A 109,402-nucleotide genomic window follows, 5' to 3' on the forward strand; every position below is an offset into this window, starting at 1 on the left:
GTGAAATATAATAATAATTCCCGGTTGAAGGTATGCTCATTTTATGCTCAATGATGCGAGATGGACATGATGTCCCAATATACGATTCCGAGGCCTCTTAATTTCAGAGAGAATCTATTTATGAAAACCTATCGCGCAATTGGTCTTGCATTCACGCTTGCTGCCATTTCCGGCGCGCCCGTGCTGGCGGCTCCGCTTCCCGGTGGAGCAAGCACCCTTCAGGAAACCTATCAGGACTGGACCGTTTCCTGCCAGAACCAGAAGGATACCAGCGTCTGCGTCATGCGGCAGGACCAGAGCAGCACGCAGACCGGCCAGCGCGTTCTGACCGCCGAATTGCGCAATATCAGCGGCGGCAAGGTCGAGGGCGTCCTGCTGATGCCGTTCGGTCTTGATCTCGCCAAGGGCGCGGCGCTCAAGATCGATGACGCCGCAGGGCCCACTCTGGCTTTCTCGACCTGCCTGCCACAGGGTTGCCTGGCGCCGGTCAGTTTTGACGCAAAACAGGTCGCCGCGCTTAAAGCAGGCACCAATATCAACGTCACCACGACGGCCCTGAGCCCGAGCCAGCCGGTTGCCTTCAAGGTTTCGCTGAAAGGCTTCGGTGCAGCGCTTGATCGCATCACCGCGCTGACGAAGTAAGTTTAGGACTACGATTCAATGGCCATACGCCTGGACAGGCGTATGGCTTTTTCTTTGCTCTCAAGCCGGATGCGCCATTTGAGTACATGAGCACCGGAACTTGAGACAAATTGCCATTTGCAGCCGCACAGGGCGACTTTTGGAACAGGCTCTCAAGCCGGATGCGCCGTGATATGCGCAAGATGCCTGCGCCAGCGCAGCGTCATCAGCACCGCGACCATGGAAAGACCGGCGGCAAGACCGAGCCAGATGCCCACGCCGCCGAGATCGAACCTGAAAGCCAGCAAGGCACCCAGCGGCAGCCCCACGCCCCAATAGCCGAACAGCGCCATAAACATCGGTATGCGCGTGTCGCGCAGGCCGCGCAACATGCCCGCCGCCACCGCCTGCGCCCCGTCAACGATCTGGAACAGGGCAGCAAGCGCAAGGAATGTCACGGCCAGCTGCATCACCGGCAGGTTCTGCGGATCATGCAGATCAAGAAATACCCCGATGAACACGCGCGGAATGAGGATCATCAAAAGTCCCATCACCGCCATGAAACCGACGCCCAGAAAATAGGCGCTCCAGCCGGCATAGGCAATCGCCTTCGGATGACCAGCGCCATAGGCCCTGCCCACGCGCACGGTTGCAACCTGTCCGAAACCGAGCGGCACCATGAAGCTCAGCGATGCGATCTGGATCGCCACCGCATGGGCCGCCATGGCCGTCGGTCCGATGCGGCCCATCATGACGACGGCGGCATAGAAGATGGAGGTTTCGAACACGAAGGTCAGCGCCATCGGGATGCCAATCCGCCACAATTCGAGCAGGCGTGGCCAGTCGGGACGCCAGAAGCGGCCGAACAGGTGATAGCGGCGGAAGCGGCGATGACGCAGCGTGATGAAGGCAAGGCCGAGGAACATCATCGTGCTTGACGCCGTGGTGGCGATGCCCGCGCCATGCAGCTCCATGCGCGGAAAGCCGAAATGGCCAAAGATCAGCGTCCAGCCTGCCAGCGCATTGAAGCCGATGGCGAGCGCCGCAATCAGCAGCGTCCACATCGGTTTTTCCATCGCGGCAAAGAAGGAGCGCAGCACGATATAGCCGAGATAAGGCAACAGCGCCCATTGCAGCGTGTGCATGAAATCCGTCGAGCGGGCGGCAATATCCGGGCGCTGGCCGAGGAAAAGGAAAATCTCCTCGCAATGCCAGAGCACGACCCAGACCGGAATCGCGATCATGATCGCCGTCCAGAAACCCTGGCGCACGGTGCGGCGCACATCGCGCACCGAATGACGGTTCTTGCCGAGCGCGATCGCAATCATCGGCATCACGGCCGAGACGAGCCCCATCGAGAAGATCATCAGCGTATGATAGAAGCTTGTCGCCAGCAGGGCGGAGGCAAGCGTGTCCGCGCCCAGACGGCCAATGAAGATGACGTCGGTTGCGGTGAGCGCTGCCTGCGACAGGTTGGTGAAGATCAGCGGCCAGCCAAGTTTCAGCGCCGCCGCCATCTCCCGGCCCCAGCGTTGCGTGGCGGTTTCATGGGGTTCCCGGAAGCCCGCATCGATTGTCCTGTCCATAGTCCGCTCCCCGAAGCATCCGGCGCCGCAATCCACCGGATGTTCCATTGACTGAGGCCACGCCCCGAAACATCCAAGACCATGTCAATCTGAGAAGAGGCGCGGAAATACGATCATCGACCGTCCCATGCCGGCTAAGGGCGCTTATCGCCATAAAAGCGACCACGCCCCAATTTTTCGGGTTGCTCAATTTCTATCGGGAACGTTGTGTATGTTCCAGAAACTGATCCGGAGCCAAGCGGGCTGCGCATCGATTTGCACAAAATAAGAGCATCATGGATATCAGACTTGCCCGAAGAAGCAACACATCATGAAATGGATTTTTCACCTTCCGACACGGGGAGAAACGGATTTCTCATTCTGGCGTGAAACCGCAAATTTCCGTCCGATAAATGATTGACGCCTGCGTCCTGGCCGATACGACTATGTGCATGAATTGCAGGAGGCATCATGCGCAGCACCAAGGTCATCCATATCGTCGGCTGTCATGCGGAGGGGGAAGTCGGCGATGTCATCGTCGGCGGGGTTGCCCCACCTCCCGGCGAAACCGTGTGGGAACAGTCGCGCTTCATCGCCAGTGACGAGACCTTGCGCAATTTCGTGCTGAACGAGCCGCGCGGCGGCGTGTTCCGCCACGTCAACCTGCTGGTGCCGCCGAAAGACCCGCGCGCGCAGATGGGCTTCATCATCATGGAGCCTGCCGATACGCCGCCCATGTCCGGCTCGAACTCGATCTGCGTTTCGACCGTTCTGCTCGACAGTGGCATCATCCCCATGCAGGAGCCGGTGACGCGCATGGTGCTGGAAGCGCCGGGCGGGATCATCGAAGTGGAAGCCGAATGCCGCAACGGCAAGGCGGAGCGCATCAGCGTGCGCAATGTGCCGTCTTTCGCCGACCGGCTGGATGCATCGCTGGAAGTCGAGGGGCTCGGCACGATCACAGTCGATACGGCCTATGGCGGCGACAGCTTTGTCATTGTCGATGCGGCGCAGATCGGGATGAAGATCGAGCCGTCGCAGGCGCGCGAACTGGCTGAAATCGGGGTGAAGATCACCAAAGCCGCCAATGAACAGCTTGGCTTCCGCCACCCGGAAAAAGCCTGGAACCACATTTCCTTCTGCCAGATGACCGAGCCGGTGACGCGCGAGGGTGACGTCCTGACCGGCGTGAATACCGTTGCCATCCGTCCGGCCAAGCTCGACCGCTCGCCGACCGGCACCGGCTGCTCGGCCCGCATGGCCGTGCTGCACGCCAAGGGGCAAATGCAAGTCGGTGAAAGATTTATCGGCAAGTCCGTGCTGGGCACGGAGTTTCATTGTCGGTTGGACAAGGCGCTGGAATTGGGCGGCAAACCCGCCATCAGCCCGATCATTTCCGGCCGCGCATGGGTGACGGGAACCTCGCAGCTCATGCTCGATCCGAGCGACCCGTTTCCGTATGGCTACCGTCTCTCGGACACCTGGCCAAATATGCCTGAATAGCCACACCTCACCCTGAGGTGCGGAGCGAAGCGCAGCCTCGAAGGGCGAGGTCCAGATGGAACTGGAAACGCATCGCTGGTCTACCACCGTCATTCTTCGCTCCCTCGATCCTTCGATCCTTCGATCCTTCGAGACGGCCCTGCGGGCCTCCTCAGGATGAGGATCGAGAAAAACCCCGCCGGAGCGGGGGTTTTCGATAGCGCAAAGCTATAAACTCACGCGAAGTCCAGCGCGCGGTCGCCGTTCTCATCCTTGATGCGGGATGGCAGGCCGATCTGGTTCAGGATGTGCAGGAATGGCTTCGGGTTCAACTCTTCCACATTGACCATCTTCTTCACGTCCCATTCGCCGGAAGCGATCAGAATCGCAGCCGCAACCGGCGGAACGCCAGCGGTGTAGGAAATACCCTGCGAACCCACTTCGTTGTAGGCATCCTTGTGGTCGGCAACGTTGTAGATGAAGACTTCCTTTTCCTTGCCGTCCTTGGTGCCCTTGACGAAATCGCCGATGCAGGTCTTGCCCGTATAGTCAGGTGCAAGCGATGCCGGATCAGGCAGAACAGCCTTGACCACCTTGAGCGGCACGACTTCCAGCCCCTCCGCGGTCTTGACCGGCTGTTCGGACAGAAGGCCGAGATTCTTCAGTACCGTGAAGACGTTGATATAGTGATCGCCAAAGCCCATCCAGAAGCGGACATCCGCATCCGGATAGTTCTTGGACAGCGAATGCACTTCGTCATGGCCGGTCATGTAGGCCTTGCTCGGGCCCACGACCGGCAGGTCGAATGTCTGGCCGACCTCGAACATCGTGTTCGACTGCCACTGGCCATTCTGCCAGGAATAGACCGTGCCGGTGAATTCGCGGAAATTGATTTCCGGGTCGAAATTGGTCGAGAACCAGCGGCCATGCGAACCGGCATTGATGTCAACGATGTCGATGGATTTGACTTCATCGAGATAATCGTCGGCAGCCAGACGCGCATAGGCATTGACCACGCCCGGATCGAAGCCGATGCCGAGAATGGCGGTGATGCCCTTCTCTTCGCATTCCTTCAGGTGCTTCCATTCGTAATTGCCGTACCATGGCGGCGTCTCGCAGATCTTCTTCGGATCTTCGTGAATGGCCGTATCCATGTAAGCCACGCCCGTATCGATACAGGCGCGAAGAACCGACATATTGAGGAAGGCCGAGCCGACATTGATGACGATCTGAACGCCCGTCTTGCGGATCAGAGCCTTGGTGGCTTCAACATCCATGGCGTCCAGCGCATGCGCTTCCAGCTTCACCTCGGTCTTGAGGCTCTTCTTTTCATGCACGCTATCGATAATCTTGCGGCATTTCTCAACCGTGCGGGACGCAATATGGATATCGCCCAATATGTCAGAGTTTTGCGCACATTTATGTGCAACAACCTGTGCCACGCCCCCGGCGCCGATAATGAGAACGTTCTTCTTCATTTTCTGTCGATGCTTCCTCTTCCAGCGGTTTCCCGCCATCTGTTATACGTCCCGACTGCCTTCCGGTCGGAACAGGTTCAGTTTCGCGTCGCGGATCAATATTGCGACACAGGGTTCAGGAGAGCGAACCCTCAAAATCCGCGTAATCGAATTCGCGGACAAGCTTCACCGTGCCATCCAGTTCGCGCACGGCAATGGCTGGCATTTTCACGCCATTGAACCAGTTCTTCTTGACCATCGTATAACCGGCCGCATCTTCAAATGAGAGGCGGTCGCCGATGGAAAGCGCCTTGTCGAAGGTAAACTCGCCGAAAATATCGCCTGCAAGGCAGGATTTGCCGCAGACCATATAGCTATGCCCGCCATTGTTCGGCGCCATCTTCGCCTTTTCGCGATAGATGAGCAGATCAAGCATATGCGCTTCAATCGAACTGTCGACGATGGCAAGGTTCTTGCCGTTATAAAGCGTATCGAGAACCGTCACTTCCAGTGTCGTGGTCCTGGTGATCGAGGCTTCACCCGGCTCCAGATAGACCTGCACGCCAAACTTTTCCGAAAAAGCCTTGAGGCGCGCGCAGAAAGCATCGACGGGGTAATCGTCGCCGGTGAAATGAATCCCGCCGCCAAGGCTCACCCATTCAACACGATGGAGAAGCGCGCCGAATTTTTCCTCGATATCGGTCAGCATCCGGTCGAACAGGCCGAAATCGGCGTTTTCGCAATTGTTGTGGATCATGAAGCCGGTGATGCGGTCCATGACCTTTTCCACCTTCGCCACGTCCCATTCGCCAAGACGGCTGAACGGCCGCGCCGGATCGGCAAGATCGAAGCTTGATGACGACACGCCGGGATTGAGGCGCAAGCCGCGCTTGATGCCCGACGCCTGTTCAGCAAAGCGCTCCAGCTGGCCGATCGAATTGAAGATGATCTTGTCGGCATGGCTGATGACTTCGTCGATCTCGTTATCGGCATAGGCCACGCTATAGGCGTGGGTTTCGCCGCCAAATCTTTCATGGCCAAGACGCACTTCATTGAGCGAGGACGACGTCGTGCCGTCCATATATTCGCTCATCAGATCGAACACCGACCATGTGGCAAAGCATTTCAGCGCCAGCAGGGCCTTGGCGCCGGATTTCTCGCGCACATAGGCAACCTTTTCCATGTTGCGCTTCAGCTTGGTCTTGTCGATCAGGTAGTAAGGCGTCTGGATCATGAGTGTTCCGAGTTATCTGGCCGGGTCGTCCAAAGGGGAAATCGGGCCTCGCCAGCAAGGCTGGTTTGCCATGTTGAGGAAACACCAGGCGGTTTCCCAAATTATTCGAAGGCTTATAGGAAGCTTGTGACAGAAACACAAATCCGCCACAGCATTATCGGGAAAAATTCCCCATAAGCTATCGCGGATGACGTCTTCACTTCCCGCCTACCTTCGGCGGATGTGCTTCATATAGAGCTTTTTGCCGGGATTTGAACCCCTTGCTTTGCGGCCTTGCACTGTCGTTCTCGTTGCACCCGCCTTTCTGGGCGCAAGCGGCGCAGCGCTGAAACTATCAGTTAAGCGGCGGGCGCAATAATGTAGGCGCAGCGCCGGGCACCGGCCAGAATATGCTCGGTGCGGTTTACCGAAACATCCGCGCCAAGCACAGCCCTGAATATCTCAAGCTCCGACCGGCAGAAACCCTGACAGGTATCTGCGGCGGCGCAAATCGGGCAATGGTTCTCGATCAGCAGCCAGGAGCCGTCTTCCTGCTTTTCCGCATCGGCCATATAGCCCTCGGCGGAGCGGATATCGGCAAGTTCCTTCACGCGTCGGTCGAGGGGCAAATCCTTCAGGCGCGTCTGATACTGGCGGCGGGTCTCCGTCTCGCGATGGGCGATCAGCGTTTCAAGCGCATCGTCGCCAAGGATGGTGCGCACCGAATGAAGCAGCTGAACGGTCAGGTCGGCATGTGTATCGGGAAAGCGCTTGTTGCCGGCTTCGGTCAGATCCCAGAAAAGCGAAGGCCTGCCGACGCCCTGGGATACGGAATGCGCGGACACAAGCCCCTCCTCCGCAAGGCGCACAAGCTGCTGGCGGACGGCTTCACCCGTGGTTCCCAGATGCTCCCCGATGGTCGCGGCGGTCTGTGCTCCCCGCATCTTGAGCGCGAGCATGATCCGTGCCGCGGGAGAACGTACTCCCGATTCATCAGTATTTAGAATGCCATTCCTTGACATATGCGGTGTTTTCTATTTAAAGAAGCATTATCTTGTTAAATAGGCGATCCGGCCCATGGAGGCAAGATAATTCTGAATTTTCAATATTCAAACCGGCTTTCCCAGCCAGAGCCCGCACCGGCAATGCCCCCAGACACTGAACGGTGATGGCGCTCAAGCGATCAGGAGTTTTAAAATGAGCTTCACCTTGCCACCGCTTCCCTTCGCAACCAACGCGCTTGAGGGCGCCGGAATGGGTACGGAAACGCTTGAGCTGCATCATGGCAAGCACCATCAGGCCTATGTGACCGCGCTCAACGGTTTTGTTGAAAAGAACGATGCGCTCAAGGGCAAATCGCTCGAAGACATCGTTCTCTTCGCCAAGGACAAGGCCGATCTCGCGCCTGTGTTCAACAATGCCGGACAGCATTGGAACCACAATCTGTTCTGGCAGAACCTTTCGCCGAATGGCGGCCGCCTTCCGGGCGCGCTCGAAACAAAGATCGTCGAGGATTTCGGCGGTGTCGACCAGTTCAAGGAAGCCTTCAAGACCGCAGCCGTCGGCCAGTTCGGTTCGGGCTGGGCATGGCTGGTTCTGGCCGATGACGGCAAGCTGAAAGTCACCAAGACGCCCAATGGCTCCAACCCGCTCGCAACCGGCGAAGGCAAGGCGCTATTGGGACTTGATGTCTGGGAACATAGCTATTATCTCGATTTCCGTAATCGTCGGCCTGACTATGTGACGAATTTCCTCGACAAGCTGGCCAATTACGAATTCGCGGAAGCCACCCTGAAGGCAGCATGACGCGCTGACATTGATTGCGATCAAGGCGTTTTGCCTGCACCGGATGCAGTCTCCACGGAGCTGCATTGTTGCGGGCAAAATGCAGCAATGACCGACAAAACTGAACAACCAATCCATTCCACAGGCGCCGTCCTCCCAAGCGGTGCAGGAGCAAGGCAGAGACAGTTCCGAAAATGAGCAGCAACTTCAATCAGGAAACCGTCACCGACATTCATCACTGGACCGACACGCTGTTTTCCTTCCGCACGACGCGCGACCCCGGCTTTCGCTTCCAGAGCGGCCAGTTCATCATGATGGGTCTGGAAGTGAACGGCAAGCCGCTCACCCGCGCCTATTCCATCGCGTCGAGCCTTTATGAAGACGGCCTGGAATTCTTCTCGATCAAGGTGCCGAACGGTCCATTGACCTCCAAGCTCCAGCATCTGAAAGTCGGCGACCGGATCATCCTGTCCAAGAAGCCGGTCGGCACGCTGCTCTACGACAACCTCAAGCCCGGAAAAAATCTCTGGCTGCTCTCGACCGGCACCGGCCTTGCGCCGTTCCTGTCGATCATCCGCGATCTGGAGGCCTATGAACGGTTCGAGAAGATCATTCTCGTTCATGGCGTGCGCCAGGTGGCGGAACTCGCCTATACGGATTTCATTTCCAACGAACTGCCGCAGGATGAATTCCTCGGCGAAATGGTGCAGAAGCAGCTCATCTATTACCCGACCGTCACGCGTGAGCCCTACAAGAACCGCGGCCGCCTGACCGATCTCATTCGCTCGGGCCAGCTTTTCAAAGATGTCGGCCTGCCGGAATTCAACCATGACGACGACCGCATGATGCTGTGCGGCAGCCCGGAAATGCTGGCCGAAACGAAACAGATTCTGGAAGAGCGCGGCTTTACCGAAGGCAGCCAGAGCGAAGCCGGGCATTACGTCATCGAAAAGGCTTTTGTCGAAAAATAAGCTTCGCGGCCATAAGGACGAAAGGGAGGCAATCGCCTCCCCTTTTTATGTCAGCGCTTCGAAATCAAGACCGATATCGAGGTTCGGCGCGCTGTGGGTGGTCCAGCCGACCGAAATCAGATCGACGCCGCTGGATGCGACCGCCGCCACCGTTTCCGGCGTGATGCCGCCCGAGGCTTCGCAAATGGCGCGGCCATCGACGATCGACACCGCCTCGCGCAATTGATCGGGCGACATATTGTCGAGCAGCACCGCATCGACACCGACAGCCATCGCCTCATCGAGTTGTGGCAGCGTATCGACCTCCACCTCGATCTTGACCATGTGCCCGGCACCCGCTTTGGCGCGCTCGATGGCTTCGCGCACGCCGCCCGCAACGGCAATATGGTTATCCTTGATCAGCACCGCATCATAGAGCGCGAAACGGTGGTTCATGCCGCCGCCTGCCCTCACCGCATATTTCTGCAAGGCACGCAGCCCCGGCGTCGTCTTGCGCGTGCAGACGATTGCCGCCCCCGTACCGTGAACCGCCTTCACCAGACCGGCTGTGGCCGTGGCGATGCCGGACAGGTGGCCGAGGAAATTGAGCGCGGTGCGCTCACCCGCCAGAATGGAGCGGGACAAGCCGGAAACACGGGCGACATCGGCCCCTTTTTCAAGAGACTGACCGTCCCGCGCCAGACGTTCGAATGTAACGCCCGGATCGAGCAGACGAAAGGCCATTTCAGCCACATCGAGCCCGGCGATGACGCCCGGCTGACGCAGGCTGAACAGCATGGCCGAGCAGTGATCCTCCGGCACCACCGCATTGCTGGTGATATCACCGGCAAGGCCCAGATCTTCCAGAAGTGCGGCGCGCACCAGCGGTTCGACGATCAGCGGAGACAGGCGTGGCAGGTTCATGAGGCTATCCTGGACATTCGGTTTGAATCAATGATCTCGCGAGCGCGCGCGAACGCCGTCTCGAATGTGTGAAAGCGGCGCATGACCACCGCATCCTTTTGCGGATGGTCGATGCGGGCGTGGCTGCCGCGCGACTCGCGCCGTTCATATGCCGCAACCGCGGCAACCAGCGCCACGGCTGCGGCATCGTCGGTCTCAGCGCGGGGAAGAAGGGTGGTGATTGCAAAGCGCAAACCGTCTTCATCACGCAGCAGACCAAGATGGCTGGACACGACACGCCGTACCGGAGCCGGATCGTTTTCGTGTGGCAAGCGGACCGGCACGGGCTGGCGCATGGCAATAGCCTCCTCATCACCAAGCGCACGGGCGGCGCGCAGACCCATGACGGCTGCTTCGAGCAGTGAATTGCTGGCAAGCCGGTTGGCACCATGAAGGCCGGTGCAGGCTGCTTCGCCTACGGCCCAGAGGCCCGGCAGACTGCTGCGCCCGTCAGCGTCGGTCCTGATCCCGCCCATGTGATAATGTGTGGCCGGGCGAACCGGGATCAGGTCGCGGGACGGATAAATGCCATGCTGTTTGCAGAGCCGGTCAATCCCCGGAAACCGGGTCGCAAAACGGATGCCCAGAGCCGCCCGCGCATCGAGATAGACCTTGCGCCCTTGCGCAAGCTCGCTGCCGATGGCGCGTGCCACCACATCGCGAGGCGCAAGCTCGCGGCCAGGAATATCCGCCATGAAGCATTCGCCGCGATCATTGACGAGAATGGCGCCCTCGCCGCGCACCGCTTCGCTGATCAGCGGCAGACGCGGCGCAGAAACCGCAAGCGCGGTTGGGTGGAATTGCACGAACTCCATATCGGCCAGCACAGCGCCTGCGCGGCCTGCCAATACGGCGCCCAATATCGCAGCTTGCCCTAGATTGCCGAGCGGTGTGGTCGTCGCCTCATAAAGTCCGCCGATGCCGCCCGTCGCCAGAACCACGGCGCGGGCCGCAACCGGCCCGATATTTTCAAGGCAGGCGCCGACAACACGGCCATCCTGCCGGATGAGCCGCAGGGCGCGGGTGTTTTCCATGACGGTGATCGAAGGCGTCGCCAGCACTTTCGCAATCAAGGCGCGCATGATGCCCGCCCCCGTCGCATCGCCATCGACATGGGCGATGCGATGGCGGCTATGGGCGGCTTCCAGACCGAGCGAAAATGAACCATCGGCCTTGCGATCGAAGCGCACGCCATGGGCTTCCAGCGCGGCAATGACGTCCGCGCCTGCCGCGATGATTTCAGTCGCCACGCCTGCATCACACAGGCCGTCGCCCGCGGCAATCGTATCGGCCAGATGCAGCGCCGTGCTGTCATCCGCGCCGAGGCTTGCAGCAATACCGCCCTGCGCCAAGGTGCTGGAACCGGACAGGCCGAGGCTTCCCACTGTTGCCAGCAGGACCGGCTGCGGAGAGAGCGTCAGCGCCGTCATCAGCCCGGCAAGGCCGCTGCCGATGACGAGGACCGGGGCAGTCCGGGCCGTGTTCATACCCTCAACATCCGCTCGACGGCGCGCCGGGCAGGCTCCATCAGTGCAGCATCGACTGTCACTTCATGGCGGTTGTTTTCCAGCGCATCGCGGATATTGGCAAGCGTGATCCGCTTCATATGCGGGCAGAGATTGCAGGGCCGGATGAACTCGACATCCGGGTGATCGACGGCGACATTGTCGCTCATCGAGCATTCGGTCAAAAGCACGACGCGCTGCGGTTTCTTCTGGCCGACATAATCGGACATGACGGCGGTTGAACCGGCAAAATCGGCGGCTTCCACCACTTCCGGCGGGCATTCGGGATGAGCCAGAACCATGACGCCGGGATGGCTCTCACGCAATTCACGGATATCGTCGGGGGTGAACCGCTCATGCACTTCGCAATGGCCGTGCCAGGCGAGGATTTCGACATTGGTTTCACGCGCCACGTTCTGCGCCAGAAACTCGTCGGGGATCATCAGCACGCGCGGCACGCCGAGCGATTCCACGATCCTTTTGGCGTTGCCGGAAGTGCAGCAGATATCGGAAGCCGCCTTCACCGCCGCAGACGTGTTGACATAGGTGATGATCGGCACGCCGGGGTGCGCCTGCCGCAGCAACGCCACATCTTCCGGCGTGATGCTGTCGGCCAGCGAGCAGCCCGCCGCCATGTCCGGGATCAGCACCGTCTTGCCGGGATTGAGCAGCTTGGCCGTCTCGGCCATGAAATGCACGCCCGCCAGCACGATCACATCGGCGTCCACTTCCGCCGCCTTGCGCGCCAGCGCCAGGCTGTCGCCCACGATGTCGGCCACGCAATGGAAGATTTCCGGCGTCTGGTAATTGTGCGCAAGGATGACCGCGTTGCGCTTTTTCTTCCACTCAAGGATCGCCGCGACATCGTCTTCGAAGCCCAGCCACTCTGCCTTGGGCAACACCTTGGCCACGCGGTCATAGAGTTGCGAGACGGAAACATGATCGTGCAGATGAACATTCATGGGGTTGGGCCTCCCGAGCGCAGCCACATATACTCATTATGAGTATTTCATGGGTGCGAACTTATACTCGATTCGAGTATATTGTCAATCGCGGGAGATTGGCAGCTTGGCTCCGCCCAGATGACGCTCGGAAAGGGCGCGCTCCTCGACAATCGAGTAGCGGAAACGGAACAGTTTCGCCGGGCGTCCGCCGGTTTCGCTGTCGCTTTCGCCGGTTTCCTCAACCAGGTCCTGCTGTTCGATCAGGCGGCGGAAATTCTGCTTGTGCAGGCGCAGGCCCGCCAGCGCTTCGACCGTGCGCTGCAATTGCAGAAGCGTGAAACTCTCCGGCATCAACTCGAACACCACCGGGCGATATTTGATCTTGGCGCGCAGCCGCGCAATCGCCGTGGCAAGGATGCGGCGGTGATCGGCGAACATGGAGCGCCCGTTCTCGTCTTCCTTCATGCCGGCTTCCGCCACCAGCCCGGCCTCATAAAGCAGTTCATAGCGCTGAAGCACGAGGTCCTCGTTCCAGCGCCCGCTCCAATCTCCGTTTTCAAAGCCGAAGGTGAAGGCGATGCGCCGCATGCGCTGCGCTGTCATTTCCGGTGTTGCGGCCCGATGCGCCCAGACGAGGAGCGCATTGTTGAGGTGCTCCATGATGGCCGGTTCGCCCTGGCGGTGATCTTCCCATGGCAGATAATCATACCAGCCGCGCCAGCCCGCCTGCCCCGCCGCCGCATCGCTTTCACGCACAAGGCCAAGATAGCTGATCGAGATGATGCGCTCGCCCTGCGCGTGACGGTCACGGTCGGCAAAGGTGTAAAGCTGTTCCAGATAGCCGACCGGATGCGCGGTTTCGGACTGCACCCAGGCCCGCAGGCCCGATTGCAGCGAACGATGCTCGCTTTCAAACGGGCCGGATGGCAATGCCGCACCTTGGGCCTGTCCCTGTCGCACGGTCATGACGCGCGGCTGTTCGCTGGTGACAGCGACCAGCACCGCTATCAGTTCGGTATGGGCAATATCGTCAGTCACGGTCACTCCGCAAAACACTTCCGGCATTGAACGCGATTGACGAATAATTACAAGGCGCTGCCGCCATACGGCACAGAATTTAGGGATTAAGTTTTCGGTTTCGCGCCGAAAATATGTTCCGGCCCCGGAAATGTGCGCGCCCGCACCTCCTCGGCATAGGCTTTCGCCGCATCGGACACCTGCGGCGCCAAATGCGCAAAACGCTTCACAAAGCGCGGCGTGAAATCCTGAAACAGCCCCAGCATATCGTCCGAAACCAGTATCTGCCCGTCGCAGGCGGCCGAAGCCCCGATACCGACCGTCGGAATGGCAAGCGACGCGGTGATTGCGCGCGCCAGCGGCTCCACCGTGCCTTCAATGACCAGCGCAAACGCGCCTGCCTCGGCAATGGCCTGCGCATCGCGGCGAATGCGGTCGGCCTCCTCGTCGCCGCGCCCGAGCGAGCGAAAGCCGCCGACCGTATTGACCTGTTGCGGCATCAGGCCGACATGGCCGAACACGGGAATACCGCGCCGGACGAGAAATGCGACCGTTTCGGCCATTTCCTCGCCGCCTTCAAGCTTGACGCCGTCGCAGCCGGTTTCCTGCATCACGCGGGCGGCATTGCGGAATGCCTGCTCCTTCGATTCCTGATAGGAACCGAACGGCATATCGACAATGACACAGGCCGTCTCCGCCCCGCGCATCACCGCCTGCCCGTGGGCGATCATCATGTCCAGCGTCACGGCAAGCGTGGAATCCATGCCGTAAAGCACCATGCCGAGCGAGTCGCCCACCAGCAAAAGGTCGCAATGCGGATCGAGCAGACGCGCAATCGGCGTCGTATAGGCGGTCAGGCTGACAATCGGGCGCTCGCCCTTCAGGGCCGAGATAGCCTTGGGCGTCAGTCGCTTCTGCTTGACGGGCGCGCTCATCTCAGGCCGCCCGTTCCTGCGCGACATGCGCAATGACACGATTATCGAGAAGCCGCGTCGTGCCAAGCCGCACGAACAGCGCCACCAGAACCGGACGCCCCTGCACCGCCGTCACGCGTTCCAGTGTATCGGGATCGCGCAGCGCCACCACCTCCGGCGTCGCCAGCGGTTCGGTTGCAATGAAGGCACGAATTGCCGCCTCCAGCGCGTCGGGATCATCCATGCCGGAGCGATAAAGCCGTTCGGCCTCGTCGAGCGCCTTCGGCACGATGATGGCGGCGGCCCGCTGTTCCGGCGTCAGATAGACATTGCGGGACGAACAGGCGAGGCCGTCATCTTCCCGCACCGTTTCGACACCGACCACCCGCACCGGAATGGCCATGTCCTCCGCCATGCGGCGGATGATGACGAGCTGCTGAAAATCCTTTTCGCCGAAATAGGCCGTATCCGGCCCGACAATATTGAAGAGCTTGCTCACCACCGTCGCAACACCGGCAAAATGGCCGGGGCGGGCCTCGCCTTCCATCTGGTTGCCAAGCGCGGGCACGTCCACCACCGTCTGCATCGGGCGCGGATACATGTCGCTCACTGCCGGCGCGAAGAGATAATCGACACGCGCCCCGCGCAGCAAAGCCGCATCGCGGTCCAGATCGCGCGGATATTTGTCGAGGTCTTCATTGGCGCCGAATTGCAGCGGATTGACGAAAATGGACACGACGGTCACATCATTGTCCGCCTTCGAACGGTGCACCAGTTCCAGATGGCCTTTATGGAGATAGCCCATGGTCGGCACGAAGCCGATGCGTTTTCCGGCCCGTCTTGCGGGCGCCAAAGCCTGACGCAATTCCTCGATGGTGCGGATGATCTGCATGAGGTCCTCCTCGCGGCCCGAATTTTCTGGCCGCGAGTCCTACAGCGTCAGCTTAAATATGACAACTCCAGGTGCTTACTGCGTCGGGATCGTCACCGCGCCAACCGTATTGCCGACAGCACGGCCGAAGCGGTCGATCTGCTCGTCATAGGTTTTTCTGGTGTTCGGATCGAACACGGCAATCGGCGCTGTGACCACCAGCGAGGCTGCCGTGCCGACGCCCTGCGCCGTACCGATTGCCACCGCGCCCAGACGATCGCCGAGGCCGACCTGCGAATCCGTAATCGTCTGGCCCGCGACAAGGCGCTGGCCGATCAGCTGCACGACTTGCGGGCTGGATGCAAACTTGCCGTGGTTGAGGCGATCTCCGGCCTTGAGTTCCGTCAGGTCGATCACGGTGATGCCTGATTTTTCCAGTTCTGAACGATAGGGTTCGATGGACGGATCGATCTGGCCCAACCGGTCGATATTGCCGGAAATGCGCCGCGACAAGGCGAGCGCCCTGTCGTCCCGCGACGTGAACAGGGTGAAACGCGGATGCTGCTTGCCCATCGCCAGAAACTGTTTCGAGAACACATCGACGTCGAGATCGGGGGACGCCAGAATGACATCCGTGATCTTGGCATTCACGCGGCCATCGCGGATCGCCATCTGGCGCAGAGCCTCGACCGTCAGCCAGCTTCCCATCGAGTGGGCCATGACGGTAATGTCCTTGACCTCCGGCTCACGCGCGATGGCGCGCAGAATCTGCTCCAGCGCATCGCGGGAATAGTTGGTGCTTTCCTTGTCGTAATTGTAATCGAACACGCTGGCGCGCGACGGCCAGGTGAAGATCACCGGTGCAACATCGGCACCGGAATCATGCACGATCTGGGCAAAGCGATAGACGGAATCCTCAAACGTATTGTTGAAGCCGTGCACGAACACCATCACGCGGCGGCTCTTGGTGAGGTGCGGACGAACCCAACCCGCCATTTCCACATCGGTCTTGAGCGGTGTCACGCTGACGGTGGCAAAATCTGTCTGCGGATTGGGCGGCAGCTTCTTCGGCCACTGCACCTCACCCGCCTTGCGGTTTTTTTCCGGAGGAATGGACACCACAATATCGTTGAGCGACACAAGCTCGTCACGCTCGCCGGAGAACAATATGCCCGGTTTGTCCGATGGGCGGCGCGTGGTTGCCACGACAAGGTCGACCTTGGTGGTACCGGGAGACGCGACATCGCCGACGGGGATGAGCACGCCTTCAGGCCGACTGGCGCATCCGGCAAGCAAAGGCATCAGAACCAGCAATGCAGGAGCTGTCCGAGAAAAAATGCGCCGCAAAATCAAACTCCCTCAACGCTACGCCACCAGTCCACGCCAGAGCGCCCGGATGCCAACGCCATCCACGCCCTATACACCCGAATTTTGAGGGTTAATATATTCTTTACGTGCAAGGCCGTGCCAAGCCCCAATTATCCACCACCATCGGAACACGGGACGATTGCGGCTTATGGGTTACACACTGTTCAACACGTAGTCCTTTCATCACGACCAGCCCTGACCGATATAGCTGCCAACAGCAACTCCGTTTCCGAAGGAGGCACAATATGGCATTGGAACTGACAGGGCTGCACCATCTGACAGCCATTACCGCCGATGCGCCCGGCAACCGGCGCTTCTATACCGACACGCTGGGGCTTCGGCTCGTCAAGAAGACCGTCAATCAGGACGACACCAGCGCCTACCATCTGTTCTATGCAGACGGGCTGGCATCGCCCGGCACCGACATCACCTTTTTCGACTGGCCGGTACAGCGCGAACAACGCGGCACCAATAGCGTCGCCCGCACCGGATTGCGTGTGAACGGGATCGAAAGCCTCGAATGGTGGCGAAAGCACCTGAATGACAAAGGCATCAAGACCGGGGATATTTTCGACGTTGCCGGACGGGCCGCTCTCGACTTCGAGGACCCGGAAGGACAGCGCCTGCGCCTGACCGATGATGGTGGCGCTGGCGAAGCGCATAGCTGGAGCCGAAGCCCCGTTCCCGCCGAGCGACAGATCCGGGGCCTCGGGCCGATTACGCTCAGTGTTCCCGAACTGGCGCCAACCCGGATCATCCTGGAAAAGGTCATGAACATGCGCCAGACCGGCGACTATGTTTCGCCCGATGGCGAAGGTCACGTCCATGTGTTCTCCATGGGGCCGGGCGGTGCCGCAGCCGAACTGCATGTCGCGGTACAGCCCAACCTGCCAACCGCATGGCAGGGCGCGGGTGCGGTTCACCACGTCGCCTTCCGCACACCGGATCAGGAAAGCATGCAGGAATGGGTGGACCGCCTGCGCTCCGTGCGCATGCCGTCAAGCGGCGAAGTCGAACGCTATTATTTCCGCTCGCTCTACTTCCGCGAGCCGAATGGCATCCTGTTCGAAATCGCGACCGATGGCCCCGGCTTTGCCGTCGATGAACCGCTCGAAAGTCTCGGCGAAAGCCTGTCGCTTCCACCTTTCCTCGAAGGAAAGCGCGAAGCCATCGAGCGGAACCTGAAACCGCTTGATTAATACAATCAAATCAGGGTGCCCAGATGCCAAAGCTATCCGCGCCCTGAAAAGGCTCAATCGCCGCAAGGGTTTAATCAGGTATAAGGGCTGCGGCGTTCTCCGCAGCCCTTTTCATTCATAGCTTGTCCCGAAGCCAGTCGCCCGCGATGCGGATATCTTCGTCTATAAGCGCATGACCGGCCTCGACCGTGCTGACGGTGAGTGCGGCCCCATCCTCTTTCAGGGCTTTTTCCAATGTTCCCTTCCCATCGCCAAAAGGATCGGAAGCGCCATTCATCAGGAGGATTGACGCATCCGACAGGTCTGTGCCATCGGGCTGCTCCTCCAGAACCTCCTGACCGCGCAGAAGAATTGCCGTGCGAACCACATGCGGGTGGAGACGCATGAAAGCCGCCAGCAGATTGGCGCCGTTGGAATTCCCGATAAAGGCCGTCCGGTGCAGATCGATGCCATAAGCGGCGGCGGCCCCTTCCACAAAGGCCTCGAATGCCTCTGCTTCAAACCGGATGTCGGCCTGATCGAACTTTTTCAGGTCGAAGCGGCGGAACCAGCGCTGGATGCCTTCTTCCGTGCTGCGTCCGCGCACGCCCAGAAGCGTCGCTCGGGGCGCGGCCTTGCGGGCGAAGGGCATCAGATCGTTTTCATTGCCGCCGGTGCCGTGCAAAAGCACCAGCGTCGTGCCATCCGGGTCTTCGGGCTGGTGTATCCGATGGACGAAAGGCAGGTCGCGATAGATGACGCGCTCCTCGCCCGGCAGGGCGAATTGCGGCATGCGCGCTCGGACAGCATCCGCCTTTTCCTCATTGCCCGGCGGCACGAACAGGAACTGGCCAAGCTTTTCAACCGGCTCGTCTATTGCGAAGCCCGGCGCATCGGTTGCAAATTCAAACAGCGTCCCGCCCGGCTCGCGGACATAGAGCGATGTGAAATATTTGCGGTCGTGCACATTGACGGCGCTGGAATTGAGTTTCGACAGTTCCTTCTCCGCCTTTTCCACTTCGCCGACATCGGCGGCACGGAAAGCCACATGATCGGCAATCCCCGTACCGGGAATGCCCGGCCAGAAGCCGCCTGCATCGCGCACATCGATGGCATCGCCCGAATCGGACAGAAGACGATCTATCGCCCCTTCTTTCGCAGAAGGTCTGAAACCGAAATAGCGCTCGATAAAACCGGCTGTCTGTTCCGGCGTTTCGGACAAAATGGTTGCCGCACGCAGGCGCCGGACCGCGAAAGCTGCGGGAATGCCTTCGCTTTCCCATGCATCATTGGCGGCAAGATCGCAGCCAACCAGCTTGACGATCACGCCGTCGGGATCGCGCAGGCGCAAGACAGGCTCGCCAAACTCCTGAACCGGGCCTTCGAACGGCACATGATAGCGCAAGGCGCGCTCCAGCCAGAAACCGATGGCGGTGCGATCAATGGCAAGGGCAATTTCACTGACCTGCCCGTGGCCGATACGTCCCCTGGAACCATCCTCCCACACCAGAAACGTGACAAGCGATCCAGGCGTGCCGGAACGGTCGCCATAGAACAGGTGGAGCTGCTCGGCATCCTCGAAACCACCCGTCTGCTTGACGAGACGCAGTCCCAGAAAGCCGACATAGAAATCGACATTCGCCTGCACTTTGCGGGTGATGAGGGTGATGTGGTGGATGCCGCTTGTCATGGACACTGTCTCCCCGGTTCGCAACCTGTGCCACAGATAGAGCAGATGACGAGGCTTGCCTATGGGGCTGCGCGGTTACGCATTGTCAATGCGTGAGGGCCAACAGCGTGGGATTGGGGAGGACAGAAAAAGAAAAAGGCCGCGCGGGAGGAGGATGCGCGGCCTGATCTTGAATACGGCTTGGGAGGAGGAGTGCCGTATTCCTTATCGAGTTCTGGGAGGAGGAGTGAACTCGATGAAGTGATATCTATCTGGCGCCCTTCTCCGCAGCAACGGCCATTAATGCATATCAGTTATGCAAAGACGCTGACGCTCGGGCAAGAAGCAGACTCATCCTTGAAAATCAGGCGCTTACAGAAAATGGACTATCAAGGGTGCGGCAAGCACATTCACCAGGCCGACCAGCACCATGACCAGCCCCGCGATCGAGCCCTCCTCGTTGCCGATCTGATGCGCCTTGGCCACGCCCGCGCCATGCGCGCCCATGCCGAAAAGAGCGCCGCGCGCCAGTGCCGAGCGGATCGGCAGCCAGTTGAGCATGACTTCACCAAGCGCCGCACCGAACACGCCGGTCAGCACCACAAAGATCGCGGTCAGATCGGGTGTACCGCCAATATCGCCCGAGACAGTCATCGCAAAGGGCGTGCTCATCGAGCGCGGCATCAGGCTGAGGCTGATTGCTTCATTGAGACCCAATAGATGCGCCAGCCCCCACGCCGACGCCATGGCGGAAGAACTTCCAACGACCACGCCGGCCAGAAGCACCGGCCAATAGCGGCGGATCGTTGCGCGCTGCTGGTAAATCGGGATGGCAAAAGCCACCGTTGCAGGTCCGAGAAGCGCAACCAGCCAGTGGGTGGCGCTGAAATAGCCGCGATAGTTCTGGTTGAGCCCGATGACCAGCGCCATCAGCAGCAGGGGCGTGACGGCAAGCGGCGTCAGCCACCACAGGGGAAAGCGGCGATAGACGCGCTTGGCAGCCAGATAAAGCAGGATCGTCGCGGCAGACCAGAAGAGCGTCGCCACAAGCGGATTACCGAGCGACATAACGCAGGCTCCAGCGGTAGCAGAGATCGACCGTCAATGCGGTGACGCTCATGACCGTCAATGTGCCCAGCAAAATCACAGCCATGATTTTGAGGCCAAGCAGACCCATCAGCTCCTGATGATCGAGCACGGCAAGCACCGCGGGAACGAAGAAGAGCAGCATCTCCGCCAGAAACCATTCCGCGCCGCGCTTCATGCTGAACAGGCTGATACGGCCGCTCAAAAGCAGGGCCAGCACCAGCGCCATGCCGACAATGCCGCCCGGAAGGGGCAGGCCGACGAGGCGAACGAAAAGCTCGCCCGCCAGCCAGAAGCCAACCAGCGTCGCGATCTGCATCAGGCGGCTGTGATGCAGGGCGTAACGAAACCGGATCAGGAGGCTGTGGGCGTTCATGGGCTTTTCCAATGGGCGTGGTGCATTTTCACCGATGAATATAGGCTCTCCGTCTCTATTCTAGAAATGAATTGATTTCATTGCAGCTATTCCGTAATAGAATAGCTCATGAATTTGCGCAGCTTCCAGGCCTTTGTCGAAGTGGTGCGGCAAGGCGGTTTTTCCGCCGCCGCAAAAACCATCAACGCGACCCAGTCGACCGTCAGCAAGGCGGTCAGGCAGCTTGAGGATGAATTGGGGCTGGTTCTGCTGGACCGCGACATTTCTCCCTCCCGCCTGACCTCGGCCGGCGAGATTGTCTTTCGCCGCGCGATCGCGATGCTGGCGGAAAAGGACGACATGCTGGCCGAACTGGACGAGCTGCGCGGCCTCAAGCGCGGCCTCCTGAAACTCGGCCTGCCACCGATCGGGTCCAGCGTGCTTTTCGCGCCTGTTTTTGCCGCCTATACGAAGCTTTATCCCGAGATCGACATTCAGCTGGTCGAGCACGGCAGCAGACGGCTCGAGGAAATGCTGCTTGCCGGGGATGTCGAGCTTGCAGCTTCGCTCCTACCCGTCGGAGACAGTTTCGAATGGCAGGACGTGCGGTGCGAACCGGTCGTGGCGCTCCTTCCGTCCGACCACGCGATGGCGCAAGGTGACGGCGTTTCGCTCCAGGATATCGCCAGCCTGCCGTTCATTCTTTTCGAAAGCGGCTTTGCGCTCAACCATATTATTCTCAATGCATGCCGTTCGCATGGCTTCGCCCCAAATGTTGCGGTTCGCTCCAGCCAGATTGATTTCATCGTCGAGCTTGTTGCGGCGGGCATGGGCATCGGCTTCCTGCCGAGGATGATTGCGGAACAGCGGCACCATCCGGGCGTGCGCATCCACAGGATCAAGGGTGCGGATGTGAACTGGCATCTGGCGCTGATCTGGCGAAAAGGCGCATTCCTGTCTCACGCCGCGCGCGCATGGCTGGCGCTGAGCGCGGGGACCGGCGCGTCTTGAAACGCCCGCCACATCGCCTATCTCCCATAGATATACCGACTGGATACGTGCCGTCGGCACCCTTTCAGCCATTGGGCCATTTTCAGCCACTGGCCCATGTGCGGAACATTGTTCCGCACTTCATCAGGAGGAGGCTATGATGGAAGGTCAGGTTATATTCTATAAGGATGACAGGATCATCTACCGGCATCATATCGACGTGCAGGAAGACGACTATTCGAAGGGCGTCAATGACGCGCTCATTGCCTTTCAGCGCAATTATGCAGGCTTCGACCTCGCGGGCGACAATATCCACATCCGCTTCAAGAAGCCGGGTGACGTGTAAATTTTCCAGGGCTTGCATATCAGACAGGACCGGCTCCCGAAACGGGAACGGTCTTGCCTGCGCATATGAACGTGCCTTCGCGGGCAAGACGTTGAATGACGGCCTGTTTCCGGCCATGGCTGCCGTGACGGCAGAAGAATCCTGCCCCGGATTTCCTACCCACCCAAATAAATACTCCCTATTTTTTAATCATTGTGCAATTCTAATTTAGATAAGCCTGCTATGCCGGAAGCGGCCATGGTCCATTCTAATTAGAGTTGGAGTGCATGAAAAAAACACTGGTTATCGTCGGCAACGCACCCTTGCCGCGCAATCTTTCCGCCGAAGTGGATGCCGCGGATTTTGTCGTTCGCTTCAATGAACCCAAACAATCCATCGGCATGAGCGGCACCCGCACCGACATCCTGATGCTGGCAACCTCCAGCAAGCCCATGCAGCGCCGCCTCCGCGATCCGGGCTTCGTACAGACACCGACTTTCAAGGCGGCCGAGGAGGTGATGCTTGTCTATCACCCCAGCATCATCCGCAAGTATCACCCTCGCCCGAACATTCTTTCCCGCCTCAAGGGACGGCGCCGTGACTGGACAATGCAAACCATCGAAATCGTCGGCTCCGCAGGCAAGAAAATCTGCATCATGCCGCCCCAGTTCTATCTGGCCGGTTGCACGGAACTGGGCGTGACCGAAGAGAATATTAGCAAAGTCTTTCCGAGCACCGGCTTTTTTGGCATCTGGTATATGCTCGGGAACTGTCCGGAGGACGGCTGGGACGTGAAAATCTGCGGCTTCACCTGGGAGGGGTGGAAACGCCACAGCTGGGCGGACGAGCGCAGCTGGGTTGAACACAAAGTGCAATCCGGGCGGATCAGCATAATCCACTGATCCCGCACATTTTCCTAGTTTCCAACAGAAAACGTGGGGCAATCAGACACAAACTCATTGGGAGGAGCTTTTGAATGAGTGAACCTTTACGCATTTTCATCGGATGGGATTCTCGTGAACCCATCGCCTATGAAGTCGCCAAAGCATCCGCACTGAAGCATTCCTCGGTCCCGCTGGAGATCATGCCCATAAAGTTGCAGGACCTTGTCGACCAAGGCGTCTATACCCGCGCGGTCGATCCGCTGGCATCCACGGAATTTACCTATTCGCGTTTTTTCACGCCATGGCTTGCAGGCTATGAGGGGTGGGCACTTTTCTGCGATTGCGACTTTCTGTTTCTTGGCGATATTGCCGACCTGCAATCCTATAATGATCCTTCAAAGGCCGTTTATTGCGTTCAGCACGATTATCAACCCAAGGACAGCGTCAAGATGGATGGCAAGGTGCAGACCAGCTATCCGCGCAAGAACTGGTCTTCCTGCATGTTGTTCAATTGCGGGCATCCTTCCACACGCAAGCTGACGCCGGAGCTCATCAATCGCGAAACCGGTGCTTATCTGCACCGCATGCAATGGGCTGGCGACGATGAAATCGGTGCCCTGCCAACGGATTACAACTGGCTGGAAGGCTGGAACGAGAAGCCGCAAACCGGATTGCCGAAAGCCGTGCACTATACGCGCGGCGGCCCCTGGTTCAAGGATTGGCAGCATGTCGACTATGCCGATTTGTGGCACGCGGAGGCCAACAGCGTCGAGCCAGGCTGGAGGCCGGTCTGATCCGCAAAATTCCTGGAGCTTTTTCGCGCGCTCCAGGGTAAACAGGGGGCATGAACGAAACGCGTCCTGACATCTTTCCCAATGGCGGCCCGCACGGGGCCGTCAAGGCTTTCATCATTCATCTGGAGCGTGCCCGCGACCGGCAGCCACAGGTCGAGGAACTTATCCGCAAGCTGCCTGTTGAGACGGAAGTGGTGAGCGCCGTTGACGGGCGCACGCTGGACGCGCAAACCATCAGCCGCGTTTACCGGCGGTCGGTCCACAGGCCCCGCTATCCATTTGCGCTCGGCACCAATGAGATTGCCTGTTTTCTTTCGCATCGAAAAGCCTGGCAGGCCATTGTCGATCAGGGGCTGGATGCCGGCCTCGTGCTGGAAGACGATGTCGAACTGACTGCGGAATTTGCCGCAGCCTATGCTGCGGCCTGTACTGTGCTCAAGGTGGACAGCTTCATCCGTTTTCCTTTCCGCGAGCGGGAGAACGGACGCCCAGTGCTGGCCACCGAAACATTGCGGATCATCGAGCCGGTTCCGGTTGGCCTTGGCATGGTGGCGCAGCTTGTCGGGCGCGACGCTGCACGACGGTTGCTGTCGGCAACAGAAGTTTTCGATCGCCCGGTCGACACCACAGCGCAAATGAACTGGGTCACTGGGCTTAAACCGCTGTCTGTTCTGCCTGGCGGCGTGAAGGAAATTTCGGTAAAACTTGGCGGAAGCACGATTCAGAAATCGCGGTCCCTGCCTGACAAGCTGAAACGCGAAATCCTGCGCCCGCTTTATCGCTGGAAGATAAAATCGCGCTCGCGCGCAACTATTTGAGGTCCCTTTGCCCGTTCCGATTCTTCTTTATCACCAGATTGACGTACCGCCGAAGCATCGCGCGCCCTATCGCAGCATGACCGTGCATCCGGATCGTTTTCGCCAGCAGATGACCTGGCTGAAACGGCTGGGTTATCGCGGCCTGTCGGTACGGGATGCCATGCCTTACATTTATGGCGGCAAACAGGGAAAAGTCGCTGTCATTACCTTTGACGACGGTTTTGAGAATGTTTTCCGCAACGCCTTGCCCGTGCTGCAGGAGTTCGGTTTCACGGCCACCAATTATTTCGTGGCCAACCAGATCGGCGGTTTCAATCTCTGGGACCAGAAGATCGGCGTTGCGCGCGCCAACTGCATGAGCGTCGCCGAATTGCGCGAATGGGCCGCCCTTGGCCATGAGGTGGGATCCCATACGCTCGACCATATCTTCCTGCCGGATGCAACCGAGCAGGAAGCCACAGCGCAAATCCACCAGTCGCGGATCATGATCGAAGACCTGCTTGGCAGTGAAGTGACGTCCTTTGCCTATCCTTACGGCGGAGAAAACGCGGTGACGCGCAAGATCGTTGAAGCGGCCGGTTATACAAACGCGACCACGACAGAAAAACGCCGGGCGCGGGCGAATGACGATCCGTTCGGCATTCCGCGCCTCACCATCCGGCGCAATGATATTCTGCTGCAATTTCTGCGGAAGACTTTTACGCGTTAGAACGGTTCCCGTTCCAACAGAATCGCCGGAACCACTCCAACTATTTGTCTTGTCGCATTTTCTCACGCATCGAAGCGGGATCAGAAATCAGTCCAGCGGACTGATTTCCCCGCGTAGGCGTTCACACTTTTGGCTCGAAAATGCTTTTAGCCGTGGTGTGGCTTCGCGCAGATCGGCCATAAAGCCGCGTTCGACAAGGCAAGCGGGGCCTGTGTACCGGACCGAGCCTTCATAGACGAGCGACAGATCGTCTGAAAACCGCTCGTTCTCGACAATGGCCCTGTAATGTTCCGCATTGCCAGCGTGGCTCTGTTCCGCTGCGATGCGCTTGAACTCGCCCACTGAAAGCGACGAGAAGCGGTAATGGAGCAGCGCGCCGGTCGCCGGAAGGAAATTCCGGAAGCACGGCCCCGGCCCATGAATGCTGCCCCGTCGATAATCCGTCTTTCCGTCGACCCATATCAGCGGAAATTTGGAAAGCCGCATGCTGCGGCCGAACAGGCGCAGGCGCGGCCCGCCACGCACGGCCACGCCAAACCTCTCCGGCGTTGCCGTATAGCCGTCACCGTCAAAATGCGAGGAAACCTCAAAGGGATATTTCGTCCCATCATCGAGAAAGGCGCCATCACGCAACAGGCCACCGGGATACATGTCGATCATTGGCGCCAGGCACCGGCGAATTCCACTGTGTTCAAGCTCCCTGATAAAGGAGTGAATATCCCGCTGCTCCATCCTCGGAAACACAAAAAACTCGTCCGCATCCACCGACAGATACCAGCGCCCCCGCCCGTAAAGATCGAACAGGGCATCACGCCACGCACGCCCCCGGTCAGCCTGTGCGTAACGCACATTGGAGCCGAACAGGTCCACATCGGGCGCGCCTGACAGAATATCTGTCGTGCCGTCATCTGACCGATCGTCCACGACGAGGAAGCGCGTCACGCCCATCTGGCGATAGTAACGCAGGAAAGATTTCATGTAAGGCGCCGCATTGCGCACCACGCAGACAAGCGGCAGATCGTCCGGCCACAAGGCCTCAAAACGTCCGGAAGCGGCAATCAGCTCTGCCTTGTTCTTCCGGTTGGGAACCGAGAGCTGCACGTGACGCAAGCGCTGGCGCAGATGTCGCAACGGTGATGCGCGCCAATAGGCATCCCAATCCCCCACTTTCGAGGCCGGGTAATTCATCGCCGTTTGTGTTGGTTTCATATAGGGGGCCGGTCTTCTTCATGACTGTAGAAAATCCCCGCAGGCGATGTGTTGCGCCCTATTCAAGCAACTCTGTGACAAAGCCGATCACTCTGCGATATGTTGCGATACGCTTTGTGATGAAAATTGCTCCCACTCTTTTGAGGGGTCCGGCCTATTTACTTGATTTCGATCAATGATGCTTCACGCGAACGTGGCAAATTGTCAACAATGCGCGGTGGACGGCCAGTGCCAAAAGCGCTAGTTAGGGTACAGACCAAGGAGCGCATTATGGACTATCGCCGGTTTTTCGAAGAAGCGATCGACCAGTTGCACGCCGAGAAGCGTTACCGCGTTTTTGCAGATCTTGAACGTATTGTCGGACGCTTCCCCCGAGCTATCTGGCGTAACAATGGCACTGCCCGTGAGATCACCGTCTGGTGTTCCAATGATTATCTTGGCATGGGCCATCACGCCGATGTCATCAAGGCTATGTGCGACACGGCTGGCAATGCCGGGTCGGGCTCGGGCGGCACGCGCAATATTTCCGGCAATAATCATCCGCTGGTCGAACTGGAAAACGAACTTGCAGACCTGCACGGCAAGGAAGCCGGTCTCGTCTTCACATCGGGCTTTGTTTCCAATGAAGCCTCGATTTCCACGATTGCGCGCCTGCTGCCGAACTGTCTCATCCTTTCCGACGAGCTGAACCATGCCTCGATGATCGAAGGCGTGCGTCGTTCGGGCGCGGAGAAGAAGATTTTCCGTCACAATGACGTCGAGCATCTGGAACAGCTTTTGAAGGCAGCCGATCCGGCGCGTGCAAAGCTGATCGTGTTCGAATCCGTCTATTCGATGGATGGCGACATCGCGCCAATCGAGAAAATTGCCGATCTGGCGGACAAATATAATGCCATGACCTATATCGACGAGGTTCATGCGGTCGGCATGTATGGCGCGCGCGGCGGCGGCATCACCGAACGCGATGGTCTGGCGCACCGTATCGACATTATCGAAGGAACGCTTGCCAAGGCTTTCGGCGCTCTCGGCGGCTACATTACCGGCTCGCGCGCGATTATCGATGCCGTGCGCTCCTATGCAGCGGGCTTCATCTTTACGACGTCGCTGCCGCCAGCCATCGCGGCTGCTGCAACGGCTGCAATCCGGCATCTGAAGACCTCGCAGGTCGAACGCGACGGCCAGCAGCGCCAGGCGCAACGCGCCAAGGATGTGCTTTCCGCAGCCGGCTTCCCCGTCATGCCGTCGCAAACGCATATCGTGCCCATTCTGGTTGGTGATCCTGAACTTTGCAAAAAGGCCAGCGACCGCCTGCTTGAAGTTCATGGCATCTATATCCAGCCGATCAATTACCCGACCGTTCCGCGCGGCACCGAAAGATTGCGCATCACGCCGTCGCCACTGCATGACGACGCCCTGATCGACGGTCTGAGGGACGCTTTGCTGGAAGTGTGGAACACACTCGGCATTCCTTATGCGGAGCGCACGGTTTGTGAACCCGCAAACTCCGAGCGTGTCATCCCGCTGATGGTTGCCAAGGCAGGCGGCTGAAAGTCTCGCGAATTCTTCAATAAAATAGGCCGGTCTCACCGGCCTATTTTAATCACGCTCTTTCAATCCAGTGCACCAGCCGCTCTGCGGCCTCATCCACCTGTTCCGGATTCCGGCAGAAACAGAGGCGGAAGAAACCTTCGCCACCGCGGCCGAAGGCGCTGCCGGGCGCGAGCCCCACATTGGCATTGTCCACCATATCGATGGCCGCCCTGACGGAATCCCTCACACCATCCACACCGAAGAACAGATAAAATGCGCCCTGTGGCGGCGTCAGGCGAACACGGCCCGTCGACAACAGCGCGGCGCAGAGGCGATCGCGTGTGGAACGCGCCCGTTCAACCTGCATCGCAATGAAGGCATCGCCCTCGTCAAGCGCGGTGACGGCGCCACGCTGCATGAATTGCGCGACGCCTGAATTCGAATACTGGATCAGATTTTCAATGACCGGCCCGAGTGACGGATGCACCGTCATCCAGCCGATACGCCAGCCCGTCATCGCCCAGTTCTTGGAAAACGAATTGACGAAGATGATGCGATCATCCGGCTCCATGATATCCATGAAGGACGGAGCGCGGCCGCCACCATAATAAAAATGGGCATAAATCTCATCGGCAATGATCCAGAGACCATGCTTGCGCGCAAGATCGAGAATGAATTGCAATGTTTCCCGATCCGCCGTCCAGCCGGTGGGATTGGATGGCGTATTGATGAAGAGCGCCCTCGTGCGCGGCGTAATGGCGGTTGCAATCTTCTCCGGATCAAGCATCCAGCCATTGGCGCCGAATTCCAGTTCGACCGGAACCGGAACAGCGCCCGCAAGACCTGTCGCGCCAACGAAATTGGGCCAGGCCGGCGAAAGATATATCGCCTCTTCGCCTGCACCCACGGTTGCAGTCAGCGCCATTTCAATGGCATGCATGCCGGAACCGGTGACATAGAAGTTCTCCGGTTTCAGGGGCAGCGGAAAATGGCGGGCGTGATAGCGGGCCAGTGCCTGCCGCAGTTCGGGAATGCCTGCCTGCCATGTATAGAAGGTCTCGCCGTCGCAGATGGCTTTCTGGGCGGCGGCGCGAATGAAATCCGGCGTGGGAAGATCGCCCTCGCCCACCCAAAGCGGAATAAGCCCTTCACGCCCGCGCCCGTGATTGGCGACCGCCACAATCCCGCTTTCCGGTGAAAGGGCTGCTTCCCGACGAAGATTGGCTATGAGCGTCATGATTTCCCCGCGCTGCATTTGATTTTGATTTCGTGCTTACCAAGGCGCGTTCACGAAATCACGCGGCTTTTTGTGATGGTCCGATCACGCGCATTTATGGATCAAAAGAGAACGGGGCCGCAAGGCCCCGCTTCCATTCGACAGTATTGGACCGGTCAGGCCTTCTGCTTGGCCAGAAGATCGCGGATTTCGGTCAAAAGAACCTCTTCGCGCGGTGCTTCCGGTTCCGGCTTTGCCTCTTCCTTCTTCTTCAGCCTGTTCATTGCCTTCACCACAAGGAACAATACCCATGCGATGATCAGGAAGTTGATAAGCAGCGTAACGAAATTGCCGTAGGCGATGGTCGCACCGGCTTCGCGGGCGGCTGCCAGTGTGGTCTTGGGTTCACCTGCCAGCTGTATGAACATGTTCGAAAAGTCGATACCGCCGGTGATCAGGCCGATGATCGGCATGATGATGTCATTGACGATGGAATTGACGAGGCCGCCGAACGCACCGCCAATGATGACACCGATGGCCAGATCGACCATATTGCCCTTCAGGGCGAATTCCTTGAATTCCTTGAGCATTACCTGTCTCCCTCACGAACGCGGACCGCTGGGGCCGTCCTGCTGCGGCGGCGTTCGCCAAATCAACCTGGGCACCAGATAAACTGGCAATGGATGGCAGGCCGTTTTCCAAAAGTGGAACTGAAATACACTCTGCCATTTCAAATGCAGTCCCCGAAAGTGGCGCGCACTTTTCAGGATCGCACTTCTAGTTTGTAGGCGAAAATTACCAAAGAAAAGATGAAACGACGAAAACGCACTGTTTTTCATCGTCAGAGCATCTCCCGTTCCGCCTGGATTGCTGGAGAAGATTTTTGTGAGGCGCGCTTTGATCTTGCGCGAACCTGCCGAAAGTGCTTGCGTCAAATCATGCTTGAAGAGTGAGGGAACGAGCCGACCATGCAGGGCTGGGGTATTATTGGCGCAGCCTTTTTGTATCTGCTGCTGCTCTTTGCGGTGGCCAGCATCGGCGACCGGCGCACCTCGCGCTGGAACAGTGCTCCGCGTCCCTATATCTATGCGCTCAGCCTGGCCGTCTACTGCACCTCCTGGACATTTTTCGGCTCTGTCGGCCTGTCGGCGCAGCGCGGCCTTGAGTTCCTTGGCATCTATATCGGGCCTATTCTTGTCTTCACGCTCGGCAACAGGCTGCTGCGGCATATCGTGCGGCTGGCGAAATCCGAACACATCACCTCGATTGCCGATTTTCTCGCGGCCCGTTACGGCAAAAGTTTTGGCGTCGCCTCGCTTGCAACCTGTATCGCAGCCGTCGGCTCCATCCCCTATATCGCGCTGCAGCTCAAGGCCGTTTCCGGGAGCGTCGGGCTCGTCATGGAACAATATGGGGCAACCGTCGACCCATCCGTGTTCCTGTTCGGCGATATTTCCCTGCCGGTTGCCGCCGTGCTCGCCGTCTTTGCGATCCTGTTCGGCACCCGCCATACCGACGCCACGGAACATCAGAACGGCCTTATTCTGGCCGTGGCGCTGGAATCGGTCATCAAGCTTTGCGCCTTCCTGACTGTCGGCTTTGCCTGCACCTTCTTCCTGTTCGGCGCTCCATCGCAGCTCATCAGCCAGATATCCCAGTCACCGGAAGCGCTGGAAGCCTTCCATTACCAGACCTCCATCGGCACATGGATCGTGCAAAGCGCGCTGAGCGCCGCAGCCGTCATCATGCTGCCGCGACAGTTCCACGTGACAGTCGTGGAAAGCCGCAGCGAAAAGGAATTGCGCACCGCTTCCTGGCTGTTCCCGCTCTATCTCGTCCTCATCAATATCTTCGTGTTTCCCATCGCCTTGATCGGCGTGATGACACTCGGAGGCGAAGTCAGCGGCGACTTGTATGTCCTGGCCCTGCCGCTGGCAGCCGGTGCCCACTGGCTCGCGCTCGTGGCCTTTCTCGGCGGATTGTCGGCAGCAACGGCAATGGTCATCGTCGCCTGTGTCGCGCTGTCGATCATGATCTCCAACCATCTGGTGCTACCGCTCTTCATCCGGCGGCTGGCAAAGCAACATGCAGCAGAGCAGCGCGACCTCACCAAGGTCATTCTGAACACACGCCGCCTCACCATCATCGGCATCCTGGCATTTGCCTTCGCCTATTATCGCTTTACATCCAACAATATCCATCTGGCTTCGATCGGCTTCGTTTCCTTTGCGGCGATCGCGCAATTCGTTCCCGCCCTCATCGGCGGGCTGTTCTGGCGCAATGCGAATGGACGCGGCGCCATGCTGGGATTATCCGCCGGATTTCTTGTCTGGGCCTACACATTGCTGCTTCCAACCATGGCGCCGGAAAATGCCGCCATTCTGCGAAACGGCTTTCTTGGCTTTACGGCGCTGCGTCCTGAAGCGCTTTTTGGAACCAACGCCCTCCCGTTGACCAATGGCGTCATATGGAGCCTTGCCGCCAATACGCTCTTCTACATTCTGGGTTCTCTTTCGCGTGCCTCAACGCCGCTCGAACGCATTCAGGCCAGTATCTTCCTGCCGCGTTATTTCATTGCCGCGCCCACGCTCAAGCGCTTTCGCACCACTGTGACCGTCGCCGAACTGAAAGCCACCATGGCGCGCTATCTCGGTGCCGAACGTGTCGAACGCGCCTTCCTGCGCTTTGAAGGCAGGGAACAACGGCGTCTCGACCCCGGCATGACCGTCGACACGCCGCTGATCCGCTATGCGGAACAGCTGCTCGGCACGGCGGTCGGTTCCGCCTCTGCGCGCCTTGTCCTATCCTTGCTCCTGCAGAAAAGCGATGCATCCGGGCGTGACGCGCGCCAGCTCCTCGACGATGCCTCGACCGCTTTGCAGCAGAACCGCGACCTGCTGCAAACCGCCCTCGACCAGATGGAACAGGGCATTACCGTTTTCGACAAGGATCTGAGGCTGACATGCTGGAACCGGCAGTTCCGCAAGCTTCTCGACTTGCCCGATGAGGTGATGCAGGTCGGCATACCCGTTTCGGAAATCGTGGAGCAGTTGCATCGTCGCGGCGACATATCGTTCAACGCCCAGAACGGCGTCATCCGCTCGCTCGCAGCCGTGCGCCAGCCATGGCGCATCAACATGAAATCGACCGGCAAGGTGCTGGAAATTCAATCCAATCCCATGCCGGACGGCGGCATCGTCGCGACCTATACCAACATTACCGCAGCCGTCGAAGCCGACGTCACACGCCAGAAGGCAGCCGAAATGCTGGAGCAGCGCGTGGCGGACCGCACCGCGGAACTGACCCGCGTCAACCAGCAGCTTGCCAAGGCTCAAACGGCAGCGGAAGAAGCCAATCAGGGGAAGACGCGATTTCTGGCGGCAGCGGGCCATGACATTCTGCAACCGCTCAATGCGGCAAGATTGTACAGCACCGCGCTTGCCGAAAAACTCGGGCGTTCCGAAACCAGCGAATTCGCCCGCAATATCGATTCCTCTCTGGAAGCCGTGGAAGCCATCCTGGGCATGGTGCTGGATATTTCGCGCCTGGATACCGGATCGCTCAAGCCCGACGTCTCGGTGTTTCGCCTCGACAGGCTGATGAGCCAGATTGCCACCGACTTCACCCCGCTTGCCACCGCCAAGGGGTTGAAATTGCGCGTTGTGCCGTCCAGCATCGTCGTCAAGACCGACCGCAACATGCTGCGGCGCCTGATCCAGAACCTTGTTTCCAATTCGATCAAATACAGCCGCAAGGGCGGTATCCTGCTCGGCGTCCGGCGTCGTGGTTCCTTTGTGGAATTGCAGGTGCTCGATACCGGCATCGGCATTCCTCCGCAAAAGCTGAAACTCGTCTTCCGGGAGTTTACGCGGCTCGATGAAGGAATGCGGGAAGCGGAGGGGCTTGGCCTCGGCCTTTCCATCGTCGACCGCATCGCGAGGCTGCTGTCGCTGCCATTGTCGCTGTCATCGACCCCCGGCAAGGGGACCATGTTCACCCTGCGCATTCCTGTTTCTCAGGAAAAAGTGCCAGCCGATGAGGTGAAAAGCCGCCGCGGCCTGCAACGCGCGCTGGAACTGACCGGGCTCAATGTTCTGTGCATCGATAATGATGCCAGCATTCTTTCGGGCATGGAAACGCTGCTTCGAGGCTGGGGCTGCCGCGTAACGACCCTGCGCAATGGCACGGCGTTGAAGAACCATTGCGCTGACCACGCCAGCCCTCCCGACGTGATCATCGCGGACTATCATCTGCTGCATGAGAACGGACTGGATATGATCGGCTTTGCGCGCGAGGCGTTTCAGGCCGAGATACCGGCCATCCTGCTGACAGCCGATCGTTCGAAAGAGGTCCGCCAGCGCGCCGAAGATGAAAATGTCACGGTGCTGCACAAGCCGCTTCGACCGGCTGCGCTGCGCTCGCTTCTATCGCATTTCCATCATGCGCGGCAGGACAATAAGTCAGCGCAGCATGCGGCTCAATAACCGGTCGCCATTCAATCCGCGTTCAGGGCATCATTTCCGATGCGCGACAGCAGGATAACCGCCTGGGTGCGGCTGTCGACCCCCAGTTTCTGCAACACTGCGGACACATGCGCCTTGACCGTGGCTTCCGATACGCCAAGCTCATAAGCGATCTGCTTGTTCAGCAAACCTTCCGCCAACATGGTCAGCACGCGCGTCTGCTGTGGCGTCAATGTGCGCAGCCGCGCGATGAGCGCCTCGATTTCCGGGTCGTGCGGATGGTCCAGTTCAATATCGGCCGGTGTCCAGATATCGCCCGCAAGAACGGCATGCACGGCCTCGCCGATCGTTTCCATGCTGGCGGATTTCGAGATGAAGCCGGAGGCGCCAAGTTCCACCGCGTGGCGGATCGTCGCCGCATCATCCGTCGCCGAAACGATGATGACCGGAAGCGCCGGCTGCAAGGCTTTCAACGTCACCAGGCCGGAAAGCCCCGTTCCGCCCGGCATCGTCAAGTCGAGCAGCAGGAGATCGATATCCTCTCGTTCGCCCACCAGTTTCTTGACGGCGTCAAAATCGCCGACTTCGATGATTTCAACACTCTGCGACTGTCCTGAAAGAACCTGCCTCAGTGCTCCCCGGAAAAGCGGATGATCGTCAGCGATGATGAAATGCATGAGCCTCGCGCGCCATTGTTTCAGGTCTCCTCCCTCGCGGTGCCGGTCAATCAGCCAGCCTTTCCGTTTTATGCCGTTTTTTGGCTCGGGCAACCAAAATTCACGTTGCTAACCCCTTTTCACAATCCTCATTGCCGCCATCTGGCCGCATTGTATATTAGGTTGAACATCGAAAATAACATAAGAGCAGCCCGGCCAACTTACTGGAAGGGAACAAAAAGGCATTTCATGACGCGCAATACGCTTTATCCAGAAATCCAACCGTTCAAGGAAGAGATGCTTCAGGTTTCTCCGCTGCATCGAATCCATGTCGAACAATGCGGCAATCCGAACGGCAAGCCCGTCATCATGATCCATGGCGGCCCTGGCGGTGGCATCACGCCCACCATGCGCCGCCTGCACGACCCCGAGCGCTACCGCATCATCCTGTTCGACCAGCGCGGCTGCGGTCGTTCGACCCCGCATGCGGAACTGCGTGAAAACACGACCTGGGATCTCGTGGCGGATATGGAGCATATTCGTGCGCATCTCGGCATTGATAAATGGCAGGTCTTTGGCGGCTCCTGGGGGTCGACACTCGGCCTTGCCTATGCGCAATCCCATCCGGAGCGGGTAGCGGAGCTTGTTCTGCGCGGCATTTTTATGATCCGCCGTTTCGAAGTCGACTGGATGTATTCCAACGGGGCAAGCATTCTCTTTCCCGATCATTTCGAGGCTTACCAGGAACATATACCCGAAGCCGAGCGCGGCGACATGATCGCCGCTTACTACAAGCGCCTCACCGATCGTGACCCGCAGGTGCAGCTTGAAGCAGCACGCCGCTGGGCGCGCTGGGAAGGCTCGGTCATTTCACTTCTGCCTGATCCGGCGCGCGTGGACGCATTTGGCGAAGACCAATACGCCATCGCCTTTGCGCGGATCGAATGCCACTATTTCCAGAACCGCGGCTTCCTCGATTCCGACGATCAGCTTCTGCGCAATGTGGACCGCATCCGGCATATTCCCGGCGTGATTATCCATGGGCGCTATGATGTCTGCACGCCGTTCATCAATGCCTGGCAGCTCAAGAAGATGTGGCCGGAAGCCGATCTCAGAACCGTCGAGGATGCAGGCCACGCCGTCACGGAACCCGGCATCACCCATGAACTGATCGAGGCGACAAAGCGTTTCGCTCAATAGATCGGGTGGACTGATTTCCTCGCGTAGGCGCTGCGCACTTTTACCGGAAATGCTTTAGAGCGGTTCCGGTTTAAATGGAATCGTCGGAACCGCTCTATCTATTTGTTTTGTCGCATTATCCTACGCAAAACCGCTGCGCACTTTTGGCTCGAAAATGCTTTGATGAAAAGGCGCCCTGTGGCGCCTTTTCCTTCATTCTCAGGTTCTGCCGCCCGGTGCAGCCTCGTTGCCCGGTTTTTCCGGCTCGCTGTCAAAACTCTTTGCTATATCCATGAAGCGGCGCATGAAGCGCTCCATATAGCTCATGGATTGCTCGAACTCCTGTTCGCTGGGCAAGCCCGAAGCAGCGCCGCCCTTACCTTCAAGGGCAGAAACTTTATCCTCCAGCTTCTTCACCCGATCCTGCAAGTCGGCAATGTCGTTCTCATAGGCCTCGCGATCCTCCGTCGCCATCTTGCAGACGAATTGGCCCTGCTGTTCTATGCAGGTGGAAATAGCGCCGGTTCTAGTATCCAGACGAATATAGCCGGATTCCGTGCCTTCCAGCCGATAACGCCCGTTTTCCTGCGCAAGCGCATTGGCCGGGGCAAGCGCAGAACCGAGAAGTGCAACAGCAGCCAGATTGCGGACCATCCATGTTTTTCTGTTCGGCATAATGCAATTCCCTTCCGCTTCTCTTTCCGATGTTCCCATCATATGGGAGGTTTACGACGAAAATCGAACATGCGGGACTTTGATTTCCGAAGAAATTCGGTCTAGAGAGCAGCCATGACAACTCAGATCATCTATAAGATCGCTCCGCGCACCCTTTGGGCACAAGCAGAACAGGCTGGCAGTTTTACCGGGGCTCCGGTTGATATCGCCGATGGCTTTATCCATTTTTCCACTGCAAAACAGGTACGGGAAACGGCAGCCAAACATTTCGCCGGCCAGCAGGATCTACTTCTGATCCATGTGAATGCTTCCGCACTTGGCGCGGGATTGAAGTTTGAAGTTTCACGCGGCGGAGCCCTCTTTCCTCATCTTTACGGCGAGCTGCCGCTTGCAGCCGTCTTGCAGGTCGACCCCTTGCCACTGGGGAATGATGGTCTTCACATTTTTCCGGAGCTGGATGATTAATGGGCGGGCTTTTTGAAACTCTGGGGCGACGCGCCCTTTTTGCCTTCGATGCGGAACAGGCGCACGGCCTTTCCATCGCCGGCCTGAAGACGGGCCTCGTCAGCTGCGGCGCGCCGAACGATCCGGCACTTTCCGTCAAGGTTGCGGGCCTCCAGTTTCCAAACCCGCTCGGCATGGCGGCAGGCTATGACAAGAACGCCGAAGTGCCGGATGCGCTGTTGAAGCTCGGCTTCGGCTTTACCGAAATCGGCACAATCACACCGCGCCCGCAAAGCGGCAATCCGCGCCCGCGCATTTTCCGCCTCGTGGATGACAGGGCGGTCATCAATCGCCTCGGCTTCAATAATGAGGGCCATGACGCAGCGTTCAAACGCCTGTCACAGCGCGCAGGCAGGAGCGGCATCGTGGGCGTCAATATCGGCGCCAACAAGGATGCGGAAGACCGCATTGCCGATTATGTTGCCGGTATTCGGCGTTTCTACCAGCTTGCGCGCTATTTCACGGTCAATATCTCTTCGCCCAACACACCGGGCCTGCGCAATCTTCAGGCACGCGAAGCCTTGCGCGAATTGTTGAGCCGTGTACTCGAAGCCCGCAATGAAGAGGGCAAGATGTGCACGCTGAAGCGTCCGGTTTTCCTCAAGATCGCACCCGATCTGGCGGATGAAGAACTGGACGACATCGCCGCCGAGGCGACCGAACAGAAGCTGGACGGCATCATTGTTTCCAATACCACGCTTTCACGCGCGGGCTTGAAAAGCGCCGAAAACCGCGATGAGACAGGCGGCCTCTCCGGCGCCCCGCTTTTCGACCGTTCCACCATCGTCCTCGCCCGCATGCGCGAGCGTGTCGGTCCTGACATGCCGCTGATCGGCGTCGGCGGTGTGGATAGCGCCGAAACGGCGCTGACCAAGATCAAGGCAGGCGCAGATCTCGTCCAGCTTTATACGGGCCTGATCTATCGCGGGCCGAACCTGCCTGCTGAAATCGTGCGCGGCCTGTCTGCCGCCGTAAAACGCGAGGGCGTTGCCAACATCGCGGTACTGCGCGACCGGGACACCAAAGACTGGGCCAGACGCGATCTGCCCGCATAATCAGGCGATGAATTCCGTACGATAGCGGCGCGGCAAGATGGCCAGAAGCGTGACGCCACGGATCGACAGAAACAGATTGAGCGCCAGCCAAAGCCCGTGATTGCCCATCACGGGCTTTGCCGCATAAAGAACCGCCAGAAAAAATGCGAGCGAAAAAAACATCATGTTGCGCATGTCGCGCGACCATGTGGCGCCGATATAGACCCCATCCATATGGAAGGCCAGCAGTCCGGTTATGCCTGTCAGCGCCGCCCAGGGGAGGTATTTCAGGGCTTCGGCATGAACGTCTTCCGCCTTGGACAGCAAGCCGATGATGGCATCGCCGAACACCAGCAGGAAAAAGGCGACTATGCTCGCCATGACCAGCCCCCAGACGAAAGTGAGCTTGGCCCCGCGCACAAAGGCCGGGCTGTAACGCGCCCCGATCGACCGACCGACAATCTGCTCGGCCGCAGCCGCCATGCCGTCCAGGAAGAAGCCTGCGACGAGGAAGAAGTTCATCAGGACGGCATTGGCCGCAAGCGTAACCGGGCCGAGGTCCGCGCCTGCCCGCGTAAAGAACGCAAAGGCCGTGAGAAGCAGGAATGAGCGGATCATGATATCGCGATTGACCGCGAACATGCGCAGGATTCCCTGCTTTTGAAATATCCGTGCCCGGTTGGGGCGCAGCGATGCGTCCTTGCGGAAATGCCGCAACACGATGAACATGCCGACAAGCGCAGCAACGGTTTCGCCCGTTACCGTCGCCCAGGCAACGCCGGTGACGCCCCAGCCCAGTTCCAGCCCGAGAACGATGCAAAGCACGATATTGATACCGTTGAGCAGCACCTGAAGGGCAAGGCCGACGACACCCTGTCCCCGCCCCAGAACGAGGCCCAGTATCGAATAGTTGATGAGCGCGACCGGCGCCGACAACATGCGGATCGACACATAGGTCGCCATCGCGTCCTGCGTGGCGGATGTCGGATGCATGAAGGTGGAAGAGACGGCGATGATGATTGGCAGGCAAAGGATCATCAGTCCGCCAGCAATAACCGCGATGATGATGGCGCGCCAGAAGATGGCCTGTTCTTCCACGGCGTCTTCGGCGCCCACGGCCTGCGCCACCAGCCCGGTCGTGCCGGACCGCAGGAAATTGAACATCGACAGCAGAAAGTCAAAGACGAGCGCGCCAATCGCCAGACCGCCGATCAGCTCGGCCTGTCCCATCTGGCCAACAACGCCCATATCGACAAGACCCAGAAGCGGGGTGGTGATGGCGGCAAGCGTCATGGGAATGGCGATCAGCATCACCATCCGGTGCGTTACGTCGAACGGCCTTGTTACGCCACCAGCACGTTGCAGCGACTGATCCATGATGCTTGTCCCGAATGTGTTCCCTCTGATCGAATTGATCTACTCTGGAATCAATCGAAACGACAGACAATTCGGCCACCGGATTGTCGCAGTTCCTGACAGCGGACTGTCAGGAGAAACAAGCCTGTTACAGGCTGGATCAAAAAGCGACATGCGGGCGCGAAAATGGTGATTTTCGAGCACCGGAACTTGCAACAAATTGCCATTTGCAGCCACAGATGGCGGCTTTTGGGACAGGTTCTTACAGTCCGAGCATCATCGCCCAATATATATAGGTGGGCTTGTTCTCGGGCGTGGCCCAGGCGAGGCCATAATGCTCGAAGATCGGATCGAGCATGTTCTTGCGATGGCCGGGCGATTTCATCCATGCGTCGAAGACAGCCTGTGTGTCGCGCTGTCCCGATGCCACATTTTCCGCTGCGGGCCCGCGGATACCGGCCTGCCGCAGCCGCGCGACGAAACCGTTACCCCAGCCGATGCTATGACCGATCTTGCCGTAGCTCGCCATACGCCGGGCCTGATAAAGCGCGGCCTGCTCAAGCTTCGAATCCGTCGCCATCAGCGGCAGGCCGTTTGCCTTCCGGATCGCATTGAAAATCGCGGTCGGATCGTTGTCGCTTGCAGCCAAAGCCTCGTTCAACGGCATTGCCGACAGTGCCAACGCTCCTCCGGCAAGGACGAGGAAACCACGCCGATTAAGTGTAAATCCTTGTTTTTTCTGCATTGCCTGCCTGATCTATTCAATCACCGAATGGAGTTCACTTCCGGTAGCTGAGGATACGGAGCAAAATAAAGGCAGGAATGACGACCGCCGCGCCAAGGATGAGATAATCGACAAAGCCTGAAATTGCCGAAAAGCCCATATTCCAAAGGCGCAGGATGAAATCGCGGATGCCGTAGAGAATATCGTACGGTGTCCAGTGAAACGCGCTCATGACCACGCCGACGACCAGCGAAATCAACACCAGCTTGATCAGGACGCGGGCGGGCGTATCGCCAAGAAAACGGTTCACACCATCCGACATGTACATCTCCTGTGTCGTTGTTGGTCAAAGCGGCAGATCTATCGCGCAAGAAATAGGCTCTCCGTGCAGCCCGCGCAAGTTCTGCCCCTGCTCATCGCTGCTTGCGGTATTCGCGCGGTGGCTTTTGCTTCTGCCGCGAGAACGAGCGGTTCATGCTGCGCGTATCGGTGAAGCCGCTTGCAACGGCCACGTCCAGCAGCGACAGGCCCGTTTCGGACAACAGTTCCTTGGCTTTCTTGACCCGAAGCTCTTCGCGAACCTCAAATGCCGTTCGGCCGAGTGCGAGCCTGAAGCCACGCTCCATCTGGCGAACGGAAATTCCCAGCCTGCGTGCAACATCGACCATCGGCACCGGGTCTTCCAGCGTTTCCTCGAAAATGCGGATCGCCTTGCGGATCATCGGCGAGCGCACGCCATTGAAACTCAAAGCCGGCTGCTCGGAACGGACAAGCTCATAAGGGATCATTAGGATGGATGCGCTCTTACGCGCCAGTTCCTCGGAAATCTCGTTCTGGATAATCGACAGCGCGAGCGACGCCGCCCCAAGCCCGCCGGCGCAGGTGAAGTGCCTTCGGCTGCGATGAAACAGGCTGGTCGTATCGGCTGTATAACCGTCGAAAAGCTCCAGAAAATCATCGCGATGGAACCAGTTCACGCAGCAATTGCGGTCCGGCAGAAGATCGGCTTCCGCCAGAAGAAAGGCAGCAGTGCAAAGACCAACCACAGTCTTGCCGCGTCGATCCGCGCGCTTGAGGAGATCGATCAGCGCCTGCTGTCGCGGCCGATATTGCCCAAGCAGCCCACCCACAACCGCAACATAATCGCAATCATCAAGCTCGCCGATAGAGGCGGTCGGCTCGATCACCATGCCGGAGCTTGACGTGACGGGATCTCCCGACAATGTGCAAATCTTCCATGCACAGCGTATCTGGCGGCTCTTGTCCCGATCATCGGCAGCAAGACGAAAAGGATCGAGGAAAAGGCTGAGCGCCGTCAGCGTAAAGCCCGGCAGCGCAACAATGCCCACCGACAGCCTGCGTTGCGGCGCATCCGTTGCCGTTTCCGGCTTCCTGTCCTGATCCCGTCCGGTTCCGTTGGTCACTTCGATTGCGCTCCTCCCTCCAAATCATATCTGCTTGGAGGAGGCTCATACAGTCAACGAAAATGCTTGGAAAGCTTCAACTGCTGCGCCTGATAGTTGGAACCAAGATCAATGCCGTAAAGCGCCGAAGGGCGATGCAGCATATGTTCGTAAACCAGACGCCCCACAATCTGCCCATGTTCCAGAATGAACGGAACTTCATGGCTGCGGACTTCCAGAACCGCGCGACTGCCGGTTCCGCCCGCAGCACTATGCCCGAAGCCCGGATCGAAGAAGCCTGCATAGTGAACGCGAAATTCGCCGACCAGAGGATCGAAGGGCGTCATTTCGGCTGCATAAAGCGGGGGCACATGCACGGCCTCGCGCGAGACGAGAATATAGAATTCGTCCGGATCGAGCACGAGTTCACGCGCGCCGCGATCATAGATCGGCTCCCAGAAGTCGAGAATGTCGTGCGCCGCACGCTTGTCCACATCGACAACCGCCGTATGGTGCTTGCCGCGATAGCCGATCAGCCTGTCGGCACCGCCGGAAAGATCGACCGAAAGGGCAATGCCGCCGCCGGAAATATTCGGCATTTCCGCTGCGACCAGCGTTTCCGCATCATGGAGCGCGGCAAGTTCGGCCTCGTCGAGTTGGGCCCTGCCCTTGCGGAAGCGTATCTGCGACAGGCGCGAACCCGTACGCACGACGATCGGAAACGTGCGCGGGCTGACTTCCAGATAAAGCGGACCGTGATACCCGGCAGGCACTTTGTCGAATTCCTGCGCTCCGTCGGCAATGACGCGGGTGAAAATGTCCAGACGGCCCGTCGAGCTTTTCGGATTTGCGGATGCGGAAAGCTCCGGCGACAGCGCTAGGCCTTCGAGAAGCGGGACGATATAAACGCAGCCCGTTTCAAGAACGGCCCCTGCGGTCAGGTCGATCTCGTGCAGTTTCAGCCGTTCCAGCTTATCGATGACCGGCGTGCCGGGCCCCGGCATGAAGGAGGCGCGGACACGATAGGCCTTTGCGCCAAGCCGCAGATCGAGGCTCGCAGGCTGGATCTGATCGGGATCGCGCGGGCGCGGGGACACCAGCAAACCGCTTTCAAACAGTGCGGCAATATCCGCATCCGCCAGAATTCCAGCATCTTTCTGCATCATCAACCCGACACTCCGTAGCCTAAGCACTGCTTGACAAAGACCATTGACCGGTCGCGGCGTCAATGCCAAGCCTTGGAGCCGATGGAAACCGGGTTTTCCGCAGGAATCGGAGCATTATCAGGCCAAATGGGACGCGCTTTTCCCGAAATGGGCCGGTTTCGGCATTGACGGCTCCCCTCAACAGGCATAATGAAAAACCGTTCCGTGGTGATTTGGCCGGCCGGCTTGCAGCCACGTTAAAGAATTCGCTAAAAAAGGCCGCGGTTCGTTACCGGCCTTTTGCGTGTTCGCAAGGCCGGTTTTTTATTGGCCGCCGAGGCTTTGCTTTCCGCCCCGGCCGACCAGCTTTTCGACAGGTTGGAAAAATGACGACAGAAAATACCCGCAAGTTTCGCCCCGCGACCGAACTCGTGCATGCCGGATCGCTCCGCTCCGGATTTGCCGAAATGTCGGAAGCAATGTTTCTGACGCAAGGCTTCCTCTATCCGAGTGCCGAAGCTGCCGAAGCGCGTTTCAAGGGCGAAGATCCGGGTTTCATCTATTCGCGTTACGCCAACCCGACCACCGACATGTTTGAAAAACGCATGTGCGCGCTGGAAGGCGCCGAAGAAGCGCGCGCCACCGCATCCGGCATGGCGGCGGTGGCCGCGGCCATACTGTGCCAGGTGCAGGCCGGCGATCACGTGATTTCCGCCCGCGCCGTCTTCGGCTCCTGTCGTTACATCGTCGAGACGCTTCTGCCGAAATATGGCGTCGAGATCTCGATCATCGATGGTTCCGACATCGAAAACTGGAAAGCGGCCGTTCGCCCGAACACCAAGGTCATGTTCCTTGAAAGCCCGTCCAATCCGACGCTCGAAATCATCGACATCGCTGCCGTCGCGCAGATCGCCAATGAGGCAGGCGCCAAGCTCATCGTCGACAATGTTTTCGCCACGCCGCTTTTCCAGAAGCCGCTGGAACTTGGTGCCCACATCGTCGTTTATTCCGCAACCAAACATATCGATGGCCAGGGGCGTTGCCTTGGTGGCGTTGTGCTGTCCGATCGCGAATGGATCGAAAACACCTTGCAGGATTATTTCCGGCATACCGGTCCGGGCCTCAGCCCTTTCAATGCATGGATCATGCTGAAAGGCCTTGAGACATTGGCCGTCCGCGTGCGCCAGCAGACGCTGTCGGCGGCTGCGGTCGCGGACTTCCTTGCAGGCAAGCCGGGCGTCAAGCGCGTGATCTATCCGGGACGGGCCGACCATCCGCAGGCCGACATTATTGCCAAACAGATGACGGGCGGTTCAACGCTCATTGCTCTGGAACTGGAGGGCGGCAAGGAGGCTGCGTTCAAGTTCCAGAACGCCTTGCAGGTCTTCAGCATCTCCAACAATCTGGGTGATGCAAAAAGCCTGATCACGCATCCGGCAACCACGACGCACAAGAACCTTAGCGACGAGGCGAAAACCGAACTTGGTATCTCGGACGGCCTGCTTCGGATATCGCTCGGCCTTGAGGATACGGACGATCTCGTGGAGGACGTGGAAGCAGCCCTGAAGGCGGCTCGCTGAACGCAGGCTCCCCATATTGTGGCTTTTTGGGCCGCAAACAGAGACCTAAACGACGCAATTGCCGAATATTTCGGCAATTGCGTCGTATTTGCTGCCCATATTGTTGACCTCTCCCGCAACTTTAGCGATAGGAGGGCGAATAGCGGCGTAAAGCGAACCGACGAACCGTTAAATGGACAAGCATCATTGCGATCCAGATTGCAGGATGACAGGGCCGGTGTGAATGCAGGGCAGTGCGCATGTATAGAGCGGTAACGCGGGGGATCGAAGTTTCGGTCGAACCTTTTTATCTGGAAGAGCAATCCGAGCCGGACGAAAACCGTTATGTCTGGGGCTACCGTATAACGATCGCCAATAATTCCGCAGAAACAGTCCAGCTTCGCTCGCGCTACTGGCAAATCACCGATGCAAACGGACGTGTCGAGGAGGTGCGCGGCGCAGGTGTGGTTGGCGAACAGCCAACACTTGAGCCCGGCGATTCATTTCAATATTCATCGGGTTGTCCGTTGACCACCACGTCGGGGGTCATGGTGGGGCGCTATCAGATGCAGAATACGGGCGGCGTCATCTTCGAGGTCGATATCCCCGCTTTCTCGCTCGACATTCCAGAACAAAGACGAACCTTGAATTAGAAATAACTAACTTTTAATTTTCATCGAAAGAAAAAATATTTAAGCGATAATGCCAATACTCGCCTGCCTTTATGCAATTAAATATCGCGATGATTTTTCATTGGATTCATATCACCTTCAGATGTATCAAGATAATAAATGAGACGAGATCGCACTCGCCCCACATAAACATGCTATATAGTATATAAGGCTCATTATATGAGCACAACCTTTAGAACTCTCCTGTTCGCTGCAATTTTCTGCCTTTACTGGATAACGGTTAATCCCTTCATCGACCTTAGAAATCCTGACGTTCTGCTCGCACAGGAAACAGGAAATGCTGTCCAGCAGCTACTTTCGCTTCTGCTCACGGCGCTAGGCCTTCGCGTGATATGGCGAAACACGCGCCTGACAGCAGTTGTCTTCTTTCCGGCTCTCACTGTATTGCTGACCTGGCAGTTGATGACTGTCATTTTCTCCAGCCATCCAGACCTCTCCATCCGGCGCTATATATTCAGCCTGACCGTCTTCATAACCAGCCTTGTTTGGATACTGGTACCGGAAGACGAAGAACATTTTATTCATATGATAAAATTCCTGTCTCTTTGTATTCTTGGACTGGCTTATTTCGGCATCCTGTTCCTTCCCGCAGTTTCCATACACAACCTGTCTGAAGTTCTTGAACTTGTGAATGCAGGATCATGGCGCGGGCATTTCGCCCATAAGAATATCGCCGGTCCGGCAATGGTGGTTCTTGCCTGCTATGGTATGTATCTCTGGCGTGCCAAAGCGCGGCTTGCGGGTGCTATCATCGTCCCGTTCGCACTGTTCTTCCTTTACAAGACCAACAATAAGACCTCGATCGGCCTCGTCATCATCTCATTCAGCATGGCCTATTTGATCAGCAAAACACGCAGCTTCGCACTCAAGGCGTTGCTGGCTTACATTCCCCTGCTCCTGGTGGCATTCCTGACATTGGGTACCGTATTGTTCCCAAGTGCACGTGAGCTGGTACAGAATTTCTCGTCTGATCCGACGTTCACAGGAAGAGCCGATATCTGGAAATTTGCGGTTACCCAGCTCGGGAAGCATCCGCTGATGGGCTATGGCTATGAAGCTTTCTGGGCAACATCGAGCTTGGTGAATGGCGGCTATGACGTCGAGACCTGGGCGGCCAGGGCGGGACACGCTCACAATGCCTACCTCAATGTCGCGATCACGACGGGTATTATCGGCGTTATCCTTTTGATCTGGTGGATTGTCTGGTGCCCGCTCCGGGATTTCCACAAGGCGCAAAACTCGGGAAACGCCCCCAGCCTGTCGCTCATGTATCTCCAGATATGGATGTTCATGATGCTATACGCCAATCTGGAAACCGCTTTCTTTGTCAATCGCGGCCCGGTCTGGTTTTCGCTTCTCACAGCCACAATGGGTCTACGTCTGCATGCCAAAGCCAGCCAGATCATGTCACCCGATAGAAAAATGGCCCGCCATGCCCAGCGGCGAGCCATTCCCCTGCTTGCAACCCGTCAAGCCTGGAGCACGCCTTCCGAAAGGGAAAACATTCCGGACAAAGGGCGTCCTTAAAAACAAATGGATAGAGCGGTCCCAACGACCCTTTTTCAGGATTCGTCCTAAGATTGTTCGGCAAACTCCGCCGGATCGAACTCATAGAGCTTGGAGCAGAATTCACAGGTCACGGAAATCTTGCCGTTGTCGACACTGTCCCGGATTTCCTCGGCTGTAAAACCCGACAGCACACCGGCAATCTTTTCACGCGAGCATGAGCACTCATCCAGCACCTGCACGGCGTCAAACACACGCACGCCGCGTTCATGAAACAGACGATAAAGCAGCCGTTCCGAACCGACTTGCGGGTCTGTCAGTTCCGAGCTTTCGATCGTGCCGACCAGCGAACGGGCCTCGTCCCACGCATCGTCTTCCGGATGAATGGCAGCTTCGGCTTCATCCTCATCGCCGCCCGGCAGATCGGGAATGCGTGCACGCAGTTCGGATTCCGGCAGGAACTGAATAATCAGCCCACCAGCACGCCACTGTTCAACCGGCTTTCCATCGGTCCCGCGTTCGACAAGCTTGGCGACGCTCAGCTTCAGATCGGTCGGAATCTGTTCCGACTGACGGAAATAGGTCGTCGCGATTTCTTCCAGGGTCGAGCCATCGAGCGCCACAATGCCTTGATAACGCTGGGTATAGGCTCCCTGATCCACGGTGAATGCGAGCGAGCCCCGTCCGAGCAGTTCCTCGGGCTTCGTCTTGTGGGCGGCAATCGCATCCTGCAAGCGCTCTTCGTCAAACCGCGCATAGGCACGCACCGAACGCGGCGTGCGGAAATCGACCACCAGCATATCCACAGGACCGTCGGACTGCGTCTGGAAGATGAACTTGCCCTCGAATTTCAGCGACGTGCCAAGCAATACGGTCAGCACCGTTGCTTCCGCCAGCAGGCGGGCAACTTCTTCCGGGTAGTTGTGGCGCTTCAGAATGCCGTCGATGCTCGCGCCAAGCTGAACCGCGCGACCACGCACGTCGAGCCCTTCCACCTGAAAGGGCACGACGGCGTCATCGCCTGCGAAGCCGAAATCTCCCAGGTTGACCTGAATGTTCTCGACTTCGGTATGCTCGTTGCCGGTCTTGTCAGCCAAATTATGCTCCCAGATTGCGGCTTTGCAGGCACCAGGCCAGAATGGCTTTCTGGGCATGGAGCCTGTTTTCCGCTTCATCGAATACGACCGATTGCGGTCCATCGATCACTTCATCCGTCACTTCCTCGCCGCGATGGGCAGGCAGGCAGTGCATGAAAAGCGCCTTCGGATCAGCTTTCGCCATCAGTCGCGCATTGACCTGATAGGGCATGAAAACGTTGTGGCCGCGGGCATGATCTTCCTGCCCCATCGAAACCCATGTATCGGTCACGATGCAATCCGCACCGCTTGCCGCCTTATCCGGGTCGATGGTGGACATGATGCCCGCGCCATTGGCTTTCGCCCAATCGACATATTGCGACTTGGGTTCGCTGCCTTCCGGCGTTGCGATATTGACGTTGAAATCAAAACGCGCCGCAGCTTCGACCAATGAGTGGAGGACATTGTTGCCATCCCCCATCCAGGCAAAGGTCTTGCCTTTGATCGGGCCGCGATGTTCCTCATATGTAAGAACGTCGGCCATGATTTGACAAGGGTGCGTGTCGTCAGTCAGCGCGTTGATGACCGGAACAGTCGCATATTCGGCCAGTTCCAGCATGCGTTCATGCGAGGTGGTGCGGATCATGATCGCATCGACATAGCGCGACAGGACCTTCGCCGTATCGGCAATGGTTTCACTGCGTCCGAGCTGCATTTCCGAGCCGGTCAGCATGATTGTCTCGCCGCCAAGCTGGCGCATGCCGACATCGAACGATACGCGCGTGCGGGTCGAGGGCTTTTCGAAGATCATTGCAAGCACCTTGCCTGCAAAAGGTCTTTCAATCTCGCCAGCCTTCAGGCGCGCCTTGCGCGCCTTGGCATCTTCCATGATTGCACGAAGTTCCGATGCCGGAACGGCGGAAAGGTCGATAAAGTGTTTGATCCCGTTATCGTTAGCCATGATATTACGCCGTCTTGCTGATCGGATTTGCAGTTGCGAGCCGTTCGACCGCCGTTTCGATGCGCTTCAAGGCTTCGCGCGCCTCTTCCGGCGTTGTAATCAACGGGGGAAGCAGGCGGACGACATTGTCGCCGGCACCGACGGTCAGGAAATGTTCGTCGCGAAGCGCCTGGATGAGGCTGGTGTTCGGCACCACGCATTTGATGCCGATCAGCAGGCCGCGTCCGCGGATTTCGGAAACAATGCCGGGATAGCGATCGACGATGGAGGCAAGGCCCTGCTTCATGACGAGCGCGGTTGCCTGAACATTGTCGAGGAAGCCTTCGGCCAGAACCACATCGAGCACCGCATTGCCGACGGCCATGGCCAGCGGATTGCCGCCATAGGTCGTGCCGTGGACGCCAGCCGTCATGCCCTTGGCAGCTTCCGCCGTCGCAAGGCAGACCCCCATCGGGAATCCGCCGCCGATGCCCTTGGCGACAGCCATGATGTCCGGCTTGATACCGGCCCATTCATGGGCAAAAAGCTTGCCCGTGCGGCCAACCCCGGTCTGGACTTCATCCAGGATCAGCAGGAGGCCCTTCTCGTCGCAGAGCCGGCGCAGCATACGCATGAATTCTTCCGGGAAACCACGCAGACCGCCTTCGCCCTGCACAGGCTCAAGCAGGATCGCCGCCGTCTCGTCGGTGATTGCCGCACGCAATGCCGCTTCATCGCCGAAAGCTACCTGATCGAAACCCTCGACCTTCGGACCAAAACCTTCGAGATACTTGGCCTGACCGCCTGCGGCGATGGTGGCCAGCGTGCGGCCATGGAAGGCGCCCTCAAAAGTGATGATGCGGAAACGCTCCGGGTGGCCGCTGACATATTGATAACGGCGCGCGGTCTTGATCGCGCATTCAAGCGCCTCCGCGCCGGAATTGGTGAAAAAGACCTTGTCGGCGAAGGTGTTGTCGACAAGGCGCTGCCCGAGTTTTTCCTGCGCCGGAATTTCATAGACATTCGACAGATGCCACAGCTTTTCGGCCTGGGCCTTCAATGTCTCCACCAGATGCGGATGCGAATGGCCAAGCGAATTCACCGCGATACCCGCCGCAAAATCGAGATAACGTTCGCCGTCTTCGGTAATGAGCCAGATGCCCTCACCTCGCTCGAAGCGCAGAGCCGCACGATTATAGGTGTCGTATAGCGGTTGCACGGTCGTAGCGTCGGTCATAACGTCAGGCCTCCAAAGCCCTTTTCTAGCAGCCTGCCCGGCAGGCAAGACTGTGTTTCCCACAAACAGTTCCCGGGCGCTCGAACCGGTTCCCACCATTCGAAAATCGCCCGATATTCCATTCCCAACGGCCACGAAAAACAATGAAACGTGAGAGGAATGGCCCGGATGGCATCGTGCTCCTCGCCTGAGCCTCCGGCAGAAATAAAAAACCGCCCCCAGGGCGGCAATTTATCTCGCGCGTATATTGGCGTTCATGGAAAAAATGTCAATCAAAGCGAGCGCGTTTGACAGTCATCTTTCGGCATGACTTCATGCATTTTCTCCCCCTTGCGGCATTCTGCGGCCAGAGACGACTTTACGCGGGCTACAGCGCCCTATAGAAAAGACCCTTCCCCGGTGGAGGCTGCCAGACGGCACGTCCGCGCCGCAAGTTTGCAATGTTCCATCCTGAAACAGTCCGGGTTTCCAGTGCAGGAATAATTGCGTGCAAAATTTTGGCGCGACACCAAAGAAAAACCGTCTTTGGCACCCAAGTTGGGGAAAACCGTAAAAATGGAATCTGCCTGACAAGGCTATCCCTTGTCATGGAGTCATTCGATATTGTAGTTTCTTTCTAGAGATTAAAGCTACATTTCGTGCGACGGACCTAGTCACCCGGATAGATATGGTGTTTGCGCTTGGAGCAATCCGAGAACACTAGTGGATTCCGGATAACGAAAATGATTGGAGCCCAGGGCGATGAACTGGACAGACGAACGCGTCGAACTACTGAAGAAACTGTGGGGCGAAGGCTTGAGCGCAAGCCAGATCGCAGCGCAGCTTGGCGGCGTGAGCCGTAATGCAGTGATCGGCAAAGTGCACCGTTTGAAGCTTTCAGGCCGTGGCAAGACCACGACCGCTGCTCCACGCAGCAAGAAGGTCAATACGGTCGCCGCAGCGCCACGTCCTGCGGCACAACATGCAACCGGCGTCCATACGACGACCATGCGCACGGCAACAGTCACCAAGACGGTTGGCGCCACCGCGCTTCAGGTCGATTATGCCGTGGACGTTGTGGCAGAAACCGTGGTCAAGCCAGCCTCCGATGTGGTGGTGCCGATTTCGCGCCGTCTTTCGCTGCTGCAATTGAGCGAACGCACCTGCAAATGGCCAATCGGCGACCCGCTGAACGAAGACTTTCATTTCTGCGGGCATGAATCCGGTGAATCGAGCCCCTATTGCAGCTATCATTCGCGTCTGGCCTTCCAGCCGACGGCCGAGCGCCGCCGGGCCCGTTGATATAAGGGAATAGGTGAGTAAGGGAATAGGTGAGTAAGGGAGTAGGGGAATAAGGGAATAGGTCTGACGATATCGTCGGCATTCCCTTTTCTATTTCCGCGCTTTTCTCAGGGCACAACCAAAAAGTGGCGGCGTGCGAGGCGCACGGAGACTTTTGGAACGGGGCTTCTGCCCCTACTCCCCTACTCCCCTATTCCCTTACTCCCCTACTCCCTTCCTCGTAGACCTTCAGCGTGCGATCAGCGATTCCGCTCCAGCTATAATCGCGCGCGATCCAGTCGATCATTGCTTGTGACTGTTCAGCGGTCAGCGGATTGTCGATCTTCCGTCGCAGCGCGTTCTTCAATGCATCGACATCGCCGAGCGGAAAGTAACTATCCTCCGAAAGCCCCACTTCAACATTGGCGGTGATATCGCTTGCCAGCACATTCAGGCCATATCCCATCGCCTCCAGAAGCGCGATCGGCATGCCTTCATGGCTGGACGGCAGGATAAACAAGGCCGCCTGGCTGAACAGGGCCGACAATTCTTCTCCCCGCAGCGCACCCGTGAGCACGACCCCGGGAACAGCCCCGGCTCTCGCACGAACCGCCCCGGCATATTCCGCCGTATATTCCGCCGAACCGATCAGGGCCAGCTTGAGGGAAGGGTCGGAAAGCTTCGCAAAGGCGTCGATCAGATCAAGCTGGCGTTTTTCGGGAACGATCCGCGCCACAAGGGCGATGTAGCGACCAGGCGTCAGGCCATGTTTTTCCAGCCAGGCCCCATCCTTGCAGGCAGGACGGAGCGTGACGCCATTGGGAATGAAGGTGATCGGCACATGATAATGCTGACGCATGGTTTCAGCGATGTCGTTGGAGACTGCGATACGTGCATTCGCAAAGCGCATCCCACACCATTCGCCAAGCTTCAGCATGGTGCGTGCAAGCCGCCCCCACTTCTGACGATTATAGTCGAAACCGTGATGCGTCACCACCGTACGCAATCCCAGCAGGCGCGCCAGCGGAACGGCGAGAGCCGGGCCGATTGCGTGGATGTGCAGAACGTCCGGCCTCTTGAACCCGGCGCGCAGCACGCCCAGAACCGTGTGGACGATCGCCTCGAATTTCATGGAGGTCGGAGCCCAGATCGGCGTTACCCGCACACCGTCCCATAGATAAGGCTGTTTCTGTTCCAGATAAGGGCGTCGCCCGATGACCTCGACGTCCCACCCCTTCGTCACATAAAGCCGGGCCAGTTCCTCGACATGTTTTTCCACACCACCCTGAACATTTGGAACACCGCGCAGGCCCAGCATCATGACACGCGGTCGTTTGTCGTTTCGGACCATCAAAGTGCCCCCAACTCGGCGTAAAGCTCAAGCGTGCGGTTTCTATATGCCTGTGGCGAGAATTCATTGCCGGCCCAGATCCGGCCCGCATTGCCCATCCTGCGCCGCCCCTGCGCCGATAACCCCGCCAGATCGCCCAGAACACGGGCAAGGTCATCAACATCGCCCGTGCGTGAAACCATTCCGGTTTCGCCCTCGATAATCATCTCGGGAATTCCGCCGATATTCGCGCCGATGACCGCCACCCCAAGCGCATAGGCTTCGAGAATGCTGATCGGGGCATTCTCATACCATTCAGACGGCAAAACGAGCGCCTTCGCTTCGCCGATCAGCCGGTGCAGCCGTTCTCCCGAGACATAACCGGCAAATGTAACATCGCCACCGGTCTCGGCCGCGAGCGCCTTCAATGACTGCTCTTCCGGTCCGGTGCCCGCAATGACGAGTTTCTGGCCCGCGCTGGCCGCCGCACGAATGAGCGTGCCGATCCCCTTTTCCGGCGCCAGTCTTCCCACATAGGCGAAGTAATCCCCCTCATCCGCATAGGGTTTCAGATCGTCGGTATGGGCAAAATTCGGGATGTAGACCAGCTTCTCTTCCGGCCAGCCCCATTCGGCAAGTTTCGCAATATAAAAACGGCTCGGCACAACGATCCGGTCAAGTGTATTGCGGTAAAGGCCAAGCATGCGGTGGATTGCCGTCTCGACGAAAACCAGCCCGCTCAAGGCCTTGGAATCCTTGATGCATTTGTGAAGCGCCACATTGTAGATGCGGCCGCCCTTGCATCGCTCGCAGATCTGGTTGTGCGACAACATCTTGTAGGCCGGACAGGCCAGCTTCAGGTCATGGGCCGTCATGACCGTCGGAATACCGGCATCCTTCAGAACCGGGAAAATCGACGGCGACAAATGGTGGTAGATATTGTGCGCATGCGCGACGTTGGGGCGGAAGCGGTCGATGAGTGCCTTGATCCGGTCCCGCGCCTCCCATGAATAAATGATCTTGCCCGCCTGCACGACTTTGGTAAGCGGGCTGCTCTCCCGGCCATATTCGATTTCGGACACGAAATAGGACGACCAGTCGGATACAAGATTATCCGGATGCTGCATGGCAAAGGGTGCCGTCTGCCAGCCGATCTCGGAAAATAATCTGATGTGATCGAGGAAAACTGTTTCAGCACCGCCGCGCCGATAAAAATAATTGTTGATCGCCAGCAGGCGATGTTCCCTGTCATTTACATGCGTCAAGCAGCACCTCGTTGCGCACCAATGCGCGCCAATGCCTCGCGAACGGAAAGAACAGCCGCTCCGCTTTTTACGGCATGGGAGACGAGGTGTTCAAAAGTCTCAGGCTTGCAACCGAACTCGGTCGGCGTATCGCTGATATCATGCGTATAGAACACCAGCCAGCCGGGTTTTGCGCTCACATCGTCAATCCAACGGGTCTGGCGCCAGGCCCCGTCATCCGGCTGCCTGATTTCCACCGCTTGCAAGAAGGCGAGATCGATCACGCCGCGATTGATGCGATTGCCACCCCCGCGACATGTTGCAAAACGGTCGGCGAAAAGCCGCCGCGACATGACCGACGAAGCGCAATAGGGATAGGCGAAATTGCGCGACCCGACATGATCGGGATCGAGCGCATCGAGACAGACCGTATTGCGGTCGAGGTCGGACGCTATTTCCTCGGCACCGACGTAAGGCACCTTGAGGTGGTCATAGGTATGGCAGCCCAATTCGTGCCCACGCTCGGCCAGCCTGCGGCATCCTTCCTGCGTAATCAGGTTTCTTCCGGCTTCTTTCGTACCAACCAGATTTCCTGCAATATAGAAGGTGCCGTGAACCGCATATTTATCCAGAATGGCAGCCCCGGCGCTTTCCGCCGTGTCGGGCACATCGTCAAATGTAAAGGTGATGATCCGCTCGTTTTTCGGCAGACCGAAAGGCCGCAATGGAAACCGGCGACTGATACTGTCGTTCAGCCGAATGGCATACCATTCCAGGCGACTGCGCGCCCTGTCGAGACTATCCATTTCCACCATTGCCCCCGCGCCCTGCTCCCCCAAAAGCTGTTTCAGACGAGCCTTGCCCTAGCCTGCAAGCGCAATCCGAAGACAGCAATCATGATACAGAACCATACTGCCCCACCGTTCTGAAAGAACGTCGTTTCCATACAAGACATATATAAACCGTAAAGCCAAAGGCGAATATAAAGAAGCGTTAATATAGGGCCGTTATCTGTGCTTTCCGCTTCCTTAATATATCGAAGCGGCAACACCATTATCCAGACAAGCGTCAGAATTAAACCAATAATTCCCGCACTAATCATCATATCCAGAAAAGAATTATGCGCATTGAAGGCTGCAACAGCCCAGCTTGCGCCTCCTCCGCCCGCATAGACCATTTCCGGAGTTTTCCAGAACGAGTCCAGCCCATAGCCGAAAATCGGTTTGGCGGAGATAGCGGCGAATGCGAGTTTCCAGATGTCGGATCGATTTGTGAAGCTGGCATCCACACCGAAGCTCTGGACAAGTTCGCGCAACGGATCGAAAACCGCAGCGCCAACGGCAATGATATTGAAAGCGGCTATCCCACCGATGACAATGAATACACGGGTCCATCTCAGCCGCACAAACACCAGCGACATCAAGACGATAAAGGGCAGCATGGCCGTAGATGTCTTGCCGCCCGTATGCAGAACGAAGAACACACAAAGCGCAACGATCAGCAGACCCGTTTTCGGCAGGCCGGTTTTCCAGATATAGAGCCCGAAAAAACTCAACAGAACCAGAGAAGCAGCGGCCGCATTCTTGTGCGGATAATGGCCGCGCCATGCACCGGCCAGCATGGGCTCGATGACTTCGGTAGCCTGATGAATGGCCCGTTGCGGCAGAAAGATGACGCCGAAATAGGCAAAAGCCAGCGTTATCAGCGAGCCGATTGCCAATAACCGCGCCATCTGACGTTCGGATTGCGGCAACAGGAGAAAAATGCTCGCATTGAATGCCGTCAGGACAGACAGAACGACCTTTTTGCCTGCGATCATGGGATGGGCCGACAGCAGGGCAGTCACGAAAAGCCAGAAGAAGATCAGGCCGATCAGAAAGCGCGGCTGCATGACGGCATTGCGCATCGAACTGTTGAATGCGCAAGCCAGAAAGCCGCCGGTGAGAAACAATGTGACCATCTGGTTGAGCGAGCTGGAATCAGCGGCCTTGGCCGTCACCCCGGTGACAGTGCCAAGATCGGGATAGGGGCTTGTCCCGATCCAGACGAACAGGAACATGCAAAGAAAAAGAACGGCCCCAACAGCCGACGAGACCTGCGATTGGGTCTCCTCGCGGTAATGGACCGATCCTTCAGCCAAGTCAGACCAGAGCCTCGCGGTTTCGGCGCCATGCGCCAAGATAGCCCAGACCGAGCGCGAGAATGACACCAAGCCCCATGCCTGCAATGCCGCCTGCGGCCCCCAGCACCACCGTTCGCGGCGGCCAGCTGCGGCTGATCGGCGGAATTGCCGTCGAAATGATGCGAATATTGGTCGCATCGAGCTGCTGGCGCTGGCTCGTCTCAGACGAGCGGGTCAGAAACGTGTTGTAGATCGATACTTTGGCCGCCATGTCCCTTTCGAGATCCGAAAGCTGGACCTGCGCATCATTGTCGAGCGCGACCGCCGAACGGGCGGAAGCGGCCTGTGCATTCAGCGCCGCGACAACAGCATTGGCCTGATCGAGATCGACCTTGGCCGATTGCAGGATACGTGCCCGCTCCTGCGCCATCTGCTGTTCCAGACCGGCAAGCTGGCGTTCCGTGTTCATAAGCTCGGGATAGCGCGGCCCATAGGTCATGGCGAGCGCATCGTAACGCTGTTTCAACGCCGCATATTGCCCACGCAGATTTGTCATGGTGGGTGACTGCAACGTGCTGGCCGGGCTGACGGCATTGCCGGTGTCCCGTGTCAGTTCCTCATAGCGCGTGCGCGCATCGGCCACGCGCGCTTTCGCATCGACCAGCTTGGAATTGATCTGCGTCATCGACTGGGTGCTGACGAGTTCCCCGCCCGCTGTTTGCAGACCGTGCGCCCGGCGAAAGGACGCGACTTTTTCTTCCGCTTCGGTTGCCGCCTTCTGCAACGAGGCCAGGCGCTCGGAAAGGGCGGCGGCAGCGCGCCCTGCCCCATCCGCATCGGCCTGTGCGACTTCTTCCTGGAATGCATTGGCCAGCGAATCCGCGACTTTCACCGATTTTTCCGGACTATCCGTCCAGACGGCAATCGTCACCAGATAGGATCGTTCAGGCCGGGCGACATTGATGCGCTGTGACAGGGCGCGAACCGCCGTCAGCGTATCGTCTTTCGGGCCCGCGGGCTTGCCGAGGCCCAGCATGGCGCGAAGATCGAAAGCCGGCGGAGGAGGAACGAACTCCTCATCCTCGTTCAGTTTCAAATCCGTCACGACCCGCCGCAGCACATTGCCGGAAGTCAGGATGCGCATCTTGCTTTCAATGTCGAGAATCTGGCTGTCGGCCTGCAAGCTCTGGGCATAGACATCATTGGGCAACAACTGAAGCCCAGAAGGGGGAACCAGCAAGTCCGTATAGGCGGTATATCGCGGCTTCGCCGTCATGCCATAGGCGAGCCCCGCCAAGGCACCCATTATTGCAAGCACCGCGATCAGAACCCACCGCGCCCGCATCCAGGCCAATGCTTCGAACAGGTCGAGTTCGGGCAGCATCAACCCCTTGCTTGCAGGAGCAACCTTTTCAGAAAGTTTTTGTGTCTCGCGAACACCGTGCGTTTCACGCCCGACCGCGCGCAGCCGGTCCTCGACGGAAGCCGGATTTTCACTATCCGTCTCCGTCAACCGGGCTTTCGAGGCGAGATCGCGCAAGGTATACATTAGTTATTCCTAAAGTTCACTCGACAGCGCAAACAAGGCGCTTCTGTTTTTCTTAGACTTAAAGATTAAAAAAATCGGTTAATGAAAGGCAATTCCATGCAAGGGTGTCACCAAAATACACATTGCCATCTTTTACTCCTGTGATTGGGCATAATTTTCGCTCGACATGCTTGGCACTCCATGTTTTTCGGCGTTAAGAGAAAGCGGACGGGAAATAATCCGGTTCACTGTCATAACCATCCCTTGAAATTTCAAGCGCGTCTTAAGCACGCTGGGCCGGAGCGGCCCGAACATTCGGTATGAAATCTTGAAACGCCATTGGTCGACATTCCTGTCCTACGCAGCTTCGAGCGGCAGCCTTTTTGCGGCAAATATCGCGCAGCTTTTCACCTTTGCCATTCTGGCACGATATCTCGGCTCGCATGAGTTCGGCCTGTTCGTGACCGTGATGGCCGTTACCAGCATCGCGACTTTTATCTGCGGCCTTGGCGGCGCGGAATGTCTTGTGCGCCGCGTCGCACAGGACCGGGCGATCTATCCGGCAATGCTTGGCCATAACCTCATTCTGATCGGAATAACCGGCGTCATTCTCGTCGCGGCGGGCATGCTCATCCTGCCCTTCTGGCTGAGCGGCTCGCCTGAATTTTCGGGGCATCTATCGGGGCTTTTCCTGCTGCTCGTCACCAATATCGTTCTGGTGCGCCTTATCCTGCTGGTCGAACAGATCTATATCGCGCATACCGATTTCGTATCCGCCAATCTTTCCGTCGTCGGGTTTGCCATCGCCCGTACCATCGCCGCAGCGATTGCATGTCTTCTGTTCGGTGTCTCCACCGTTGTCGGATGGGCCTACTGGCAGTTTGCGGTCCATGTTCTGGTCGCCATCGTCTATGGCTTGTTCCTGCGCAGGCTCGGGCGGCCGCAATATACAATCGTCCGCGATGAACTTCGGCTCGGCGTGATGTTCGCATCGCAATTCATTTTCAAGGCAGTGCGCCAGAATGCCGATCTTCTGCTTCTCGGCACATTGATGCCGCCCAGCATCGTCGGCAGCTATGGCGTTACCCGCCGCATCATCGACAGCAGCACATTGACTGTCGAGGCGATGAACCGTCTTGTCTATCCCCATCTGGCGCGTGCGAGCGCAAACGGCATCCATCATGCCCTGCCGATCACCATGCGCCTGCTCGGTGCAGCATTCGGCATCGGCATATGCACGTCGCTGGCTGTTTTTATCGTCGCGCCTTACCTGCCATATCTGTTCGGCAGTGAATATGACACGCTCGTCTCCTTCTGCCGCACGCTTTGCTGGATCACGGTGTTTGTTGCCCTGTGGTCGATCGCGGTCGATCTTCTGGGCGCGGCAAGCCAGCACAGCTATCGCACCGCAGTCCTCAATACAGGCAATATCCTCGGCGCGCCGCTTCTGGCATTGGCCACCTGGTATGCGCCGATCACCGGAACGTTTACCGCAATTTATATCATTGAAATCAGCATCGTGCTGGCATCATGGGGATGCGTTGTCCATCTCGTGCGCCGGAGCCGGGAAGCGGAAGAGAAAAAGGACGGCTTTACGCCGGCGGGAGGGTAACGGAACCTCGACGCATGGCGTGCATCAAGGCTCCCTGATAACCCTGCTTTCAATCCAGTCGGTCGGCTTGCGGCGCGGCTGGAAAAAACCGAGCGGCAATGCAGCCGCATGAAATATCCACGCAACCACCGCATAGACGCCAAGCTCGATGCTTCGCGCGCGAACGGACATCACCACGAACGGAATGATCGCGATCACGATCGCAGCCAGAATTGCCATCGGCCATCCCGGTACAAGAACAAGTGCTGCTATCACCGCCAGCCACCACAGATAGACCGCCCCCCAAAGCCTGAGTTCCGGCAGTTCGCGGAACAGGTTTTTCTGATGCGGCTGCCCCATTGCGGCGCGCAACACTTCGCCGGTGCCACGCAGATATTTGCTTTTCCAGCGGCGAACGAGAAGCTTGTAGGCATTCATCGTATAGCCAAAATGCTGCACGAAAGGCCGGTCCAGGCGATAGAGCTTCCAGCCCTGGCTGCGCAGGCGCACGCCTGCATCGAACTCTTCATGACCATGAAGATTGCGATCTGAAAAATATCCCGCCTGTTCGATTGCGCTGCGCCTGTAAAGTCCGCCGCCATTCATCCGGTCAATGTCGCCTGTCCGCGCTTCCGGCGATTGCCGTTTTGCACGCCGCTGGAATTCCAGGCTTTCGAGTATCTGGTCCACGACATGGCCGGTCACTCCACCGATATCCGGGTGCTTGTCGAGATAATCAAGGGCTGCCGGCAGAAAATCCGGCTCCAGTATCATGTCCCCATCGATCAGGCAGACAAAGGGCTGTGTCGAATATTGAAAACCCAATTGCGGACCAAGCCCGCAACTGGCCTGTGCGGGAGGCTCGATCTGCACAATCCTGATCGGATAGGATTGCGCGATCTCTATCGTGCGATCCGTCGATCCGCTGTCGGCCACGATGACTTCCACCTGTCCGCCGGGCAAAGCCTTCAGGGCGCTCTCCACCGCCTCGGCGATGCGCTTTTCCTCGTTCAAAGTTTTGATGATGATCGAAACAGACATCGTGGCCCTATTTGGGAGAAAGCATGCGAAGCGACCCACTGGTTGAGACCAGTCAGGCACTACATAGTTTTCTTTGGTTTCAAATCTACTAAACCTTTCAACTATAAAATGAGATTCGGCGCGTTTGCGTCGTTGAGTTTTCCGGACGTGAAAGACGTTTATGCTGAGCAGTGATTTCGACATTCGGGTTTATGGGAGCACGCAACAGCTATCCGGTGACTGGCCGGATGCCGACGACCGAACCGGCAGCGCGTTTTTTGTATTTCAGGCCAAATCCTTCCTCAAGGCATGGGAAGCAAGCTACGGACAGAAACCCGGCGTCAAGCTATGCCTGACCGAGGTGCGCCAGCGCGACGGAACCCCGCTCCTTTTTCTGCCGCTTTCCATCACACGTGGCTGCGGATCGCGCATGCTTTCATTTATCGATGATGGCGTGAGCGACTATAACGGCCCCATTCTGTTTCCAGCGGCGGCGCAATTGTCGCGAGACATGGCACGACGTGTTCTGGAACTTGTCGTCGCGGCGGTCCCCTCTCACGACGTGATTGCGCTGTGCAAAATGCCGAAACAGATTGAAGGCGCCGCAAACCCCTTATGGTCGTTGACAAACCTGCCTTCAGAAGCCTCCACCCATGCCATTTCCCTGACACGCCCGATGGAAGAAATCGAGCAGTCCTTGGAGGGCATAAAGAACATCAAGAAGCGGGAGCGTGCACTTCAGAAACTGGACGGATTTCGTTTCCATGTGACGCAGACCGAAGCGGAACGGCAATCCGTCCTCCAGACGATGTTGCGCCAGAAGCAGCGGCGCTTCGAAGAAACGATGGTTCCGGGCTTCGATGCCCATCCTGAAAAGCGACGCTTTTTTGAAGAAGCGACCGAACGACTGGCGCGATGCAACGCCCTGCATTTTTCAACGCTTGCGGTCGGCGACACGACCCTGGCGACAATGTGGAGTCTCGTCCGCAACGGTCATTACTGCGCGATGATCACGACTTTTGAAGATGGCGAATGGAGCAGATACTCCCCCGGCAAGGTGATCATTCTGAACCTTTTGCATGCGCTTGCAGCCGATGGCTATCGGTGTTTCGATCTGGGCTATGGCGACGAGCCATGGAAGCAGGGCCTGCGTGACCGGACCATCCCTTTGCGGGACTATATCGTTCCGGTCACTCTTCGGGGGCGTGTTTCGCTGCTTTTCAGCCGTTCCGTGGAACGGATACGCGCCACCCCGCTTTATCGAAAGCTACGTCCGTTGAAATGGCAATTGCTGCGCAAGCTTCGATGAAGCCTACAGCATCGGCCCAAAAATCGGAATCGATTTTTGGAAAGCACGATGCGTAGATTCAATAAGTTAGAGCGACCTTTGTGCGTCCGAATGGACGCACGGCGCTCTATGCCGCCCGCTTCGGCAGCCGCACCGTGAATGTCGATCCCTCGCCCAATTGGGAGCGAACGACAAGACGGGCGCGATGGCGCGCCAGAATATGTTTCACAATGGCAAGGCCAAGGCCGGTGCCCTTCTGCGCGCGGCTGGTTTCGACGTCGATCCGGTAAAAGCGCTCCGTCAGGCGCGGCAGATGCTCCGCTGCAATGCCCGGACCGAAATCCTGCACCGAGGCCACAATCTCCGTGGCGCTTCCGCTGTCGTCCTCTTCCAGCTTGACGATCACCCGCTTGCCGGTCTGCCCATATTTGCATGCATTCTCGACGAGATTCTGGAAAACCTGGATCAGCTCATCGCGCGCACCCGTAACATTCACAGGATGGTCAGGCAGTTGGCGCTCGATACGGATATCGAGGCTTGCCGCCAGCGGCGTCAGCGTGTCGGCGACGTGATTGAGAACGGAAGACATATCCACGCATTCATTGACCGCCAGATGCGCCCGCATTTCAAGACGCGACAGGGACAGAAGATCATCGATGAGGCGCGACATGCGTTCGGCCTGTTTCTGCATGATATCGAGAAATCGCTCGCGCGCCGCCGCATCGTTGCGGGCCGGCCCTTGCAGCGTCTCGATAAACCCGCGAAGCGACGCCAGAGGCGTGCGCAACTCATGGCTTGCATTGGCGATGAAATCCGAACGCATGCGGTCAATGCGGCGCGTTTCGCTTTGATCCCGAAAAAGCAGGACAAAAAGTTCGGGTCTGCCATCCTTGTCGGGCAAGGCCTTGACCATGGCCTTGAACCAACGATCAATCGGGACGCGCTCGAAATATTCGATGCTTCGCGCTTCGCCGTCTGCGATCACCCCTTGAATGAGGGCGTGCATTTCAGGCGCCCGGAACCGCAGATAAAGCGCGGTGCCGGTTTCCAGTGACTGGAAAGCATCGAGAGCTGCGGAATTGGCGAACAACACTGTTCCGCTGTGGTCGAAGACAATCATCGGATCGGTCAGGAGATCAGCCAGCCGCTCGCCGGAGACGCCCGCCATTTCGTTTGGCGCCATCATCTTCACCGGAGCTTCATCGGCCTCGCTGCCTGCAACTTCGCTCGCAAGCCACACCGCACCAAGAACAACGACAGCGAGAAGGCCTGCCCGAAACCAGAACGGAAAATCAAGAGCCAGCACGCACATCGCAAGAACCATGCTGGCGATCACAACGCCCTTGACCCGGAGAAGAGGTTCGAAAATCGACTTCTCGGCTTCTGGTTCCGGATCGGTGCGGTGGCCTGCCTCGCTCATGCTGTTTCCTTCTGCGGTTGCGGTATCGACTTTATCCGGAAATGTTCAAACGTCCTTTACGCGGCTTTCAAACAGCCCATATCATGCCTTGATATAAACGAAAGGGAATTGCCGTGGGTGACAGTTCGAAGACAGCTAACAAAAAGAAAGACAAAAAGAACGAAACGAAGCCGGACGACAAGCCGATCAAGCTGAAAATTGACGGGGTGGCGCGCAAATTTGACATCAATGATCCGAAATTGCCGAAGTGGATCGATGACAAAGCGCTGCAATCGGGCGGTTATCCTTATCCATCCAGGATGAAGTCGGAGGAATATGAGGAAACGCTGGAGCGGCTTCAGATCGAACTCGTCAAACTGCAATACTGGCTTCAGGATACGGGCGGGCGCGTCATCAGCGTTTTCGAAGGCCGCGACGCCGCCGGCAAGGGCGGAACCATCTTTACGATCCGCGAGTTCATGAACCCCAGAACCGCCCGCAATGTCGCCCTGCCGAAGCCGACCGAAACCGAACAGGGACAATGGTATTTTCAGCGATATGTCGCGCATTTCCCAACTGCTGGCGAATTCATCACCTTTGACCGTTCATGGTACAATCGCGCCGGCGTCGAACGTGTGATGGGCTTCTGCACCCCGCAGCAGCTCGAAACATTTCTGACGGAAACACCCGATTTCGAGCGCATGATCGTTACAGACGGCATTCATCTGTTCAAGTTCTGGCTCGATATCGGACAGGAAATGCAGCTCAAGCGCTTTCATGAGCGCCGCCACAGCCCACTTAAAAACTGGAAATTCTCGCCGATGGATGTGGCGGGCATTACCCGCTGGAACGATTATTCCGAGGCGCTGCACACCATGTTTGAAAGGACCGACACGGGTTATGCCCCCTGGACGATCATCCGGTCGAATGACAAGAGGCGCGCCAGACTGGCTGCAATCCGGCGCATCCTTTTATCATTGCCCTATGAGGGAAGAGACCTGGAGGCAATCGGCCCCGAGGATCAGTCGATCATCGGACGCGGCTCCACATTCCTCACCCCCTCATTGGAGGAGATATAAAACAGGCTTGGCTGGTGCGGGGTCTTTTCCCACAGGTGAGGCACACGCACCAGCTGCCACAGCGCTCGCCAGGCCGAGATTGAAATCAGCACCCAGTATAGCGGGATTGAAAACAGATAGGCATAGCCTCCCAGCTCCGTCGGCTCCATCGTTCTGGCACCCAGAAGATAGAAGCTCAGATAGGCCAGAAGAATGTTGGCCACATCGATCCCCAACAGCCAGAGGCTATGTGTCGTCAACGGGCCGAACGCCATACTGATCAGCAAGATCGCGAACATGGCCAGCATGAGGGGATGCAGAAGCGCAGAACAGATTATACCCAAAGTGTAGATCTGATTGACGGCAAACCGGAACCAGCCAAGCTCGCGCCAGGTATTATGCGGCTGGCGCCCATGAACGAGCCATGTCTGCATCCAGCCCTTGAGCCAGCGCGTACGCTGTTTTTTCCAGATATCGTAATTGACCGGGGCATCCTCGATGGTTCCGCGCGTGATGACACCGATGCGATAGCCGAACCGGGCCAGCCGCACGCCCAGATCGGCATCCTCGGTGACATTATAGGCGTCCCAGCCCCCCACGGCCTGCAAACAGGAGCGCCGGAAATGATTGGATGTCCCTCCCAGCGGAATGACAAGACCCCGCGATGCCAGCCATGGCAATAATCCCCGGAACAAGGCCGCATATTCAAAGGCGAACATGCGCGTGAGGAGATTGTGCCGGAAATTTCCAATTATGAGCGGAGCCTGGACACAGGCAAGTTTGTCGCCTTCCGCCTCGAAAGTCTGCCAGGCTTCGAGAAGCTGATCGGGATGCGGTCGATCCTCGGCATCGAATACAGCCACAATTTCGCCCCGCGCAAATTGAAGGGCATAGTTCAATGCCTTCGGCTTCGTTCTCGGGCCGCCCGAGGGCACGAGAACCAGCTCGAAATTTGAGGGCAGACGTTCGCTGCGCAGCGCCGCTATCGTATCAAAATCATCCTTCTCGCAGACAAGCTTGATATCGAGTTTGCTCGCCGGCCAGTTCAACCGCTTCAGGCTGGTGACAAGCTGGCCGATCACATCCTGCTCCTTATAGAGAGGAACCAGTATGGAATAGATCGGCAAGTCGCGCGGTCTGGCTTTCCTGAGGACAGGGAACCGAAGCCTTTGTCCGGCAATGGCGGCGAACAGGCGGATCAGCACGCATCCGAAGAAGAATAATGACAGCGCCACATGAAGCACCAGCAAAGTCGTCATCGGCCAGTTGATGATGCATGCGATGAAAGCATAAAGAAACATGGCGATGGAAAATGCCTGCGGCGTATCCAGAACCCGTGCTGCGGAAAACGGTTCCGGCGTCATTTCATGCGCCCGCGTGACCAGGTCTTTCTGATGCCTGTGGCGCATGATCTCTTTCAGGAGCGTCGGTGTGCAAATGCGTATCCGTCCTTTCAACTGAGGCGTCGCCTGCATATGCTGATGCAGGGTTCTGATACGATCCTCCGACGGAGCGACATAGAGATAGCTGCCTCCATCCGGCCCAAGGCCCATGACCTGCCCGACATCGATGAAAACCGATGGCTTTTCCTCGCCGGATACGAATATCCGTGACGGATGCACGTCATCGGTGAATTCCACTCCAAGAAACTCCGCAATGGCCGCGTATATAAGCGGCTCTGTCACCTCCCCCTGCTGCACCAGTTCCGCACAAAAAGACGTTCCATGGAGAATGGCAGCACTGTATGCCTTCAACAACACACCTCTGGACACGCCGCGCTGTTCCAATCTAGCTGATATGCCAATGCATATCTCCAGATCGAGCGCACTCGATACACTACTCATAGCACCCCCGCACTACTGAATATTGGTAATTTATGTTTTAGGAATTTACATTTATAATTATTTTACCAGCTCTTTTATTAGGCTTTAGCTTGGTAAAGCTTGCAATCTGCACGTAATATACATAAAAAGATTTGCAACCTTTATTTTTATCGCACTTTCTTTGAATATGCTTTGCCGCGCGAATTTCAGTTAACGCGAAATTAGAGGAAAAAGGAGGAAAAGCGGCGCATGAAACGCTACCTTCCCAAACTGCTGATCGCGCTGGCATTCGCATCCAGCGCTTGCGATGCCGGGGCGTCGGATGCGCAGGTCCAGGCTCCGTCCTTCATCAACCAGAAGGAACGCCTGCCATTGCCATCCCTACAGGCATTCAGCCGGTTGCGATTTCTTACAACCGTCGATTTTCCCCCGTTCAACATGCTGGGCGATCAGGGGCAGCTTTCCGGCTATAATATCGATCTTGCCAAGGCCATTTGCCATCAACTGGCTGCGGATGATATCTGTCAGATTGAAGCTGTGCCCTGGAGCGAACTCGAAGACCGGCTTCGCAATGGACAAGCAGAAGCCATCATCGCCGGATGGAAACCGACAGAAGAAAATCGGGAACAATTTGCCTTTTCGCGATCATATCTGCGATTGCCCGCCCGTTTTGCCACAACCAATGCAGCCGCATTCAAAGACGATCCTGTGATGGCCACGAAGGGGCAGACCGTCGGGGTGGTTGCGGGCACGGCCCAGGAGCAGCTTCTGAAAAGCTATTTTCCGCAAGCCGTCGCCAAACCTTATTCTGATTATTCAGACATGCTGGCCGATCTCAAAAGCGGCCGGATAAACACCGTATTTCATGACGGCATGGCGCTTTCGATGTGGCTCAACAGCCCCGAAGGTCATGCATGCTGCACCTTTTCAGCCGGCCCCTATCTTGCGCCGCAATATCTTGACAGCGGCCTCAGCATCGCCGTGACCCAGCACAATGCACCTCTTGTAAACGCCTTCGACAATGCCCTTCAAGCCTTGCAGCAGAAAGGCACGTTGACGGAGCTCTATTTGCGCTATTTCCCCAACAGCTTTTACTGATGCGCCGGACAGCCGGCTGCGCTGTCGATATGCCGCCTCGTGCCATTTTGACGCAGCACGGAACGCTTCCGTGGCGGATTTTCAGATTTTTTTGAAACTTCCGACATATCGATACTTACAGTACAAAAGTAAAATTATTTCAAATCAGATATATGGCTAGAATTTATGAGTTGATATAAAGCGTAAAGCGACAGCTTTAAATGTAAACCGGGCCGCTTCTAGCACAGATGCGCTCGAAAATACATCTATTTATTTTGACTTGAACAAATCCGCCTCTCATCAATAATCCAATCAAGGGAGAAGGAGGATTTATACGATGTTTGATGGCGTTCCTGCTCAATGGCACAAGACTCCGGAACAAACGAAGCGCTCGCCCAATGAGGCGGCATATGTGTTTCTCGGCATCATGCTTGCGGCGCTCAGCGTACCCGCAACTTTCCTGGCATGGGCAATCGTTCAGAGCATCGCCTCGTTGTTTTAGAGCGGTTCCTGTTTTAACGAAATCGCCGGAAATACTCCAGGCAGAAGCAACCTCGTCTCGACGGGCCCAGCGCGGATAAATCGCCCCGCGATCATGCCGCAGGCTGATGCAGAAAGCCCCGCCTTTTGGCGGGGCTTCGTTTGATGCTGAGGCTGGATCAGAGCGGACTATCCGACGGTTTGGCTGGATCAACCGTATCATCGATATCCTCATCGCCCGGCTTTTTCGGCGTCTTGTAAGCAATCAGACGATAGAACATCGGAATGAAGAAGGTTGCGATAAATGTCGCCGCCAACATGCCGCCGATAACGCCGGTGCCAATCGAGTGACGGCTTGCGGAACCCGCGCCCGTGCTGACCGCGAGCGGCACCACGCCGAGAATGAAGGCCAGCGAGGTCATTACGATCGGGCGGAAGCGAAGGCGTGCAGCAGAGGCCGCCGCCTCGATGGCGGATTTACCCGTCTCGCGTTCAAGCACCGCAAATTCCACGATCAGGATCGCATTCTTCGCCGCCAGACCTATGAGTGTCACCAGACCGATCTGGAAATACACATCATTGGTCAGTCCGCGCAGTTCCGTCGCCAGCAAGGCACCGAAGATCGCAAACGGCACGGCGGTGATAACCGCAAGCGGCAGGCTCCAGCGTTCATATTGTGCGGCAAGGATCAGGAACACCATCACAAGGCCGAAGATCATGGCCTGCGTGCCGGTGCCACTGGTTGTCACTTCCTGATAGGCCGATCCTGTCCATGCAATCTGGTAACCCTGGGGAAGAACTTCCGCGGCGACTTCCTGCATTGCCTTGATGGCATCGCCGGAGGTGAAACCCGGAGCCGGATTGCCGGTGATCTTGGCCGCATTGAAGGCATTGAAGCGTTCGAGCTGGTCCGGGCCGACGACGCGCTTGACGGTCACGAGAGCGTCGAGCGGGATCATGCTGCCGGAATTGGCCCGCACGAAGACATGCTTGAGATCGCTTGGATCGCGGCGGAATTCAGCCTCCGACTGCAGATTGACCTGATAGTTGCGGCCAAACAGCGTGAAGTCGTTGACGTAGAGGCTGCCGAAGGTTGCCTGCATCGCCGTGAACACAGAGTTGATCGGCACACCCATGGCCTTCGCCTTTTCGCGATCGAGCTGGATGTCGTATTGCGGCACATTCGGATCGAACGTGGTGCGCACACCCAGCAGCTCCGGCCGCTTGGCGGCAGCCTCGGTCATGAGCTTGGTTGCCCGCGTCAGCGATTCGACGCCGCCGCCGGTGCGGTCCTGAACATAGAGTTCGAAACCGCCCGTGGTGCTGAGGCCCATGATCGGCGGCGGATTGAACGCGAGAACAAGCCCATCCTTGATGCCCGCATTCATGGCCATAATGGTGCGGGGAAGATTGCGCGCATCGGTTTCCGGCGTCGTGCGTTCCTTCCAGTCCTTGAGCATGATGAACATCGTGCCCGCACTGGTTTTCAGGCCGCCGGACAGAAGGTCGAAACCGGATACCGCGAAGACGCTTTCGACAGCCGGGTTCTTCCGGATGTTCTCGCTCGCCTGATCGATCACCGCCGTCGTGCGCTCCAGCGAGGCGGCGGGCGGAAGCACGGCGACACCGAACAGGAAGCCCTGATCCTCGTCCGGCAACAGCGACCCCGGAACCTTTTCGAAAAGGAAGGCCGTGGCGCCCAGAAGGCCGACAAACAGGATGAGACCGATTGCAGCGCGCTTGAGAAAGAAACGCACGCCGCTGGAATAGCCGTTTGTCACCCGCTCGAAGAAGCGGTTGAAGATGCGGAACGGCAGGATGGGCTCATGATGGCCCGGCTTGAGGATCAGCGCGCAGAGTGCCGGTGTCAGCGTCAGGGCGACGAGGCCGGACAAAATCACCGAAATCGCGATGGTGACGGCGAACTGCTTGTACATTTCGCCGACAAGCCCGCCCATGAAGGCCACCGGGATGAAGACCGCGCACAGGACGAGAACAATGGCTATAACCGGCCCCGTCACCTCGCCCATGGCCTTGATGGCGGCCTTGCGCGGCGACATCTTCTCCGTCGTCATGATGCGTTCGACGTTTTCCAGCACCACGATGGCGTCATCGACCACGATACCGATTGCCAGCACTAGACCGAAAAGCGTCAGGAGGTTGATGGAGAAGCCCAGCACATACATGCCCGCGAATGTGCCAATGATCGAGATCGGCACGGCGATGATCGGGATGAGTGTCGCCCGCCAGTTTTGCAGGAAGATGAACACGACCAGCACGACGAGGATGATCGCCTCGATAAAGGTGTGAACCACTTCCTCGATGGAGACCTTGATGAACTTCGTCGTATCGAACGGGATCGAATAATCGATGCCTGCCGGGAAACTCGCCTTCAGCTCCTTCATGCGGTTCTGAATGAGTTCCATCGTATTGAGCGCGTTCGCGCCCGGCTGCAGATAGATTGCGATCGGCACGGCGGACGTGCCGTTCAGGTTACTGTCGACGAGATAGCTTTCCGTGCCAAGCTCGATACGGGCGACATCCTTCAGGCGAAGGGTCGCGGCGTTGGAGCTTGAACGCAGGATGATGTTTTCGAATGCCGCAGCGTCCGGCAGACGCCCCTGCGTGGTCGCCGTATAGGTGAACGGCCCGGCCTGCGGGTCCGGCTGATCGCCGAAGCGGCCTGCCGCAAACTGCGCATTCTGCTCCTGAATTGCCGCCGATACGTCGCTCGGCGTCAGGTTATATTGCGCCAGCTTGTCGGGACGCAGCCAGATACGCATCGAATAATCGATATTGCCGAGCAGCTGCACGTCGCCGACGCCCTGCAGACGCTTGAGATCGTCGACCACGTTCAAAAGCGCATAGTTACCGACATAGGTGCGGTCATAGCGATCGCTGTCGGAGAACATGGCGACCATGCCCAGGATCGTGGTGGAACGCTTGTCCACCGTGACGCCGAGGCGCTGCACTTCCTGCGGAAGCGACGAGGTCGCGCGCTGCACGCGGTTGTTGACGTTGATGGTGGCCTGATCGGGGTCGGTCCCCAGGGCGAACGTCACCGTCAGCTGCATGGTGCCGCTGCCAAGGCTCGAGGACTGCATATAAAGCATGTTCTCGACGCCGTTGATCTGCTGCTCCAATGGCGCTGCAACTGTCTGCGCCACCGTTTCGGCGCTTGCGCCGGGATAGGTCGCACTGACGACGACCTGCGGCGGCGTCAGTTCGGGGTACTGGGCAATCGGCAGGATGCGGATACAGATCAGGCCGGCCAGCACGAGCACAATGGAGATGACCGCCGCGAAAACGGGGCGATCGACGAAGAACCTGTTCATTGCTTGCCTGCCGCCTGTTCTTTGCCAGATTCGGCACCCGCCTTGTCGGGCGAGGCCTGGTTGCCTGCTTCAGTCGCTGCATCGACGGGATTCACGGGCTTGCCCGGAGCCGCCTTGACAAGACCCTCGGTGATGACCCTGTCGCCGGCATTGAGGCCTTCGGAAACCAGCCATGCGTCGCTCAATTCCCGCGCAACCGTGATCGGCCGCACTTCGACAACGTTGTCCTTGTTGACCACATAGACAAACTGCGTTTGCGGCCCCTGGAGCAGGGCAGCCTTGGGAATGGTGATCGCGTCCTTGACCTGGATGCCGAGGATCACCGCGCGCACGAACTGGCCGGGGATCAGGCGGCGATTGGGGTTCTCAACGACGGCGCGGGCGCCAAGCGTGCCGGTTTCCGTGTCGAGCGACGACGATGTAAAGTCGATCGTTCCTTCATGGTCATAAGCCTGCCCGTCACCAAACACGACCTTGATCTTGAGGCGATCGGCGTCCTCGCCCGTGGCGCCGCGCTCGGCGCGCAAACGGTCGATTTCGGCGGCTTCCGTATCGGTGAAGGAGAAGTTCACATAGACCGGGTCGAGCTGTGTGATCGACGTCAGAAGGCTGGAAGATGCGTCCGTGCCGATGAGGCTGCCCTCATTGACCTGTTCAAGGCTGGTGATGCCGCTGATCGGCGCCGTCACCTTGGTGTAGCTCAGGTTGAGTTCAGCCGTGCGCAGCTGCGCCTTGGCCGCGGCCACCGAGGCCTTGTTCAGGTCGCGCGTCGCGAAAGCGGAATCGCGAACCGCCGTGCTCTGCACCTTCTGCTGCACCAGCTGCTCCGCACGCTCCGCGTCGCGGATGGACTGCTGATACTGCGCTTCGGCCTGGGCTACCTGCGCCTGCGCCTTTTCCAGTTCGGCCTCGTAAGGCGCCGGGTCGATCTCGAACAGAACGTCTCCCGCCTTGACTGCCGTGCCCTCGACGAAATTGCGATGAAGCAATATGCCGCCGACACGTGCGCGCACTTGAACGTCACGATAAGCGCTGATGCGCGCTGCATATTCATAGGTGACAGGGACATCATGCGGCTCGACCACGGTAACAAAGACCTGTGGCGGGGGCGGTGTTGCGCCTCCCGGTGCCTGTGCCAGAACGGGCTGCCCCGCAAAGACAAGAAATGCGGCCCCAGCCGCAAAAAGCCGAATAGAACGGTTGATGGTCATGATGGGAGTGCCCTTGCTGTCGCGCGGTGCTGCCAATTTAACATACACGGGTGTTTGTAAACACGAATTACCGTGTTATAGTCAATTCCCTAATGTTACAGATCACGAATGAGTTACCCAGATTCATCGGCAAACCGGGCCATTTTACCACGGCGTCAGGATGCTGATGGTATCCACGCCTTGCAAATGGTCAATCGCCGCACAGGCTTAACCGGAGCTTGACGAGCCAGGCTCATCCAAGTTCGGCCAAGCCTGCATCCATCCGAGAGAAGTCATGCGAAGAACAAAAGCCGAGGCAGCCGAAACGCGGGAAGCCATTCTGGTGGCCGCCGAGCAGGTTTTCCTCGAACGCGGTGTCAATCAATCTACACTGCTGGAAATCGCCTGTCACGCCGGGGTGACCCGTGGCGCCGTTTATTTCCACTTTCGCGACAAGCTTGAAATTCTCCGCACGATCATAGGCCGCGCCCGATTCCCGCAAGAGGAAATCATGCTGCAGGCAGCCGCCGTCGACCACCCCAATCCCATGCATGTTCTGGAACAATCCATCATCCATGCGCTACAGCTGTTCTCGCAGGACAAGCGTCAGCAGGACATTTTCATCATCATCAATCAGCGGTGCGAATTTGTCGGCGAAATAGCCCCGCTCGAAGAGCGTCTCCGGGAAGCGCGCGCCAATGTCCTGTCGTTGTTCGCGGGCCTGCTCGACGTGGCGGCAAGGCGCGGAGAACTTTCGCAGGAATGGACCGCCAGCACTGCGGCCCCCATCCTGCTTTCCATGCTGAGCGGGCTTCTCAATGAATGGTTGCGCGGCGACAGGGACTATGATCTCGTCACTTATGGCGGCAAGGCGATCTCGACACTCGTTCAATCCCTGAAAAGCCGGACATACGAGGACCACGAGATGCAAGGCGAGGGACGATTGTGACAGGGTGCGCCTGTCGAAGCTGACATTTCCCCAAGGGAATATTTCAACCTATTGTGATTGCCGGACTGAAAAATTGGGGAAGACGCTCGACTCTTTTATAATTTACGCTTACGTCAATGTAACTCTTGCGAAGAGAGTAAAACTCGACCACATTCGTGAATGAGGAGGCTGTCCGTGGGCGGGCGGCTTGGGAGACGGCGGGCACGCAGGCGGCCCAACTTGGGACGGAGCAATCCGGGGAGAAGACATGGCGAAAAAAACGACAGGGCAGAGCACATCCGCAGTTGCAGCCGTTGCGGCACAATCAGCAGACAAGGCTGCGCCGCCGCAGGAAAAAATCTGGTTCAAATCCTATCCCGCAGGCGTTCCTCACGAGATCGACCTCAGCGATAGCCTGTCGATCGGCGACATGATTTCGGCTTCCTGCCGACAGTTCCCCGGCAGTCCCGCCTTCACCTGCATGGGCAAGGACCTCTCGTTCAAGGAACTGGACGACCATTCGCGCGCGCTTGCCGCCTTTTTTCAATCGCGCGGCCTTGTCAAGGGCGATCGCGTTGCGGTGATGATGCCGAACATATTGCATTATCCAATCGCCTTTACCGCCATTCTCCGCGCCGGTTTCGTGGTGGTGAATGTCAACCCGCTTTACACGCCGCGCGAACTGGAACATCAGCTCAACGATTCCGGCGCCAAGGCGTTGATCGTTCTGGAAAATTTTGCCGCGACAGTGGAAAAGGCCCTCGCCAGCATCAATGTTCCCAACATCATCGTCGCTTCGATGGGCGACATGCATGGCATCAAGGGGCATATCATCAATTTCGTCGTGCGCCGCGTGAAGAAGATGGTGCCGGCATGGAACATTCCGGGGCACGTTCGCTTCAAGGATGCGCTGGCCCAGGGGCGAGCCCAGTCCTTCAATCCTGTTCCGGTTCAGGGTTCCGATCTTGCCTTCCTGCAATATACCGGCGGGACGACGGGCATCTCAAAGGGCGCCATGCTCACCCACAGCAACATCCTTGCCAATGTCGAGCAGATGCAAGTCTGGATGGAGGTTGCATTCCGGAAAAAGGGCAAGCCCAAGGCGCTGAATTTCGTTTGTGCCCTTCCGCTCTACCACATTTTCGCGCTGACCGTGAATGCGATGATCGGCATCAAGCTCGGTGCGCGCAATATTCTCATCCCCAATCCCCGCGATATTCCCGGCTTCGTGAAAGAGCTGAAGAAATATCCGTTCCACATCTTTCCGGGCCTCAACACCCTGTTCAACGGCCTCATGAACAATCCCGATTTCCAGACGCTGGATTTCAAGCCCCTTATCCTCACGCTCGGCGGCGGCATGGCCGTGCAGCGCCCGGTTGCCGAGCGCTGGCAGAAAATGACCGGCTGTCACATCACGGAAGGCTACGGCCTTTCGGAAACGTCGCCCGTTGCCTGCGCCAACGCGCTCGATGCGACCGAATTTTCCGGCACAATCGGCCTGCCCATGCCGTCGACGGATGTGGCCATCCGTGATGATGACGGAAACGATCTCGGGCTTGATGCGGTGGGCGAGATCTGCGTGCGCGGTCCACAGGTGATGAAGGGTTACTGGAACCGCCCCGACGAAACCAAACGCGCGATCATGCCGGATGGTTTTTTCCGCACCGGTGACATGGGCTTCATGGATGAACGCGGCTATACCAAGATCGTCGACCGCAAGAAGGACATGATCCTCGTATCCGGTTTCAACGTCTATCCCAATGAGATCGAGGAAGTGGCCGCAGGCCATCCCGGCATCGTGGAATCCGCCGCCATCGGCATACCGAACGAGCATTCCGGCGAAGTCGTGAAGCTGTTCGTGGTTCGCAGCGACCTCAACCTGACCGAAGACGAGGTCAAGGCCTATTGCGCCGAGCGCCTGACCAATTACAAGCGCCCGCGCGAGGTCGAATTCCGCGAAAGCCTGCCGAAGAGCAATGTCGGCAAGATCTTGCGCCGCGAACTGCGCGACTGAGACTGTAGCGTCTTGAGGAGATGAATTGTCCTGACTTCCATTCAATCCTTTGAATGGAAGTCAGGTCTCACCGTTTCAGCAGTTCCGGCAATCCGGCAACGCTATCCAGCACCACATCGGCATGGGGTTCGAGCGCCTCGCGTGGAGAGTTGCCCGACAAAACACCAACCGCCAGCCCTGCCCCCGCCGCATGTGCCGTTTCCAGATCATGCAGATTGTCGCCGACCATGGCGATCTCCTGCGGCATCAGCCCCAGCTTTTCCGCAAAATAGAGCAGCGGATCGGGATAGGGCTTTGGGCGTGCTGCCGTGTTGTAACCGATCACCACGTCGAACAACCCATCAATACCCAGCGCCCTGGCCGTGGCATGCGCCCCGGCCTCGGAATCATTGGTGGCGATCCCCAGCCGGAGATCCATTGCGCGCAATGTTTCGAGTGTCTCGTGTACGGCCTCTATGGCCACCGCCGAACGCGCGCCCTCGGTGACGCAATAAGCGTCATATTCTTCGATGAGTTCGCGCAACTGCCCGGACGCGATATCCGGATGCCAAAGCGAAACGATGTCTTCAACAGTACCGGCGGCAATTACGGAATTGGCCCGGAACCGCTCGGTCAGCCAGTCGTAGCCCCCGGCCTCCAGCAAGGTGCGCGCCCGTATCTCGTCGCCTTTCGCAGCGCGCTGCGCGAGCTGCCACGTAATTGCAAACCAGGTGCGGTCGAAATCGATCAGCGTACCGTCCTTGTCGAACAGGACGGCGCGGATTGACCGCATACGCTCTGCGGAAGGCCTGTCGCTCATGCTTCCAGCGCACCGGCGCGCTTCTTGACGGCAGAAGGCTTTGCCCCAAGCAGTTTAAGAAGATCATCCCCCCGGCGCACATAGCGCAGCGAACGGCGCGTCAGGATGCGCCCATCCTGCGGGGCGGTCAGCGTGATATCGCCTTCCGGTTCACCCGGTTGCGTAACCACTGTCACCAGCTTTGCCCCGGCCTTGACCTCATCGCCCGGCGCGACGTGAAACAGCACCATGCCGCCTTCCGGCGCCCGCAGCATCTCGACATGCGAAAGCGGCGTCACGCGGCCCTTATATTCCGTCTCAAGCTTCACATTGTCATCGCGGATGACACCCCGATGGACGAGGAATTTATACAGACCTTCCGCGTCGCCCTTGCCCATATCGGCATAAACATCGCTCAAGCCGCGGAATTCAACCGTCGTCACAGCCCGGCGTTTCATGTCGCGCTTGTCCGCCGGCAATTGCAGGACAGGATGTGCGCAGGCCTCCTCAAAGGCCGCGTCAGCCGTCGTGTCCCATGCAAGGATTGCCGTCGAATTGAGCGCGATGGCCAGATCCTTCATGTCCTCCGCGAATTCTTCCGCGATATAGACGTAGTTTTCGCTCTCATCGTCGCAATGCAGATCGAGCACGATGTCGTTCGGCAAAGCCAGCTTCAAGAGCGTTGCCTTCAGGCGCTGCGCAAGGGCGACGGGGGCATCCGGCTCAGGCAGTTCAGACGTGTCGAAATCCGGCAGAAGTGGAAAGGCACGGTTGAAATTGGTCAGCGAAAATGTCTCGAAACGACCAAGATGCTGATGCGCCTGCCACTGGTTGGAACCGATCGGATTGGCCTGCGGGACAATGGTGATATTGCCGAGAACGCGCCCTTCCACGGCTGCCTTCTTCAGCATCGGAACCAGGAAATGAAGTGCTGCCTGCCCCGGAAGTTCGGCACCGTGAAGCGAGGATTGCAGATAGGCGGAAGGCGCATCGCTGTCCTTGCCTGCAAAACGCAGCACACGCAACTCGATGGCATTTCCCGGCACGTCACCGGCAAACTTTACGATCTCGGTTTTCATTTCATGTCCCATTTTATTCCTCATGAAGAGAGCCGGGTTACAAACCCGGCTCTCTGTCATTTCTAGCCTTGCGGAGAATGCCGTCAAGCTTTCCTTCGCGCGTGCAGATGTGCGACAAGCCCTTGCGTGGATGCGTCGCGGCCTTCGCTCGTCTCCTCGCCCGAAACGACCGGCAGAAGTTCGGTGGCGAGTTCCTTGCCAAGCTCGACGCCCCATTGATCGAAAGCATTAATGCCGAAAATCTGCGCCTCGACAAATACGCGGTGCTCATAGAGCGCCACCAGACGCCCGAGCGCAAACGGGTCAAGCTTGTCATGAACCAGCGTCAGTGACGGGCGATTGCCGGAGAAAACGCGATGCGGCGCAATGCGCTCGACCTCGCTTTCCGGCAGGTTCTTCGCCTTCAACTGCGCGCGCGCCTCATCCAGCGTGCGACCCTTCATCAGGGCTTCCGACTGCGCAAGGCAATTCGCCAGCAGCATTTCATGCTGATGGTCGAGATGCTTCTCGTGCCCCTTGGCCGCAACAATGAATTCAAGCGGGATCGTATCCGTGCCCTGATGCAGAAGCTGGAAGAAAGCGTGCTGGCCGTTCGTTCCGGGCTCACCCCACACAACCGGGCCGGTGGGACCGGACACGGGCTTGCCATCGACCGTGACGCTCTTGCCGTTCGATTCCATGTCCAGCTGTTGCAGATAGGCCGGGAGACGGGCCAAGCGCTGGTCGTAGGGAATGATTGCACGGCTGCCATAGCCGCAGATCGCACGATGCCAATATCCGATGAGGCCAAGCCAGACCGGCAGATTTTTTTCCAGCGGCGCATCGCGGAAATGCACATCCATCGAATGCGCCCCTGCCAGAAACTTGCGGAAATCATCCGGCCCAATCGCAATCATCACCGGCAGGCCGATGGCCGACCACACCGAATACCGTCCGCCGACCCAGTCCCAGAAACCGAAGACCCGGTCTTCGGCTATGCCGAAGGCAGCCACCTTGTCCAGAGCGGTCGAGACAGCCGCAAAATGCGCGCCCACAGCCGCTTCGCCCAGCGCATCCGCCACCCATTGGCGCGCGGCCTGCGCATTGGTCATGGTTTCGATGGTTGTGAATGTCTTGGACGCGATGATGACAAGCGTTGTCGCCGGATCAAGAACACCAAGCGTATCGGCAATATGCGCGCCGTCGATGTTGGAGACGAAATGCGCGCGCGGACCGTCATGATATGGGGAGAGAGCCAGAGTTGCCATGACCGGCCCGAGGTCGGAACCGCCGATACCGATATTGACGATATCGGTGATTTTCTTGCCCGTCACGCCCTTGATCGCGCCTGACCGGATGCCATCGGCAAATGCCGCCATACGGTCGAGCACTTGCTTCACATCCGGCAGAACATTGTGACCGTCGACGAGCACTTCCTTCGAGGACGTATCGCGCAGCGCGACGTGGAGAACGGCGCGGTCCTCGGTATTGTTGATATGCTCGCCTGCGAACATCGCCGCCCGACGGCCTTCCACATCGGCGGCAAGGGCAAGGTCCTTGAGAAGCCCGATCGTTTCGTCGTTGACCCGGCATTTCGACCAGTCGAACAAAAGGTCATCCAGGGAGAGCGAATACCGCTCGAACCGGCCGGGGTCCGATCTGAACGCCGCGCGCATATCGCGCGGGGCCGAATCTGCCCAGTGCTTTTTCAGCCTTGCGACCGTTGCCTCAAGCTTCGTCGCGTCTCTTGCCATGATGCTACTCCCGAATCAAATCGATTTAATTGCGGATATTAAGCGCTTTAGAGAGGATTTGCGGCAAATAAATTACCGAACTTCCAATTTGGACAGAGTGTCATATACACCATACTGATCAATTTAGAGCGGTTCCGGCTAACACCAAATCGTCGGAATCACTCTAATGTCTGTTTAGTCGCATGTCTTTATCCCGAAACCGGTCTCACTTTCGGGAGAGATGCTCAAGGATGATCCACCCCGGAGTGAAGCATGGACCTGACCGGAGAAGAACGGATTGCAGCGCCCCGCCAAGCGGTCTGGGATGCGTTGAACGATATTGAAACGCTGAAATCCTGCATTCCCGGCTGCGAGGATATCGAGCGTATTTCGGAGAAAGAAATACGCGCCGCCCTCAAGGTCAGTTTCGGCATCCTGAAAGTCCGCTTTCACGGCATTCTGGAACTGTCGGATATGAAGCCGCCGGTGTCCTATACGATCTCCGGCCATGGCGAAGGCTCGATAGCCGGGTTTGCGCATGGCGCGACCGATGTGCGTCTTGACGAAGATGGCGACGATACGATCCTATCCTACGCCATACGGGGAGATGCGGGCGGCAAGGTGGCGCAGATCGGCACCAAACTGCTCGGCTCGGTCGCGCGCAAAATCGCAGACCGCTTCTTTGCCAATATCGCCGAAGCGGCGTCCAATGCCGCCGCAAAAACGACCTGATCCCGCTTCATCCCTTATACAATCGATCGTTCGGCCCGTAATCGTTTCTGAAAGCCATCGGCATGAAACCGAAAGATGTCGCGACTTATATTTTCCTAGCCGTAGCATGGGGACTATCGTTCCTGGTGGTCCTGCGCGTGGTGGAAGCCTTTGGCTGGGCTGGCGCGGTCGCTTTCCGCTCCTTCATTGCGGCGGGAACGCTTTTTGCAATCGCGAAACTCTCCGGACGCAGGCTCGATTTTCACGCCGGCTGGAAACCTTTCGCGGTTGTCGGCGCAACGACGGTTGCGGGGCAACTGATCGGCCTTTCCTACGGCACACCGCTGATCGGTACGGCGATGGCTGCGATCTGCGTAGCCTCCATTCCGCTTTTCTCGATGGTCATCAGCCAGCTCTGGGGTCTTGAACGCATTACCTCGCGCGGCCTCATCGGCCTGCTGCTCGGCGTCACCGGCATCGTGCTGCTGGTCGGCTTCCCGGCGGTTGCCGTCACGCCTGCCTTCGTCATGGGCTGTATCGCCGTGCTTTTCTCCTGTTTTTCCGCGGCTTTCGGCAGCAATTATGCCAGCCGCCGCCTTTCCGGCACCGGCTCATGGGAAACCACGATTGGCGCATTCGTCTTTGGCGGCATCCTCAGCCTGCCGCTGATCTTCGCCGTTCCCGTGCCAACAATGCCGGGGCCGGTCGATTTCATCTATCTGCTGATTTCAGCCTGCGTGATGAGCGCCCTGACCTATGTGCTTTATTTCAGGCTGGTTGGAAATGTCGGGCCGACAAAAGCCATCAGCGTTGAATTCGTCGTGACGGTGATCGCGGTTCTGGTCGGGGCGGTGTTCCTCAAGGAACAGTTGTCGTTCATCCAGTTTGTCGGGGCTGCCATCATTATTGTCGGCTGCGCTCTGGTGCTGAGCGCCCGCCCCGCGCTGCCAAAGGAAGCCGAAGCGTTCCCGGCCCCGCAAATGACGGCGGAACCGCAACCGCTGAAGTCCGACCCGCTTTGATCTTGCATTCCGGCTCAATGGCAAAGGCCCGCCCTTTCACAGCCGGGCCTTTTGCTATTTCTGGTGCCTCATAGTCATAAATTGACCAGATGATAAAAAATTTGACCTTCCGTAAAAATCTGTCATCCTGTCATGAACAGGCACCACGCGACGGCAAAGATCGCAGCCTGGAAGAGTTGCGGCGCGCAAAGGGAACCCGCGCCAAAACGCAAGCAAAAATGGGAGATGCGATCGATGAGATCAGCAGAGAATTCACCTATTGATGCAGTCGAACATCCGGGACACGCCAACGGACCTGACATTCGCGGGGGACGGCTTGAAAAAGCCGATTACGCGCATGTTTTCGACGATCTGCATCCGCCGCTTACCAGACATGAGGCTCTGGTCGAATCGGACCGCTGCTATTTCTGCTATGACGCACCCTGCATGAATGCCTGCCCGACCGGCATCGATATTCCGCTGTTCATCCGGCAGATCAATGCGGGCAATCCGGTGGGGGCCGCGAAGACCATCCTTTCGGAAAACATTCTGGGCGGCATGTGCGCCCGCGTCTGCCCGACGGAAACACTCTGCGAGGAAGTGTGTGTCCGCGAGACTTCGGAAGGCAAGCCGGTCAAGATCGGCGAATTGCAGCGCTATGCCACCGATGTCCTGATGGAAACCGGCAATCATCCGTTCCGGCGCGCGCCCGAAACCGGCAAGCACATTGCCATTGTGGGCGCGGGCCCGGCGGGCCTCTCGGCTGCGCACCGCCTTGCCATGTATGGCCATCAGGTGACGATTTTCGAAGCCCGCCCCAAGGGCGGCGGTTTGAATGAATATGGGATTGCTGCCTACAAGACGGTCAATAATTTCGCGCAGCGCGAACTGGAATTCGTGCTGAAAATCGGCGCGATCACCATCGAATATAACCAGACGCTCGGTCAGGACATCACCATCGAGGCGCTGAAGGCTGGTCATGATGCGGTTTTCCTCGGCATGGGTATGCCGGGCGTCAATGATCTCGGCCTTGCTGGCGAAGATGCGCCCAATGTCATCGATGCGGTGGACTATATCGCCAATCTGCGTCAGGCAAAGGACCTCGCGTCGCTTCCCGTCGGGCGCAATGTGGTGGTTATCGGCGGCGGCATGACCGCAGTGGATGTTGCCATCCAGACCAGAAAGCTCGGCGCTGAAAATGTGACCATCGTTTATCGCCGCGGTCAGGAAAACATGAATGCCAGCGCCTATGAGCAGGAACTGGCGCAGATTCATGGTGTAATGATCCGTCACTGGTTGCAGCCGCACGCCCTTGAACGGGGCGAAGACGGCACGGTCAATGCCGTGGTCTTTGAATATACGGCCAATGAAGGCGGCAAGCTTTCCGGCACCGGCGAATATCTCATTCTGGAAGCCGATCAGGTCTTCAAGGCCATCGGCCAGAAATTTGAACCGGAGCCGCTGGGCGGTTCCGGCATTGCGCTTTCCAAGGGGCGCATCAGCGTCGATGAAGAACGGCGCACCTCCGTCGAGGGCATATGGGCCGGAGGTGACTGCGTTGCGGGCGGTCAGGATCTGACCGTTGCATCCGTGGAAGACGGCAAGATCGCCGCCGAATCCATCCATGCGGCCCTGACCAAACGTCCCGAGGCGATTGAGGGTTTTGCCGATGCGGTGCTTTCCGGCGGCGCGCTTCACACAGCTGCAACACCCGCTTCTCGTGATAGCAATGTCCATTTGGGCCAGGAACAGGGTTGAGGAGAGTAAGAATGGCTGATCTTTCAACGAATTTCCTCGGTATCGAGTCTCCAAACCCGTTCTGGCTGGCTTCGGCCCCACCAACCGACAAGGCCTATAATGTCGAGCGTGCCTTCAAGGCCGGCTGGGGCGGTGTGGTCTGGAAAACGCTGGGCGCGGAAGGGCCGCCGGTGGTCAATGTCAATGGTCCGCGCTATGGCGCGATCCATGGCGCCGACCGGCGCCTGCTCGGTCTCAACAATATCGAGCTGATTACCGACCGGCCGCTTGAAGTGAATCTGCGCGAAATGAAGGAAGTGAAGATGCGCTGGCCCGACCGCGCATTGATCGCCTCGATCATGGTGCCATGCGAGGAAGAGGCATGGAAGGCCATCCTGCCTCTGGTGGAGGAAACGGGGGCTGACGGCATTGAACTGAATTTCGGCTGTCCGCATGGCATGAGCGAGCGCGGCATGGGGGCGGCTGTCGGCCAGGTGCCGGAATATGTCGCCATGGTGGTGAAGTGGTGCAAGCAATACAGCCGTATGCCGGTGATTACCAAGCTGACACCGAACATCACCGATATTCGCAAACCAGCCCGGGGCGCCCATGCGGCGGGCACGGATGCCGTGTCGCTGATCAACACGATCAACTCCATCATCTCGGTCGATCTCGACAGCATGTCGCCGGTTCCCTCCATTGACGGGCGCGGCAGTCACGGCGGCTATTGCGGACCGGCGGTCAAGCCGATTGCGCTCAACATGGTGGCGGAAATCGCACGCGATCCTGAAACGCACGGCCTGCCGATCTCAGGCATTGGCGGCATAACCACCTGGCGCGATGCGGCGGAGTTTATCGCGCTTGGCTGCGGCACGGTTCAGGTCTGCACGGCTGCCATGACCTATGGCTTCAAGGTCGTTCAGGAAATGATCGACGGCCTTTCCGACTGGATGGACTCCAAGGGCTATCAAACACTCGACGATTTCCGCGGCATGGCCGTGGGTCAGGTCAGCGACTGGCAGTATCTCAACCTCAATTACGTCACCAAGGCACGGATCAATCAGGATCTCTGCATCAAATGCGGCCGTTGTCATATTGCCTGCGAGGATACCTCGCATCAGGCGATCACCAATCTGGTCAATGGCGCGCGCCACTTCGAGGTGATCGATGAGGAATGCGTCGGCTGCAATCTCTGTGTCAATGTCTGCCCGGTCGAGGATTGCATCACCATGGAGCAGATCGGTGGTGTCGATCCGCGCACAAGGGAACCGATCCCGGCGCAATATGCCAACTGGACGACCCATCCGAACAATCCGATGGCCGTCAAGGAAGCCGCGGAGTAAAACCGGAACGCCGGGCAAAAACCCGGCGTTTTATTATGGTGCTGAATGGTTGGCGGCTGACGCGGGTGCCTTTTTCCGGCTCGAACACATGGCCGGTTGCCGGATCGATTGTGGTTGTCGGCGCGCCGCCGGACATTCGCAAAACAGGCAGCCTGTCAGGCCGCGTCCTGAAACTGATCCCAGGCGCGCAATGCATCCGCCGCATACATGAGAGCGGGGCCGCCGCCCATATAGACGCACATGGCCATGACTTCCGCGATTTCCTCGCGCGTCGCGCCAAGCTCTTTCAGCGCCTTGGCGTGGAAGCCGATGCAGCCGTCGCAACGCTGCGTAACGCCGATCGCCAGCGCGATCAACTCCTTGGTCTTCTTGTCAACAGCGCCATCCGCCGTCGCGGCCCTGGAGAGCGCATAAAAGCCCTGCATGGCATCAGGCGCAAGCTTGCGCAACTCGCCGGTATAGGCCGAAATATCCTTCGTGAGACTGCGGTAATCCTTGGTCATTTCCGTACCATCATCCTTGCCTTGATTGGCCTTTCAATTTATAATTATCTCATATCATATTTTTATGAATTGTAAAGGGCTATGATGCCGACCATGGAACTGACAGACAGAATGCCGCAGAAGGCTGCGGAGGTGGCCAATTTTCTGAAGGGACTTGCCAATGAGCATCGGCTGCTCATCCTGTGCGTGCTGGCCGGCGGCCCGCACAGCGTCACCGATCTCATCGAAAAGACCGGCATCGCCCAGACATCCATGTCCCAGCATCTGGCAAAGCTGAAAGAAGAAGGGATCGTGCAGTTCGAGCGCGATCACCGCACGCTTTATTACTCCATCGCCCATCCGGCGGTGATGGAAATCATGACCGTGCTTTACGCAAGTTTCTGTGCGGCGGAGGCGTGACCGGCGCGTTCAGGCAAACCGAGCCTGAACGGCTTGCGACAGGGCAGCCACGGGGCGCGTTGTATCGCCCGGCGGATTCCACAGAAGCTCCTCGATCTCGCTTGAGGCGACCGGCACCTGACCGTCGTTCAACGCAAGATGAAACAATTCCGCCTCGACCGTCGCATCGGTTTCGTTGGCGGCGGGCGCCGACATCCTTGCCGCATAGCGCAGCTGGCTCTCGTCGATGCGGATGCCCAGCTCTTCCTCGATCTCCCGCACCAGTGCAGTCTCCGGCTGCTCGCCTGCATCGATCTTGCCGCCGGGCTGGAAGAATATCTCGCTGCCGCGCTTGCGCACGAGCAGGAAACGGCCCGCCTCATCGCGGACAATGGCTGCTGAAATTCGAATCGTCTTCATGATGACGGATTTTCGTTCCGGGGGCGGATGCCGTCAAGAATGATGGCGCTCACCGCCTGGGCCGTTTCGTCATAAAACCCCGGCTCCTGCGAGCGTTGTCCGAGAATTGCCCCGACCTGCACGGAGAAATCCGAATAATGCTGTGTGACCGCCCATATGGTGAAAATCAGATGATAGGGATCGACCGGCGCCAGACGCTTTTCAGCTATCCATCGATGGATGACCGCTGCCTTCTCATCGACCAGCTGCTTCAGATGTCCTTTCAGGAAATCGGAAATTGCCGGCGCGCCATGCAGAATCTCATTGGCAAAAAGCCGCGAGGCTTCCGGTTTTCTCGCCGACATTTCCAGCTTCAAGGCGATATAGCGGCGCAACTCTTCCAGCGGATCGCCATCCGGATCGATATGTTCGAACGGCTCCAGCCAGGTGGCGAGCGTATCCTCCAGCACGGTCACATAGATGTTCTGCTTGCGCGGGAAATAATACAAAAGGTTCGGCTTCGACATGCCCGCCTTCTCGGCGATCTGATCGACCGTGGAACCGCGAAAGCCGTAAGCGGAAAAGACTTCCAGCGCCGCATCCAGGATAAGCCTGCGATTGATGCCCTGAATGCGCGTCGCGCCTTCCGACTTGTCGTTTGCCGTACGGCCATTGGGGGAATCCGAAGGCGCTGTGGCCATATGACACCTTTCAGCAGTGTAGAATTTTTCAAAAGCGCTTGACCATATTCAAACGCTCTTCTAGCCTGCAATTTGACCAACTAGTCAAGTTTTTGCCGGCAAGGCAAGAATATTGTGGCCAAAGAGCCGGGTCGTGGGAACATATCGGCGGGTGAATGCGGGCTGGAAACATGATGGTCCGGATTTGAACGCATATACAGAATGCGGAGGCAGAGCGCATGGTGCTCACCAGCAATCTCAGAGTCAATGGCGATCGTCTGTGGGACAGCCTCATGGACATGGCGAAGATCGGCCCCGGCGTGCGCGGCGGCAACAATCGCCAGACGCTGACCGATGAGGACGGCGAAGGCCGCAAGCTTTTCCAGAACTGGTGCGAAAAGGCCGGGCTTTCCATGGGCGTGGACACCATGGGCAACATGTTCTTCACCCGCCCCGGCGAGGATGCCGACGCCGACCCGGTCTATATGGGCAGCCATCTCGACACGCAGCCGACAGGCGGCAAGTTCGACGGCGTTCTGGGCGTGCTGGGCGGGCTGGAAGTCATGCGCACGCTCAACGATATGAATATCAGGACCAGGCGGCCCATCGTCGTGGTCAACTGGACCAATGAGGAAGGCACGCGCTTTGCCCCCGCCATGCTGGCCTCCGGCGTATTTGCGGGCGTTCTCGATCAAGATTGGGCCTATGACCGCACCGACGCCAAGGGCAAGAAATTCGGCGACGAACTCACCCGCATCGGCTGGAAAGGCGACGAGCCCGTGGGCAGCCGCAAGATTCATGCGATGTTCGAGCTTCATATCGAACAGGGGCCGATCCTCGAAGCGGAGCACAAGGATATCGGGGTCGTCACCCATGGCCAGGGGCTCTGGTGGTTGCAGGTGACGCTGACCGGCAAGGAAGCCCATACCGGCTCCACGCCGATGAAGATGCGCAAGAATGCAAGCCTCGGCCTCGGCAGGCTTCTGCAACTGGTCAACGAGATTGCCATGGCGCATCAGCCGGATGCGGTGGGCGGCGTCGGCCATATCGACGTATCGCCCAATTCGCGTAATGTGCTGCCGGGCCAGATCGTGTTCACGGTCGATTTCCGCTCGCCCAACCAGGCCACGCTCGACGACATGAAGGCGCGTTTTGAACGGCAAGCACCGGTGATCGCGGAGGAACTGGGCATCGGCATCGAGATCGAGGTGGCGGGCCATTTCGACCCCGTGACCTTCGACACGGGCTGCGTGGAAGCCATTCGCAACGCGGCCGAACGGCTGGGCTACAGCCACCGCAACATCGTTTCCGGCGCGGGGCACGATGCCTGCTGGGTCAATCGCGTCGCACCGACAGCCATGGTCATGTGCCCTTGCGTGGATGGGCTCAGCCATAATGAGGATGAGGATATTTCAAAGGAATGGGCGTCGGCGGGAACCGACGTGCTTCTGCATGCTGTATTGGAGACTGCTGAAATCGTAAGCTGAACCTCCCAATACCGCTGTTCGCAACAAAACCAACAAGGGGAACGAACAATGGCCAAGACCGGGGCAAGCAAAGTCATCAAGGGCGGCACCGTCATCACGGCTGACCGCACGTTCAGGGCGGATGTTCTTATCGAAGACGGCAAGATCGCCGCCGTCGGCGACGGCCTCGACGGCCTCGACGGCGATGAGGTCATCGACGCATCCGGCTGCTATGTCATGCCGGGCGGGATCGACCCGCACACCCATCTGCAAATGCCCTTCATGGGCACCTATTCTTCCGATGATTTCGACACCGGCACTGCGGCGGCACTTGCGGGCGGCACGACGATGGTGGTCGATTTCGTCCTGCCGGATTCCGAGGGCAATCTTCTGGATGCGCTTCAGGAATGGTTCCAGAAGGCGGGCAAGGCGCGCACCGATTATTCGTTCCACATGGCCATCACCGGCTGGAACGAGCGCACCTTCAACGAAATGGCCGAAGTGCTGAAGCGCGGCATCAACACGTTCAAGCATTTCATGGCCTATAAGGGCGCGCTGATGGTGAATGACGACGAGATGTTCGCCTCGTTCCAGCGCTGCGCGGAACTGGGGGCCATGCCGCTCGTCCATGCGGAAAACGGCGATATTGTCGCGCAATTGCAGGCAAAACTCATGGCCGAAGGCAATGACGGGCCGGAAGCCCATGCCTATTCCCGCCCGCCGGAGGTGGAAGGCGAAGCCACCAATCGCGCCATCATGATCGCCGATCAGGCGGGCGTGCCGCTTTATGTGGTGCATGTTTCCTGCGAGCAGAGCCATGAAGCGATCCGCCGCGCCCGGCAAAAGGGCATGCGCGTGTTCGGCGAACCGCTGATCCAGCATCTGACGCTGGATGAAAGCGAATATCACAATCGCGACTGGGACTATGCGGCGCGGCGCGTGATGTCGCCGCCGTTCCGCGACAAGCTCAATCAGGACAGCCTGTGGGCGGGCCTCGCCGCGGGTTCGCTGCAAGTGGTGGCGACCGACCATTGCGCCTTCACCACCGAGCAGAAACGCTATGGCATCGGCAATTTCACCAAGATTCCGAACGGCACCGGCGGGCTGGAGGAGCGTATGCCGGTTCTGTGGACGCGCGGCGTGCGAACGGGCCGCCTGACGCCCAATGAGTTCGTGGCCGTCACCTCCACGAACATCGCGAAAATCCTCAACATCTATCCGCAGAAGGGTGCCGTGGTGCCGGGCGCGGACGCCGATCTCGTCATATGGGACCCGGAGGCGACCAAGAAGGTTTCCGCCAAGACGCAGCATTCCTCCATCGATTACAACGTGTTCGAGGGTTTCGAGCTGAAGGGCCTGCCGATCATGACGCTGTCGCGCGGACGGATCGCCTTCAACAAGGGACAGGTGACGGCGGAACCGGGCGACGGGCGCTTCATCGAACGTGAGCCGAACGGCGCGGTCAATCGCGCGCTGTCGCAATGGAAGGAAATCGTCGCGCCGCGCAAGGTGGAGCGCAGCGCCGAACATATGCCGATAGGGGTCTGATGCGATGACCATGGCTCAGCTTCGGGAAGTGCATATGATGAACGTCAATAGCATGGCCCCGGAGCGGGGCCCGAAAGCAGACGGGACCGTCATCGACATCAACGATCTTTCGCTGGTGTTCGAGACGAATGACGGTCCGGTCCATGCGCTTTCAAACATCAATCTCGCCGTGGAGCGCGGCGAGTTCGTTTCCTTCATCGGCCCTTCGGGCTGCGGCAAGACCACGCTGATGCGCGTGGTGGCCGATCTGGAGCGGCCAAGCTCCGGCAAGGTCACGGTCAATGGCAAGACGCCGGAACAGGCCCGCCTCGACCGCTCCTACGGCTATGTGTTTCAGGCGGCAGCGCTTTTTCCATGGCGCACCATTGAAGACAATATCAGCCTGCCGCTCGAAATCATGGGCTTTTCCAGGGCCGAGCGGCGTGAGCGGATCGAGAAAAATCTCGCGCTTGTGAACCTTGCGGGCTTCGGCAAGAAATATCCGTGGCAGCTTTCCGGCGGCATGCAGCAGCGGGCATCGATTGCCCGTGCGCTGTCCTTCGATCCGGACATGCTGCTGATGGACGAGCCCTTCGGCGCGCTGGACGAGATCGTGCGCGACCATCTGAACGAGCAGCTTCTGAAACTGTGGGCCGCCACGCGCAAGACCGTGATCTTCGTCACGCATTCCATTCCCGAGGCGGTGTTCCTTTCCACGAAGATCGTGGTGATGAGTCCGCGGCCGGGCCGCATCCATGAAATCATCGAATGCGATCTGGGGCCGAACCGCCCGCTGGAAATCCGGGAATCGGAAGCTTTTCTCAAAATCGCCCATCGCGTCCGCGAGGGGCTTCGGCTGGGGCACATCCATGAGTGACGGATATCGCACCCACCTTTGCAGGAGGACGCCATGAAAGCCTTCCTGCGTGATAAGTTCATCCCGGTGACAACGATCCTCATCGTCGTCATTGCGCTGTGGTATGCGCTGGCGGCGTTCCTCAACGCGCCGTTTGAACGCGACCAGGCGGCGCGCGCGGGAACGGAAATTTCCTTCTCCACGCTCATTGCCAACACCATGAGCCAGGACCGCCCGGTCCTGCCCGCCCCGCATCAGGTGGCGGAAGAAATCCGGAAAAGCGTGTTCGGCGTCAGGCCGACCTCCAAGCGCAGCCTTGTCTATCATGGCTGGGTGACGCTTTCCTCCACCCTCCTCGGCTTCATCATGGGGTCGGCGCTGGGTGTGCTCCTTGCGGTCGGCATCGTCCATTCGCGCACGCTCGACAAGAGCCTGATGCCATGGATCATCACCTCGCAGACGATCCCGATCCTCGCCATCGCGCCGATGATCATCGTGGTGCTGAACGCCATCGGCATATCCGGCTTGTTGCCGAAGGCGATCATCTCGACCTATCTTTCCTTCTTCCCCGTGGCCGTGGGCATGGTGAAAGGCCTGCGCTCGCCGGATGTGATGCATCTCGACCTCATGCGCACCTATAATGCCTCACGCGCGCAGATATTCTGGAAACTGCGCTGGCCCGCCGCCATGCCGTTTCTCTTCACCTCCATGCAGATCGCCGTCGCCATCAGCCTTGTCGGGGCGATTGTCGGCGAATTGCCGACCGGCGCCGTGGCGGGGCTTGGCGCGCGCCTGCTTGCCGGCTCCTATTACGGACAGACGGTGCAGATATGGGCCGCACTGGTGGCCGCAGCCCTGATGGCGGCGGTCCTTGTGGCACTGATCGGCGTTGCCGCCGGGGCCGTCAACCGGCGCATGGGCGCCAAGCCGGAAAGGGCGGCGGCATGATGACCGGCATTTTCTCCATCCTCGCGCTGATGGCCGTTTCATGGTTCATCGTCGGCGGCGTGGCAAGCCTCAAGGCGCGCACGGCGCACGGCCAGAAACTGCTCGACATTGCGGTGCCGGCACTTTTCGGCATCGCCATGCTGGTGCTGTGGGAGGCGACGGTCCGGCTTTTCGCCATACCGTCCGTCCTCCTGCCCGCCCCTTCGGCGATCTGGGCGCGCATCGTCGATTCCGTGCCGATCCTCTGGGCGGATTTCCGCCAGACATTCCTCAAGGCCGTCATCATCGGCTATGTGGCGGGCTGCGGGCTTGGCTTCATCACCGCCATCATCGCCGACCGCATTCCCTTTCTGCGCAAGGGTCTGCTGCCGCTCGGCAATCTGGCGGCGGCGCTGCCCATCGTCGGCGTCGCGCCGATCATGGTGATGTGGTTCGGCTTCGACTGGCAGTCGAAAGCCGCCGTCGTCATCATCATGACCTTCTTTCCCATGCTGGTGAACACGGTTGCCGGCCTTGCCAGCACCGGGGCGATGGAACGCGACCTGATGGAAACCTATGGCTCCAATTACTGGCAAACGCTTTTCAAGCTTCGCCTGCCCGCCGCCCAGCCCTTCATCTTCAACGCGCTCAAGATCAATTCCACCCTCGCCCTGATCGGCGCCATCGTGGCGGAGTTTTTCGGCACGCCCATCGTCGGCATGGGTTTCCGCATCTCGGCCGAGATCGGGCGGATGAATGTGGACATGGTCTGGGCGGAAATATTCGTGGCCGCTCTCGCGGGGTCGCTCTCCTACGGGCTGATCGCGCTGATCGAGCGCAGGACGACATTCTGGCATCCCTCCTACAGACGAGGATAAGCCTGAATATTCGGCATTCGCAAAAATAAGGCGAAGCCGTCAACCAGAGGAGAACGAAAATGAAGAAGGCAATCTTGCTGACTGCCGGAATTGCAATGACGTTGGGGACCCTCTTATCAGGCACCGCTCTGGCGGCTGACAAGCTGACGCTCCAATTGAAATGGGTAACGCAGGGCCAGTTCGCCGGCTATTACGTCGCAAAGGACAAGGGCTATTACGAGGAAGAAAATCTCGACGTCGAGATCAAGCCGGGCGGGCCGGACGTGGCGCCTCCGCAGGTGATCGCGGGCGGCGGGGCCGATGTGGTGGTGGACTGGATGCCCTCCGCACTCGCCACGCGGGAAAAGGGCGTGCCGCTCGTCAACATCGCGCAGCCCTTCAAGAAATCCGGTATGATGCTGACCTGCCGCAAGGAAACTGGCATCACCAAGCCGGAAGACTTCAAGGGCCGCACGCTTGGCGTCTGGTTCGGCGGCAATGAATATCCGTTCCTGTCCTGGATGAACCATCTCAAAATCCCGACCGAAGGCGGCAAGGACGGCGTGACCGTGCTGAAGCAGGGCTTCAATGTCGATCCGCTGATCCAGAAACAGGCCGACTGCATTTCCACCATGACCTATAACGAATATTGGCAGGTGATCGATGCAGGCATCCCCGCCGACCAGCTCGTCGTCTTCCCTTATGAGGAACAGGGCGTCGCCACGCTGGAAGACGGGCTCTACGTGCTGGAAAAAAGCCTTGACGACCCGGCCATGGTGGACAAGCTCGCCCGCTTCGTGCGCGCCTCCATGAAGGGCTGGAACTATGCATCCGAACATCCCGATGAAGCCGCCGAAATCATTCTCGACAATGATTCGTCCGGTGCGCAGAAGCAGGAAGTGCAGGAGCGCATGGTCAAGGAAATCGGCAAGCTGATCGACGGTTCCGACGGAACGCTCGACGTGGCGGCGGCGGACCGCACCGTAGAAACGCTTCTGGGCGGCGGCTCCGATCCCGTCATCACCAAGAAACCGGAAGGCGCCTGGACCTCGAAGGTCACAGACGCCATGAAGAAATAACCAGCAGCGTTTGGATATGAAACCCGGAAGCGCGTTTCCGGGTTTTTATCTGTGCAGGGATCGCTCTATTTCAGTTTTTCTTCCAGCGCCACGGCCCGAACAAGCTCGCGTTCCAGCCGCGCTTCTTCCTCGACCTTCGGCTTGGTAAATCGGCCAAGCAGCAGATAGGCAACCGGCGTCACATAGAGCGTGGCGATGGTCGCAAGGCCAAGACCGCCCACAATGACCCAGCCAAGCGCCACGCGCGCCTCGGCACCCGCGCCGCTTGCAAGCACCAGCGGCACGCCGCCCAGGACGGCGCAGATCATCGTCATGCAGACCGGGCGCAGGCGGATATTCGCCGCCGCCTCGATTGCCTCGCGAACGCTCAGGCCCTTGTCGCGCAACTGGTCTGCGAATTCGACAATCAGGATGCCGTTCTTGGCCATGATGCCGACAAGCAGCACAAGGCCGATCTGGCTGTAGACGTTGAGGCTCGTGCCGGTGAGCAGCATTGCGAACACCGCACAGCCCAGCCCCAGAGGCACGGTGGCCATGACGATCAGCGCGCTGATGAAGCTTTCAAACTGCGCCGCCAGCACCAGAAGAATGATGACGATGGCAAAGCCGAACACGATGGCCATGCCGTTCGACGTTTCGCTGAGCGTGGACGCTTCGGCCAGCGGGATGATGTGGCTGCCGGGCGGCAGAAGCGGAGCGGCAATCTCCTGCGCCGCCGCAAAGGCGTTGCCGAGCGCGAAATCGCTCCGAAGATTGGTGGTGATCGCCACCGAGCGCTGGCGGGTCTCGCGGTCGAGCTGCGGCGGAACCGCCTTTTCGACAACGCGTGCGATGGACGACATCGGCACATAGCGGCCATCCGACGTTTTCATGAAAATGTTTTCAAGATCGGTCGGATCGTTGATCGGATTGGTGGTGGAGACGAGCTTCACGTCGAAACTGCGGTCGCCCACATAGACCGAGCCGATCTTGCGGCCATCGAGAACCGCCTGCACGGCATTGGCAAGGCCGGTGATGTCGATACCCAGATCGGAAGCGCGTTCGCGGTTGATTTCGACCGAGAGCTGCGGCTGCGTCGGTTCCACCGACAAGCGCGGCTGCACGAAGCGCGGGTCTTTTTCCAGCGCCGCCACCACGGCCTGCGCGGCAGGCTGGAGCTTGTCATATTCGCTGCCGACGATGGCAAATTGCAGGCCGTTGCCCGCGCCGCGAATGCCAAGGCTGTTCGGCTGCGTGGTGAACACGCGCACCGCCGTGATGCCTTTGATCCGGTTGGTGATGTCGGCCATGATCTCCTGCTGACTGCGGGCACGTTCCTTCCACGGTGCCAGCGTCAGCACCACGAAACCGTTGTTCGACGATCCGCCGGAACCGGCAATCGCATAGGTGGTGGTGATTTCACCGCTGTCGCGCAGGGGCTGGATGGCGTCCTCAATCCTGTCGAGCTGCGACTGGAGGAATTCGACGCTGATGCCCTGCGGCCCGTTGATGCGCAAAAGCGCCACGGCGCGGTCTTCCGATGGCGTGAGTTCCTGACGGATCAGGCCATAGCCGAGATAGGACGCACCGGCGAAAAGCACGGCCACCAGCACCACGATGAAGGGCGCCGAAAGGCAGGCATGAAGCGACTTGCGATAGAAATTCGCCAGGCCGCCGCCAATGCGGCGCAGGAACAGCGGGCCATGGCCTTCGCTTTCCGCCGCGCCGTTGCCTTCCTTGAGAAAGCGCGAGGCGAGCATCGGGCAAAGTGTCAGCGCAACCACGGAGGACAGCAGGACCGCAATCGCCAGAACGAAGCCAAACTCCCTAAACAGGCCACCCGCCTGCCCCGGCAGGAATGAAATCGGCACGAAGACCGCGGCAAGCGTCAGCGTGGTGGCGATGACGGCAAAGAACACTTCCTGCGTGCCGAGCACGGCTGCGGCGCGCGGTCCCATGCCCTGGTTGCGGCGGCGCACCACGTTTTCCAGCACCACGATGGCATCATCCACCACGAGGCCGGTGGCAAGCACCAGCGCCAGAAGTGTCAGGATATTGACCGAAAAGCCCACCAGATAGATCGCCGCGATGGTGCCGATCAGGGCGACCGGCATGGAAAGTGCCGGGATCAGCGTGGCACGCGCATCCCACAGGAACATGAAGATGATGGCGACGACGATAATCACCGATGCGATCAGCGCGATTTCCACTTCATGGATGGCGCCGTTGATGAAGTTTGCATCGTCGCTGGTCACGGCAATGCTGACGCCTTCCGGCAGGGTTTTCTGCAAATTGGCGACTGCCGCGCGCACCCCTTGCGAGATGTCGAGCGTGTTCGACTGTGCCTGGCGCACGATGCCAAGGCCGATGGCGGTCTTGCCGTTGGAGCGCACCGCCGAGCTTTCGATATCCGGCCCCAGCGTAACGGTCGCAACATCGCGGATCTGCGTGCGCCCCTTGATATAGACATTCTCGAAATCTTCCGGCTTTTCCAGATTGGCCGTGGCGCGCACCACGATGGACTGGTCGGAACTGCGCAGCGAGCCCGCAGGCGCGTCCAGCCCCATGGACGAAAGCGCATTGGAGATGTCGGCAATGGTCAGGCCATAGCTTGCAAGGCGCGCCTGGTTGATGTCGATGCGGAAAATCTTGTCGCGGTCGCCATTGATCTGCACATCGGCGACGCCAGGAACGGCGGAAAGCACATCCTCGATCTGGTCTTCCACCAGCACCGTCATGTCATCGACCGACATGGTGTCGGAGGTGACGGCAAGGCGCATCACCGGATCGGCGTTGGAATCAGCCTTGATGATGCGCGAGGGGTCGGCCTCCTCCGGCAGATTGTTGGCCACGCGGGAAATCGCATCGCGCATGTCGGCGGCGGCAACATTGAGATCGACGCCGTCGTTGAATTCCACCGTCACGCGGCTGCGCTCGAAGGAGGAGGTGGAGGAAATCGATTTCACGCCGGAAACGCGCGCGACCGCATTTTCCAGAACCTGCGTGACCTGACGGTCGATGGTCTCAGCCGATGCGCCGCTGAAATCGGTGCTGATCGTGACGACCGGCCGGTCCACATCGGGCAATTCGCGGATATCGACGCCGGTAAAGGCCGCAAGGCCCGCCACCACGATCAGGACATTGATGACAAAGGCAAAGACCGGACGGCGAATGAAAAGCGCCGTCGAACCGCCGGAGGAAGGGTTCTTATTGCTCACGCCCTGTCCCCTCAGCCTGCATCGCGCGGGACGGCGGGGGTGGAGAGCGCCGTACCCTGCTCGTTCTGCACGCGCACCGGCGCCGCATCGCGCACGGTCTGCACGCCCTCGGTGACGACCATGTCGCCCCGCTTCACCGGCCCGTCGATCAGAATATTGGTGGAATTGCGCTGCACGATGCTCACGGCGATCTTCTTTGCCACACCATTTTCGATGCGCCAGACATAGGAGCCGTCCGCGCCCCACTGGATCGCCAGCGGATTGACGGCAGTATAGCTGTTTCCGGGGAAGAGAACGGTTACGGAAAAGGACATGCCCGCACGCAAGCGGTCATCGATATTGGGCACTTCGGCGCGAACATGCAGGGTGCGGCTTGCCTCATCCAGCATGTTGTCCACGGCATTGATTTCGCCATTGTAAACCTCGCCGGGGAAAGCCGTCGATTCCGCCGTCACCGGCTGGCCGACCCTGACCTGCGGCGCGAAGCGCTCCGGCACCCAGATATCGATCAGCACCTTCGAACGGTCGTCGATGCGGGCAATGGAGGTTTGTGCGGTAACATAATTGCCCGCATTGACCGGAAGAATGCCGACAATGCCGGTGATCGGCGCGCGTACGGTACGACGGCTCAGGGCAAGCTGCGCATCCTGCAAGGCAAGCTGGGCATTGGCGACCGCCAGTTCCGCCTCGACGACCTGCACGTCCGTCGCGGTGTTGGTCGCCCGCAATTTGGCGATGCGCTGGCGTGTGGTCTGCGCATCCTTCAAGGCCATCTCGGCCTTGGCGACGGCTATTTTCTCGGTCTCGGCGTCAAGCTCGGCAATCGGATCTCCCTCCTTCACCCTATCGCCTGCCTTGACATGGAGCTTTGTCATGTAACCGCTGGAATAGGGCGTAACCGATACGGTGCTGAGCGCCCGTGCCGACCCGATCGCCGTCAGGCGGCTATTGATGGTCTCCTCGCCCGCCGCCTCGACAACAACGAGCGGTGCTGAACGCCCGCCCCCGCCTTTCGGCGCCTGCGTGCCGGTTGCGGCGGCTTTCACCACCTCATTCTTGTTCTTGTATGCATACCAGCCGCCAACGGCGGCCGCAGCTATGAGCAGGCACAAGGCAATCTGCTTCCAGGATTTCATCCAACTCTCCGGCAAGGTCTGGCGTGGCTCAAACAGACCCTGTATTCAAAATCATTATGTCGAACGCAAAAATTGCCAGCAAACAGTATCACAATGATAATTGCCCCCACATTGTGCAAAATCATGCAACCCAATGCGTATGTACAGATTTTTCCGGGCATGATCTTGCACGCGCCGCCTTGGGGCGTCGAGTTAAATTTCGGTAATGCAGGGCGTGAGGTGCGCAGAAACAGGTGGGTTTTTAACCGGTCGAACAAAGCCTGTTGGATTTATCGAACGGCTCCATATATAGGAGGCTAACATTTTTGTATTGCGTTTCGACGGCACACCGGTTGAGGCACCGCGGCAATTAAGCCGATCAGCCTCGAATTGGACAGGCTATGGCGGTTGATGGAAAAACCACGGAAACGGGCGCAGCGTCGCCTGAAGCGGCCACTCGGACTGCGACCGCCGACCGGCTCTCGTCAACCCAGTTCACAGGCCTGCCGTGGCGTCATCGGCTTTCAAGCAAGCTCCTGCTCCTGACCGCGCTTGCGGTGCTCATCACGGAAGTCCTGATCTTCGTTCCTTCGGTTGCCAATATGCGTGTGCGCTGGATGAGCTCCAGGCTCGATGCGGTCGGCGCCGTCAGTGAGGTTCTCGCCGCCGGCGGCAACATGGATGTGCCGCGCGATATTCAGGACAAGGTGCTTCTGGCAACCGGCACAAAGGCCATTGCCATGCGCGAGGCCGGCGCATCGCGCCTGCTTGCCATGGCGGAAGTTCCCGGCAGGATCGACCAGGTGATCGATCTCAACAATGTCAGCGAAGCCGCCGCCATATGGGACGCATTCGGAACATTGTTCAACGGCGGAAACAGGACGTTGCGCATCTACGGTTCCGTTTCGCCCTCCAGTTCTCCCGGACGCATCATCGAAATCGTCACCTCGGATGCGCCGCTTCGCCATGCCATGCTCGTCTATGCGCGCAATGTGACTTTCATCTCGCTCATCATCTCCGTGATAGCGGCAAGCCTGATCTATCTGATTATTCACGAGATGCTGCTGCGGCCGGTGCGCATCATGCACCGCAACATGATCGATTTCGCCTCATCTCCCGACAATCCGGGGCTGATCCTCGTGCCGGAAAACCGCAAGGACGAATTCGGCGTGGCGCAGCGCCAGATATCCCATATTCAAAGCGATCTCCAGCGAACGCTGAAAGAGCAGAAACATCTGGCCGACCTTGGCCTTGCCGTGTCCAAGATCAACCACGACATGCGCAATATCCTGGCCTCGGCGCAATTGATGTCGGACCGGCTTGCCGATACGCAGGACCCGATGGTGCAGCGGTTCGCGCCCAAGCTCATCCGCACCCTCAGCCGCGCGATCAGCTATTCGGAAAGCGTGATGGCCTATGGCCGCTCGCAGGAGGCGCCGCCGCGTCCGCGCCGTGTCCTGCTGCATACGATCATCGCGGACGTGCAGGAAACGCTGAGCCCCAGCGCGGAAAGCAATATCGAGTTCGAAAATCTGGTTCCCGAGGATTTTGAACTCAATGTCGATTCGGAACAGCTGTTCCGTGTGCTGAGCAATCTGTGCCGAAACTCCGTACAGGCGATGGAACGTGACCAGACCAATGACGAGGCGACCATCAAGCGGCTTACGATTTCTGCGGGCAGAATAGGGACAACCGCGATCATCAGCGTCGAGGACACCGGCCCCGGCCTGCCGCAAAAGGCGCGTGACAATCTTTTCACGGCTTTCAAGGGTTCGACCCGCAGCGACGGCACCGGCCTGGGGCTTGCCATCGCGCAGGAACTGATCCGCGCGCATGGCGGAACGATCGAACTTCGGGAAGACCGTTCCGTTGGCGCGCATTTCGAGATTCGCATTCCTGATTTGCCGCCGCAGCATGAGGATCGTAACAACCAGCGCACTGAAGAAGACGCCTAGGCAATCTGCGGCTGCACTGTTCTGCGACCGAAAAGCCCGCAAATGTGGGCACTGACAAGAAATCTTCACGGAACCACATTTTTTTCTAAGAAGACGCTTGCATTTAGCGATCTGTCCGATTATCAACCGCCCATCGCCGCAGCGAGCGGCGCCAAGGCAAGCACCCGTAGCTCAGCTGGATAGAGCACCAGACTACGAATCTGGGGGTCAGAGGTTCGAATCCTTTCGGGTGCGCCATTTTTCTCATAACAATTCAGTGTTTTGTTTCAGCGGACAGGGATGAGCCTGCGCGTTGCTTGGCATATTTTCCAAATTGGCTGATCCCGCCATCGTGACGTTTTTGCTCTCGCCGCTATAGCGCGTTTCGATCTGATTGAAACAGATCGGCGCCCTAAATGTTTGTTTTCACGCGCATCTTAATCCGAAAACCGTTTCACACTTTTCGGGATGCGCTCTATATGTGGCTCGACATATCGGCATTCATTTTCTGCGGTGGGATTTTTCTCATGAAGCATCACGCGCTCGTCTGGCTGCGTAACGATCTTCGAATCAATGACAATCCCGCGCTGGATGCGGCCGCACAAACCGGCGCCCTCGTCACAGCCGTTTATATTCACGAGACCGTCGAAGATGTCCGCGCGCCCGGCGGCGCGGCGCGGTGGTGGCTGGACCAAAGCCTGGAAGCAATGGGAAAGCAGCTGGGCGATCACGGCATCGAATTGTGCGTTGAAACCGGCGACGCCAGAGACATCCTTCCCCGGCTGATCGCCAAATGCACTGCCACCGATCTGTTCTGGAACCGCCGCTACGCACCGGCGGAGCGCGAACGCGATACGGAGCTGAAGGCACGGCTTAAAGAGAACGGCACGCGTGTAGCCTCCCTGCCCGGCAATCTTCTTCTCGAACCCTGGGAACTGAAAACGGGTAGCGATGCGCCTTATCAGGTCTTCACACCATTTGCGAAAGCCCTGCGCCAGCACCATGTCCCCCGGCCGCTTCCGCGGAGACAATGGGACAGCAAACCCACGCAGCAAATCCACCCATCGCGCGACGGGCCGGCATGGTCAAAAAAACTGGATGGTCTTTGGGCCATTGGAGAAAGCGCGGCGCGCGACTGCCTGACACGCTTTCTGGAGAGCAGGCTGCCGACTTACGCCGTGGATCGCGATATTCCAGGCGTCGAGGGAACGTCGGGACTTTCACCCCATCTCCGGTTCGGGGAGATCAGCGCCCGTCAGGCGTGGTATGCTACCTTGGCGTTTATGGACGCGCATCATTCGGCCCGGGCCGGCGGCGAAAAATTCCTGTCCGAGCTGATCTGGCGCGATTTCAATTATCACCAGCTCTATCACCGTCCGGACATCAGCCGATACGATATGCGCAACACACTGTCCGGCGTGGAATGGCGCGACGATCCCGCTGCATTCAAGGCATGGCGTCACGGGCTGACGGGCTTTCCCATGATCGATGCCGGCATGCGTCAGCTATGGGCAACGGGATGGATGCACAATCGTGTGCGGATGCTGGTTGCATCCTTTCTCACCAAAAACCTGCTCATTGATTGGCGGAAGGGCGAGGCATGGTTCTGGGACACGCTCGTGGACGGCGATATCGCCAGCAATCCGGGCGGCTGGCAGTGGGTGGCAGGCTGCGGCATGGATGCCGCGCCCTATTTCCGGGTGTTCAATCCAATCTTGCAGGGCGAAAAATTCGATGCCGACGGACGCTACGTCCGGCACTGGGTGCCGGAACTGGCCAATCTGCCGGACAAATGGCTGCACAAGCCATTCGAGGCGCCAGACGCGGTGCTTGCCAGCGCCAATGTCGTTCCCGGCCACACCTATCCCAAGCCGATCATCGATCTGCAAATCTCGCAACGCGAGGCGCGCAAACGGCTCAACAGCCAACCGTGATCAGCGCGGCTCCAGCCCGCCATTCTCAATGATGAAATCCACGATCTCCGGCACGCCCTTGCCGCGATGCAGGTCGGTGAAGCCAAAGGGGCGCTTGCCGCGCATGCGGGCCGCATCGTCTTGCATGACGTCGAGATCGACGCGCACATGCGGAGCAAGATCGCTCTTGTTGATCACCAGAAAATCCGACCGTGTAATACCCGGTCCGCCCTTGCGCGGAATTTCCTCGCCCTGGCAGACGGAGATGACATAGAGCGTCAGGTCGGCCAGATCGGGCGAGAAGGTGGCCGCGAGATTGTCGCCGCCCGATTCAATGAAGACGACGTCGAGATCGGGAAACCGCCGGTTCATTTCCGCAATCGCCTGAAGATTGATGGAGGCATCCTCGCGGATCGCCGTATGCGGGCAGCCTCCCGTTTCCACCCCCATGATGCGGTCTTCCGACAAGGCCTGACAACGCGCCAGGATGAGCGCATCTTCCTGCGTGTAGATATCGTTGGTAATCACGGCGACCGAATATTTGTCGCGCATCGCCTTGCAAAGCTTTTCGGTCAGCGTCGTCTTTCCCGATCCCACCGGTCCGCCAATGCCGATGCGCAAGGGTCCGTTTTTCTGTGTCATGTGCGAAAGAGCCTCGAATATTGGGTTTCATGTTTCATGGCAACAATGTCGCTCATGTAGGTCGCGGAACCGAGGTCGCTCAATGCGGTTTTTTCCGTGCGCGCCGCCGTCTCGGCGAGAACCGGTTCCAGATCCGACATTGTCGCCGTTACGCCGTTCTGCCCCATCACGGACAGGCGGATGGATGCCTGCAGGAGATTGAGGCAAAAGGCTTGCAGAAAGGCTGCAAGCGTCAATCGAAGCGGCACCCTGTTGGCGCCCGCCACGGCACCGACCGCAACCGGATAGGGGCAATCTTGCGGCAGACGGTCGAAAACGGCGCTCGGCCAGGAACGCGCCGCAGCCAGGAACGCACTGCCTTGCAGCATCGTTTCCATATGGCGTTCACGCGAACCGGCCAGTGCTTCGGCCAGTTCGGCAATCTCTGCAAGATCGCCATCGGCAATCGCGCGCCGCCAGCTTTCGGCGCAAAGCACGGCATCGTTCCACCCGGAGCCGTGCGTCACAAGCCAGCGCAGCCAGTCGCCCATCGTGGCCACGTCGGAGACAAGGCCGTCATGGACTGCGCGTTCCAGTCCATGACTATAGCTGAACGACCCCACCGGAAAGACCGGCGACAGCCACGCCATCAACCGCAGCAAGGCGGTGGCGCTATCAGTCGTGGTGGTGGTGATGGTGGTCATGATCGTGTTCGTGATGACCATGATGGTGATCATGGTCTTGATGCGAATGGCCGCCGGAATAAGCGCCCCGCAGGGGGCTGAAAATTGCCGTCACATCCACAACCGTCGCGCCAAGCCCCTCCAGCATGGCCTTGATGACATGGTCGCGCAGGATGAAGATGCGATCCATCTCGATCTGGGCTGCAAGGTGCCGGTTGCCGATATGCCAGGCAAGTTCGGCCACGTGCAGCGGATCACGCCCGCGGATTTCGTAGAGTTCCTCGCTTGCGGCGCGGATTTCAATCTCGCGCCCGTCATCGAGCACGAGCCGGTCGCCATGCTCCAGCACGACCGGCTCCGCGAAATCGACGAGCACCTTCTCGCCGCCTTCCAGAACAATGGCCTTGCGCCGCAGGTGACGTTCATCCCGTTCAAGAACGGCATGACCGGCGGGCACGGCATCGATCACCTTGTCCGCGCGGATAATGGCAGTGGCACGAAACATTTCTTTGCCTTTCACGCTCAAAACAGGAAGTAACGCTGCGCCATCGGCACCACGTCGACGGGCTCGCAGGTGAGAAGTTCACCATCGGCGCGCACCTCATAGGTTTCCGGATCGACTTCCATTTGCGGCATCGCATTGTTGAGGATCATGGAATGCTTGCCTATGCCGCCACGGGTATTGGCCACGGCAACCATCTGCTTGTCCACCCCGATCTTCTCCCGAAGCCCCTCGTCCATCGCAGCCTGCGAGACGAAGGTGATGGAGGTATTGGTGCGCGCCTTCCCGAACGAGCCGAACATCGGACGGGTGTGCATGGGCTGCGGCGTCGGGATCGAGCCATTCGGATCGCCCATCGGCGCGGTGGCAATCCAGCCGCCAAGCAGCACCATATCCGGCTTCATGCCGAAGAATGCAGGGTTCCACAGCACCAGATCGGCGCGCTTGCCCACTTCCACCGAACCGATCTCATGCGCCATGCCATGCGCAATCGCCGGGTTGATCGTATATTTGGCAATATAACGCCGCGCGCGATAATTGTCATTGCCCGGCTTGTCGTCTGGAAGGCTGCCGCGCTGCTTCTTCATCTTGTCCGCCGTCTGCCAGCAGCGAATGATCATTTCGCCGACACGGCCCATCGCCTGGCTGTCGGAGGAAATGATGGAGAAGGCCCCCATATCGTGGAGGATATCTTCCGCAGCGATGGTTTCCTTCCGGATACGGCTTTCCGCAAAGGCAATATCTTCAGGGATGGCCGGAGACAGGTGATGGCACACCATCAGCATGTCGAGATGTTCTGCAATCGTATTGACCGTATAAGGCCGGGTCGGATTGGTCGAGGCCGGCAACACGTTCGGATACTGGCAGACGCGGATGATATCCGGCGCGTGGCCGCCGCCCGCACCTTCCGTATGGAAGGAGTGGATCGTGCGTCCCTTGAAGGCGTTGAGCGTATCCTCGACAAAGCCGCCTTCATTGAGCGTATCGGTATGGATCGCCACCTGAACGTCGAACTGATCGGCGACCGAAAGGCAATTGTCGATGGCCGCCGGTGTGCAGCCCCAGTCCTCGTGCAGTTTCAGGCCGCAGGCGCCCGCCCGGACCATTTCTTCCAGCGCGCCCGGCAGCGAGGCATTGCCCTTGCCGAACACGCCGATATTCATCGGCAGGCCGTCGAACGACTGGATCAGCCGCGCAATGTGCCACGGGCCGGGCGTGCATGTGGTCGCAAGCGTGCCATGGGCCGGTCCGGTGCCGCCGCCCACCATGCAGGTAATGCCCGCATTGAGCGCCTCGTCCACCTGTTGCGGCGAGATGAAATGGATATGCGTATCGATCCCGCCCGCGGTGAGGATCTTGCCCTCGCCCGCGATGATCTCCGTGCCGGGGCCGATGATGATTGAGACGCCGGGCTGCGTATCGGGATTGCCCGCCTTGCCGATCAGGGCGATGCGCCCGTCGCGAAGGCCCACATCGGCCTTGTAGATGCCGGTGTGGTCAAGAATGAGGGCATTGGTGATAACCGTATCCATCGCGCCATCGGCGCGGGATAACTGGCTTTGCCCCATACCGTCGCGGATAACCTTGCCCCCGCCGAACTTCACCTCTTCCCCATAGGTGGTGAGATCGCGTTCGACTTCGACAAGAAGCTCCGTATCGGCCAGGCGCACCTTGTCGCCGACAGTGGGGCCGAACATCTGCGCATAGGTGGCGCGACTTATTCTGGCTGGCATGAAATGTCTCCGTCACCTGTTCTAAAGCTTGCCCATGACCATCTGGCGAAATCCGTAGATCTCGCGCCTGCCGCTGACGGGAACCAATGTCACGTCGCGTTCCTGGCCGGGTTCGAAGCGCACGGCGGTGCCCGCCGCAATGTCCAGCCGCTGGCCGAGCGCCTTTTCACGGTCGAAGGAAAGTGCGGCATTCACTTCATAAAAATGGAAGTGACTGCCGATCTGGATCGGGCGGTCGCCGGTATTGGCGACCTTGATCGTGACGGTCGGCTGACCCTGATTGAGTTCTATATCGCCGTCCTGCGTTATGATTTCACCGGGGATCATGTCACACCTCACCCGGCCATCAGCATCAGGCCGCCAAGCGCGGTGGCGCCCCCGGCGGCACGCATGGCAAGACGACCCGCCTTGCCTGTCATCAGGCGGCCCGCGCCAAGGCCGATGCCGATGCCCGCCATGTGGAGAAGCGCCGTCGCGACGGCAAAACCCGCAGCATAGGTGAAGAAGGCCGCGCCTCCGATTTCGCCGCCATGGGCGTGGCCATGAAAGAAGGCAAAGAAGCCGGCGATCACAGCGCCAACGACCGGAGAAACCGGGAGCGCCAGCGCCACCAAGAGGCCGAGCACCACGACCGACGCCAGAATGACCGGCTCGACGAAGGGCAACGGCATGCCCAGAAGCGCTGCCGCAAAGCCCAGCAGCATCACGCCCACAAATGCGGCCGGCACGGCGAACAGCCCCCGTCCGCCGAGCATGGCGGCCCAGAGCCCCACCGCAACCATCGCCAGAATATGATCCGCGCCGGAGAGCGGATGCGTGAAACCCGCCGCGAACGAGCCGTGTTCAGCCGGATTGAGATGAGCAAAGGCAGGACTTGCGATGAGCGCCATTGCGCCTGCTGCAAGAAGCGTAGTCTTTTTCATTATTGTACCTTTCAAGAAACAGGTTCGCCTCGGCAAACCTGAAAATCAGCGGATCGGCTCGTGAACCGTGACGAGCTTGGTGCCATCGGGAAATGTCGCCTCGACCTGAATGTCGTGGATCATTTCGGGCACGCCATCCATCACCTGTTCGCGGGTGATGACATGGGCACCCGCCTCCATCAGATCGGCCACCGTGCGTCCGTCGCGCGCGCCTTCAACGACAAAATCGCTGATGAGGGCGATGACTTCGGGATGATTGAGTTTTACCCCGCGCTCCAGACGGCGGCGGGCCACCACGGCGGCCATGGCGATCAAAAGCTTGTCTTTTTCCCTGGGCGTCAAATTCATGACTTCATTCCAAACTTCATGTTTTCAAAGCGGTTTTCATTCCGCTGGCGTTAAAAGCGGCGGGATTGCCGCGAACTCAGAATGTCCAGACTTTGGGCAGTCCTGCCTTGCCGTTGAGCTGGGCGAGCAATGGCCCCAGACGTTTGCGCAAGGCATAGCTGTCGGACGCATAAAGGCGCATCATCAGCTTGGTTGCCGCGCCGACCTGCCAGAGGCTCACACCGCCATCCTCGCCGATGATCCGCCGCGCCGCTTCCAGATGTTTCCCGGCCTCTCCCGAAATCAGAAGCACGGTGGCAACGGCAAGGGCCGCATTCGCCACCGGGCGGGCCTGCAATTGCGCCGCGACATCCGGTCCGATCCGAAATTCTTCGGCATGCACAAGCCGCCCATCCAGCCGCACGCGCCAACGATCGCTGAATATTGCCGCATCGATGCGCTCCCCCATGGCAAGGCGCCCGAATATGGTCGCCTCCACCATCAGGATTTCCGCCCCGTCCTCCAATTCGACATCGAGCGTGCGTGACAGGGCAGAACGGTTGAACAGAATGGTTTCCTGTGGAAGCCACGCAAGACGCGTGCCTTTGGCCGCCTTCAAACGTGTGGCAATGCGTGCCTCGCCGCCGCCGGAACGATAGATACGCTCACAGGCTTGCGTGGTGACGACAGCGGAAGCCTTTTCGCCAAGCTCCACATCCCATCGCAACCGGTCGCCGCCCGTCAGCCCTCCCGATGTATTGATCAGGATTGCTTCCAGCGGGTCGCTTCCGGCTCGCGGCATGCGAATCTTGGCTGCGCCTTCCTGGTAAAGCCTGGAAATGCGCGAGCGCCCATGTTTGAAATGTATCGAAAGCCCACCCAGCCCGTTGACGCGCTGCGAGGAGAGCCTCGCTAACTTATTGTTATTTATTATCATCTGCGCGAATCTCGTATTGCTCTTCTAAAGCAGAACCGCTCCCAAAAAAAAGGGGGACGAAGTGCGGCAGAATGCCGCCACACCTTGAAATGCTTGAAACCGTTGCATGAAGGTCCGCGCCCCATCCCGAAAGAGGCTGTGGATCAATGTGAAGGCCAGTTTCCCGCTCAAGCCCGCAGGGTTGCCGGGCGCCGCACTGTCTTTCGATAGAAATGCCATGTTGCATGTCCGAGTATGGGTATCACCAGCGCCAATCCGGCAAACATCGTTGCAAAACCGGCAATCAGCAAAGCGGTCACGATTGCGGCCCATAGCAGCGATTCCACGGGATTGCGCATGACGACCCGCAGCGATGTCGCTATTGCCGCCGCCGCGCCGCAATCCTGATCGAGCAGCATCGGAAACGTAACGATCGTCGAACACAGGACAATGATGGCAAAAAGCAGGCCGATCCCGCAGCCCGTGAAGATCAGGCTGCGCCCCTCTTCGGTCGAAAACACCTGGCGCATCATCCCGGAAAAGCTCTCGGGCGGCATCGGGCCAAAATAATGCATATAGAGATTTTGGGCGACCAGCAGCCACGCGACAAAGACGGCGAAAAGAAAAACGCCGACAGCCACGATGGACGGCAATGCCGGGGAATGGCCCACATCGAGCGTGCGTTTCCACGATGCATCCAGCCTTTCCTCGCGACGCCTGCTCATTTCGTAAAGCGGCAAGGCGGCGATCGGCCCGATCAGGGCAAAGCCGGACATCAGCGGAAACAGGAGCGGCAAGGCGTTCGCGTTGGTGCTCCAATAGGTGATGAGCAATCCGGCCAGCGGATATATAAGACCGAGAAAAACGTAATGCGAGGGCTTTGCCCAGAAGTCATCGAACCCCAGACGCAGGGCTTCCGATACATCCGCGATGCGGATGCGGTTGACGTCGGGATAAGAGGCTGACTGGTCCCGTCCTGCAATAACATGAAACTGTGCCATGACGCTCCTCCTGCGGATTGGGCAGTCCTGACAGCAAGGGCAGCGGTCAGGGCCTGGCCTGCACGCGATTTCCGGCTTTCGCACATTGGAACGGTTCCTGTTTCAACAGAAACGCCGAAACCGCTCCACCTATTTGTTTTTTCGCATTTGCCTCACGCAAAACCGCTTCGCGCTTTTGCTGGAAACGCTCTAGCGGAACAATGCGCATTTCCGTGATAACAATCCGTCAAGCAAAAGCCTGACGATTTTCATCCTGTGATCAGTATACATCGAAAAGAACGGCCAAGAAATCCGAGCGAAGCCATAATAGCCGGCACACATGGGCCAGGCGAATAAAAATCTATCACGAACGCGTGTGCGGGGGAGATGAAATGGTGCTGCGAGAGAGGATTGAAATCTCGGAGTTCCATTGCACTTTATTGATTTTGCATAGTTTTTTTAAGTCGCAACAGGTGCGTGTGTAGCACTGACGTTGGGCATTATCAAGTGGCCTCTAACGAAAACAGCAGACGTACTTGCGAGGCAAAATATCACCCCTTCACTTGCTGGTCGCCCTGATTGAAAGTACGGTCGAAGCTTAAATCTGTGTATCCGCGAATGAGTGAAACCCTGTGACCGTATTTCCCTTTGAGATCGTCGCTCGCCACATACGGAAGAAGCATCCCGGCTGTCCTGATTTCGCGGTGGAACACATAGCTAGGCTGATTTCGGAGCGCGAATGGGAAGGCATCAGGCTGGGCCGTGCCGTGGGCATTACCATTGACGGCATCCTGCGGCACCAGATGACCGAATATGAAACCCTTCTGTTGCACGGAGTAGACCGGAAGGAAGCCAGAAGGCGTGTTCAGCCGAAGGTCAATGCGATGCTAAAGGTATGGGCGAAGCGGCCAGAGGCGAAACCACATGCGCCTCATAGTGAGCCGGGAAAACAGCAAACGCCCTGAAAAATGCAGATACGCCTACACAGACGGAAGCGCGTGAATACCGTTCTCCATCTTTCTCAGGCTCTCAGAATCGCCTATGTTCACGCTGCGTTCTATGCCGGTTTGGAAAAGGTGTAACCATGAACTATCGCGATTATGAGGATTCCGACCCTATCCGGTTCCGTGAAGGAGCCATCGTAGCGCTGCGCGATAACCTAGCGGAAATGAAAGCAGGCACCTTCCGGCATTACAGACAGGGACCAAATGGCCGCTTGGATTGGGATGACACAGAACGCATGATGGGGGTGACACGGGCGGACATTCGAAGCCATGAGGAGTGCCTAGCGCTGGCACGGCACTATGCTGGCGCACCGCTGGTCTGGCCTACAAGCGCCCGATAGACAGCCGCACGGCTTACACCTGTTGCCTTCACTATCTCAGGCACGGACTTGCCTTCGGCCTTCATGCTTCTTATGGCGTCCTCATCAACGGTCTTGGGACGCCCTCCCGTTTCACCTCTGGCTTTCGCCTTCGCTATACCTTCCATCTGCCGCTCTTTGCGCAGGGCCGTTTCAAATTCCGCCATGGAAGCGAGGATACCGAACATGAGCTTACCGGTTCGTGTGGTCGTGTCCAAGGCCGCATCATCCAGCACCTTAAAGCCCACGCCCTTCTTATCCAGCTTTTCAAGGATTTGATGAAGGTGCACTGCCGAACGTGCCAGCCGGTCAAGCTTCGTGATGATAAGCGTGTCGCCTTCACGAACAAATTCCAGAGCTGCCTTCAATTCCGGCCTTTCCTTATCCAAGCCTGATTGCTTCTCGCTGAATATCTTGTCAGCTCCAGCGGCCTTGAGGCGTTCAATCTGGCTGCTGTGGTCCTGTCCGATAGAACTCACGCGGGCATATGCGACGATCATCAATCTGTCTCCAAATCTCTTAAGGTGAATTGAGACTAGCGTTTAGAGACTGTTTTGAGACACGTCAATAGCTTTGTCCAAAAAATTTACTTTTGAGACGGTCTTCCGGTGAAGCCCATGACGAGGAAGACAAAGCCGTCCTTGGTCATGTTGAAGGTGCGAAGGGTCCGTGTTGTGGCACCCAGCTTCTGGACTTCTGGCGTGAGCTGAAAATTCAGCGCACGGAAATCCTCGCTGCATTCCATCCTGTCTAAAGTCTGGAGGACGTTCTTGTGCTGCCTTCCAAAAACTCGGCCACATCGCGGCTGTTAGCGAAGACCTTGCCGTGTTCGATTGTATGAAGCCGGTTCACTTCACGACCGCGATCATCAACGCCACACTAACTATTCCGGTGACGCAACAAGTGAAGATGCGGCCCAATATAAAGGCCTTAATCTCACGGGACATGGCTTCAATGTCCTCTTTGGTCAATGGTTGGCTCATCACCCTGCCTCCGCTCAGTTGCATATTTCCAATGCTAGGCCGCGCTGCGGACTGACACAACGTCCAACAGCCGCTCAGTCAGTTGCTTCCCCGCTGCGGTCAGGTAAATGACTGGCGACCTTCCGCCCTCAGGGTCAAGGCTGCGCTTGATAAGGTTCAAGCCCGGAGAGCCGTGGCGTGTCCGTGAAGTCAGCGCCGTGACGTTGCGGGAGATGGAAGACTGGCTAACGCCGATAATGTCCGGCAAATCACACTGCTGCACTCCCGGCCTCATGGCGACCACAAGAAACACGGATGCCATCTGCATAGGCATCTCTGGTCGCAACTCCCGGAACGATTCCAGCAGCCGGTAAATCTCAGTCAGCCTAACGAGCTTATCAATGCCAGCCTTTTTCCGCACCGGACCCCCTGCGTGAATATAGCAATTCTCTAAGAATCTCAGAGGGTTGAAGGCAAGTCAAGAGAGTGGTCAAGGCACGGCTAGGGGGCAGCGGGGGTGATGCGCGTTTCCATACTATCGATTGCCGCCTCGAATTTTTGCGGGAAAATAACCGCTTCCCTCGCGGACAGCATCCGCTCATCCTTAGGCTTCGGGAGCGCCTGCTGAACAGCTTGGACAGCAGAAGTCACCGACTGGTTGCCTTCGACCAGTGCGCGGAGGAGCCGGTTGGTTTCCGTCTGCTGACTGACCAGCTCCATGAGGAGGCTGTGGTTGTCTGCCGGAACCGGCTGCGCTGTCTTGAACTTGGCTTCCATTCGGTTGAACGCTTCGATGTACTGGAGCTTGAACTGGAGAGCTGAATAGCCCCGAGTTTCGTGGACGCCCTCGGGTTACATTTCCTGCTGCCGTTCGAACTCGACGGGTGACAGCATCCCGTTCCTGACGTGCTTGCGCTTGGGGTTGTAGAACATCTCGATGTAGTCG

101 protein-coding genes, 1 tRNA gene, 2 pseudogenes and 1 riboswitch are annotated in these 109,402 nt (G+C 58.5%); of the genes and pseudogenes, 43 read left to right on the plus strand and 61 right to left on the minus strand.

All coding sequences use genetic code 11. From position 1 onward, the window contains the following. Positions 1-120: 120 nt before the first annotated feature. Positions 121-642 carry an invasion associated locus B family protein gene (locus AVM02_RS07505; RefSeq protein WP_411506346.1) on the plus strand — a complete coding sequence of 174 codons (522 nt, stop codon included), beginning with the start codon at positions 121-123 and terminating at the stop codon, positions 640-642. Between the two features lie 152 nt (positions 643-794). Here AVM02_RS07505 and AVM02_RS07510 read toward each other — a convergent pair whose 3' ends face one another. Next, complete coding sequence (locus AVM02_RS07510; protein ID WP_411506347.1) at positions 795-2,207, minus strand: MATE family efflux transporter; 1,413 nt, start codon at positions 2,205-2,207, stop codon at positions 795-797. Between the two features lie 450 nt (positions 2,208-2,657). Between AVM02_RS07510 and AVM02_RS07515 the strand changes: the two genes are divergently transcribed. Both AVM02_RS07515 and AVM02_RS07520 read left to right on the plus strand, forming a co-directional pair. Continuing rightward, positions 2,658-3,689: a trans-3-hydroxy-L-proline dehydratase gene (locus tag AVM02_RS07515; RefSeq protein ID WP_411506348.1), complete on the plus strand. Its 1,032-nt coding sequence runs from the start codon at positions 2,658-2,660 to the stop codon at positions 3,687-3,689. A 12-nt stretch (positions 3,690-3,701) separates the two neighbouring features. Next, positions 3,702-3,889 (plus strand): annotated as a pseudogene (locus AVM02_RS07520) (hypothetical protein). Between the two features lie 15 nt (positions 3,890-3,904). Here AVM02_RS07520 and AVM02_RS07525 read toward each other — a convergent pair. From AVM02_RS07525 to AVM02_RS07535, 3 genes are all read right to left on the minus strand, one after another. Then, on the minus strand, positions 3,905-5,146 hold the full coding sequence (locus AVM02_RS07525; RefSeq protein WP_411506349.1) for a saccharopine dehydrogenase family protein: 1,242 nt from the start codon (positions 5,144-5,146) through the stop codon (positions 3,905-3,907). Between the two features lie 115 nt (positions 5,147-5,261). After that, positions 5,262-6,359 (minus strand): carboxynorspermidine decarboxylase, encoded by a 1,098-nt coding sequence (nspC, locus tag AVM02_RS07530; protein ID WP_411506350.1) that lies wholly within the window; start codon positions 6,357-6,359, stop codon positions 5,262-5,264. A 338-nt stretch (positions 6,360-6,697) separates the two neighbouring features. Further along, the gene (locus AVM02_RS07535) at positions 6,698-7,297 is read right to left on the minus strand and encodes a helix-turn-helix transcriptional regulator (protein ID WP_411506351.1); all 600 of its coding nucleotides are present in this window, start codon (positions 7,295-7,297) and stop codon (positions 6,698-6,700) included. Between the two features lie 238 nt (positions 7,298-7,535). On the opposite strand from AVM02_RS07535, the gene AVM02_RS07540 reads away from it, so the two are divergent. Then, on the plus strand, positions 7,536-8,144 hold the full coding sequence (locus AVM02_RS07540) for a superoxide dismutase (protein ID WP_411506352.1): 609 nt from the start codon (positions 7,536-7,538) through the stop codon (positions 8,142-8,144). A 173-nt stretch (positions 8,145-8,317) separates the two neighbouring features. Beyond that, entirely contained in the window at positions 8,318-9,094 is a 777-nt protein-coding gene (locus AVM02_RS07545; protein WP_411506353.1) for a ferredoxin--NADP reductase, read from the plus strand. A 45-nt stretch (positions 9,095-9,139) separates the two neighbouring features. On the opposite strand, the gene nadC is transcribed toward AVM02_RS07545, so the two are convergent. From nadC to AVM02_RS07580, 7 genes are all read right to left on the minus strand, one after another. After that, positions 9,140-9,997, minus strand: a complete 858-nt coding sequence (gene nadC, locus AVM02_RS07550; protein WP_411506354.1) for a carboxylating nicotinate-nucleotide diphosphorylase — start codon at positions 9,995-9,997, stop codon at positions 9,140-9,142. Next, a complete protein-coding gene (locus AVM02_RS07555) occupies positions 9,994-11,523 on the minus strand; it encodes an L-aspartate oxidase (RefSeq protein WP_411506355.1) in 1,530 nt (509 codons plus the stop codon). Before AVM02_RS07555 ends, nadC begins: the two co-directional genes overlap by 4 nt. Next, entirely contained in the window at positions 11,520-12,503 is a 984-nt protein-coding gene (gene nadA, locus AVM02_RS07560; protein ID WP_411506356.1) for a quinolinate synthase NadA, read from the minus strand. The genes AVM02_RS07555 and nadA overlap by 4 nt, the downstream gene beginning before the upstream one ends. A gap of 84 nt (positions 12,504-12,587) precedes the next feature. After that, positions 12,588-13,550, minus strand: coding sequence for an NUDIX hydrolase (locus tag AVM02_RS07565; RefSeq protein WP_411506357.1), 963 nt, complete (start codon positions 13,548-13,550; stop codon positions 12,588-12,590). A 59-nt stretch (positions 13,551-13,609) separates the two neighbouring features. Then, on the minus strand, positions 13,610-14,437 hold the full coding sequence (gene panB / locus AVM02_RS07570) for a 3-methyl-2-oxobutanoate hydroxymethyltransferase (protein ID WP_411506358.1): 828 nt from the start codon (positions 14,435-14,437) through the stop codon (positions 13,610-13,612). A 1-nt stretch (position 14,438) separates the two neighbouring features. Beyond that, positions 14,439-15,308, minus strand: coding sequence for a pantoate--beta-alanine ligase (gene panC, locus AVM02_RS07575; RefSeq protein ID WP_411506359.1), 870 nt, complete (start codon positions 15,306-15,308; stop codon positions 14,439-14,441). Positions 15,309-15,383: 75 nt separating this feature from the next. Further along, positions 15,384-16,640: an alpha/beta hydrolase gene (locus tag AVM02_RS07580; RefSeq protein WP_411506360.1), complete on the minus strand. Its 1,257-nt coding sequence runs from the start codon at positions 16,638-16,640 to the stop codon at positions 15,384-15,386. 260 nt (positions 16,641-16,900) lie between these two features. Here AVM02_RS07580 and AVM02_RS07585 point away from each other — a divergent pair, with 260 nt between their 5' ends. Further along, entirely contained in the window at positions 16,901-17,854 is a 954-nt protein-coding gene (locus tag AVM02_RS07585; protein ID WP_411506361.1) for a ring-cleaving dioxygenase, read from the plus strand. Between the two features lie 115 nt (positions 17,855-17,969). Here the strand turns inward: AVM02_RS07585 and AVM02_RS07590 are convergent, their stop codons facing one another. The 3 genes from AVM02_RS07590 to AVM02_RS07600 all read right to left on the minus strand — a co-directional run bounded on the left by AVM02_RS07590 (position 17,970) and on the right by AVM02_RS07600 (position 20,964). Continuing rightward, positions 17,970-19,523 carry a VOC family protein gene (locus tag AVM02_RS07590; RefSeq protein WP_411506362.1) on the minus strand — a complete coding sequence of 518 codons (1,554 nt, stop codon included), beginning with the start codon at positions 19,521-19,523 and terminating at the stop codon, positions 17,970-17,972. Positions 19,524-19,874: 351 nt separating this feature from the next. After that, positions 19,875-20,570: an LrgB family protein gene (locus AVM02_RS07595; protein ID WP_411506363.1), complete on the minus strand. Its 696-nt coding sequence runs from the start codon at positions 20,568-20,570 to the stop codon at positions 19,875-19,877. Then, on the minus strand, positions 20,557-20,964 hold the full coding sequence (locus tag AVM02_RS07600; RefSeq protein WP_411506364.1) for a CidA/LrgA family protein: 408 nt from the start codon (positions 20,962-20,964) through the stop codon (positions 20,557-20,559). The genes AVM02_RS07595 and AVM02_RS07600 overlap by 14 nt, the downstream gene beginning before the upstream one ends. Before the next feature lie 108 nt (positions 20,965-21,072). Here AVM02_RS07600 and AVM02_RS07605 point away from each other — a divergent pair, with 108 nt between their 5' ends. Next, complete coding sequence (locus tag AVM02_RS07605) at positions 21,073-21,954, plus strand: LysR family transcriptional regulator (protein WP_411506365.1); 882 nt, start codon at positions 21,073-21,075, stop codon at positions 21,952-21,954. A gap of 139 nt (positions 21,955-22,093) precedes the next feature. Beyond that, positions 22,094-22,279, plus strand: a complete 186-nt coding sequence (locus AVM02_RS07610; protein ID WP_122000634.1) for a hypothetical protein — start codon at positions 22,094-22,096, stop codon at positions 22,277-22,279. Positions 22,280-22,298: 19 nt separating this feature from the next. On the opposite strand, the gene AVM02_RS07615 is transcribed toward AVM02_RS07610, so the two are convergent. Beyond that, positions 22,299-22,442 (minus strand): hypothetical protein, encoded by a 144-nt coding sequence (locus AVM02_RS07615; RefSeq protein WP_411506366.1) that lies wholly within the window; start codon positions 22,440-22,442, stop codon positions 22,299-22,301. A gap of 103 nt (positions 22,443-22,545) precedes the next feature. Between AVM02_RS07615 and AVM02_RS07620 the strand changes: the two genes are divergently transcribed. From AVM02_RS07620 to AVM02_RS07635, 4 genes are all read left to right on the plus strand, one after another. Continuing rightward, positions 22,546-23,160: a glycosyltransferase family 29 protein gene (locus AVM02_RS07620; protein WP_411506367.1), complete on the plus strand. Its 615-nt coding sequence runs from the start codon at positions 22,546-22,548 to the stop codon at positions 23,158-23,160. Between the two features lie 74 nt (positions 23,161-23,234). Then, a complete protein-coding gene (locus AVM02_RS07625) occupies positions 23,235-23,936 on the plus strand; it encodes a glycosyltransferase (protein ID WP_411506368.1) in 702 nt (233 codons plus the stop codon). A 50-nt stretch (positions 23,937-23,986) separates the two neighbouring features. Continuing rightward, entirely contained in the window at positions 23,987-24,754 is a 768-nt protein-coding gene (locus AVM02_RS07630; protein WP_411506369.1) for a glycosyltransferase family 25 protein, read from the plus strand. Positions 24,755-24,761: 7 nt separating this feature from the next. Then, a complete protein-coding gene (locus AVM02_RS07635; protein ID WP_411506370.1) occupies positions 24,762-25,463 on the plus strand; it encodes a polysaccharide deacetylase family protein in 702 nt (233 codons plus the stop codon). 87 nt (positions 25,464-25,550) lie between these two features. On the opposite strand, the gene AVM02_RS07640 is transcribed toward AVM02_RS07635, so the two are convergent. Continuing rightward, positions 25,551-26,672, minus strand: a complete 1,122-nt coding sequence (locus AVM02_RS07640; RefSeq protein WP_411506371.1) for a glycosyltransferase family 2 protein — start codon at positions 26,670-26,672, stop codon at positions 25,551-25,553. Positions 26,673-26,942: 270 nt separating this feature from the next. Here AVM02_RS07640 and hemA point away from each other — a divergent pair, with 270 nt between their 5' ends. Further along, entirely contained in the window at positions 26,943-28,220 is a 1,278-nt protein-coding gene (gene hemA / locus AVM02_RS07645; protein ID WP_411506372.1) for a 5-aminolevulinate synthase, read from the plus strand. Between the two features lie 52 nt (positions 28,221-28,272). Here hemA and AVM02_RS07650 read toward each other — a convergent pair whose 3' ends face one another. The 3 genes from AVM02_RS07650 to AVM02_RS07660 all read right to left on the minus strand — a co-directional run bounded on the left by AVM02_RS07650 (position 28,273) and on the right by AVM02_RS07660 (position 30,353). Then, positions 28,273-29,439, minus strand: coding sequence for a pyridoxal phosphate-dependent aminotransferase (locus AVM02_RS07650; RefSeq protein WP_411506373.1), 1,167 nt, complete (start codon positions 29,437-29,439; stop codon positions 28,273-28,275). 155 nt (positions 29,440-29,594) lie between these two features. Further along, complete coding sequence (mscL, locus tag AVM02_RS07655) at positions 29,595-30,008, minus strand: large conductance mechanosensitive channel protein MscL (protein WP_411506374.1); 414 nt, start codon at positions 30,006-30,008, stop codon at positions 29,595-29,597. Between the two features lie 12 nt (positions 30,009-30,020). Further along, a complete protein-coding gene (locus AVM02_RS07660; protein ID WP_411506375.1) occupies positions 30,021-30,353 on the minus strand; it encodes a hypothetical protein in 333 nt (110 codons plus the stop codon). 33 nt (positions 30,354-30,386) lie between these two features. Between AVM02_RS07660 and AVM02_RS07665 the strand changes: the two genes are divergently transcribed. Further along, positions 30,387-33,902 (plus strand): NahK/ErcS family hybrid sensor histidine kinase/response regulator, encoded by a 3,516-nt coding sequence (locus AVM02_RS07665; protein WP_411506376.1) that lies wholly within the window; start codon positions 30,387-30,389, stop codon positions 33,900-33,902. Between the two features lie 11 nt (positions 33,903-33,913). Here AVM02_RS07665 and AVM02_RS07670 read toward each other — a convergent pair whose 3' ends face one another. Beyond that, on the minus strand, positions 33,914-34,558 hold the full coding sequence (locus tag AVM02_RS07670) for a response regulator (protein ID WP_411506377.1): 645 nt from the start codon (positions 34,556-34,558) through the stop codon (positions 33,914-33,916). A gap of 228 nt (positions 34,559-34,786) precedes the next feature. Here AVM02_RS07670 and pip point away from each other — a divergent pair, with 228 nt between their 5' ends. After that, a complete protein-coding gene (gene pip, locus AVM02_RS07675; protein ID WP_411506378.1) occupies positions 34,787-35,737 on the plus strand; it encodes a prolyl aminopeptidase in 951 nt (316 codons plus the stop codon). Between the two features lie 198 nt (positions 35,738-35,935). On the opposite strand, the gene AVM02_RS07680 is transcribed toward pip, so the two are convergent. After that, positions 35,936-36,391 (minus strand): hypothetical protein, encoded by a 456-nt coding sequence (locus AVM02_RS07680; RefSeq protein WP_411506379.1) that lies wholly within the window; start codon positions 36,389-36,391, stop codon positions 35,936-35,938. Positions 36,392-36,505: 114 nt separating this feature from the next. Here AVM02_RS07680 and AVM02_RS07685 point away from each other — a divergent pair, with 114 nt between their 5' ends. Both AVM02_RS07685 and AVM02_RS07690 read left to right on the plus strand, forming a co-directional pair. Further along, complete coding sequence (locus AVM02_RS07685) at positions 36,506-36,856, plus strand: DUF952 domain-containing protein (protein WP_411506380.1); 351 nt, start codon at positions 36,506-36,508, stop codon at positions 36,854-36,856. Continuing rightward, entirely contained in the window at positions 36,856-37,950 is a 1,095-nt protein-coding gene (locus tag AVM02_RS07690; protein ID WP_411506381.1) for a quinone-dependent dihydroorotate dehydrogenase, read from the plus strand. Before AVM02_RS07685 ends, AVM02_RS07690 begins: the two co-directional genes overlap by 1 nt. On the opposite strand, the gene AVM02_RS07695 is transcribed toward AVM02_RS07690, so the two are convergent. The 5 genes from AVM02_RS07695 to AVM02_RS07715 form a co-directional block, all read right to left on the minus strand. Beyond that, positions 37,951-39,306 carry an MATE family efflux transporter gene (locus AVM02_RS07695; protein ID WP_411506382.1) on the minus strand — a complete coding sequence of 452 codons (1,356 nt, stop codon included), beginning with the start codon at positions 39,304-39,306 and terminating at the stop codon, positions 37,951-37,953. It lies immediately after the preceding gene. A 241-nt stretch (positions 39,307-39,547) separates the two neighbouring features. Beyond that, the gene (locus AVM02_RS07700) at positions 39,548-40,030 is read right to left on the minus strand and encodes a CAP domain-containing protein (protein WP_411506383.1); all 483 of its coding nucleotides are present in this window, start codon (positions 40,028-40,030) and stop codon (positions 39,548-39,550) included. A 34-nt stretch (positions 40,031-40,064) separates the two neighbouring features. Continuing rightward, positions 40,065-40,331 (minus strand): DUF6460 domain-containing protein, encoded by a 267-nt coding sequence (locus tag AVM02_RS07705; RefSeq protein ID WP_411506384.1) that lies wholly within the window; start codon positions 40,329-40,331, stop codon positions 40,065-40,067. Positions 40,332-40,422: 91 nt separating this feature from the next. After that, positions 40,423-41,433: a GlxA family transcriptional regulator gene (locus AVM02_RS07710; protein WP_411506385.1), complete on the minus strand. Its 1,011-nt coding sequence runs from the start codon at positions 41,431-41,433 to the stop codon at positions 40,423-40,425. 53 nt (positions 41,434-41,486) lie between these two features. Beyond that, positions 41,487-42,578 (minus strand): 2'-deoxycytidine 5'-triphosphate deaminase, encoded by a 1,092-nt coding sequence (locus tag AVM02_RS07715; RefSeq protein ID WP_411506386.1) that lies wholly within the window; start codon positions 42,576-42,578, stop codon positions 41,487-41,489. Between the two features lie 194 nt (positions 42,579-42,772). Beyond that, positions 42,773-42,852, plus strand: a riboswitch (SAM riboswitch). A gap of 91 nt (positions 42,853-42,943) precedes the next feature. Here AVM02_RS07715 and AVM02_RS07720 point away from each other — a divergent pair. The 3 genes from AVM02_RS07720 (at position 42,944) to AVM02_RS07730 (ending at position 46,335) form a co-directional block, all read left to right on the plus strand. Continuing rightward, positions 42,944-44,137 (plus strand): O-succinylhomoserine sulfhydrylase, encoded by a 1,194-nt coding sequence (locus tag AVM02_RS07720; protein ID WP_411506387.1) that lies wholly within the window; start codon positions 42,944-42,946, stop codon positions 44,135-44,137. A gap of 239 nt (positions 44,138-44,376) precedes the next feature. Then, positions 44,377-44,769: a Co2+/Mg2+ efflux protein ApaG gene (apaG, locus tag AVM02_RS07725; RefSeq protein WP_411506388.1), complete on the plus strand. Its 393-nt coding sequence runs from the start codon at positions 44,377-44,379 to the stop codon at positions 44,767-44,769. A gap of 198 nt (positions 44,770-44,967) precedes the next feature. Beyond that, complete coding sequence (locus AVM02_RS07730) at positions 44,968-46,335, plus strand: O-antigen ligase family protein (protein WP_411506389.1); 1,368 nt, start codon at positions 44,968-44,970, stop codon at positions 46,333-46,335. 47 nt (positions 46,336-46,382) lie between these two features. On the opposite strand, the gene AVM02_RS07735 is transcribed toward AVM02_RS07730, so the two are convergent. Genes AVM02_RS07735 through AVM02_RS07745 form a run of 3 tightly spaced genes read right to left on the minus strand, consistent with a single transcriptional unit; the run spans position 46,383 to position 49,567 of the window. Continuing rightward, the gene (locus tag AVM02_RS07735; RefSeq protein WP_411506390.1) at positions 46,383-47,411 is read right to left on the minus strand and encodes an Hsp33 family molecular chaperone; all 1,029 of its coding nucleotides are present in this window, start codon (positions 47,409-47,411) and stop codon (positions 46,383-46,385) included. Between the two features lies 1 nt (position 47,412). Continuing rightward, complete coding sequence (gene argF, locus AVM02_RS07740) at positions 47,413-48,351, minus strand: ornithine carbamoyltransferase (protein ID WP_411506391.1); 939 nt, start codon at positions 48,349-48,351, stop codon at positions 47,413-47,415. 4 nt (positions 48,352-48,355) lie between these two features. Then, positions 48,356-49,567, minus strand: coding sequence for an aspartate aminotransferase family protein (locus AVM02_RS07745; protein ID WP_411506392.1), 1,212 nt, complete (start codon positions 49,565-49,567; stop codon positions 48,356-48,358). A 741-nt stretch (positions 49,568-50,308) separates the two neighbouring features. Between AVM02_RS07745 and AVM02_RS07750 the strand changes: the two genes are divergently transcribed. Beyond that, a complete protein-coding gene (locus AVM02_RS07750; RefSeq protein WP_411506393.1) occupies positions 50,309-50,848 on the plus strand; it encodes a GcrA family cell cycle regulator in 540 nt (179 codons plus the stop codon). A 190-nt stretch (positions 50,849-51,038) separates the two neighbouring features. Here AVM02_RS07750 and AVM02_RS07755 read toward each other — a convergent pair whose 3' ends face one another. From AVM02_RS07755 to AVM02_RS07775, 5 genes are read right to left on the minus strand one after another with little or no spacing between them, the layout of a single operon-like run. After that, positions 51,039-52,178, minus strand: a complete 1,140-nt coding sequence (locus AVM02_RS07755) for a glycosyltransferase family 4 protein (protein ID WP_411506394.1) — start codon at positions 52,176-52,178, stop codon at positions 51,039-51,041. Beyond that, positions 52,178-53,422 (minus strand): glycosyltransferase family 4 protein, encoded by a 1,245-nt coding sequence (locus tag AVM02_RS07760; protein WP_411506395.1) that lies wholly within the window; start codon positions 53,420-53,422, stop codon positions 52,178-52,180. The genes AVM02_RS07755 and AVM02_RS07760 overlap by 1 nt, the downstream gene beginning before the upstream one ends. Continuing rightward, positions 53,419-54,216: a polysaccharide deacetylase family protein gene (locus tag AVM02_RS07765; protein WP_411506396.1), complete on the minus strand. Its 798-nt coding sequence runs from the start codon at positions 54,214-54,216 to the stop codon at positions 53,419-53,421. Before AVM02_RS07765 ends, AVM02_RS07760 begins: the two co-directional genes overlap by 4 nt. 32 nt (positions 54,217-54,248) lie before the next feature. Then, positions 54,249-55,541, minus strand: a complete 1,293-nt coding sequence (locus AVM02_RS07770; protein ID WP_411506397.1) for an O-antigen ligase family protein — start codon at positions 55,539-55,541, stop codon at positions 54,249-54,251. Between the two features lies 1 nt (position 55,542). Further along, a complete protein-coding gene (locus AVM02_RS07775) occupies positions 55,543-57,072 on the minus strand; it encodes a GumC family protein (protein WP_411506398.1) in 1,530 nt (509 codons plus the stop codon). Positions 57,073-57,379: 307 nt separating this feature from the next. On the opposite strand from AVM02_RS07775, the gene AVM02_RS07780 reads away from it, so the two are divergent. Continuing rightward, positions 57,380-58,663 (plus strand): lipopolysaccharide biosynthesis protein, encoded by a 1,284-nt coding sequence (locus AVM02_RS07780; RefSeq protein WP_411506399.1) that lies wholly within the window; start codon positions 57,380-57,382, stop codon positions 58,661-58,663. Between the two features lie 24 nt (positions 58,664-58,687). Here AVM02_RS07780 and AVM02_RS07785 read toward each other — a convergent pair whose 3' ends face one another. Further along, positions 58,688-59,683 (minus strand): glycosyltransferase, encoded by a 996-nt coding sequence (locus tag AVM02_RS07785; protein WP_411506400.1) that lies wholly within the window; start codon positions 59,681-59,683, stop codon positions 58,688-58,690. Between the two features lie 160 nt (positions 59,684-59,843). Here AVM02_RS07785 and AVM02_RS07790 point away from each other — a divergent pair, with 160 nt between their 5' ends. Continuing rightward, the gene (locus tag AVM02_RS07790) at positions 59,844-60,971 is read left to right on the plus strand and encodes a GNAT family N-acetyltransferase (protein ID WP_411506401.1); all 1,128 of its coding nucleotides are present in this window, start codon (positions 59,844-59,846) and stop codon (positions 60,969-60,971) included. 106 nt (positions 60,972-61,077) lie between these two features. On the opposite strand, the gene AVM02_RS07795 is transcribed toward AVM02_RS07790, so the two are convergent. After that, on the minus strand, positions 61,078-62,370 hold the full coding sequence (locus tag AVM02_RS07795; RefSeq protein WP_411506402.1) for an ATP-binding protein: 1,293 nt from the start codon (positions 62,368-62,370) through the stop codon (positions 61,078-61,080). Positions 62,371-62,483: 113 nt separating this feature from the next. Between AVM02_RS07795 and ppk2 the strand changes: the two genes are divergently transcribed. Next, positions 62,484-63,428 carry a polyphosphate kinase 2 gene (ppk2, locus tag AVM02_RS07800; RefSeq protein ID WP_411506403.1) on the plus strand — a complete coding sequence of 315 codons (945 nt, stop codon included), beginning with the start codon at positions 62,484-62,486 and terminating at the stop codon, positions 63,426-63,428. Here ppk2 and AVM02_RS07805 read toward each other — a convergent pair. Beyond that, the gene (locus AVM02_RS07805; RefSeq protein WP_411506404.1) at positions 63,371-65,251 is read right to left on the minus strand and encodes a glycosyltransferase; all 1,881 of its coding nucleotides are present in this window, start codon (positions 65,249-65,251) and stop codon (positions 63,371-63,373) included. The two genes, ppk2 and AVM02_RS07805, sit on opposite strands and share 58 nt — an antisense overlap. Before the next feature lie 228 nt (positions 65,252-65,479). Here AVM02_RS07805 and AVM02_RS07810 point away from each other — a divergent pair, with 228 nt between their 5' ends. Together AVM02_RS07810 and AVM02_RS07815 are read left to right on the plus strand one after the other, a co-directional pair. Next, positions 65,480-66,328 carry a transporter substrate-binding domain-containing protein gene (locus tag AVM02_RS07810; RefSeq protein WP_411506405.1) on the plus strand — a complete coding sequence of 283 codons (849 nt, stop codon included), beginning with the start codon at positions 65,480-65,482 and terminating at the stop codon, positions 66,326-66,328. A gap of 316 nt (positions 66,329-66,644) precedes the next feature. Further along, entirely contained in the window at positions 66,645-66,809 is a 165-nt protein-coding gene (locus AVM02_RS07815; protein WP_181153292.1) for a hypothetical protein, read from the plus strand. Positions 66,810-66,966: 157 nt separating this feature from the next. Here the strand turns inward: AVM02_RS07815 and bepE are convergent, their stop codons facing one another. Continuing rightward, complete coding sequence (bepE, locus tag AVM02_RS07820; RefSeq protein ID WP_411506406.1) at positions 66,967-70,122, minus strand: multidrug efflux RND transporter permease subunit BepE; 3,156 nt, start codon at positions 70,120-70,122, stop codon at positions 66,967-66,969. Continuing rightward, positions 70,119-71,333 carry an efflux RND transporter periplasmic adaptor subunit gene (locus AVM02_RS07825; protein WP_411506407.1) on the minus strand — a complete coding sequence of 405 codons (1,215 nt, stop codon included), beginning with the start codon at positions 71,331-71,333 and terminating at the stop codon, positions 70,119-70,121. The genes bepE and AVM02_RS07825 overlap by 4 nt, the downstream gene beginning before the upstream one ends. A gap of 274 nt (positions 71,334-71,607) precedes the next feature. Between AVM02_RS07825 and AVM02_RS07830 the strand changes: the two genes are divergently transcribed. Both AVM02_RS07830 and AVM02_RS07835 read left to right on the plus strand, forming a co-directional pair. Continuing rightward, a complete protein-coding gene (locus tag AVM02_RS07830; protein ID WP_411506408.1) occupies positions 71,608-72,261 on the plus strand; it encodes a TetR family transcriptional regulator in 654 nt (217 codons plus the stop codon). 247 nt (positions 72,262-72,508) lie between these two features. Further along, a complete protein-coding gene (locus AVM02_RS07835) occupies positions 72,509-74,254 on the plus strand; it encodes a long-chain fatty acid--CoA ligase (protein WP_411506409.1) in 1,746 nt (581 codons plus the stop codon). Positions 74,255-74,321: 67 nt separating this feature from the next. Here the strand turns inward: AVM02_RS07835 and AVM02_RS07840 are convergent, their stop codons facing one another. The 3 genes from AVM02_RS07840 to pgi all read right to left on the minus strand — a co-directional run bounded on the left by AVM02_RS07840 (position 74,322) and on the right by pgi (position 77,844). Continuing rightward, positions 74,322-75,053: an HAD family hydrolase gene (locus AVM02_RS07840; protein WP_411506410.1), complete on the minus strand. Its 732-nt coding sequence runs from the start codon at positions 75,051-75,053 to the stop codon at positions 74,322-74,324. Continuing rightward, the gene (locus tag AVM02_RS07845) at positions 75,050-76,111 is read right to left on the minus strand and encodes a succinylglutamate desuccinylase/aspartoacylase family protein (protein ID WP_411506411.1); all 1,062 of its coding nucleotides are present in this window, start codon (positions 76,109-76,111) and stop codon (positions 75,050-75,052) included. Before AVM02_RS07845 ends, AVM02_RS07840 begins: the two co-directional genes overlap by 4 nt. 83 nt (positions 76,112-76,194) lie before the next feature. Next, positions 76,195-77,844 (minus strand): glucose-6-phosphate isomerase, encoded by a 1,650-nt coding sequence (gene pgi / locus AVM02_RS07850; RefSeq protein ID WP_411506412.1) that lies wholly within the window; start codon positions 77,842-77,844, stop codon positions 76,195-76,197. 252 nt (positions 77,845-78,096) lie between these two features. Between pgi and AVM02_RS07855 the strand changes: the two genes are divergently transcribed. From AVM02_RS07855 to preA, 4 genes are all read left to right on the plus strand, one after another. After that, entirely contained in the window at positions 78,097-78,555 is a 459-nt protein-coding gene (locus tag AVM02_RS07855; RefSeq protein ID WP_411506413.1) for an SRPBCC family protein, read from the plus strand. A gap of 62 nt (positions 78,556-78,617) precedes the next feature. Then, positions 78,618-79,556 carry a DMT family transporter gene (locus AVM02_RS07860; RefSeq protein WP_411506414.1) on the plus strand — a complete coding sequence of 313 codons (939 nt, stop codon included), beginning with the start codon at positions 78,618-78,620 and terminating at the stop codon, positions 79,554-79,556. A 225-nt stretch (positions 79,557-79,781) separates the two neighbouring features. Then, positions 79,782-81,293: an NAD(P)-dependent oxidoreductase gene (locus tag AVM02_RS07865; protein ID WP_411506415.1), complete on the plus strand. Its 1,512-nt coding sequence runs from the start codon at positions 79,782-79,784 to the stop codon at positions 81,291-81,293. A gap of 11 nt (positions 81,294-81,304) precedes the next feature. Further along, complete coding sequence (preA, locus tag AVM02_RS07870; RefSeq protein ID WP_411506416.1) at positions 81,305-82,615, plus strand: NAD-dependent dihydropyrimidine dehydrogenase subunit PreA; 1,311 nt, start codon at positions 81,305-81,307, stop codon at positions 82,613-82,615. A 155-nt stretch (positions 82,616-82,770) separates the two neighbouring features. Here the strand turns inward: preA and AVM02_RS07875 are convergent, their stop codons facing one another. Beyond that, on the minus strand, positions 82,771-83,118 hold the full coding sequence (locus AVM02_RS07875; RefSeq protein WP_411506417.1) for a carboxymuconolactone decarboxylase family protein: 348 nt from the start codon (positions 83,116-83,118) through the stop codon (positions 82,771-82,773). 93 nt (positions 83,119-83,211) lie between these two features. Here AVM02_RS07875 and AVM02_RS07880 point away from each other — a divergent pair, with 93 nt between their 5' ends. Next, positions 83,212-83,517: an ArsR/SmtB family transcription factor gene (locus tag AVM02_RS07880; RefSeq protein WP_411506418.1), complete on the plus strand. Its 306-nt coding sequence runs from the start codon at positions 83,212-83,214 to the stop codon at positions 83,515-83,517. A 9-nt stretch (positions 83,518-83,526) separates the two neighbouring features. Here AVM02_RS07880 and AVM02_RS07885 read toward each other — a convergent pair whose 3' ends face one another. Beyond that, positions 83,527-83,916 (minus strand): NUDIX hydrolase, encoded by a 390-nt coding sequence (locus tag AVM02_RS07885; protein ID WP_411506419.1) that lies wholly within the window; start codon positions 83,914-83,916, stop codon positions 83,527-83,529. Next, a complete protein-coding gene (gene rutR, locus AVM02_RS07890) occupies positions 83,913-84,596 on the minus strand; it encodes an HTH-type transcriptional regulator RutR (RefSeq protein ID WP_411506420.1) in 684 nt (227 codons plus the stop codon). The genes AVM02_RS07885 and rutR overlap by 4 nt, the downstream gene beginning before the upstream one ends. Positions 84,597-84,814: 218 nt before the next feature. Here rutR and AVM02_RS07895 point away from each other — a divergent pair, with 218 nt between their 5' ends. From AVM02_RS07895 to AVM02_RS07920, 6 genes are read left to right on the plus strand one after another with little or no spacing between them, the layout of a single operon-like run. Continuing rightward, a complete protein-coding gene (locus AVM02_RS07895) occupies positions 84,815-86,062 on the plus strand; it encodes a Zn-dependent hydrolase (protein WP_411506421.1) in 1,248 nt (415 codons plus the stop codon). Positions 86,063-86,110: 48 nt separating this feature from the next. Continuing rightward, on the plus strand, positions 86,111-87,589 hold the full coding sequence (hydA, locus tag AVM02_RS07900) for a dihydropyrimidinase (RefSeq protein WP_411506422.1): 1,479 nt from the start codon (positions 86,111-86,113) through the stop codon (positions 87,587-87,589). A gap of 52 nt (positions 87,590-87,641) precedes the next feature. Further along, positions 87,642-88,445, plus strand: coding sequence for an ABC transporter ATP-binding protein (locus AVM02_RS07905; protein WP_411506439.1), 804 nt, complete (start codon positions 87,642-87,644; stop codon positions 88,443-88,445). A gap of 33 nt (positions 88,446-88,478) precedes the next feature. After that, entirely contained in the window at positions 88,479-89,372 is an 894-nt protein-coding gene (locus AVM02_RS07910) for an ABC transporter permease (RefSeq protein ID WP_411506423.1), read from the plus strand. After that, positions 89,369-90,229, plus strand: coding sequence for an ABC transporter permease (locus tag AVM02_RS07915; RefSeq protein WP_411506424.1), 861 nt, complete (start codon positions 89,369-89,371; stop codon positions 90,227-90,229). The genes AVM02_RS07910 and AVM02_RS07915 overlap by 4 nt, the downstream gene beginning before the upstream one ends. Positions 90,230-90,288: 59 nt before the next feature. Then, entirely contained in the window at positions 90,289-91,287 is a 999-nt protein-coding gene (locus tag AVM02_RS07920; protein ID WP_411506425.1) for an ABC transporter substrate-binding protein, read from the plus strand. A gap of 65 nt (positions 91,288-91,352) precedes the next feature. Here the strand turns inward: AVM02_RS07920 and AVM02_RS07925 are convergent, their stop codons facing one another. Both AVM02_RS07925 and AVM02_RS07930 read right to left on the minus strand, forming a co-directional pair. Further along, on the minus strand, positions 91,353-94,484 hold the full coding sequence (locus tag AVM02_RS07925) for an efflux RND transporter permease subunit (RefSeq protein ID WP_411506426.1): 3,132 nt from the start codon (positions 94,482-94,484) through the stop codon (positions 91,353-91,355). A gap of 11 nt (positions 94,485-94,495) precedes the next feature. Beyond that, positions 94,496-95,620 (minus strand): efflux RND transporter periplasmic adaptor subunit, encoded by a 1,125-nt coding sequence (locus AVM02_RS07930; RefSeq protein WP_411506427.1) that lies wholly within the window; start codon positions 95,618-95,620, stop codon positions 94,496-94,498. A 380-nt stretch (positions 95,621-96,000) separates the two neighbouring features. Between AVM02_RS07930 and AVM02_RS07935 the strand changes: the two genes are divergently transcribed. The 3 genes from AVM02_RS07935 to AVM02_RS07945 all read left to right on the plus strand — a co-directional run bounded on the left by AVM02_RS07935 (position 96,001) and on the right by AVM02_RS07945 (position 99,467). Beyond that, positions 96,001-97,554, plus strand: coding sequence for a sensor histidine kinase (locus AVM02_RS07935; RefSeq protein ID WP_411506428.1), 1,554 nt, complete (start codon positions 96,001-96,003; stop codon positions 97,552-97,554). A 160-nt stretch (positions 97,555-97,714) separates the two neighbouring features. Then, positions 97,715-97,791 (plus strand) — tRNA-Arg (locus tag AVM02_RS07940). A 269-nt stretch (positions 97,792-98,060) separates the two neighbouring features. Continuing rightward, positions 98,061-99,467 (plus strand): cryptochrome/photolyase family protein, encoded by a 1,407-nt coding sequence (locus AVM02_RS07945; protein WP_411506429.1) that lies wholly within the window; start codon positions 98,061-98,063, stop codon positions 99,465-99,467. Here the strand turns inward: AVM02_RS07945 and ureG are convergent, their stop codons facing one another. The 10 genes from ureG to AVM02_RS07995 form a co-directional block, all read right to left on the minus strand. Further along, a complete protein-coding gene (gene ureG, locus AVM02_RS07950) occupies positions 99,468-100,088 on the minus strand; it encodes an urease accessory protein UreG (RefSeq protein ID WP_411506430.1) in 621 nt (206 codons plus the stop codon). Next, the gene (locus AVM02_RS07955) at positions 100,085-100,771 is read right to left on the minus strand and encodes an urease accessory protein UreF (RefSeq protein WP_411506440.1); all 687 of its coding nucleotides are present in this window, start codon (positions 100,769-100,771) and stop codon (positions 100,085-100,087) included. Before AVM02_RS07955 ends, ureG begins: the two co-directional genes overlap by 4 nt. Beyond that, positions 100,743-101,255, minus strand: a complete 513-nt coding sequence (gene ureE, locus AVM02_RS07960; RefSeq protein ID WP_411506431.1) for an urease accessory protein UreE — start codon at positions 101,253-101,255, stop codon at positions 100,743-100,745. The genes AVM02_RS07955 and ureE overlap by 29 nt, the downstream gene beginning before the upstream one ends. Positions 101,256-101,272: 17 nt before the next feature. Then, entirely contained in the window at positions 101,273-102,985 is a 1,713-nt protein-coding gene (ureC, locus tag AVM02_RS07965; protein ID WP_411506432.1) for an urease subunit alpha, read from the minus strand. A gap of 21 nt (positions 102,986-103,006) precedes the next feature. Then, the gene (locus AVM02_RS07970) at positions 103,007-103,312 is read right to left on the minus strand and encodes an urease subunit beta (RefSeq protein WP_411506433.1); all 306 of its coding nucleotides are present in this window, start codon (positions 103,310-103,312) and stop codon (positions 103,007-103,009) included. A gap of 8 nt (positions 103,313-103,320) precedes the next feature. After that, positions 103,321-103,908, minus strand: a complete 588-nt coding sequence (locus AVM02_RS07975) for a HupE/UreJ family protein (RefSeq protein ID WP_411506434.1) — start codon at positions 103,906-103,908, stop codon at positions 103,321-103,323. Between the two features lie 45 nt (positions 103,909-103,953). Beyond that, positions 103,954-104,256, minus strand: coding sequence for an urease subunit gamma (locus AVM02_RS07980; protein WP_411506435.1), 303 nt, complete (start codon positions 104,254-104,256; stop codon positions 103,954-103,956). A gap of 76 nt (positions 104,257-104,332) precedes the next feature. Next, entirely contained in the window at positions 104,333-105,172 is an 840-nt protein-coding gene (locus AVM02_RS07985) for an urease accessory protein UreD (RefSeq protein WP_411506436.1), read from the minus strand. Between the two features lie 167 nt (positions 105,173-105,339). Continuing rightward, positions 105,340-106,152: a DUF2189 domain-containing protein gene (locus AVM02_RS07990; RefSeq protein WP_411506437.1), complete on the minus strand. Its 813-nt coding sequence runs from the start codon at positions 106,150-106,152 to the stop codon at positions 105,340-105,342. A 530-nt stretch (positions 106,153-106,682) separates the two neighbouring features. After that, positions 106,683-106,964 carry a hypothetical protein gene (locus AVM02_RS07995; protein WP_411506443.1) on the minus strand — a complete coding sequence of 94 codons (282 nt, stop codon included), beginning with the start codon at positions 106,962-106,964 and terminating at the stop codon, positions 106,683-106,685. Here AVM02_RS07995 and AVM02_RS08000 point away from each other — a divergent pair. Continuing rightward, complete coding sequence (locus AVM02_RS08000) at positions 106,857-107,096, plus strand: DUF2293 domain-containing protein (protein ID WP_411506441.1); 240 nt, start codon at positions 106,857-106,859, stop codon at positions 107,094-107,096. The two genes, AVM02_RS07995 and AVM02_RS08000, sit on opposite strands and share 108 nt — an antisense overlap. Positions 107,097-107,433: 337 nt before the next feature. Here the strand turns inward: AVM02_RS08000 and AVM02_RS08005 are convergent, their stop codons facing one another. From AVM02_RS08005 to AVM02_RS08020, 4 genes and pseudogenes are all read right to left on the minus strand, one after another. Next, a complete protein-coding gene (locus tag AVM02_RS08005; protein WP_411506442.1) occupies positions 107,434-107,994 on the minus strand; it encodes a recombinase family protein in 561 nt (186 codons plus the stop codon). Between the two features lie 86 nt (positions 107,995-108,080). Next, positions 108,081-108,278 (minus strand): annotated as a pseudogene (locus AVM02_RS08010) (Rha family transcriptional regulator); the annotation flags it as partial. Between the two features lie 679 nt (positions 108,279-108,957). Further along, a complete protein-coding gene (locus AVM02_RS08015; protein WP_411506438.1) occupies positions 108,958-109,233 on the minus strand; it encodes a hypothetical protein in 276 nt (91 codons plus the stop codon). Between the two features lie 75 nt (positions 109,234-109,308). Further along, on the minus strand, positions 109,309-109,402 hold a 94-nt coding region (locus tag AVM02_RS08020), incomplete at its 5' end, for an IS3 family transposase (protein ID WP_297564976.1).

The organism is Brucella anthropi (assembly GCF_046630315.1).
Classification (GTDB): Bacteria; Pseudomonadota; Alphaproteobacteria; order Rhizobiales; family Rhizobiaceae; genus Brucella; species Brucella anthropi_A.

Bases quoted from the DNA above. Each gene is read 5' to 3' on its own strand.
- AVM02_RS07505 (WP_411506346.1), top strand. From the start codon at position 121: ATGAAAACCTATCGCGCAATTGGTCTTGCATTCACGCTTGCTGCCATT.
- AVM02_RS07510 (WP_411506347.1), bottom strand. From the start codon at position 2,207: ATGGACAGGACAATCGATGCGGGCTTCCGGGAACCCCATGAAACCGCC.
- AVM02_RS07515 (WP_411506348.1), top strand. From the start codon at position 2,658: ATGCGCAGCACCAAGGTCATCCATATCGTCGGCTGTCATGCGGAGGGG.
- AVM02_RS07525 (WP_411506349.1), bottom strand. From the start codon at position 5,146: ATGAAGAAGAACGTTCTCATTATCGGCGCCGGGGGCGTGGCACAGGTT.
- nspC (WP_411506350.1), bottom strand. From the start codon at position 6,359: ATGATCCAGACGCCTTACTACCTGATCGACAAGACCAAGCTGAAGCGC.
- AVM02_RS07535 (WP_411506351.1), bottom strand. From the start codon at position 7,297: ATGCTCGCGCTCAAGATGCGGGGAGCACAGACCGCCGCGACCATCGGG.
- AVM02_RS07540 (WP_411506352.1), top strand. From the start codon at position 7,536: ATGAGCTTCACCTTGCCACCGCTTCCCTTCGCAACCAACGCGCTTGAG.
- AVM02_RS07545 (WP_411506353.1), top strand. From the start codon at position 8,318: ATGAGCAGCAACTTCAATCAGGAAACCGTCACCGACATTCATCACTGG.
- nadC (WP_411506354.1), bottom strand. From the start codon at position 9,997: ATGAACCTGCCACGCCTGTCTCCGCTGATCGTCGAACCGCTGGTGCGC.
- AVM02_RS07555 (WP_411506355.1), bottom strand. From the start codon at position 11,523: ATGAACACGGCCCGGACTGCCCCGGTCCTCGTCATCGGCAGCGGCCTT.
- nadA (WP_411506356.1), bottom strand. From the start codon at position 12,503: ATGAATGTTCATCTGCACGATCATGTTTCCGTCTCGCAACTCTATGAC.
- AVM02_RS07565 (WP_411506357.1), bottom strand. From the start codon at position 13,550: ATGCCGGAAGTGTTTTGCGGAGTGACCGTGACTGACGATATTGCCCAT.
- panB (WP_411506358.1), bottom strand. From the start codon at position 14,437: ATGAGCGCGCCCGTCAAGCAGAAGCGACTGACGCCCAAGGCTATCTCG.
- panC (WP_411506359.1), bottom strand. From the start codon at position 15,308: ATGCAGATCATCCGCACCATCGAGGAATTGCGTCAGGCTTTGGCGCCC.
- AVM02_RS07585 (WP_411506361.1), top strand. From the start codon at position 16,901: ATGGCATTGGAACTGACAGGGCTGCACCATCTGACAGCCATTACCGCC.
- AVM02_RS07590 (WP_411506362.1), bottom strand. From the start codon at position 19,523: ATGACAAGCGGCATCCACCACATCACCCTCATCACCCGCAAAGTGCAG.
- AVM02_RS07595 (WP_411506363.1), bottom strand. From the start codon at position 20,570: ATGTCGCTCGGTAATCCGCTTGTGGCGACGCTCTTCTGGTCTGCCGCG.
- AVM02_RS07600 (WP_411506364.1), bottom strand. From the start codon at position 20,964: ATGAACGCCCACAGCCTCCTGATCCGGTTTCGTTACGCCCTGCATCAC.
- AVM02_RS07605 (WP_411506365.1), top strand. From the start codon at position 21,073: ATGAATTTGCGCAGCTTCCAGGCCTTTGTCGAAGTGGTGCGGCAAGGC.
- AVM02_RS07610 (WP_122000634.1), top strand. From the start codon at position 22,094: ATGGAAGGTCAGGTTATATTCTATAAGGATGACAGGATCATCTACCGG.
- AVM02_RS07620 (WP_411506367.1), top strand. From the start codon at position 22,546: ATGAAAAAAACACTGGTTATCGTCGGCAACGCACCCTTGCCGCGCAAT.
- AVM02_RS07625 (WP_411506368.1), top strand. From the start codon at position 23,235: ATGAGTGAACCTTTACGCATTTTCATCGGATGGGATTCTCGTGAACCC.
- AVM02_RS07630 (WP_411506369.1), top strand. From the start codon at position 23,987: ATGAACGAAACGCGTCCTGACATCTTTCCCAATGGCGGCCCGCACGGG.
- AVM02_RS07640 (WP_411506371.1), bottom strand. From the start codon at position 26,672: ATGAAACCAACACAAACGGCGATGAATTACCCGGCCTCGAAAGTGGGG.
- hemA (WP_411506372.1), top strand. From the start codon at position 26,943: ATGGACTATCGCCGGTTTTTCGAAGAAGCGATCGACCAGTTGCACGCC.
- AVM02_RS07650 (WP_411506373.1), bottom strand. From the start codon at position 29,439: ATGACGCTCATAGCCAATCTTCGTCGGGAAGCAGCCCTTTCACCGGAA.
- mscL (WP_411506374.1), bottom strand. From the start codon at position 30,008: ATGCTCAAGGAATTCAAGGAATTCGCCCTGAAGGGCAATATGGTCGAT.
- AVM02_RS07665 (WP_411506376.1), top strand. From the start codon at position 30,387: ATGCAGGGCTGGGGTATTATTGGCGCAGCCTTTTTGTATCTGCTGCTG.
- AVM02_RS07670 (WP_411506377.1), bottom strand. From the start codon at position 34,558: ATGCATTTCATCATCGCTGACGATCATCCGCTTTTCCGGGGAGCACTG.
- pip (WP_411506378.1), top strand. From the start codon at position 34,787: ATGACGCGCAATACGCTTTATCCAGAAATCCAACCGTTCAAGGAAGAG.
- AVM02_RS07680 (WP_411506379.1), bottom strand. From the start codon at position 36,391: ATGCCGAACAGAAAAACATGGATGGTCCGCAATCTGGCTGCTGTTGCA.
- AVM02_RS07685 (WP_411506380.1), top strand. From the start codon at position 36,506: ATGACAACTCAGATCATCTATAAGATCGCTCCGCGCACCCTTTGGGCA.
- AVM02_RS07690 (WP_411506381.1), top strand. From the start codon at position 36,856: ATGGGCGGGCTTTTTGAAACTCTGGGGCGACGCGCCCTTTTTGCCTTC.
- AVM02_RS07695 (WP_411506382.1), bottom strand. From the start codon at position 39,306: ATGGATCAGTCGCTGCAACGTGCTGGTGGCGTAACAAGGCCGTTCGAC.
- AVM02_RS07700 (WP_411506383.1), bottom strand. From the start codon at position 40,030: ATGCAGAAAAAACAAGGATTTACACTTAATCGGCGTGGTTTCCTCGTC.
- AVM02_RS07705 (WP_411506384.1), bottom strand. From the start codon at position 40,331: ATGTCGGATGGTGTGAACCGTTTTCTTGGCGATACGCCCGCCCGCGTC.
- AVM02_RS07715 (WP_411506386.1), bottom strand. From the start codon at position 42,578: ATGATGCAGAAAGATGCTGGAATTCTGGCGGATGCGGATATTGCCGCA.
- AVM02_RS07720 (WP_411506387.1), top strand. From the start codon at position 42,944: ATGACGACAGAAAATACCCGCAAGTTTCGCCCCGCGACCGAACTCGTG.
- apaG (WP_411506388.1), top strand. From the start codon at position 44,377: ATGTATAGAGCGGTAACGCGGGGGATCGAAGTTTCGGTCGAACCTTTT.
- AVM02_RS07730 (WP_411506389.1), top strand. From the start codon at position 44,968: ATGAGCACAACCTTTAGAACTCTCCTGTTCGCTGCAATTTTCTGCCTT.
- argF (WP_411506391.1), bottom strand. From the start codon at position 48,351: ATGGCTAACGATAACGGGATCAAACACTTTATCGACCTTTCCGCCGTT.
- AVM02_RS07745 (WP_411506392.1), bottom strand. From the start codon at position 49,567: ATGACCGACGCTACGACCGTGCAACCGCTATACGACACCTATAATCGT.
- AVM02_RS07750 (WP_411506393.1), top strand. From the start codon at position 50,309: ATGAACTGGACAGACGAACGCGTCGAACTACTGAAGAAACTGTGGGGC.
- AVM02_RS07755 (WP_411506394.1), bottom strand. From the start codon at position 52,178: ATGGTCCGAAACGACAAACGACCGCGTGTCATGATGCTGGGCCTGCGC.
- AVM02_RS07765 (WP_411506396.1), bottom strand. From the start codon at position 54,216: ATGGTGGAAATGGATAGTCTCGACAGGGCGCGCAGTCGCCTGGAATGG.
- AVM02_RS07775 (WP_411506398.1), bottom strand. From the start codon at position 57,072: ATGTATACCTTGCGCGATCTCGCCTCGAAAGCCCGGTTGACGGAGACG.
- AVM02_RS07785 (WP_411506400.1), bottom strand. From the start codon at position 59,683: ATGTCTGTTTCGATCATCATCAAAACTTTGAACGAGGAAAAGCGCATC.
- AVM02_RS07790 (WP_411506401.1), top strand. From the start codon at position 59,844: ATGCTGAGCAGTGATTTCGACATTCGGGTTTATGGGAGCACGCAACAG.
- AVM02_RS07795 (WP_411506402.1), bottom strand. From the start codon at position 62,370: ATGAGCGAGGCAGGCCACCGCACCGATCCGGAACCAGAAGCCGAGAAG.
- AVM02_RS07805 (WP_411506404.1), bottom strand. From the start codon at position 65,251: ATGAGTAGTGTATCGAGTGCGCTCGATCTGGAGATATGCATTGGCATA.
- AVM02_RS07810 (WP_411506405.1), top strand. From the start codon at position 65,480: ATGAAACGCTACCTTCCCAAACTGCTGATCGCGCTGGCATTCGCATCC.
- AVM02_RS07815 (WP_181153292.1), top strand. From the start codon at position 66,645: ATGTTTGATGGCGTTCCTGCTCAATGGCACAAGACTCCGGAACAAACG.
- bepE (WP_411506406.1), bottom strand. From the start codon at position 70,122: ATGAACAGGTTCTTCGTCGATCGCCCCGTTTTCGCGGCGGTCATCTCC.
- AVM02_RS07825 (WP_411506407.1), bottom strand. From the start codon at position 71,333: ATGACCATCAACCGTTCTATTCGGCTTTTTGCGGCTGGGGCCGCATTT.
- AVM02_RS07830 (WP_411506408.1), top strand. From the start codon at position 71,608: ATGCGAAGAACAAAAGCCGAGGCAGCCGAAACGCGGGAAGCCATTCTG.
- AVM02_RS07835 (WP_411506409.1), top strand. From the start codon at position 72,509: ATGGCGAAAAAAACGACAGGGCAGAGCACATCCGCAGTTGCAGCCGTT.
- AVM02_RS07840 (WP_411506410.1), bottom strand. From the start codon at position 75,053: ATGAGCGACAGGCCTTCCGCAGAGCGTATGCGGTCAATCCGCGCCGTC.
- AVM02_RS07845 (WP_411506411.1), bottom strand. From the start codon at position 76,111: ATGAAAACCGAGATCGTAAAGTTTGCCGGTGACGTGCCGGGAAATGCC.
- pgi (WP_411506412.1), bottom strand. From the start codon at position 77,844: ATGGCAAGAGACGCGACGAAGCTTGAGGCAACGGTCGCAAGGCTGAAA.
- AVM02_RS07855 (WP_411506413.1), top strand. From the start codon at position 78,097: ATGGACCTGACCGGAGAAGAACGGATTGCAGCGCCCCGCCAAGCGGTC.
- AVM02_RS07860 (WP_411506414.1), top strand. From the start codon at position 78,618: ATGAAACCGAAAGATGTCGCGACTTATATTTTCCTAGCCGTAGCATGG.
- AVM02_RS07865 (WP_411506415.1), top strand. From the start codon at position 79,782: ATGCGATCGATGAGATCAGCAGAGAATTCACCTATTGATGCAGTCGAA.
- preA (WP_411506416.1), top strand. From the start codon at position 81,305: ATGGCTGATCTTTCAACGAATTTCCTCGGTATCGAGTCTCCAAACCCG.
- AVM02_RS07875 (WP_411506417.1), bottom strand. From the start codon at position 83,118: ATGACCAAGGATTACCGCAGTCTCACGAAGGATATTTCGGCCTATACC.
- AVM02_RS07880 (WP_411506418.1), top strand. From the start codon at position 83,212: ATGGAACTGACAGACAGAATGCCGCAGAAGGCTGCGGAGGTGGCCAAT.
- AVM02_RS07885 (WP_411506419.1), bottom strand. From the start codon at position 83,916: ATGAAGACGATTCGAATTTCAGCAGCCATTGTCCGCGATGAGGCGGGC.
- rutR (WP_411506420.1), bottom strand. From the start codon at position 84,596: ATGGCCACAGCGCCTTCGGATTCCCCCAATGGCCGTACGGCAAACGAC.
- AVM02_RS07895 (WP_411506421.1), top strand. From the start codon at position 84,815: ATGGTGCTCACCAGCAATCTCAGAGTCAATGGCGATCGTCTGTGGGAC.
- hydA (WP_411506422.1), top strand. From the start codon at position 86,111: ATGGCCAAGACCGGGGCAAGCAAAGTCATCAAGGGCGGCACCGTCATC.
- AVM02_RS07905 (WP_411506439.1), top strand. From the start codon at position 87,642: ATGGCCCCGGAGCGGGGCCCGAAAGCAGACGGGACCGTCATCGACATC.
- AVM02_RS07910 (WP_411506423.1), top strand. From the start codon at position 88,479: ATGAAAGCCTTCCTGCGTGATAAGTTCATCCCGGTGACAACGATCCTC.
- AVM02_RS07915 (WP_411506424.1), top strand. From the start codon at position 89,369: ATGATGACCGGCATTTTCTCCATCCTCGCGCTGATGGCCGTTTCATGG.
- AVM02_RS07920 (WP_411506425.1), top strand. From the start codon at position 90,289: ATGAAGAAGGCAATCTTGCTGACTGCCGGAATTGCAATGACGTTGGGG.
- AVM02_RS07930 (WP_411506427.1), bottom strand. From the start codon at position 95,620: ATGAAATCCTGGAAGCAGATTGCCTTGTGCCTGCTCATAGCTGCGGCC.
- AVM02_RS07935 (WP_411506428.1), top strand. From the start codon at position 96,001: ATGGCGGTTGATGGAAAAACCACGGAAACGGGCGCAGCGTCGCCTGAA.
- AVM02_RS07945 (WP_411506429.1), top strand. From the start codon at position 98,061: ATGAAGCATCACGCGCTCGTCTGGCTGCGTAACGATCTTCGAATCAAT.
- ureG (WP_411506430.1), bottom strand. From the start codon at position 100,088: ATGACACAGAAAAACGGACCCTTGCGCATCGGCATTGGCGGACCGGTG.
- AVM02_RS07955 (WP_411506440.1), bottom strand. From the start codon at position 100,771: ATGACCACCATCACCACCACCACGACTGATAGCGCCACCGCCTTGCTG.
- ureE (WP_411506431.1), bottom strand. From the start codon at position 101,255: ATGTTTCGTGCCACTGCCATTATCCGCGCGGACAAGGTGATCGATGCC.
- ureC (WP_411506432.1), bottom strand. From the start codon at position 102,985: ATGCCAGCCAGAATAAGTCGCGCCACCTATGCGCAGATGTTCGGCCCC.
- AVM02_RS07970 (WP_411506433.1), bottom strand. From the start codon at position 103,312: ATGATCCCCGGTGAAATCATAACGCAGGACGGCGATATAGAACTCAAT.
- AVM02_RS07975 (WP_411506434.1), bottom strand. From the start codon at position 103,908: ATGAAAAAGACTACGCTTCTTGCAGCAGGCGCAATGGCGCTCATCGCA.
- AVM02_RS07980 (WP_411506435.1), bottom strand. From the start codon at position 104,256: ATGAATTTGACGCCCAGGGAAAAAGACAAGCTTTTGATCGCCATGGCC.
- AVM02_RS07985 (WP_411506436.1), bottom strand. From the start codon at position 105,172: ATGATAATAAATAACAATAAGTTAGCGAGGCTCTCCTCGCAGCGCGTC.
- AVM02_RS07990 (WP_411506437.1), bottom strand. From the start codon at position 106,152: ATGGCACAGTTTCATGTTATTGCAGGACGGGACCAGTCAGCCTCTTAT.
- AVM02_RS08005 (WP_411506442.1), bottom strand. From the start codon at position 107,994: ATGATCGTCGCATATGCCCGCGTGAGTTCTATCGGACAGGACCACAGC.
- AVM02_RS08015 (WP_411506438.1), bottom strand. From the start codon at position 109,233: ATGGAAGCCAAGTTCAAGACAGCGCAGCCGGTTCCGGCAGACAACCAC.